The following is a 115,343-nucleotide window of genomic DNA, read 5'->3' on the forward strand; positions in this document are numbered from 1 at the left end:
AGTTCCCAGGTTAAGCCCGGGGATTTCACATCTGACTTATCAAGCCACCTACGCTCGCTTTACGCCCAGTAATTCCGATTAACGCTTGCACCCTCTGTATTACCGCGGCTGCTGGCACAGAGTTAGCCGGTGCTTATTCTGCAGCTAATGTCATCGTCCGTGGGTATTAATCACGGAGTCTTCTTCACTGCTTAAAGTGCTTTACAACCAAAAGGCCTTCTTCACACACGCGGCATGGCTGGATCAGGGTTTCCCCCATTGTCCAATATTCCCCACTGCTGCCTCCCGTAGGAGTCCGGGCCGTGTCTCAGTCCCGGTGTGGCTGATCATCCTCTCAGACCAGCTACAGATCGTCGCCATGGTAGGCCTTTACCCCACCATCTAGCTAATCCGACTTAGGCTCATCTAATAGCGAGAGCAGTAAACTGCCCCCTTTCTCCCGTAGGTCGTATGCGGTATTAATACGAGTTTCCCCGTGCTATCCCCCACTACTAGGTAGATTCCTAAGTATTACTCACCCGTCCGCCGCTCGACGCCTGGTAGCAAGCTACCATCGTTTCCGCTCGACTTGCATGTGTTAAGCCTGCCGCCAGCGTTCAATCTGAGCCATGATCAAACTCTTCAGTTTAATCTTGCTATGAAGCTCTTTAAAGAAGCTTCTAAACTTGGCTCATCTAATCTGGCAAAATCGCTAAAAATTATGTTCGTAATGAATTAACTTTGAGTTTTTCTGCTGTCTTAAATGATAATTTTTATAGTTAATAATCTTCCCGAAAAGAAAAGATAGTCAACTTTATTTTTTAGCATTCTGAATCAGCAAAAATCCACACAAGTTGTTCTTTAGTTATGCTTTTAAATAATGTCTGACACTGTCGTCCAGTGCTAGTATTTCAAACTAAGTAAGTCGGCCAATGTGGCTTATCCTATTTAGCGAGCTGACCATCATATCATGTTTTAATAGTCTGTCAACTTCTTTTTTTAATTTGTTTCAACAAGTTAACTGGGTTATTTATATGTAAATGACATATAAGCTTTCCAGCTCGTCTTGATGAGGTGCGTATTATAGACGGTTTAACTTTTGTGTCAACCCGTTTTATTAATGTTTTTAATCTTATTTTAGCAGATAAATAAATCTGTATTTTTTTCAATGGGTTATAGAATTGAGGTTCTCTATTTTTTAAATACTAGTGTGCAATATGTTTTAATCCACCAATTTTCATTGAAAACAAGCTTTATCTAATATTCACAACAGGGCTTATTCGTCCTGATATTCTTACATATCTCTTCTAAGTAAATTGTCTCTCATATTTTTCAATGTTGATATTCATATAATCAGCACTATATATAAGCTAAGTTATTCAGGCTTATATGACGCTTTCAATATACTGTCCTATATAGTGCAGTATTTGATACTACCTTTATCATAAGATATGGCTCTCATATTAGTCGCCACGCAATCCCTTGATATCTAGTGTTGAGAGACGGTTTTTGCTATAATAGGTATTTTGCTGCATTACTTATATATGTTGGCTGTTATATTACTTCTATAGCGAAATGCATTTTGCTGCAATGCTATTGATTGACTGGCTTCGAGCCATACATTATTTCTAGCATATATAGTCATATTAAGACTCTAGGTAATGCGTCTCTCTCACAACATATCACAATGATTAGATATAATTGACGTGGTCTCACGGTTATATGATTGATGGTTGCAATCATCACTGCCAACGGACCCAATAATAGGCGAATAGATTATGGTAGCGATTACTTTACCCGATGGTAGTGTAAAAGACTTTGAAGGTCATACAACAGTCATGGAAGTGGCGCAAAGTATTGGGACAGGACTCGCTAAAGCGACAGTTGCTGGACGTGTAAATGGTCATCTGGTAGATGCACATGATCCTATCGTCGCTGATGCCAATGTTGAAATCGTAACGCCAAAAGACGACGACGGTGTCGATATTATTCGTCACTCATGCGCTCACCTATTAGGTCATGCTGTTAAGCAGCTATACCCTGATGTGAAAATGGTCATTGGTCCTGTTATTGATGATGGTTTTTATTACGATATCTTTAGTGAAACGCCATTTACGCCTGAGCATATGGAAGCCATTGAAAAACGCATGATGGAGCTGATCAAGCAAGATTATGACGTTATCAAAAAAATGACGCCACGTGCCGAAGCGATTGAGATATTTGAATCACGTAATGAAGACTATAAGTTAAAGCTTATTAATGATATGCCAGGTGAAGAAGCCTTTGGTCTATATCATCATCAAGAATACGTCGATATGTGCCGTGGTCCGCATGTGCCAAACACGCGCTTTTTGAAAGTATTTAAACTGACAAAAATGTCAGGTGCTTATTGGCGCGGCGATGCGAAAAATGAGCAGTTACAACGTATCTATGGTACTGCGTGGGCTGATAAGAAACAGCTAAAAGCTTATATCCAACGTATTGAAGAAGCAGAAAAACGTGACCATCGTAAAATCGGTAAAGCGTTAAACCTATTTCATATGCAAGAGCAAGCGCCAGGTATGGTGTTCTGGCATGCGAATGGTTGGACGATTTATCAAGTACTTGAGCAATATATGCGCAAAGTACAATACGATAATGGCTACGAAGAGATTAAAACACCTCAGATCGTTGATCGCAGCTTGTGGGAGCGCTCAGGACATTGGGGCAATTATGCAACCAATATGTTCACGACTTCTAGTGAAAACCGTGATTATGCGGTAAAACCGATGAACTGCCCTTGTCATGTGCAAGTATTTAACCAAGGTCTAAAGTCTTACCGCGATCTTCCATTGCGTATGGCTGAATTTGGTTCTTGTCATCGTAATGAGCCATCAGGTTCATTGCATGGTTTGATGCGTGTACGTGGTTTTACTCAAGATGATGCGCATATTTTCTGTACGCAGGCACAGATTCAACAAGAAGTCGCTGACTTTATTAAGCTAACGCTTGCTGTCTATGAAGATTTTGGCTTTGATAATATTATTATGAAACTGTCGACTCGTCCTGAAAAACGTGTTGGTAGTGATGAGTCTTGGGACTTTGCAGAAAAAGCGTTGGCAGATGCGCTTGATAGCTCAGGGCTAGACTGGGATTACTTGCCTGGTGAAGGTGCTTTCTATGGTCCAAAAATTGAGTTCAGTCTAAAGGATTCATTAGGTCGTATTTGGCAGTGCGGCACCATTCAGGTTGATCCGAACATGCCTGAGCGTCTCGATGCTGAGTTCGTCAATGAGCAAAATGATCGTGAAGTACCTATTATGTTGCACCGTGCAATCTTAGGTTCGTTTGAGCGTTTCATCGGTATTTTGATCGAAAACTACGCAGGTTGGATGCCAGTATGGCTAGCACCGCAGCAAGTTGTGGTCATGAACATCACTGATAAACAAGCTGATGCATGTGAAAACGTGGTTAGCGAGCTTAAAAATGCAGGTTTGCGCGCTATTAGCGACTTGCGTAACGAAAAGATTGGATTTAAGATACGAGAGAAAACATTAGAACGTATTCCCTATATGCTAGTATTAGGGGATAAAGAAGTCGAATCGGGCAGTGTTAACGTCCGAACTCGCGAAGGTGAGAACCTTGGCGTGATGAGTGTTTCTGAATTTATTACATTAGTACAGACCGCTGTCAGTAAAAAAGGCCGACAGACCCCAAAAACAGATGAGGAGTAATACCTATTAAACAGTCCAACCGTTTGAACATCAACGAAGATATCAATGTCAAAGAAGTCCGTCTCGTTAAAGAAGATGGCGAGCAAATGGGCGTGGTTGATATCGCAACCGCGATGAAAGCGGCACGTGATGAAAATCTAGATTTGGTTGAATTAGTTCCTGAAGCTAAGCCGCCAGTATGTAAGATCATGGATTATAAGCATTTCCTCTATGATCAAAAGCAAAAGGCTAAAGAAGCTAAGAAAAACCAAAAGCAGACTCAGCTCAAAGAGATGAAGTTACGTCCTAGTACCGAAGAGGCCGATTATCAGGTTAAACTGAGAAAAATCGTGAGCTTCTTGGAAGATCAAGACAAAGTTAAAATTAGCATCCGTTTCCGCGGACGTGAAATGGCGCACCAAGACATCGGTCGCAAACAACTTGATCGTATCATTGAAGATACTGCTGATATCTCAAACGTCGAACAGTACCCTAAGATGGAAGGTCGTCAAATGGGTATGTTGCTCGGACCTACAAAGAAAAAGTAATCTGTTCATTGGGTTACTTTGAGTAGTGGCTGTTAGTCCATATAGCTATTTATAACTCTAACCATCAATATGCTACGGGATATTGATGGTTTTTTATTATTTGGACTGCCTACTGTCTCTTTTAAATGTATTTAGCCAGATATAATTGGCTGACGCTATTTTACAAAATCTACCTTCTCAACTTTCTGATTACGCGGTAGTCTAAAGGTCTGTTTTATATTTGCTAATCAGCATTTATCAAAATTTTTAGTCAGTGTATAAAAATAACGTATATCGCGACCGCTAGAGTCACGGATAAAAAACACTTCCCTTCTCCGATATCAGAGGATATTTCATGCAAGAATTGACGCCACCAGAAAACGCTACAACGCCTAGTATCTCTCTAACAGCACCTGAACCTGTCAAAGAAATACAGAAAAGTGAAGCAGATCAGATGGTCAAATTGGATGAAAGCCAAATTCCTGAGCTCGATGCCAAGGTTGATGCTTTTGTTGATCATGTGCTTACCAACTCTGTGCATAGCGATGAGTTTCGACAAAATGTGCAGTCTATTCATAATCTAGGTACCAAAGAGATTCGTGAATCTGCGCAAGTATCTAATCGAATGTTAGATTTGCCTGCAAAAAGTCTTAATGACAGTTTATTCGACAACTCTCCTATCGCCAAATCATTGACGGAACTACGCGGGATTGTCGAAGACTTAGATCCGAGCAAAAAAGAGCTGACCAGCTCACGCAAGTTGTTCGGTCTCATTCCGTTCGGCAATAAGGTGCAAGATTATTTCCGTCAGTATGAGTCAGCGCAGTCGCACATCAATGCCGTTGTGACTAGTCTCTACAATGGTAAAGACGAATTGCTTAAAGACAATGCAATGATTGAGCAAGAAAAAGTAAATATGTGGGAGCTGATGCAGTCTATTCGCCAGTATGTCTATGTTGGCAAAAAGATTGATGAGCAACTTGAGCAGAAGGTCTATGCGATAGAAGCAACAGATCCTGAAAAAGCGCGCATCATTAAAGAAGAGATGTTGTTCTATGTCCGTCAAAAAAACACTGACTTTTTAACCCAGTTAGCAGTGAATGTACAAGGCTATTTGGCGCTTGATACTATTCGCCGTAATAACTTAGAGCTGATTAAAGGTGTCGATCGTGCAACCACGACTACTGTGTCAGCTTTACGCACGGCTGTTGTTGTTGCCCAAGCAATGACCAATCAAAAATTGGTATTAGATCAAATCACTGCGTTGAATAAAACCACCAGTAGTTTGATTGAATCAACTTCAGCGATGCTCAAGCGTCAGTCAGGTGAAATTCATGAGCAAGCGACCAGCAGTAGTATTGAGCTTGATAAACTGCAAAATGCCTTTAATAATGTTTATGACACTATGGATATGATTAGCAATTACAAAATTGAAGCGCTAGAGAATATGAAGCAAACGGTCAATACACTGACCACTGAAGTAGATAAAGCACAAAAATACTTGGATAAATCAAATCAGACTACGGTGTTAGAAGTCTCAAAAGAGTTAGATAGTAAAAAAATCACTAACCAATCAAGCAATGTCGATATTGATATTTGATTTATCCCTATAGCGGTCGCCAGAAAACTGACCGCTTCCTGCTACCGAATACACATAAGACAATTGACGCAAGATATTGCAACGTCGTTCGTGTTAAGATAGCCACTATTAATAATTTTAAAAATAGATACGGTAATTTATGAGTTGGAATGATCCAAACGCCTCAAGTGAGGCAAAAAAATATGACAACCCGATTCCTAGTCGTGAGCTGATACTCAGCACGATTAATGAGCATGGGGAAGTCACGCATCAACAGTTGGCAAAAGCCTTTAACATTGATGATCCTGATCAGTTTGATGCTTTGGGCAATCGTCTAAAAGCAATGGCACGTGATGGCCAAGTGAATCGTGATGGTCGTCCTTATCGCTATCGCACAGTGACCAAGCAAGATATCGTCTCAGGTACAGTCTCTGCACATCCAAAAGGTTTTGGTTTTGTGGTGCTAAGTGATATGCCAGATTTGTTTTTGCATGAAAAACAAATGCGCTGGGTATTCAATGGCGACACGGTAGCAGCTGTCGGCACTTCGACAGACAATCGTGGACGTACCGAAGGGCGTATCGTCGATGTTGTCGAACGTCGCCAAAACAACTTTATCGGTACACTTGCTCGTGATGAAGACGGCTATTGTGTTGAGCTTGGTAGCCCGAACAATCATCAACCGATTACGGTTACTGATGACAATGTTCAGGCGCTAAATATCAAACAAGGCGCTCCTGTCAAAGTCGATATCATCGACTGGCCAAACCAGCATGAATTTGCCACTGGTAAAATCACTGAAGTGCTGTCTGATGACAATGATCGTGAATTGATTATTGAGACTACCCTGCTCAACTATGATATTCCATCAGATTTTAGTGAAGCTGCACTTAAGCAAGCTGATGATTATCAAGAGCCAACCGAAAAAGATATAAAAGGTCGCACAGACATACGTCATCTACCGCTTGTCACTATCGATGGCGAAGATGCTCGTGACTTTGATGATGCTGTATTTGCTGAAAAGCGCTCTGGTGGTAACTACCGTGTTGTGGTTGCGATTGCGGATGTCAGCTATTATGTGACACCGAATTCACCACTTGACCAAGATGCCTATGAGCGTGGTACTTCAGTATACTTCCCGCATCGCGTGATTCCGATGTTGCCTGAAGTGTTATCTAACGGTCTATGCTCATTGAACCCTAATCTAGATCGCTTATGTATGGTTGCTGATATCAAGATATCGCGCGCCGGTAAAGTGACTGGATATGAGTTCTATCCATCAGTGATGCACTCACAAGCCCGTCTCACATATAATCAAGTAAATGATTATCTTGTGAATCCGAATGATAAGAGATTACCTAAATCACTGACAGGTAATAAAGACGTTAAAAAGTCTGTTGATACGTTACATCAGTTGTATGAGCTACTGCTTAAAAAGCGTGAAGAACGTCATGCAATGGAGTTCGAAACAGTTGAAACGTATATCAAGTTTAACGAGAAAGGCGGAATCGAAGCGATTTTGCCACGCACTCGTGGCGACTCTCAGAAGCTAATCGAAGAATGTATGCTGCTTGCCAATACTTGTGCTGCAAACTTCGCGCTTAAGCATGAGTTACCAGTTTTATATCGTAACCATGATAAGCCTGATAATGAAAAGTCGATGCGTATTCATGAATATGCAAAAAACTTTGGCTTACCATTCCCGGAAGAGAATCCAACTCAAGCGGATTACCAGCGCATAATTGAAGCGACTAAAGATAGACCAGATGCTATCAGTATTCATAGCATGCTGCTGCGTTCAATGATGCAAGCAAACTATGCACCTGACAATATTGGTCACTTTGGCTTAGCATATGACGAATATAGCCACTTTACCTCGCCAATTCGTCGTTATCCAGATTTGATGCTGCATCGCGCGATTAAGGCAAAAGTCACCAACAGCCAACAACCTGTTATGGAATTTTCTCTTGAAGGTGCTGGTACACAAACATCAGATACAGAACGCCGTGCAGAAAAAGCATCACGTTATGTAGAGTCTTGGCTTAAGTGTCATTATATGACCGATCATGTGGGTGAAGAGTTCGAAGGCGTTGTGACTACGGTTACTAGCTTTGGTTTATTCGTCACATTGACTGACTTATATATCGATGGTTTGGTTCATATCTCAAACGTTGGCGATGACTTCTTCGTCTATGATGAGCAGCAGCAGCAGCTTATCGGTAAAGATAAAGGTACGATATTTGGACTGGGCGATTCAGTTAAAGTGAAGGTTGCGGGTGTCAATATGGATCTGCTACAGATTGATTTTGATTTGAAAGCTAAATTGCAATCTAGTGCAATGAACCAAAGCAAAAAAGGTCAACCGAAGAAAGAGCAGCCTAAGAAAGCTCCAGCAAAAAGAAGCAGCAACCGCAGAGGCGCTGCTAAAAAAAGCTAAGCTTAGGCTGATACTTAGATACTGATGTTGTAATACAATAAAAAAGGCTAACGTAATCGTTAGCCTTTTTTATGCTGTGTACTTTTCAATCATCAACGATATAGCTATTTATTGTGCCTATTGCGCATCGTCCAATTGGTCTACACGGTCTTGCTCAGCTTGCTGTGCTTGATCAATTTTGCTAGTAGCACTATCTACGATAGCTTTCGGCTGTTGACTAAGTGGCTGGCTAGTAATATCTGTATCAGAGGTAGCTATTGTAGAATCAGACTGTTCAGCGGCTACACTACTGGCTGCAATCTCTCTATTTTGTTCGCGACTATTGCCATTGATAATGTTAAAGCCAAGCAGTGCCACGATACCAATTACTGCGAAGATAATAACGTGTTTCATTTCCATAAAAAGCCCCGTATTTGAATAACCATCAAATATAGATTCTGTTGCACTTTTTATGCCTAAACCTTATTTAATGTCTAATACCTATTCTTGAGGACTATTATTATTCAATAAATCCGTCTCATCTGAGCTTTGAGCAATCTCTTGCTCAACCTTTTCCATCAGCTTGTCGTCAGGACGGGCGTCGAGAACCTCATTAGCACTGCGACCTTGTAAAATGGTTTTGGCTCGAGCCTTAGCTTGTTTTTTATCTTGGTCATCCGTATGACTCTCGCTGACCTGATTTGTTTCAGCAGGTTTAGGAATCGTCGGCGTAATCGTTATATCAGATTGAACATTATTAGTATTGTTGGCACTGCTTTGCATGTGCTCAAAGGCTTTTTCTAACTTGTTGTTAAAGCGCAGACGATAAATAGGCTCAGGTAAGCTAAAGCCTTTATCTTCTAGTGCGTGCTTGGTCTCACGAATAGCGATACTGCGTGCTTTGGCAAAGTCAGTCTCTGATTGATCCACCCAAACCTGAAATTCCAAAATAATATTAGAATCGCCCACATTAGTAATGACCGCAATCGCCTTTGGTTCATTTAACACAAACGCCAGCGTATGTATCGCATCTAGCCCTACTTTAATTGCTGCTAAAGGATCATCATTGGCATCAACGCCCAATTCAAAAGTAAATCGGCGCTCAGGGTTTTTGGTGTAGTTTAGAATGGTACCTTTAAAGACTTCAGCATTAGGAATACGTAACTGATTACCATCTAATGTCATCAGTATCGTCGCGCGCGAGGTCAAACGAACCACGATGCCCTCTTGCCCATTAATCACGATATGGTCACGAGCACGAAAAGGTTGGCGAATGCTCAGCATTAATGAAGCGATATAATTTTCAATGGTATCTTTGACTGCGAAACCAACCGCAATACCAATGACACCTGCCCCACCAAGCAATGTACCTAAAATAGTCTCTGCACCTATTAGACTTAGTCCTAGAATCAGACCAAAGATAACAAAGATGACTTTGACCGTTTGCGACAGTAGCTCAGCGACAAATGGATTGGGCGTCAGACGTTGCCACATCTTTTTGCGATTAGATAACCAACTGCCAAACCATGCTACCAAGGCAAATATAACGATGCCGACCAATAGTAGCGGTAGCGCCTTCACAAGATTGGTCACCTGCGCTTTTAGACCTTGATAGACCGTTGAGACATTCTCTTGAACATCTAGTGTACGGTTAATTCTATCTTCTACAGTGACGACATCTGTTAGTCGGTTGGTTAAGTTGATAGCTTGTTGTGCTTTTTTTTCGTTGGCTGTTTCTCCCGTTAGGGTAACAACCCCTTGGGTAACACTAACATTGACGGCTTGTAAGCCTTCAATTTCAGAGAAAATACCGCTGATACGTTGACGAATATCGTTGTCTTTTTGCGGTGTGGGTGTGGTCTCGATTTGAGCATTATTAGTGCTTTCGCCACTGATTACTGGCGGTGGATCAGGCGTTGGCAATGAGCTGGCGGGTTCTGTGGTATCACCTGTTGATGTCTCATTTTCTGATATGGCAGAATTATCGTTAGATACGCTTTCCTCTGTCGTCTCTACACCTTCAGTTGTCTCCATACCTAACGCCGTTGCGATACCAGAAATTTCTTCACTGGCAGCATGCGCTGAAAACGCAAAAAGGATGCTTAGTAGCAACACCATTTGACCCCACGCTTTTATAGAACTGCGTATTATTGGACGGTCAATGTAAGTGGCCATAAGCATCCTTTATTTTTTACGGGTTTTTCTCGCTTAACTTGTTGCTGATAATTAGCTGTCTGGTTTTAACCGACTAATTTTTGATTTATTTAGCTATCTAAGTAAAGCTGCGCTTCGCTTAAGTTCAGCGTGCCTTCATAGATAGCACGACCAGTGATGATACCTTCGATACAGTCACCGTAAGGCTTTAGCAGCTCGATATCTTTCATGTCAGTAACGCCACCTGATGCAATCACAGGTAATCCGCCTTCACGCGCCAAATTAACAGTTTGTTCAACGTTGACGCCTTGCATCATTCCATCGCGGGCGATGTCAGTATAAACGATTGATGACACACCGACGTCTGCAAAGCGCCTAGCAAGCTCAGTCGCCTTGGTGTCTGTCACGTTTGCCCAGCCATGAGTGGCTACCATACCGTCTTTGGCATCGATACCGACGATGATGTGCCCTGCAAATTCGCGACAAGCTTCCGCGACGAAATCAGGATCTTCAACAGCTTTTGTACCGATAATGATATACGTCAAACCTGCGGTAATATACTGCTCGATAGTGTTCATGTTACGTACACCGCCGCCCAATTGAATAGGCAGGTTCGGGTAGGCTTTGGTAATATCATTGACCACTTGTCTATGTACTGGCACGCCATCAAAAGCACCATTCAAATCGACCAAATGTAAGCGACGCGCGCCTTCATCTACCCAACGCGCTGCCATAGCAACTGGGTCATCAGAGAACACCGTATCATCTTCCATACGGCCTTGTTTTAAACGTACACACTTACCATCTTTTAAATCAATAGCCGGGATAATGACGGGCACAGCACACATATAGCATTCCTTATAAAGCACAAGATTGGCAATAAATTTAGTAAATTGAAGTTTTGAGAATGAAACGTTATTGAAGCGTCAAATAACGAGAGAAAACGCTGCTTAAAAGTAGCATAAATTATGAACAGATCGAAAACCAAGACATCGCTAAGTTAGCAATCTGTTTAAATATAAATAAGAAAGACAGAAACTAGACAATCATAACCATAAGTTTTAGTACGTAGAATCACTACCAACAATCGTTAAATTCTATTACTGACTGGCAATTTTAGGTCAATTTAGCGTATAATCCTAGGTAAATTTTTATTTGTTTCTATGTGATAGTAACCAGGTGTTACGCTTTTTGTTGAGTTGTTACAACTCACTAATACAGCATGGTGATCAGGATGGATCAAGCAATCGCTCAATACGCCAATAAAATATTGGCTAAGAAATTGCTAAAAAGGACTATCTGAAAAAATCTCAACCAATAGTCTCTAAACCATCGATTCTGCGGTATTTAACCTTAATTAGATGTCTTGCAAGTCCCTATCACTAGCTAACTATATTAAAACCGTTACGATTAAAACTATAGCAGCTTATAATAAGTGAGGTTTGCTTATCAGTTGCTTAGCTAGTTTGTCTTTTAACCAGTATATCATCTACCTTAATAGATCGTTATTTGGCCACACTCTTATTCTATTGAATACTTTTAGACGGTATTAGTGAGCGAGAGATGGTCAAACATACTGGTGTTACAAGTTTTAAATTTCAATGAAACGTGTGATAAAGCCATTTGTATTTAAACCAGTCTCTTTTAGCCATGCGCTGTAGCGATTGATTTCGATGAAACGGTTTTAGCATACACCTTGGTAGCCAGTCGCCACTTTGGTAATTCGAATAAGACATTAACGTGTTGTTAAGGAGTCTAAGGTCAGCGTTAATACTCTTACTAGTAGTTATGATCATGTATTGTCTTCACAGAGCTTTCATCCCTATTTCACAATAAAGGAAATAGACGATTGAAGGCTTTATTGAGTGATACAAATGTTCATGCTACCGATATACCAAACAGGACGTCTGGTATCGTTTTAGACTATGGACTAAGTTTTCGCTTATGATTACCATCAAAAAAGGTTTGGATTTGCCCATCACTGGTGAACCCTCCCGCGAGATATCTGAGCACCAACCGACACATGTAGCACTTGTTGGCTATGATTATGTGGGTATGAAGCCCACTATGAATGTCAAAGAAGGTGACATTGTAGCCAAAGGTCAGCCCGTTTATGAAGACAAAAAACGTGTTGGCGTGATCTACACTGCCCCTGCTGCCGGTAAGGTCGTCGCTGTTAAACGTGGCGAACGTCGAGTGTTTGAGAGTCTTGTGATTGCGGTCGACCCAAATGGTGAAGAAGTAGACTTTGAGCGCTATGACTCACAGCAGCTTGCTGACCTAGACTCTGAAGTCGTTGAAACCCAACTGATTGCCTCTGGCGAATGGACCGCGTTCCGTACGCGTCCTTATAGCCGCGCACCCGAAATCGGTGCTCGTCCACATGCGATCTTTGTCACAGCAATGGATACCAATCCACTTGCCTTTGACCCGATGCTTGTGATCAATGAGCAGCTACAAGCGTTCAATGATGGACTTGCTGTATTATCTACGCTTAGTCCAAAGACCTTTGTCTGCCATCATGGCGATACCCAACTGACGCCAGTTGCAAAAACTGCAGCGAATAACGTCACTGAGTATCATGGTTTTGCTGGTAAGCATCCAGCTGGTCTTGCTGGTACGCACATTCACTTTTTGCATCCTATCAGCCGCGGTGTAACCGTATGGACGATTGGTTATCAAGACGTGATCGCCATCGGTAAATTGTTTACGACAGGTCGTCTATATACGCGCCGCATGGTGAGCTTAGCAGGTCCTGCGGTCACTAACCCGCATCTGGTTATGACTGAACGTGGTGCTGATATTACTGCATTGACCAAAGGTAAACTGGCTGCTGGCGAGAACCGTATCATTTCAGGTTCAGTATTGTCTGGTCGCAAAGTGTTTGAAAACATCGCCTATTTGGGTCGTTTTCACAATCAGATCAGCGTATTGACTGAAGGCCGTGAGCGTCCTGCGTTCCACTTCTTTACTCCAGGTAAAAACCGCTTCTCAAAACTGCCTATCTATATTTCGCAGTTTTTTGGTGGCAAAAAATACGACTTTACTACCACAAGTAACGGCTCACCACGAGCGATGGTACCAATCGGTGTCTATGAAGAAGTCATGCCACAAGATTACCTACCAACTCAATTACTACGTGCATTGATTGTCGAAGACATCATTAGCGCCGTAGATTTGGGTGTGCTTGAACTGGACGAAGAAGATTTGGCACTATGCACCTTTGTATCTCCTGGCAAATATGAATTCGGTGATATTTTGCGTGATAACTTAACGCGCATTGAGCTGGAGGGCTAACCACGATGAAATTTTTACACAATATGTTCGATCGTATGGAGCCATCTTTCACCAAAGGCGGCAAACACGAAAAGTACTACGCTATTTTTGAGATGTTTGATACGTTCTTACGTCAACCAAGCTCAACCACTTATGCATCATCGCATGTACGTGACGGTATTGATCTGAAACGTATTATGATTACCGTATGGCTATGTACGTTCCCAGCGATGTTTTGGGGTATGTACAATATTGGTCATCAAGCACTAACCGCTATCGCTCAGCTTGGCTTGCAGCCAGAAGGTTGGCGTACTGTGATCACTAGCATGGCAGGCTATAACCCAGACAGTATCTGGGCAAGTTTCGTCTATGGTGCGATGCAGTTTTTGCCTATTTATATCGTGACGTTTGCGGTAGGTATTCTTTGTGAGATTATCTTTGCTGTCGTCCGTGGACACGAAGTCAACGAAGGTTTCTTTGTGACTTCTGTTCTATTTGCATTATGTCTACCACCTGATATTCCTTTATGGCAAGTTGCCCTAGGTATTATCTTCGGTGTGGTTGTCGCAAAAGAAGTGTTCGGTGGTACTGGTAAAAACTTCCTTAATCCTGCCCTATCGGGTCGTGCATTCTTATACTTTGCTTATCCAGCCTATATGTCTGGTGACTCAGTATGGACAGCAGTAGACGGTTTCTCAGGTGCGACGCCTCTTGGCCTTGCAGCCCTTGGTGTGGTTCCTCAGGACTTCGTCGATGTTTATGGTAATGCCATCACGTGGAGTGATGCATTCTTAGGTAATATGCAAGGCAGTATCGGTGAAGTATCGACGCTAGCTATCCTAATGGGCGCTGCAGTGTTGCTATGGACGCGTATTGCTTCTTGGCGCATTATGGCAGGTTGTGTGGTCGGTCTGATTGCTACGTCTCTTGTGTTCAACATGATTGGCTCTGAAGACAACATGATGATGAGCTTGCCGTTCTACTGGCACTTAGTTATCGGTGGCTTTGCTTTCGGTGCTGTATTTATGGCAACTGATCCAGTATCAGCTGCGCATACAAACAAAGGCCGCTGGGCTTACGGTATCTTGATTGGTTTTATGACCGTATTGATTCGCGTCATCAACCCTGCTTTCCCAGAAGGTATCATGCTGGCCATTCTATTCGCCAACTTATTTGCTCCATTGTTTGATTACTTTGTGACTCAAGCAAATATCAAACGCCAAACCGCTCGGAGGGTTCGCTATGTCCAAGCCCAAAAGTAATAACGCGAAAACCATCAGTGTGGCTTTGACGCTATGCTTGGTGTGTTCAGTGTTGGTCTCAGCAGTGGCTGTTGGTCTAAAGCCTGCGCAAGTCGAAAACGCACGTTTAGACCGCAACAAAAACATCTTAGTCGCGGCTGATATGTATGACGCTGAGTCTGATACAGCAGATGATGTCGCCGAACGTTTTAAAGATTTTGAAGTAAAAATCATTGATCTAAACGAAGGTACTTATCTCGATGACGATGCGCTAAAAACTGCTGGCATCCCTGATCGTAATGCTTATGACGCCAGTCAAGCAACAAAAAACCAAGCTTTAAGTGAAGACTTGGGTGACAACGATCCTGCTGGTATTGGTCGTAAGCCAAAATATGCCAAAGTCTATGTCAAAAATGATGACGCAGGTCAGCCAGAAACGGTTGTATTGCCAATTCAGGGCTACGGTCTATGGGGCACTATCTATGGTTTCTTAACGCTCGAAAGTGATATGAATACCATCAAAGGTATCAGTTTCTACGAGCATAAAGAAACCCCAGGTCTTGGCGCTCGTATCGAAGAGCCAGAATGGCGTGCAAAGTGGAGCGGTATCGAGTCTTATGACGAGAATGGTAACGTTGCTACTGGTGTAACCAAAGCTGGTAACCCAAAAGAAAACTGGGTTGATGGCATCAGCGGTGCGACATTGACTAGCCGCGGCGTCAGCAACATGATTCAGTTTTGGTTAGGCGAGCAAGGTTATAAGCCTTATCTAGATACGCTACGCGAAAAAAGCGGCCAAACGGTTGAAGGTGCAGATACGCAAGCAAATCAATCAAAGCCAGCAGCTCAACCTAAAACCGAATTGGCAGCCAAGCTACCAGTAGCAAACGGCAAGGAGGCATAACATGGCTGACACTAAAAGCATTTTAACCACGCCTATCTTTGATAATAACCCAATTGCCCTACAGATCCTTGGTATCTGTTCGGCATTGGCTGTCACCACCAGCATGGCTAACGCTATGGTCATGTGTGTGGCATTGACCTTGGTAACGGCATTTTCAAGCTTTTTTATCTCTATTATCCGTAAGCAGATTCCATCAAGCATTCGTATCATCGTACAGATGACGATTATTGCTTCGTTGGTTATCTTGGTTGATCAGGTACTAAAAGCAGTGGCTTATGACGTCAGTAAAGGTCTATCTGTCTTTGTTGGTCTGATTATCACTAACTGTATCGTTATGGGCCGTGCCGAAGCATTTGCTATGAGCAACCCACCAATCCCAAGCTTTTTAGACGGTATTGGTAATGGTCTTGGTTACTCAGCAGTATTACTATTCGTTGCAACTATCCGTGAGCTATTGGGTGCTGGTACTTGGTTCGGTATTACGATTCTACAGCCAGTCACTGATGGCGGTTGGTACATACCAAACGGTCTATTACTGTTACCACCATCAGCGTTCTTTATCATCGGTTTGTTCATCGCTGTTGTCCGTATCTGGAAACCAGAACAAGTTGAAGAAGCTGAGTTTGTAATGAAGCCGCAGTCTAAAGGCATGGCACATGGAGGCGGTCACTAATGGGACATTATGTTAGTTTATTTATAACCTCAGTCTTTATTGAGAACATGGCGCTTGCCTACTTCTTAGGCATGTGTACTTTTTTGGCCGTATCCAAAAAAGTCTCTACAGCGATTGGTCTAGGTGTTGCGGTTGTTGTCGTAATGGCAATTACCGTTCCACTAAACAATTTACTATTCCAGTTCATCCTAAAAGATGGTGCGCTGGCATGGGCAGGCTTCCCTGATATCGACTTGAGCTTCTTAGGATTGCTAAGTTATATCGGTTTGATTGCAGCTACCGTACAGATCCTAGAGATGTTCTTGGACAAGTTTGTACCGAGTCTATATAACGCACTTGGGGTATTCTTACCACTAATCACCGTAAACTGTGCCATCTTGGGTGGTGTACTATTTATGGTTGAGCGTGACTATAACTTTGGTGAATCTGTTGTCTATGGTGTGGGTGCAGGCTTCGGTTGGGCACTTGCTATTACAGCATTGGCGGGTATCCGTGAAAAGCTAAAATACTCAGATATTCCAGCACCGCTGCGTGGTCTTGGTATTACTTTTATCACGGTTGGTCTTATGTCGCTCGGCTTTATGTCGTTCGGTGGTATGTCCATCTAAACCGCTAAGCTCAAAGCTTTCATTAGCTATTTGACTTATTTAATTCATTTATTCGGTAGAGGTTTGGGTACAGCATAGATTATGCCCCCACACCCCTACCCCATAGATTAAGGATACCTACCATGGATTACGCTACGGCGATTGGTGGCGTTGCTATGTTTACCTTGATCATCATGGGCCTTGTCGCTATTATTTTGGCGGCGCGCTCAAGACTGGTCAGTTCAGGCGATGTCACTATCCATATTAATGATAATCCCGATAATGATGTGGTGACACCAGCTGGCGGCAAACTACTACAAACGCTAGCGGGCGAAGGTATATTTTTATCTTCAGCTTGTGGTGGTGGTGGTACTTGTGCGCAGTGTCGTTGCCGCGTTATTGAAGGTGGTGGTTCTATTTTGCCCACCGAAGAAGGCTATTTTACCCAAGGTGAAATCCGCAATCACATGCGCTTAGCTTGTCAGGTAGCTGTTAAGCAAGACATGAAAATTGAGATTGATCCTGAGTTCTTTGATGTACAGAAATGGGAGTGTGAAGTTATCTCTAACGATAACGTTGCCACTTTCATTAAAGAGCTGGTGCTAAAAATCCCAGAAGGCGAAGAAGTAAACTTCCGCGCTGGTGGTTATGTGCAGCTTGAAGCGCCACCGCATGAAGTACATTATAAAGACTTTGTGATTGACGAAGAGTATAGAGAAGACTGGGAAAAATTCGGTATCTTCAACTATGTCTCAAAAGTTGATGAGCCCGTTATCCGTGCTTACTCAATGGCCAACTACCCTGAAGAAAAAGGCCTCATCAAATTCAACATCCGTATCGCAAGTCCACCGCCACGTGGTCCTGACGGCATTCCACCGGGCAAAATGTCTTCATGGGTGTTTAGTCTGGTCCCTGGCGACAAAGTGACGGTTTCAGGTCCTTATGGTGAATTCTTTGCCAAGAAGACCGAAGCTGAAATGATCTTTGTTGGTGGTGGTGCTGGTATGGCTCCAATGCGCTCACATATCTTTGATCAGCTCAAACGTTTGAATACTGACCGTAAGATTAGCTTCTGGTATGGTGCTCGTTCTATTCGTGAGATGTTCTACGTTGAAGACTATGATCAGCTAGAAAAAGAATTCGATAACTTTGAGTGGCATGTTGCACTGTCTGACCCATTACCAGAAGATAACTGGGAAGGTCCAACAGGCTTTATCCATAACGTATTGCTCGAAAACTATCTGAAAGATCATCCAAACCCAGAAGACTGTGAATACTACATGTGTGGGCCACCAATGATGAACGCTGCCGTAATCGACATGCTACACAGCATGGGCGTGGAAGACGAAAACATCATGCTTGATGATTTCGGTGGTTAAGTTAGAGACTTAATCTGACAGCACAAATCTAAGAATAAAAAAAGAGTCTCAATTGAGGCTCTTTTTTTGTGCGATTTTTACACATAACTGTGGCTTTATAGGCTACAAATCTAGCTAGTAGAGTCGCTTTATTATCCTATATTATGGACTATCTAAACATTGAGAAAGGACTCTTATGAAAACGAAATACAAAGATTTGACCATTTGGATCACAGGCGCTTCTAGCGGTATTGGGCAAGCATTAGCCGTTACCTTCGCCAAACGCGGGGCTAGAATAATTCTAAGTGGACGTGACAGTGATAAGTTAGAGGTGGTCAAAAATAGCTGCAAACGTGCTAACAAACATATCGTTGTTCCTTTTGATATTAGCGATGCCAAACAAACCAAAGCCGCTTATGCTACTGCTAAAGCTCAGGCAGGAAAAATCGACTGGCTCATCAATAATGCTGGTATCAGTCAGCGTTCGCTCATCATGGACACGGCTGAAGAAGTTGAACGCCAAATCATGGAAATAGATTACTTTGCTCAGACGCGTCTTACCAGACTTGCGTTGCCTGATATGATTGCACAAGGCGGCGGCAAAGTAGTGATGGTCTCGAGTGTGGCAGGTTTGTTGGGTACACAATATCGCGGCGCTTATGGAGCAGCCAAAGCAGCGCTGCATATGTGGGCAAACAGTTTGCGTGCTGAGCTACATGACCAAGGAATCGAAGTAGCCACGATATTCCCTGGGTTTATTCAGACTAATATCTCTATCAACGCGTTGACTGGCGACGGTAGCGCACAAGGTACGATGGATGAGGCAACCAATAATGGTCTAACTGCGACTGAGTTTGCTAAACAAGTTGTGAAGGCGCTCGCCAAGGAAGAAGAATATATTATCGTCGCTGGTCGCAAAGAAAAACTGGCAACACGGGTCAACCGCGTCTCTCCGCCAAAACTCTATAAGCTCATACGTGAGTCACAAGTAAAATAATCCACTCAACCGAACGAATTGTCGCTGAATGGTGCCTTCATTAGTATTTTTGGGTTCAAGGGGTGTAAAATAAGCATGGCTTGTTTTACACCCTACTCATTTCTACGCCATACCGAAAATATTATGAAAAACACTATATACTGCTTATCTTCCAAAAAAACTCTACACCGTACCCTAGTTGGCGTCGTTGGTCTTGCCAGTACTTTGGGTCTCAGCGCTTGCCAACAAACCCCAGACTATAACTATCTGATCGGTGAGACGATGGGGACGAGCTATCATATTAGCTATCAGTTGCCTGATGATGCGGACGAAGCTGCCATACAAGCTGCGGTAGACGAACGCCTAAAACAAATTAACGATAGCATGTCTACTTATCAAAACGACTCGACGATATCTACATTCAATCGTTTGGGCAAAGACAAACCTATCACCATCGATGCTGATTTTAGTCGTGTGCTAGATGTCTCGCAAATTGTCTATCAGCAATCTGGCGGTGCCTTTGACCCTACCGTTATGCCACTCGTAAACACATGGGGCTTTGGGAGCACCATGACAGTCGAGCGCCTACAAAGCCCACCGACTGCCGTTGAGATTGCGCAAGCTAAAGCATTGGTCGATTTTGAGAGCATCATAAAGAAAGACAACACCATCTATAAAACCAAAGACGGCGTTGGTTTAGATTTCTCTGCTGTGGCCAAAGGTTATGGCGTCGATGTCATCGCTGATGTGTTGAGAGATGATTATCAAATTCGTAACTATATGGTTGAGATTGGCGGTGAAATTGCCACCTCTGGTGTGAATAACCAGCAGCAGCCATGGCAAATTGCGATTGACGCCCCTATTGAAGGCAGCACGGTCAGCGAACGTCAAACCATATCTGCTATTCGCCAGCCGAAAAACACGGCTAGTCAGATGCATCTAGCGACCTCTGGTAACTATCGTAACTCTGTCATATTCGATGGCAAACGCTATAGCCATACTATCGATCCAACAACGGGTAACCCTATTGCAGGCGGCGCACCTTCGGTCACTGTCGCAGCTGATTCGGTTGCATTGGCGGATGCGTGGGCAACTGCCCTTACCGCGATGCCTTATCACAAGGCACTAAATGTCGCTAAAACGCAAAATCTAGCAGCTATGTTTGTGGTACTAGCTGACGATGTAAAAGCAAAGGGTTCTGACGATATATTTGACGAAGCTACTGCCGATGATATTGACGACTGGCAGGTGGTACAGACACCAGCGATGAAAGCGTTACGTGCTGATAAAAAGCTCTAAACGTTCTCTAAGCTCTAGACGGTATACTCTACAAGCCACTGGTAAGTGATAGATGTGAAACAAGAGAATACGTTAACGCACAACGAGCTGCACTAAAATTTGCTATACTATTATACAGTTGTTATTAACGGTGCTTAGCTGTCATGAACTTAGACAACACTACTAATAACTGCCCTATTTTTTAAAATGAGGTTTCCTCTATGCTTAGCCAACTGCTTCCTATGCTTGCCATTACTTTCACCGTATTTGTCCTATTCTTCATTTTTATGGGCGTCGGTTATATGGTCAAAAAAAAGCCGCTTAGAGGATCTTGTGGCGGTGTTGCCAAATTGATGGGCGACGAAAATTGCTCGTTTTGCGGCAATGATCCCAATAAGTGCGATTCACTAATCGCTGAACAGCAAGAGAATGCATTGAGAGCTGCTCAATTGGGTAAATCGGTTTAATAGCCTATTGGTTACCATACGCTGGTAGCATTTACCTGACATATGTTCTTATAATAGCGTCAAGTCATTCAAAAGTGACTTGGCGCTATTTTTATTGTGCGATAAGACTATTTATTTAAGATTACTAATTATCGCCATCTCTTATTATCACTGTTCTATAGCCGTAACTCGAAGTAACCACACATACATTTTGACTAAGCTGCCTGCCAATTCAGCAAAGTCAGTTCAGTAGATTGTATGTCTTACGCGCTACATATATTTTTCGGTCTAACTTACGATATCGATTACCGTTTAGGTACGTGTCTGAGTAAATGCTCTCTGGTGTTATTTTATAGGCGGCGATTTCTTGGCGCTGTTTAATAACGTGTTCTTTTTCGCTGTCATCGTTGTGCTGCTATGTCTACCTCGTCCAATCTATCTGCTTCATCTAGCCTGCCCTCCTCACGCTTTACCTTTTGGTTGGTACTGTGTGCCATGGTTCTACTAGCCACCAATATGCGTGCACCTATCGTTGCACTAGGTTCTATCGCCCCAGTGGTAAAAGACGCGCTTGATATCTCTGAATTTCAGATAGGTTGGCTAGGGGCAGTGCCTATGCTGAGCTTTGCTGTAGGTGCGCTGATTTCTCCAACAATTGGTAAGCGATTCGGACTAGAAAACACACTGATTGCCATGATTGGGCTGTTAACGGTAGGGATGATTATCCGTACTGCTATCCCGACGTGGAGTGGGTTTTTAATTGGTACTTTGTTGCTTACCCTTGCCATCGGCTTCGCTAATACTTTAGCAGCACCGGTCATTAAACAGCGTACCCCGCAACATATTCCGCTGATTACAGGGTTGTTCAGTCTTACGATGACCACAGCAGCAGGTATCGTCGCAGGCGTGGTGCTACCGTTATCGGAGCAAGTTGGTTGGCAGTGGGCATTAGGCGGTTGGACAATACTAGGTGTTTTTGCCTTTGTTATCTGGCTGTTCTTACGTGTACGGTTGGGTTCATCTAACCATCAAGCGATCATCCCTGCGGCGTTAGGTTCTTCTGATATCTCTATGTGGCGAACCACCTTTGCGTGGCAGATTGCTATTTTTATGGGATTACAGTCATTATTATTTTATACCGTTGCCAGTTTTTTACCATCGATTTGGGTGAGTAAAGGGCTATCTGCCGTCAGTGCTGGACAAATGGGTTCTGTATTTCAGTTTATGGCACCAGTCTCTATCTTAAGCTTAACTTGGCTAGTCAATCGTGGCCGCCCCATCCAAGCGCTAGCAGTGTTCGCCGCTGTGCTAAACGTCGTTGGTATATTGGGTGTCAGCTATCTATCGACTGACTTGGCATGGCTATGGTCAGGCATGATGGGCATGGGCTGTTCGGCGATTTTCACCTTGAGCATGATGCTGTTCTCTATGCGTACCTATACGACCAATCAGGCAAGCGAGCTGTCTGGTATGGCTCAAGCAGTTGGTTATGTCATTGCGTTTTTTGGACCATTGGGTACAGGCTGGCTGCATGAAACAACGGGCAGTTGGAGTGTGCCACTTTTTATTATGCTGATACTGATGATTGTCAACGTCGTGATTGCTTGGCTTGTTAGTCGTCCAGTGATGGTCGATGGCAAATATATTTGATTGCTATAAGCCTTTGTTATTCATAAGGCCATAATTGCTAACGCGCAATAAAGCGGCTTTAAATTAACCTTAGGGCAATATAGGTCACTGTCTTATTTTGCTATAGTCAGTTCAATATAACTTAGATACTTAATATAAGCTGGATACTCAATATAATCTGGATAAAAGGAAGGTGAGTGACAGTACTACCAATAGTAGACTGAGCGAGCCTGACGATTCATCCGACTGATACCGTATCTGATTTAGATAGGATTTGACTATACCTTGGTTTGATTGCATATAGGACATAACACCCATGATGAATTTCCCTTCTCGTTTTGCTCAGCCCTTGCCTGCTATCGCCATGCTCGCAGCTGTAATGGCTATCAGTGGCTGTCAGAAAGATGCTGAAACCACATCTGCTACTGATACGCAGAGTACCAGTACTGAAGCGACTAACAGTCAAGCCAGCACTGCTCCAGTAGCAGCTGAAACCGCAGCAACAACTGATCAACAGGTCAAATCCTCATCACTTACTATTTTAGCGCTTGGTGACTCTCTGACAGAAGGTCTGGGAGTGGACAAAGACGACAACTATCCTGCTCAGTTAGAAGATCGTCTACAAGAGATGGGCTACGCTAATGCCAAGGTTATCAACTCAGGTCTAAGCGGTGAAACCAGTACGGGATTGGTCAATCGATTGGACTGGGTGTCGCAAACCAAACCCGACATCACCATATTGACTATTGGTGCTAACGATGCGATACGCGGTATCGATGTAGCGACCATTGAAGCCAATATTCGTACTGCGGTTAAGCACCTGCAAGACAATGGTAGTGTCGTCATCTTAGGCGGTATGTCGATCTATGACAATCTAGGCAGTGATTACGTCGCCTCGTTTTCAGCCATTTATCCTCGCATTGCCAAAGACATGAATCTAACGCTTATTCCGTTTTTCTTAGAGGGTGTTGGCGGTGACCGTGAGCTTAACCAAGCAGATGCGATTCATCCGACTAAAGAAGGCTACGAGATTATCGTTAACAACAATATCTTGCCTATTCTAGAGCCGAAATTAAATGAACTAGAAGAGTTAAAAGAGTTAAAAACAACCGATACCGATAACACAGCTGCAACGGCTCAAGACAATACGACAAACGAGACTACTTAACGAGACACTGTAATGACATCATCATCTTCGACTGCCATAGCAACGCCACAAGCAGACGCTAAGACACAAGCACTACTGACCGCTTCACAATTAAATAAAACCGTACAAGTTGGTGAGCAAAATCTGTCCATCATTAAAGACGTAGATATCTACGTTAATGCTGGCGAGTTTGTGGTCATCATGGGTAAATCAGGTTCGGGTAAATCTACTTTATTAGGGTTACTCGCAGCATTGGACTATCCCGACAGCGGTACGGTGTCGCTAGCAGGCCAGATGCTTAGCAGTCTTGACGAAGATGCGCTAGCCGTCATTCGTCAACAGGATATGGGCTTTGTCTTTCAGTCATTTCATCTACTTCCCACACTGACAGTCGCTGAAAATATCGCCTTTCCACTTGATATTGCCAGACGTCCAAACCCAGCACGCGTAGACGAGCTGATAGATGCGGTCGACTTAGGGCATAGACGTAACAGCTTACCCAATCAGTTGTCAGGTGGTGAGCAGCAGCGTACAGCGGTGGCACGAGCACTGGTATCGCACCCAAAGATTGTATTTGCTGATGAGCCAACGGGTAACTTAGACGAGCAAAATGCTGATCAAGTCATGCAGCTGCTATTAGACTTACGCCAACAGGTTGGCTCGGCACTGGTGATCGTGACTCATGATCCTGCACTTGCCGAGATGGCAGATCGCGTCATCACCATGCATGACGGCCGGATTGTACCGACATGAATGAAAAGCTGACAGACAACACATCAACTGATATAAAAAAGACTGATACCAGCATGCTCAATCAACTGTTTACCAAAACACTAGGCTCGCAAGCACTCAGCCGTAGCTGGTGGCAGCGCTGGGTGTATCCAGTGTTGTTTCTACTCACATTGACCTTGTCACTTGCAACCTACCTAACCCTCGACTCTGTGCAGCAGTCTGTCGATAGCTACATCAATGACAATCAGCGCGCGCTCGTTGGTGGGGATCTAATCCTAAACAGTAAGCAAGACTGGCCAAGCGAAGTATTGTCACAGGTAGAAACTATCCCTGATACACAGACGGTGTATGACTATCAGTTTAGCGCCATGCTGGTCAACGATGAGCAAACCTTGCTTGCCAGCGTCAAAGCCGTCTCGCCGTCGTATCCCTTATACGGCACAGCGGAGCTTGCCTCGGGGCAGCCGCTGTGGGATCAGCTAACATCTGACAGTGTGATCGTCGCACCAGAAGTACTCAGTAGTCTACAGGCCGATGTTGGCGACCGTATCACCATTGGCGATGCGCAGTTCACAATCAGTGATGTACTGACCAAAGAGCCTGACCGTCCGCTGACTACCTTTGGTTTTGGTGGGCGTGTGTTGATGAAACAAGATGCACTCCCGTCAACCAACCTATTGGGGCAACGCAGCCGCATAAACTATCGTATTGAGATGGCAGGCGATCCAGAGCTGATAAGCACGCAGCGTGAACAGCTTACAGATATCCTGACCAATTATCCTGATATCGAGCTCTCTGATGCAGAGTCCGCAGATACTTCTGTCTCGCGTATATCTGATAATGTGCTGATGTTTTTAAAATTGCTAGTCATTGCGGTGTTGCTACTATCTGCGGTTGCTATGTATGGCGTCATTAGTGCATTTGTCAGTAAGCAGCAGTCCAATAACGCGATTCGCTTGGCGTTAGGCGAGCCGCTGGGCTCACTCAAACGTAGCTACTATCAATTGCTTATCGTCACGACTGTCATTGCTTGTGTCGCAGCGGTTGCCCTTAGTCTGGGCTTACTTAAAATCGGACAACCGTATCTAGTGGCTATCTTGCCTGCCGATGTCGGTCTAGCCATCAATCCAATCAGTGCTATCAAAACTATTGTGATTGCTTTAGCCCTGACGCTACTGATTGCACAGCGGGGTCTAAGCGCGCTTAACACAACCAAACCCGCCACCCTACTCAATCAAGGGGCGAGTACGCAAACACAAAACTTGCCTTGGTATCGACGCGTGCCGCTACTATGGTATGGCTTGGTGCTGGCAGGACTGTATGCCTTCTTTGCCTATGAAGTTGGCTCACTGTCGTTAGGCGCACAGCTATTGGGCGGCTTGATTGGCTTTGTGGCGATATTTTGGCTATTGGCGCGTGGGTGGCTCTGGCTACTTAACAAGTTGGCAAGCAATACCAAGGTCAGTTGGATGCAGCGTATCGCCATTCATAACCTCGCGCGTAAAGGCAACCAATCAGCGTTATTCTTTGTCACTTTATCACTATCGGTGGCAGTGCTGACGCTTATCACCACACTCAATCACAGTATCAATGCGCAGTTTATCAATGCCTATCCTGAAGACGCACCCAATCTGTTTTTGCTCGATGTGCAGAGCGATCAACATGATGAGATTGATGCGATCATTGAAGCGCCCGTCACTTATTATCCCGTCATTCGTGCGCGTGTAGAGACGGCCAATGATGTGGCAGCAAAAGATATCGAGCCTGCTGATGGGTTTGATGATCCCACGCGTGTCTTTAACTTGAGCTATGCAGATACGGTCATGGAGACCGAATACATCACTGAATCGCTCACAGACGATGCGCTGTATACGCCTATCGATGATGCCGATCAGCAAGTCAAACCTTTATCTATCTTGGACACTGCCGCCAGTATGCTCAATGTCGGCATGGGCGATCAGGTGCGCTTTAACATTCAAGGTATCGAAATCGTCGGGCAGATTACCAGTATTCGCACGCGCTATGAGCGTGGCCCAAGCCCATATTTTTACTTCTTGTTTGAGCCATCGGTACTGTCCGCTGCCCCGCAGATTCAATTTGCCACTGCGCACGTATCAGAAGACGCCATTCCAGAATTACAAGGCAAACTGGTACGTGAGTTCCCTGCTGTCACTACCATTGATGGGACTGCCATTGCCAAGCAAATTCAAGAGCTGGTGGTACAAATGAGCCGCTTGGTCTATGTGTTTACCTTGCTTGCTCTACTCACTGGCGTTATGGTGCTGATCAGCTCGCTGCTGTCTACTTCGCAAGATCGCATGAAAGACAGCGCGTCATTTAGACTGCTCGGTATGCAAAAGCGCGATCTGTATATGCTAAATATCCTAGAGTTGGGCGTGCTTGGGATTAGCGCGGCGATATTTGCCGTTGTGATCGCCAGCGTTGGCGCATGGGCGGCCATCACGCAGTGGTTTAATCTACAGTTTAGTGTGCCGTGGACAAGCTTGGCTATTGGCGGTGCCGCGTTAGTCGTATTGCTGTTTGCCATTGCCATTATTTATGTGAGACTGGTAATTGGACGCGGGATTATGGCACGGGTACGGGCGATGATTTAGGCGTATTCGATTTTTTTCTTTATATATAGAATTTATTTTTGCTCTAAAAACTTTGATACTCTTGAAAAAAAAATTATTTACCCAACATTAGTAATGCAAGCAACGAAATTTTCAATAATACAAATATAGGATATAAATAATGAGTGAAAATCAGCCTAAATATAATATCGGTGACCAGGTACAGTTAAAATCTGGTGGCCCCTGTATGACTATCAAGGAGTTACTAAAAGACTATACTAGTAAAGAGTTTGATGGTAGTTATAGATGTCAATGGTTTGCAGGTAAGAAGTTGGATGGTGGTGTATTTCCTGAAGATAGCTTAATGCCTTATGTAGCTCCGAAGGTTGATTCAGAAGTAAAAAAAAAGTAGTTCCAGATAGCGTTATTTCTTGGATGGTTGATAAGTTAGAAATGGATGGGTGCCTATATCAGGATGATATTGTCGATTACTTAGTAAGAAATGACAATGAGGATTTTTTAAGAGAAAATTCTGATGGTAACCTTGTACTAGACAGGTCTTTATTAAAAAGATTTAAAGACCTTACTAGCGATAATGTAGTTTGGGTGCAGTCAGATTTTTACTGGCGTTATAGAGTTTTAGAAGATGATACTGGAAGAAAAGCTAGGGGTTAAAAACAGTGACTAACGAATTATAATACTTTATGATATTTAAGATTCTCTACAAACGAGGGCAACTATGGCAGATATTTTAGTTGCTACTAAGAATGATTTAGAGCTAGACGCGGAACTTAGAAGTCTAACACAGGCTCCTGTATCTTTTCTCGATCCTTCACATCCAAATATATCACCTGAAGTTAAATTTCTGATTTTAAAAGCTCGCTATCATGATCAGCTAATTGCAGATGGACTTGAGACTGGTCATTTAAAAATAGGGATCAATGGATTAGTACACTTTACGACTAAACAACCGATTTACTCTATTGCAGGTTTTATATTCGAGGCTTTTATAGTTAGACTAATTAACGAGAATATGTTAACTATTGGTAAAAAAGCTTTTGAATGGTGTACAGAAAGAAGAAAAACGAAGTTAGACTTCATTCAACAGTTTAAAGCTATTGGAACTGGTTTTACCACAACTAAGTCAGTTTATCCTAACTATTACGTTGCTCAGCACAATTTAGACGTACTATTTCTCAGAAAAAATAAAATAGACATCGTTGAGCCTGCCACGATTTTAAATACAAATAATACTGCTGGGATTCAGATAAAAGCTATTACAGGTAATGAAAAGCAAGAAATTATTGAGCCTATACTAAAAGGAAAGTATAAAAGAGTACTTACTTTCTTGCGACATCCGAATAATATTCATAGCTATGAAATTTGCTTAAACATTATTAATCAAATGTATTTAAATGGTGAAATTGGTTTAGACGAGAAGAACGACTTATCAACTCGTATTTGCTATCCTGAGATGCTGGGGATTGATCAACGTGATGTTGATGATTATTACTCCTATATAGTGCGTTGGTTCCATGGAGAAGCCCCAATAATTGAAGACATTAACTTAGGGATTGGTCTCGAGATTAAAGGCTTTAAATATGCTAATGGTTTATTACTACCAGAAAATTAGAATAATTTTTTCAAAATAATCTACGTTTTTAAGGAAGCTTCATGGTGTCACCTAGCACACAATTGAGAGTTCCAATTTAATCTCATAAATAATCAAGATTTGGTCGCATCTGTTTGAATTTATAGATTGTTCAATTTATAGGTGCCTTGGATGCATCCTACCTACTGCCCAAACCCAAGCTTATATTTTTATTATCTTAATAAACTTTACTATAGGTGCGGTTTAGCCCTGATTGAAGCGATAGCTTCGTAGACTGTGGCGCTTACATCACCTTATACAGAAGTGGTCGCTCAAACGTTGAAACACGTCTATGCTTAGATGCTATGCGTCACAAACTGCCAACTACAAGCAAAAAGTGGGATTAGCTACAAACCTCAAAACAAAACGCCTTCTACTCACCTAGAAGGCGTTTTTTACTTCACAACCTGTATAGACATATAAACCAATATCAGCCATGCACTTTGCTTATTTTATAGCCCTCATTTGCTATACTAACGCCCATATTGTCATTAGGGGTATGCGTGCCTATACCTCATTAACACCCTCTCAAACAGCATGGTAGCCTTATGAAATTCTCAAAGTTCGGTCAAAAATTTACCCAACCCACTGGCATCTCACAATTGATGGATGATCTGGGCGATGCGCTAAAAAGCGATCAACCTGTCAACATGTTGGGCGGTGGTAACCCTGCCAAAATTGATGCCGTTAATGAGTTGTTCTTGGAGACCTATAAGGCGCTGGGTGTTGATAATGATGCAGGCGTGCCCAATAGTAGCGCGATTATCAGCATGGCGAACTACTCTAATCCGCAAGGTGATGCCGCTTTTATCGACGCCTTAGTTGGCTTCTTTAACCGTCATTATGATTGGAATCTTACTTCAGAAAACATCGCCTTGACCAATGGCTCACAGAATGCATTTTTCTATCTGTTTAATCTGTTTGGCGGTGCGTTCACTGATGAGCATAACGAATCTGTCGACAAGTCCATTCTACTGCCATTGACCCCTGAGTATATCGGCTATAGCGATGTGCATGTGGAAGGTCAGCATTTCACCGCGGTATTACCGCATATCGATGAAGTGACGCATGATGGCGAGGAAGGTTTCTTTAAATATCGTGTGGATTTTGACGCATTAGAGAACTTACCAGCGTTAAAGGAAGGTCGTATTGGAGCGATTTGCTGCTCACGCCCGACCAATCCAACTGGCAACGTGCTGACCGATGACGAAATGGCGCATTTGGCCGAGATTGCCAAACGTTATGACATACCGCTGATTATCGATAACGCCTACGGCATGCCCTTCCCCAATATCATCTACTCTGACGCGCACCTGAATTGGGATAATAATACGATTCTGTGCTTTAGCCTGTCGAAGATTGGTTTGCCTGGTATGCGTACTGGTATTATCGTGGCCGATGCCAAAGTAATCGAAGCGGTCAGTGCGATGAATGCCGTGGTCAATCTAGCACCGACACGCTTTGGTGCAGCGATTGCCACGCCATTGGTAGAAAACGATCGTATTAAGCAATTATCTGATAACGACATCAAGCCGTTTTATCAAAAGCAGGCGACACTCGCGGTGAAGCTATTAAAAGAAGCCTTGGGCGATTATCCTTTGTTCATTCATAAGCCTGAAGGCGCGATATTTTTATGGTTATGGTTTAAAGACTTGCCGATTAGCACGCTGGATCTATACGAGCGCCTAAAAGAGAAAGGCACGCTTATTGTGCCAAGTGAGTACTTCTTCCCCGGTGTCGATGTCAGCGATTATCAGCATGCGCACGAATGTATCCGTATGAGTATCGCGGCTGACGAGCAGACACTGACTGATGGTATTCAAGCCATTGGTGAAGTCGTACGTGAGCTGTATGATGAAGCCAAAAAATAAGATGAGCTGCTAGAATTATAAATTCAAATAGCAGAATGAAAAAACGGACTATTAATTAGTCCGTTTTTTTATGGCGTTTGGTCAGTGAAGTCGATTTATTGGTTGGTCGAAATATAGTCGTCCACTTATTCAGCGCAAAAAGCACGTACGGCAGCATACAAGTATTAATCAAATCACGGATACTCGCGAGTATCTGATCACGGCTCAAGCCAGTTAAGCCAAGCGATTCAATTGTATCTCGATTGTCCAGATACTCACCCAACAGCGCAATGCAAGTTACGACGATCAGAGCGATAAATGATCGAATACCTTGGCTTTTGATAATAGGTCGCAGCGCAACCAGACACAGCAGATAAACACCGACACCGACATAGATATGTAAGGCATCTTTGGCAAGGCCAGTTGTTTCCACAACATTCATTTTAAAGGCAGTAAAATCCACTGAGATATTCCAAATATAAGCGAGTAGAAAATAACTGAGCGTATCACTAAACCATAATGGCTAAACTATAATAGCTAAAGAATAGCAGCTACAAAGTGATCACTGAGCATAAAAAAGGCAGATTATACAATTGATAATCTACCTTCTACTAAATTAAATATTCACTTCACGTTTATCAACTACTTACACATTCCACTTTACGAAGTTCTTGAGCAGTTGCAAGCCAACAGTATGGCTCTTTTCTGGATGGAACTGGGTAGCAAATAGATTGTCTTGGATCACACTGGCACAGAACGGTTGACCATAGTCACATACCGCCGCTACTTGTGAGCTATCAGCAGGATCACAGTAATAACTATGTACAAAGTAAAAATGCGCGTTGTCTTCGATACCGTGCCAGAGCGGATGGTCAAAATCCATACCGCTAATGGTATTCCAACCCATATGCGGTACTTTTATCGTTGCGCCCTGCTTGTCTTTCCACTTAGGGTCAAATGCTTCTACAGTGCCGTTTAAGATGCCTAGGCAATCCGTGCCACCATTTTCAGCTGACTGCTCAAACAACGCCTGCATGCCCACACAGATGGCCATAACGGGCTTGTTAAACACTGCATGGCGTATGACCTCATCAATTCCTGCTTCATGCATACCAGCGATACAATCACGCATCGCACCCACACCAGGGAAAACGATTTTATCAGCCGCCGCGACGACTTTTGGATCATTGGTGATAGAGACTTCTGCCCCGACTACCGACAGGGCTTTGCTAGCAGAGTGCAGGTTGCCCATACCATAATCTAATAGTGCTACTTTAGTCATCGATTGGTTCTCATTTTTAAATATTTCGACTACTGTACTATTTATATTATTGACCATTTATATTGTTGGCTATTGCCCTTTCTATTATCGCGGGTGTAGATAAGGTTTCGCTACAAGGAAGTCAAGCGCAGGCTGTACAACTAGTACGCCAAGCTTGACTGACACCGTAGAAGAGCCTTAAATGCGCCTTAGAAAGCTTCTTTGGTCGATGGCAAGGTGTTTAGCGCACGCTCATCGTACTCACAAGCCATACGTAATGCACGAGCAAAGGCTTTAAAGGTTGATTCGATTTGATGATGGCTGTTTTTGCCTTTTAGATTATCCAAATGCACCGTCATCCATGAGTGATTGACGAATCCGTAAAAGAACTCACTGAACAAATCAACATCGAAACGGCCGACGTGCGAACGCGTAAATGGGATATCCATGTGTAGACCAGGACGCCCTGACAGATCGACGACAGCACGGGTCAATGACTCATCTAGCGGCGCATAAAAGTGCCCATAACGACGAATGCCTTTTTTGTCACCCAATGCTTTGTTAAAGGCTTGGCCAAGGGTAATGCCAGTGTCTTCGACGCTATGATGGTCATCAATAAACGTATCACCCGTACATTTGATATCTAAGTCAAACAAACCGTGACGCTTGATTTGATCAATCATATGATCCAAAAATGGTACGCCAGTGTCTACCGTGCCTTTACCCGTACCATCTAGATTAACGGTACAAGTGATTTGCGTTTCGGCAGTGATACGTTCAACGGTCGCGATACGTTCAGGGCGACCATATAGATTTACGTTTTTTGACTCAGTTTGCTCAGGTGTGGCAGCAGTCGTCGTTGCATTGGCTGTCATGGCTACTCTCTATCAGTTTTTTATCAGTGAAAAGCGGTCAATAAATAAGGCAAAAACCTGCCCAAAATATTTTACTAGTGTCTGGGGCAGACCTTAGCAGAAAATGATATATACAAAAGATATCAACATATTAGGGTTTATACATACTAAATATTATATAGCCTCATCATAGCAAACCCTAACATTTACTGCCACGACCAAGCGGTAAACCACGCACAAAATCACGTCATTCTGCTAAAATAGTGTGTTCAGTATTATCAATCATGACTCGCGCTGACTTTGAAGACCCTTACTTACGGCACTACACGCTATGACATCGTGCTGTCTCATATTGCTAATTTATACTATAGAAACCCTCTATTTATAGGAACTGCTATGCCTTTAGAAGCGATCGCCATTAATAGTTTGGATGCGCCACTTATCAAAAAACCTGCCCGCGACAATGAGCTAGCAGAGCGTTTGCAGGCGTTGTACGATAGTGATGATGCACAGCCTGACGGTATCGAGGTATTAAATATCGTTGAGCAAGGGTTTAAACGTGGACAGTACCTGTATGTTGGGATGTTCAATGATAAGCCTATCGCTGCGGTCGCCTGCTTTGATGATGGGCAGACCAATGCTAAGCGTCTGCAATATCTCACTGTGCATCCAGAGAACCGTAAACGTGCTATCGATGCCAAGTTTATTAAACTGGTCTATGATTGCGAAGTTAGAAAAGGCGTACGTGAATTTGTCCCTGTTGACGCTGATATTCACCGTATCATGAGCGAGTACGAACTGTTACGTGTAAAAGACTAAAACGAGCGCTAAAACGGTGAATTTTGCCAATATTTGATTATTTATCGTCTTTTATCAGATATAATGCAAAAACAGCTTGACAGAAGCGCGTATATTTAGTTTAATAGCGACCTCAACGAAGACGGCTCGATAGCTCAGTAGGTAGAGCAACGGATTGAAAATCCGTGTGTCGGCAGTTCGATCCTGCCTCGAGCCACCATTCGTTAATAGAATTCTAAAAGCCCTGAACAGCAATGTTCGGGGCTTTTTTTATGTTTAAAATTTATCGTATTCTTTAGCGTTCATTTGATTCATGTGTTGCTCTTATTCGTATAGCCAATCGCTATTCGTAAAACCGACCACGTAATATTAAATTACAGCGCTCACGCGAATCCAAGTCGTATATAGTTGCGCGGTAATCAATACCGTGACGCCCCTCAAAGAATATCACTCGATCACCCACTGCCAAAAAACAAGACGTGCGCGCATCATAGATAAAGCCATCTATCACAAATGCCAAATCGCGATCTATCTCGCGCACTGTGTAGGTCTCACCTTGCGGAATCAAACGTTCAAACCATGCGCTATGGGCAGTCGTATTGGTTAGTATGCTTGTCGTTAGCAATAGCCACGCTACTAGTATATTTTTGGGTAATCGCAAACGGCTCAGCTCATTTACACTTATTTTATTTCTCAACATAACATCTCTCGTAGCATTTTATTCATCATACTCATAGCCTTCATACGTCTCACAGCTAACTTTACCATAACCATTTCTACTGAACGCTCTTGATGCTAACTACCTACTGTCACGGTTGCATAACATTTTTGTGCTTTTTTCCAAACAGCTTGGCTAAGTATACTCAATAACCATATACGAATAGATAAAAATAATAGGTTATAGACATGAGAGAGTTTGATTACGACTTGGACTATAAGAGTTTGGATTTGCGCGCTCAGCCTGAGTTGTACCGTGTCGGTCGCGGTGAGCAAGGCGTATTACTGGTAGAACCTTATAAGTCTGAGATTCTGCCCCATTGGCGTTTTGCGACTCCCGACATCGCCCGCGAAAGCAGTGAAGCTATCTATCAGATGTTTTTAGATTACTTGGCTAACGACGACTTCGTCGGCGCAGATATGGCACGCAAATTTATCCAAATGGGCTATATCCGCGCTCGACGCTATGCCAATCATAAAGGCGGCAAAAAATATAAAGGCGCAGTACCTGATGATAAAAAAGGTCAAAGCGGCGCTCATGGCCGCGAAGAATTGCCACGACAAGAGGAAGACCCAGTCAAAGCAGAATCCGCACGAATCTTTAAAGTTAAATGGGACGAGTGCCGTGAAAATGAAGATTATTTAAGAATGAAAAAAGAGCATCGTGAACGCTACAAAGATGTCGAATAGTTGCTAATACTCAAGATATTAAGCACAACAGATAACTAAAGTGACTGGTCTCAAAATGCTACTGTGCTAAGGTATGGCCAATATAATAAATATAACGATTTTTAATAGTGAGGAACAATGAATAAGCAGCTTTTAATTTTTGATTTTGATGGCACGCTCATTGATAGCGTACCTGATTTGGCCGACGCAACCAACGCCATGCTAACCAAATTGGGTAAAGTCACCTACCCTATCGAGACGATACGTAACTGGATAGGAAATGGCTCACGCCTGCTGGTAGAGCGCGCTTTGGTTGGTAAAGTGGAAGTAGCAGAAAGTGAGCTAACGGTCGAAGAAGCCGATCACGCAGAGCAAATATTTTTTGAGGCTTATAAGAATCTTAGTGGCAGCAAAACCGTTGCCTATCCAGATGTCGATGACGGACTCAAAAAACTGCACGCAGCTGGCTATACACTTGCTTTAGTCACCAACAAGCCCATTCGATTTGTACCGAAAATATTACAGTCATTTGGCTGGCAAGATTTGTTTAGTGAAGTGATGGGCGGTGACAGTTTACCTGTCAAAAAACCAGACCCAACGCCCCTACTGCATGTCTGTGAGACTCTCAATTTTAGTGTCGAGCAAGCAGTGATGATTGGAGACTCTAGAAACGATATGTTGGCTGGCCAGAACGCCAATATGGACACGCTCGGCCTGTCTTATGGTTATAACTATGGGCAAGATATTCGAGAGCTAAACCCGACCGAAGCATTTGACCACTTTGCTGACTTGGTTGCTTGGATTATGAAAGATAAAGCCTAGTCTTATAAAGAACCTATCAAATCTTCATGATGTAACTTTCTCAAACAGAGGTTATGCTTTGCTGCGATAGCTCAGCGCCTCAGATACGTGGGCGCTGTTGATATCGGTACTGTTAGCCAAATCCGCGATTGTACGCGCCACCCGTAATACTCGGTGGTAGCCACGCGCTGATAGATTCAAGCGCTGCTGAGCAAGTTGCAATAACTGCTTTTCATTGTCGCCTAGCTGGATGTATTCATCGATTTCGCTAGGGCTAAGCTCATTATTAACCTTTTGCTGGCGCTGCATTTGATGCTGATGCGCTATTACTACGCGAGCCCGTACTTGCTTGGAGGTTTCACCTACCTGACCATTTTGCAGATCGGCAATCGGTAATGCAGGCACGGTAATATGTAAGTCAATACGATCTAAGAGAGGACCAGATAACTTATCTTGATAGCGTTTGATCTGCTCAGGTCGACAGCGACAACGTCCTGATGTATCGCCATCATAGCCACATGGGCAAGGATTCATCGCAGCAACCAGTTGAAAATTCGCCGGAAAGGTCATTTGAGAGTTAGCGCGACTAATAGTGATTTGTTTGGCTTCTAGCGGCTGACGCAATACTTCCAGTACGCTTCGATCAAACTCAGGTAACTCATCTAAAAACAACACGCCTTTATTAGCTAGCGTAATTTCACCTGGTTTTGGCCGTGAACCACCACCGACCAACGCCACAGCTGATATTGTATGGTGTACTTGTCTGAATGGCCGCGTCCCATAGTCATAATCGCTGTCTGCCACCGAATAGGTACTGGCAACCTCTAGTGCATCCTCATCACTTAAGTCTGGCAATATCGTTGGCAATCGTGATGCCATTAGCGTCTTACCTGACCCTGGTGGCCCTGTAAATAACAATGAATGACCACCAGCGGCGGCAATCTCTAACGCGCGCCGAGCATGGTGTTGTCCTTTGACATCAGCTAAATCCACTTGATAGCCAACATGCTGCTGTGCAGGACTAGGCTGTACCACTGCTAAACTCTCATAGCTTGTACTTGGGTCAACGAGCGACTGTAGATGGTCGCAAACTGCTTTTAGACTCGGTGCAGCTAGTATCGTTACGCCTTCAACGCGGCTGGCCTCATGACCATTATCAATCGGCACGATCAGTTGCGGTGTTATCGGCGGCAGGGTATCTGGATTATTTTGCTCTTGATCACTCGCTGCTGCTAACTGCGACAATGCTAATGCCAACTTCTCAGCTTTGATTGCTCGTGCGACTGCCAAACTACCAGTTACTTGTCGCAACTGGCCATTGAGCGCTAATTCGCCGATAAACTCAAATTCTGATAGCACCTCTGGCTCAAGCTGTCCGCTTGCTGCCAGTATGCCGATAGCAATTGGTAAGTCTAAACGCGCGCCATCTTTAGGCAAATCAGCAGGGGCTAAATTGATCGTGAGGCGGCGATTAGGAAACTGAAAACCTGAATTGAGAATGGCGGAGCGCACCCTGTCTTTACTCTCACGCACGGCGGCCTCAGGTAGCCCAACGATGGTCAATGCAGGCAGTCCTTGCGATAGATGCACCTCAATGATGACCTTGGGAGCATGCAGACCAACCACCGAACGGGTATAGACTTGGGCAAACGACATCAGCATCTTCCTAATACAGAGTGTCATTGATAATAAAGTATTATTTATCAACGCGCAAACGTCGTGTTTGATTGCTGGTGTAGAGAGAATCATCAAAACCTCAGCGTCGTTCTGAGGTTTTTTATGTATAAATAACGCTCTACTTCAATAATTAAGAATACTCACCGACCACCCCACTGCTAACAAGGATTTGTTATACTATCTATTATACATTTAGCGATACATACTGCTGCCAATGATGTATTCGAATCTTATTATTAATCGTTGATACAAGCGAAAAATAAACACCAAATCCGAAATCATTGACTATATAAAAACCAGCAGTATCTAGAGTAAAAACGAGGAATATCGCATGACAGACTATTTAGAACAGAACACTCAGCAGCCCTACAACCGTGCGGACGAGCCGCCCACGACTGTGCGCCCTGTTATGCAACCTGACAACCCTTATGCCAGTACACGCGGCAGCATTACTAGCAAGCAGCTACCAGCATTTGATGAGGCAATCATCAATAAGTACAATCGCTCAGGGCCACGTTATACCTCTTATCCGACTGCTTTAGAATTTACTCCAATACCGGATAGCTTTGAGGCTATCGGTCTTGAGACAAAAATCCTGCAGAGTCGCGAAGCGCGTGCTCCTTTATCGCTATATTTTCATATACCGTTCTGTCGCCACCTTTGCTACTACTGTGCTTGCAATAAGATTATTACCAAAAAAAATAGTGATTCTGGTGATTACTTACAGTATTTGATTGCTGAAATTACGCATAAGCGCCGCCTGTTATCTACGCCAGAAGGCAGCGACAAACCATTGGTCAAACAACTACATTTGGGCGGTGGTACGCCAACGTTTTTGCATGATGAAGAGATGGTGCAATTATGGGAGTTTTTACAGACTCAGTTTGAGTTTTTGCCAGAAGACGAAGGTGACTACTCTATCGAAATTGATCCTCGTGAGCTGAGTGAAAACACTCTGAAAATATTGCGTAATCTCGGTTTCAACCGTATCAGCTTAGGTGTGCAAGATTTAGATGAAACTGTGCAAATTGCCGTTAATCGTGTGCATTCCGCAGAGCTTATTGAAAGCGTGCTAACAGAAGCACGTGAGCTTGGTTTTCGCTCTATCAATATTGATTTGATTTATGGTTTACCGCATCAAACGCCTGATACTTTGGACAAAACCGTAAATCGTATCATCGAGATGTCGCCAGATCGCCTGTCGGTCTTTAACTATGCGCATTTGCCTGAGCGATTTAAAGCTCAGCGTCAGATAAAAGATGAAGACTTGCCAAGCCCAGCTACCAAACTGACGATGCTCGGCAGTACTGTCAATACATTGACCGAAGCCGGCTATCAATATATCGGTATCGATCATTTTGCCAAACCTGATGACGAGTTGGCTATCGCCCAGCGCGAAGGTAAATTACATCGTAACTTTCAGGGTTACACCATCATGGGTGACTGTGACTTATTGGGCTTTGGTGTCTCATCAATCAGTCAGGTTTCTAATGCCAATACGCGCTATATTTTGCAGAACGATACTGAGCTACAGAACTATCAAGCCAAGATTGATATGGCGAAAATCAATCCGACTGTCATGCCTGCGGTCAAGTATATAAAAACCTCTATCAAAGACCGCTTGCGTGAATATGTCATCATGAACTTACTATGTCATGACTATCTCGATTTTAAAGATGTGAATCAAAAATTTGGTATCGATGCCATCACCTATTTTATTAGTGAGATTCAGCAGTTGGGCGCTATGCAAGACGACAGATTGATAGATATGGATGCAGCAGGTATTCGCGTCTTACCCAGAGGTCGCTTGCTTGGCCGTAACGTCGCTATGGTATTTGATGAATACTTGGACAAGAAACATCAAAACCGCTTTTCAAAAGTTATCTAAGTTAGCGAGTCATTCCTCAATTATTAAACATAAAAAAGACCTCAAGCGAGGTCTTTTTTTAATATTGCTATGACTTTTTACACTTTTAATTTATCACCGACCATACCTTTTACAGTGCTTAAGATATCTGCTGGTAGTACCACCATTTTAGAGTTGTCAGATTCAGCCAACTCTCGTATCGCTTTGATATATTGCTCACCCAGCAAGTATACGATCGGCATCTCTTCCTCGCCCATCGCACTAGTAATCAAACGAATCGACTCTTCAGAACCTCTGGCTAGTACTACCTGCGCTTCAGCATCACGGCGTGAAGCTTCCAAGCGACCATCCGCTTCTAAGATAGCAGCTTGCTTTTGACCATCAGCACGGGTCACAGTTGCACGGCGTAAACGCTCTGCCGCTGCTTGCTCTTCCATGGACGCTTGCATGGTCTGCGAAGGGTTAATATCTTGAATCTCTACCGTCTTAAGGGTAATACCCCAATCTGCGATATCTTCTGAAATTGCATGTTTTAGCTTGGTTTTGATCTCGTCGCGACTGGACAATGCACTATCAAGATCCATCTCACCAATGATCGAACGCAATGACGTCTGTACTAGATTACGGATACCGTACTCATAATCTTCAATACCATAGACCGCCTTATCAGGACGCACGATATTAATATAAGCGACAGCGTTTGCAATGATAACGACGTTGTCACGAGTAATGACTTCTTGTGACGGAATATCAAGTACGATGTCTTTGGTCGTTACCTTATAAGCCACATCATCTACATAAGGGATGATGAGGTTGAGTCCAGGCTCTAGCGTTTGGCTATATTTGCCCAGTCTCTGCACTACCCATTTATAACCTTGCGGTACAATACGTACGCCTTTAAACACGGTGAATACCACCAGTGCAATCAATACCACCATGACAATACTAAAGCTTTCCATAACTCATCCCTTATTATTATACCTGCATACTTTTATGCATCGCTGCCTGCGCTTTTGTACTGCTCACAATCAGCTCGTTACCCACGATATCCGTCACTACCACTCTATCGCCGATTGCCACCTGCTCCCCTCTCGTACGGCACATCCATTCAGCCGCACCAACGATAGGAACACTAAATCTAACCGTGCCAGCTTTATCTAGCTGCGGTGACACGATAATCATTCCGACCTCACCAACTATGACACTACCGCCTAGCCCAGCTTTTGTACGATCTACTGACAACGGTTTGATAAACTTAAACCAAGCTAGCAAAAACACAGCAGAGAGCACTAACCAGACGATAATCTGAACAGAGACAGAAATAGGCAACAGCCATGATAGCGCTGCAACGATGATGGCAGCGGCACCAAACCACAGACTGGCAAACGTCGGTACAAACATCTCAACGATTAGTAACAAGAAGCCTAATACTAACCAATGCCAAGGTTCAATCATCCAAAGTATCTCCATCCTGGCCACCATTCCTATCTTTATCATTCCAGTTTTTAATGTAGCACATTTTTAAGGATAACAACGCTTTAACGATAATGATATATTACTTATTAGGTGCTTATAAATTACTAACTTAAAGGCCTCAACATAAATTTTAAGCAAAAAAAACGACCACTTAAAGTGATCGTTTCTTTATTATAGCTGTTTAGCTAAAAGCTTATTTTCTAAGTCATTAGAATTTTAGCTGTGCGCCAACAGTCATAAGATCAGCGTCGCTACCTAGCATGTCGTATTCAGCTTCAACACTGAAATCAGAGTTTACTGCGTAACCAAGACCTACACCACCAGCGATGTTAGTATCGTCGTCTGAGAAATCAGAAGCGCCAGCAAAGTTAGTATTGTTAGCTTCTACTTCAGTTTTTGCAACACCTAGCTTACCTTTTGCGTATAAGCCGCTATTTGGGAATGCATAACGGTAAGTACCATAAGCGCCGTATGTCTTAGCATCGATGTCGCCGCCTCTATAGTCAGCATCATCTGAACCTACGTATTCTGCTTCGATACCAAAGTTAGGATCAAAGTTATAACCAGCAGTTACACCGTATGCAGTTGGGTCATCAGCACCATCAACATCTAGATCAAACTGACCAACTTTAGCAGCAACATATGGCTGACCTGTGTAGCCGTTGCCATAGTTAACAGCAGCTTGTGCACCTACAGAAAGTAAAGAACCAGTTGCTAGTGCAAGTATTGTTTTTTGTAGAGTTTTCATTATTAGCTCCTTGAAAGAAATTTGGACAAACAAGTTATTTATTTATATTGGCCTTGTGGCCCTATCGCCTTGTCTGCTAACGATGAATACATAGTAACAAACTATTTCAGACACTCTGTCAGTGTTTAATGGTATGAGAGTTAAGATTTGAAAGCGTTTATCAGTGGTTGGGTTACAAAGGCCTAGATATGAAACTTTTTGTTACATCCACCCAGTTTATGCAATAATCCGTACTCATTTCACAGTTTTCTTGCTAGCTAAGTCAGCTAAACATGGCTGATATAACAATAATTAGAGAGAAGAAATGCAAAATTCTATCACTGAGCGTGTGCAAAGCGCACTTGCAGACTTAAAAGCAAAGCAGCAGTATCGTCAATTACCAGATCTGCAGCACGATGGCCGATACGTCGTTAATGCAGGTAAAGCTTTACTTAATATCGCGAGTAATGATTATTTGGGTTTAGGCGGCGATACCGAGATGCAAGCTGAGTTTCTTACTCAAGTGGGACAGCTATCTACTACGCACACTCCTAAAATGAGTGCCACTTCCTCACGCCTATTAACAGGCAACGATATACAGTTAGAAGCTCTAGAAGAAGAACTACAAAGCTGGTATCAAAGCGCCATAGAGAAACAGAGTTCAACCAACTCCAAGTCGGTGCTGGTGTTGAACAGTGGCTACCACGCCAACCTAGGTATCTTGCCAGCATTAACAACTTTGCCAGTCAAAACACTCATTCTGGCTGACAAGCTAGTACATGCCAGCATTATCGATGGGATGCGCTTGAGCCAAAGCAAACTTGTCACCTATCGTCGTTACCGTCATAACGATTACGAACATTTGGCCAAGTTTATTGAACAAGCAGACGAGACGGTCGAACGCATCATTATTGTCACCGAGAGTATATTTAGTATGGATGGTGACCGTGCTGACTTACTTCAACTAGTACAACTAAAATCCAAAGATGCTCGTATTGAGCTATATATCGATGAAGCACATGCTGTTGGAGTGCTTGGCGATACAGGTCTAGGGTTGGCGGAAGAAACGCATACCTTGGCGGATATTGACTACTTGGTGGGTACCTTTGGTAAAGCATTTGCTTCAATGGGTGCTTATATCATGTGTGATGCATTCGTCAAACAATGGCTGATCAATGCCATGCGTCCACTGATTTTTAGTACTGCACTCCCTCCTATCAATCACGCATGGACACGATTTATCTTAGCAAAGATGCCGACCTTAACTGACCAACGTGCGCATCTAGCACAGTTGTCTATCACGCTTAGCCAAGCCATTAACCCACGGCACCGTGTATCGCCAACTTTGCAAGATATAGATTATCAATCTCCTATTATTCCTTATATATTAGGCGATAATGCGAGTACTCTTGCCAAAGCGCAACAGTTGCAAGCCGCTGGATTTTACGCGCTGCCTATCAGGCCGCCTACTGTGCCTACGAATACTGCTCGTATTCGCCTAGTTATGAATGCCAAACTGACTAACGAAGACTGCGAGCGATTGATACGGCAGTTGTAACTTTATCGTTTGACACAAACTTTATTTCTACTATTGATAGATAACTGGCGCACTTGGATATAATGAAGCCTATGACAACATTCGACACAGCTGACGACCTCAGTGTTAGAAAACAAACCATCGCTCGCCACTTTGCTAATGCAAGCGATTATGACCAGCATGCCAATGTCCAGCAGATCGTTTGTCAGTACTTATTAGACAGTATCGCTCATACCAAGCAAAGTAGTGTGTTGGAAGTGGGTGCAGGTACAGGTCAAATGACGCGCCTACTCGCTGAGCATATACAGAGCGAGCACTGGCTCATCAATGAGTTATGTAATGAGCAGAGTGCTACATTGCAGTCAATACTGCCAACTGCTGAGATCATTATCGGTGATGCTGAAACCATAGATTTAGCAGAAAATCATAGTTTGATAGTTAGTGCCAATGCCGTGCAATGGTTTGATAGTCCGTTGAGTTTCATCACACAATCAGCGCAGCGGTTAAAATCAGGAGGTCAGCTGCTCTTTAGTACTTTTATGCCAAATAACTTTTTGCAAATTAAGACTCTTACTGGCCAAGGACTTCACTACCCAGATATTGACGAATGGCAATTGGCATTAGATAGTGCTGGCTTTGAGAATATTGAACTCTTAATTCAGCGCTTTGATTTACCATTTCCTACCCCCTACGCTATCTTAAAGCATATGAAACTCACCGGCGTATCGACCAATCAAACGCAAGTTAAATCAGAGGATAGCCAAACCTTTGTATGGACAAAATCGCGTCTACAACAATTTGAGTCAGACTATTGGCAGCAATTCTCAGAAAAGGACGAAACAGGACAGCTCATGGTTAATTTAACCTATGAAGTGCTCATAGTGAGCGCGTTTAAACCATAAGCACGCATCTTATTAAGAAAAATAATAGCTAGCAGGAATAGTAGCTGATAGAAAAACAGCCATAAAAAAACGCACCCCGAAGGATGCGTTTTTTAATTTAACTAGTTATCGATTTGTATCGACTATACCATTTTCAAAAACTTGAGTAGCAAGGAAAACAAGCGTAAGTACTACATCAAGTAGACTAAGCGAGTTTGACGTAGCTAATCGCATTTTTGGATTTGGTATTATTTTTTGTCTTCGTCTACTTCAGTGAACTCAGCATCAACGACATCGTCATCAGCTTTGTTGCTACCAGCATCGTCAGCACCTTGTTGGAACTGGCTTGGATCCATGCCTTCTGCGCCAGCGCCGCTATCAGCGTAGATTTTTTGGCTGATTGGCAAGAATGCATTGTCTAATGCTTCAAGCTTAGCTTTGATTTCGTCATGATCGTCTTCTTTCGCCGCCGCTTCAAGCTCAGTGATGGCAGATTCTACTGTTGATTTTTCTTCATCAGTCACTTTATCTTCTGCTTCTTTCAGCGCTTTTTGTACCGCATGGATACGACCATCTGCTTCGTTACGAACTTGCGCTAGGTTAGCGAACTTCTCATCTTCAGCAGCATTGGCTTCTGCATCACGAACCATTTGTTCGACTTCTTCGTCCGACAAGCCAGAATCCGCTTTGATCTGGATGCTTTGTGCTTTACCAGTACCTTTGTCAGTTGCAGAGATGTTCATGATACCATCAGCATTGATGTCAAAAGATACTTCGATTTGCGGTAGGCCACGTGGTGCTGGTGGAATGTCCGTCAAGTCAAAACGACCAAGCATTTTGTTTTGGTTAGCGATTTTACGCTCACCTTGATATACCTGAATCGTTACTGCTGGCTGATTGTCTTCAGCCGTTGAGAATACCTGTGATTTCTTAGTAGGAATCATGGTGTTTTTCTCGATAACTGGCGTCATGACACCGCCCATCGTTTCGATACCTAGGGTCAATGGCGTTACATCAAGTAGCAATACGTCAGTTTTGTCACCAGACAATACGGCACCTTGAATCGCTGCACCAGCTGCAACTGCTTCATCAGGGTTCACGTCTTTACGTGGCTCTTGACCGAAGAAGTCTTGTACTTTTTGCTGTACTAGTGGCATACGAGTCTGACCACCGACCAAAATTACATCGTTGATGTCGCCAATTTTTAGGCCAGCATCTTCAAGTGCAGTCTTACAAGGACCCATTGTACGTTGTACCAATTCTTCAGTTAGGCTCTCTAGTTTCGAGCGGCTGATAGTAACGACTAAATGCTTAGGACCACTGCTATCAGCAGTGATGTATGGCAAGTTTACTTCAGTGCTTTGTGCACTTGATAGCTCAATCTTCGCTTTTTCTGCCGCTTCTTTTAGACGCTGCATCGCAAGAGAGTCACCTTTTAGGTTCACGTCTTGCTCTTTTTTAAATTCAGCAACTAAGAAATCAATCAATGCTGAGTCAAAGTCTTCACCACCTAGGAAAGTATCACCATTGGTCGCTAGTACTTCGAATTGTTGCTCGCCGTCTACGTCTGCGATTTCGATGATTGAGATATCGAAAGTACCACCGCCCAAGTCATATACAGCAACAGTGCTATCGCCCTGCTTCTTGTCCATACCATAAGCAAGTGCAGCAGCAGTTGGCTCATTGATGATACGTTTTACATCTAGACCAGCGATTTTACCCGCATCTTTAGTTGCTTGACGCTGTGAGTCATTGAAGTAAGCAGGTACAGTTACAACTGCTTCTGTCACGCTTTCACCAAGATAATCTTCTGCTGTTTTTTTCATTTTTTTCAAGATTTCAGCAGAAACCTGTGGTGGCGCAAGCTTTTTACCGTTGATTTCTACCCATGCATCGCCGTTGTCTGCTTTAGCGATTTTGTAAGGAACCATGCCGATATCTTTTTGCACGACTTTGTCATCAAAACGACGACCGATCAAACGCTTAATCGCAAACAAAGTGTTGCTTGGGTTGGTTACTGCTTGACGCTTAGCTGACTGACCAACAAGCGTTTCGTCATCTTTATAAGCGACGATTGATGGTGTTGTACGAGTACCTTCAGCATTTTCGATGACTTTAACTTTGTCACCTTCCATTACTGCTACACACGAGTTAGTAGTACCTAAATCAATACCAATTACTTTACCCATAATCAATTGCTCCTAATTTGTTTTTAACTATAAATACTTATTTATCCAGACCGTAGTCGGTCACTTGTTGCTATATATCGGTTTACCCGTCGTATTTTTCAAGGTGATAATCACGCAAAAACTGTGTTTCATGTCATTTTTTGTGAAAAACCTTCATATTAGTAGGGTTTAGCCCTAAAAATATTACTGACCAACACGAACCATGGCCGGACGCAATAGACGACCGTTTAGGCTATAGCCTTTTTGTAAGACCGTACCAACTGTATCTGCCGCTGCTTCTGGGTCAATACCCACTGCTTCATGGAAGTCAGCGTTGAATTTTTCGCCTTGTGGATCGACCACTTCTACGCCGTTTTTGGTCAATACTGCAACCAATGCTTTGTGCGTTAATTGCACACCCTCAGCGACTGGATCATTGGCATCGGCATTTTCGATAGCGCGCTCTAAGTTGTCAACGATGTCTAACAATTCTTTAGCAAATTTCTGTAGTGCAAATTTTTTGCTCTTATCCGCTTCTTGCTCCATGCGTTTTTGCGCATTGTAAGCTTCAGCATTAGCGCGTGCAGTACCTTCTTTGGCTTGTTTTACTTCGCCTTCTAGCTCAGCAATACGCGCTTTGAAAGTATCAAGGTTGATTTCGTTTTCGATAGTCGTTTCTTCACCTGAATTATTCTGTGGATCAAACTCTTTCATGGTTTCTTCTAAGATACTGTCATTGTGATCAATATTCTCATGTGCCACATTTTGGTCAAGATTTTCGTGGTTCGGGTTTTGCTCGCTCATGATAGCTCCTTGGAATTTCAATAATGAAGATTAAGAGACGGCATAGTAGACCGAATAATTACTGGTCCTACTATGCCATTATTAAATGCTCGATGTTTCTAACTCATTGTTTTTTTAATACGCTTTAATAGCTGCTTGATAAAGGTGATAAGGACAAATTTCAAGCCTAAAGCAAAGGAATTTTTACTATTTATGACAAATATTAGTGAAGTCTGATTAAAGAGATGCATCTAACGTTTTTGTTCCTTGTCAATAAATCTCAATATTTGCTCACAAAAAGAACAAAAAACCGCTATTTATTCCAATTGCTTTACGCTTATTAATCAAGCTACTACCAAACGACACGCTATTACTCTGCTAGCTATTTTATCATTGCTATAAATATTATCGCCTACACTCAAATGCACGCTAAAAATCATTTATGAGAGCTGTTATGTCTAATACAAAAAATTTATCTATCAATACTTTGCTTAATAAAGCATTGATGACATTGCACCTAGCGTCAAAAGAACATCCAGCGTCAAAAGAGTCATCAAATCAAGATGTGCAAGCGTATGAATCATTAGAAAAACGTCTGAGCGTTAAAGAGAAAATACTTGCTTGTAACCCTGTGGCAAACTACCAACCGCATACATTGCACTATGCAATGAAAAGTCTCGGTTACTTACCAGACCCTATTTTAGAAGGGGTGATAGGATACCTTAAAGGCCCTAATTCAAAACAATATCTGCATGCAAACGCTCACCTGCGTCTCATCCTTGCAGTAAATAGCTACCTCAAAACACCGTTAGAACTAACTCCAATGCCGGAGTTGCGTGAGAGATTTACTGCTGATGCGGTAGCCATGCAGTCACCTAGAGTATGGCAGCAAGCCAATACGACTATGCTAAGCAATATAAAGCCCTTCACTAAAAAAAATGATTCACCTGTTAGTTGGAAAGATGAAACGATTGCCAATGCAGATGATGGCGACATGACTGTCCGTTGTTATAAAGCCGGTGGCAAAAAATCTGGTTTTAGAAGAAAACGTATCCATAATCCTGATGAAACAGTCATGCTGTTTTTTCATGGTGGCGGGTTCTGCATTGGTGATGTCGATACACATCATGAGTTCTGTCATGCGGTATGTGAGCAGACTGGCTGGTCTGTGGTTAGTGTCGATTATCGCTTAGCGCCTGAATGTCCTGCTCCAGCAGCATTAAAAGACTGTATTACTGCGTATGATTGGTTGGTTGAACACTGTCAAACATTGGGCGCATTACCCTCTCGTATAGTCTTGGCTGGTGATAGCGCAGGTGGTGGTTTATCAACTTTGATTGCGCAGCAGTTGACCGCACCGAGTAAAAGCGCATGGGCAGACCTAGGGATAGAAGGTCAGAAAATGTTTAATCTATTAGAAAAACTACCCGAACCTCTAGCGCAGATGCCTTTGTATCCAGTCACTGATATTGAGACAGACTATCCAAGTTGGGAGTTATATGGTGAGGGTCTACTATTAGATCATGCTGATGTAGCAGTATTTGATGCTGCTTGCCTAGAGAATAGTCCGCTGCCTCGCTTACACATACTGAACTCACCTATGTTGGGTGATAATAGTAAAGTTTGCCCAACTTACATTGTAGCTTCTGAGCTCGATGTATTACGTGATGAGGCATTTGCTTATGCAAAGCAGCTAAAAGGTTACGGCGTTGCTGTAGAGACCTATACTGTGCTTGGTGCACCGCACGGCTTTATTCACTTTATGAGTGTTCATCAAGGTCTTGGACAAGAGACAAGCAATATTATTCATGGCTTTAGCAGCTTTGTACGTGAAATCGTCAGTACACAATCCCAGTTAGCTGCATAGACCGTTAGTTAGTTAGTTAGTTAGTTGTTTAGTTAGCCAGCCAATTATTGATTTGTATAACTAATTAATTTGTATCGCCAGATAGTGTAATTAACCAAATCTCTGAGCGCGATCCCAATCGAAAGGGAATGCCCCAAAATCCATAGCCAGAGGACACGACAAAGTGTCCTTTACCAATCTGCTCATAGCCATAACCTATTCGATTAATAGCATTTACGATGAAATTAGCGGGGAATACTTGACCGTTGTGGGTATGTCCCGAGACTTGTAAATCTATAGGTAATTGACTGTGATTATCTATATCACTCGGTCTATGGTCTAACAATATCACTGGCTGCGATGTATCTACTTGCGCAAGCAGATCGGTAGTTGCTACACGTTGACGTTTATGATTATCAAAACGTCCAACTAACCATACTGGTTGACCCTCGTGCTGGATACAGAGCACCTCATCGTTCAACAGTTGTATACCTGCATTTTGCAGCGCTTCGCTAATAGGTCGCTCGTGACCATATAAATCATGATTGCCCAATGTCGCATAGACACCACCTGGTAGACTATTGCACAATTCTGCTAGGTTTTGCTCCATATGATATTCATTAAAGGCCTCTGTATTATCATCCATAATATCCCCTGGCATCAGCAGCATATCTGCACCAGAGCGAATTATAAGTTGCTGCAATCTATCTATGGCTTTTACACCAAATAATCGGCCTATATGCAAGTCACTAGCGACTGCAATACGCAGTGGCTTGGCTAAAGGCTTATCTATATTAATAGACAGCTCGCGTATAACAGGAGCATAGGCACTATATAACGAATAAATAAATAGTCCTATAAATAGGAATAGTGCTAGTACTCTTAGCCCTATAGTCATCTCATTCGATTGATGCAACGTACTACCTGATAAAGCAACTACTAGCAGATATCCTCCGTAGAGTAGACTCACTGCCAACGCCGTCAGTATCATAAAATGCATGATTAGCATCCAGCCGCTAACCCAGCGATAACTGTTGGCAAATGCTCTCTTTACGCTCAATACTAATAGGCCATTAGTAATAATGAATACACTGGCCCATATCATTGTCTGTAATGTTGGCGTTATCCAAGGCTGGAGCCACCACTGTATGCTCAATACTGTACCTAAGCTAAATAACTGCAATAACAGAAAGACGGTGAAGAAAAATGCGTAACGCATGGACTGCCCTTAGACATAACTACGGTTCAGTAAGTGATTATCAGAAGATAGTTTGTGATGTTTCACATGAAACAACTGCTATATAACTATTTCTGATTTTCTAATGCTTGCTGCAGTGTCGAGTGTTTGAACGAATAACCTGCATCCGATAGCGCTTGTGGAAGCACCTTTTGACCATCAATAAGTAATGTGGACATTTCGCCAAACATCAGCTTGAGCAAAAACTCTGGTAAAGTAAAAAACGTGGGGCGATGTAGCCATGAGCCAAGTGCTTTGGTAAAAGTATGATTGGTCACAGGATTTGGAGCAGTAAGGTTATATACGACTGTATGTGTATCATTTGCGGTACTGTTTGTAGTCTTGATAGTGCTGTCACTAATAGGTGTACTGTCTTGGGCTAAGCTTTCGATGTGATTAACGTCTGATTCTTGAGTAAGTTTAAGCTGCTGCTTGATAATAAAGATGACCGCATTGACCCAATCTTCACGACTGATCCAGCTCATGACTTGCTGTCCATCACCTAATTGCCCTCCGACACCAAATTTAAACGGTAGCAACAATTTTGCCACCATACCGCCCTCAGGATGAATAACCACACCTGTTCTGACAATAGCTACAGGAACATCATGATCGGTCGCTTTAAGTGCTAACTGCTCCCATTCATCACATAATGTATGGGCAAAGTCTGTCTCATAATCGCTATTTTCAGTCAGTGGCTTGTCGCCTTGCGTACCATACCAACCGATTGCTGAGCCGCTTACCAGTAACTTGGGTTTTGTGCTAGCACGTGCGATAAAATCCAATATCGACTGAGTAGGTTTGATACGGCTCGCCATCAACTCTTCTTTTCGCTCATCGCTCCAACGAGAGTCAGCAATCCCAGCGCCTGCTAAATTCAGTATGACATCAAAGCTCATATCAGACACCGCAAACTCGTCATAAGTCATCATATTGATATCATCGGGATGTGGTTGACCGCTATTACGAGTTAACCAAGTAATCGCCACGTCTTTATTCTGCGCGCGATATCGTGCCATTAGCTCTCGACTAAACGCACTTCCCAAAAACCCTGAACCGCCACTAATCAAAACCTTCATACCCTACTCCCTATATGCCTTAAATATCGCCAATATGACTGATCGTTAAATTATTTGTTGTTGAAGTACTTATCGTTCAATAAAAACCAGACCGTTACAACCATCGTCTGCTTTTTTGTGGTTTTTATCAAAACGACTTTTACATACTTTTGGTAAAGGAAGGTGAGGAATGAAAGGTTTACGAGGTCAAACATTGCACTTTGATAATTACTGTCAAAAATAGAAGTTTTTTTATTAAAAAAGTATCCTAATTTTTTGGCTAATATTGCAGACTTTGTTTAGGTTTAGGTAATGCGGACATACCCACAATCAAAGCACTTATACCTCCTACTAAGCTAATAGCCAACCATGTACGAGCATCTTGACCAATAAAAAATGTGGCATTGATAGAAAAACCAACAAAAAAAACTCTTACCCACCATCTTTTAGACTTATATGTTTGTTTGGAAGCAAGCCATATACCGCACAATAATGTAGGCATTCCAATAAGAAATACACCTGCAATAAGGTAAAAAGGTATGGCTACAGCGTATGCCAGACCTACATCCTTATTCCACATTATCAGTGATACTAAAATAGGGAATAAGATCAACTGATATAGCGTACCTAAAGTTAAAAATAAAAATATCACCATTTTTTGGATAGTGGCTGTTGTTATCTAACATTAGTTTTAACTCATAAGTTGGTCAATTTGTGAATGGAAATAATATAGCTGTTATAACCCGTTTCGAACTTTCTTGACCATCCAAACGCATCATAATATTTCAGAAATAGTTTGATCAGCTCTTTATTTAATGGCTCAGCCTACGTCTTCAACATTTTCTTTTAATACTGGCAAAGCTGACATACCTGCTAATACGGCACTTACTCCTCCAGTTAAACTGATAGAGAACCATATCACCAAACCAAATTTAGAAAATATAAACCAAACAAAAAATAAAGCATTAATAAGAACTCCCATAAAAAAAGTTCTTATCCACCACCCATCTTGTATGTATATTTCTTTATACGAATGCCACTTTCCCATCATTAATGTAGTTGGCATCGCAAACAAGCCACCTGCAATAAGATAAACTGGAAAAAACAGTATGAACAATAGACCTATGCTGTCATCTGGGCTAAGAAGTGTCGCTATCCATGGAAAGATAATGAGCTCATACAGCGCTCCTACGAATAAAAATAACTTAGTAACCTTCATTTTTGGATATTCAGCCAAACTTTCGTTCAAACTATGACTTGGCTGATTTAATTTATTTTTCATATGACTGCCTAAATCCTATTCAGGGCTACCGTCAGTATGTGATAAACAGTATTTGTGCCAGCACTACTGTAAAATGTAGCTCATACAATAGAAAACATGTTGAGTAAGGCAAACAGGTAGCAAAAAAAACGTCTACATCTTTCTTGTCCACTAACGAATAACCAAGCCTGTCGTTGCGTCACGAATTTGGCTAGGTAAGGTGTAACCCAATGTATCACCCTGCAAATAACCAATTTGCTCTTCGAAATAAGCATAGGCGGCTTCAAAGGTGCTAGCAGGCGTTTGTCCTGATCGGTTGCAGCTTGTAGAAACCAATAGACCAAATGGATTCTGCTCACTGACCAGCTGCTGGCAAAGCTGACGAACTGTAGGATGCGAGATAACTCGAACAGCAATAGTCTGATGCTGACCCGTAATCCACATGGGCACAGTGCTTGCAAGCGACTGAGGAATCGGTAATAACCAAGTATGTGCTTGGCGATTGTGCTGTTCATTTCTACTATCATCTGTCTGCCAACTATCAATAACCTGCGCGCGCTGCACTTCGTCTAAGGATGCTAGTAAAGGGGCTAAGCGAGAGACACTATCAGTGACGACTATCATACCTTTGGCTTGTGGACGTTGTTTGATATCCAAAATACGCTGAACAGCCACTTGGTCATAAGGATCGCAACCAATACCCCAAACGCTTTCTGTGGGGTATGCGAGCAGTTGCCCTGCTTTTAGCCACTTAGCAGCTTGGATGGCAGAATTAGTAATAAGAGGTGTAGGTTGGCTCATGACTTAAATGGTTCGTAGAAGTAAATTCTAATAATACCACAAGAGAGATATTGTCTAGGAGAGTCTATAACTAAGCACTACCTATGCCAGTGTCTAATAGGGAATATTTACAATACTTTAAACGCGCAAATATCGTCCACCTTGTTCGCTGATAAGACCCATTAACTCAAGCTCCATTAGCTGACCAATCAACTGCGGCGGTGCAAGCTTGGTTGCACTAATAAGCGCATCTAAATCTTGCCCATGCCAGTCAAGCTGCTCATAGATTGCAGTTAAATGCTCAGGCACAACGACTGTACTGCGCGCAGGTTTTATCTCAGAGGATGGTTGCCGGCTAGTAGATTTGATTGAGTTTTTCTCTATCTCAAACGTATCGGAAGTCTGAGTGACATTCGAGTGATTGCTATTAGAGTTGGTAGCGTTTGCTGTTCTATAAGCGCCTTTATCGTAATCAAGCTGACCATTGACGTCTTCTAGTACTTGCTGCGGATGATAAATCAAGGTCGCACCTTCACGTATCAAATGATGGCAACCCTCTGCATTACTATTATCAATATGACTGGGAATAGCAAAGACCTGTTTACCTTGTTCAGACGTGAGACGTGCTGTTATAAGCGAGCCGCTTTTGATGGTCGCTTCCGTCACAATGGTCGCAAGACTCAGCCCAGCTACCAAACGATTGCGACGCGGAAAAGTATGTTTATGCGGCTGCGTGTGTGGTAGTAGCTCACTGATGATGCAGCCACCTTGCTCAATAATTTGAGTAAATAACTGATCTCGATGATTGGGATAGTTCACATCGATCCCTGTACCCATTACACCAACCGTCCGTCCCTGATAGTCAGGGTCTGCCTGAGCTAGCGCGCCTAAATGTGCGCGTTTATCTACACCCATAGCTAGACCGCTAGTAACGATATAACCTGCTTGCGCTAAGTACTGCGCCATATCAAACGTGATTTTTTGCGCATGCGCGGTGGGTTTTCGGCTACCTACTATAGCGATTTGTGCTTGATGTAGGCGTGCGCTATTCCCACGATAGAATAATAAGGGCGGCGGGTCGTAGATTTGTGAGAGTTGAGCAGGATAATCGGCGTCATCAGCGAATAGCAAGCCATAACGCCCCTCTATCAATGCTTGCTGAATCTTATCGATATTGGCGAGTGTTTGCTCTGGCTGTTCATGACGTTTGAGATGGGTATGATGAATACCGAGCTGCTTCCATGCCTCTACTTTGGCTTGCCAAGCAAGCTGCGGATAACCGAAAGAAGTGATCAGTTTGTGATAAGCAGATAACGACGCATTCACCTCGTACCACAGCGCTAAGATAGCGCGCTGATCGTCGGATAAAGAAGAGGTGACTGCCGTCATTGTCATCTGTCTCGTATAGGCAAGTTTAGATTAGTATTTAGTTTAATATATTGCTTAATATAGCCTTATAGCTATTTATAAATAAGGGGGTGGTAATAACTGATCACCAATATTAAGTGGCAGCTCGGAGTCAAGTACGTAAGCATAGCTGATGTGGTCAAAGGTATTAAAAACCATCACCATACCACTTGGCTCGTTTGGTAGACGTACCGGTGTGTCATTGTCCTTAGTATCACGTACCAAAGGTCCTTTTTGATAAACCGTCAGCACATCACCTGGCTTAGCACCTTGCAAGCTACCCAAGTTAATGGCGACCACACTACCCTTCGCAGCCGAGCTGATAGAGTCCATGACACGCACGATCATACCGCCGCGACTGACACTTGCAGGCGTTGGATAAAAAACAGGAGGAATAGCGTTGTCTAACTCTACAAAGACGCGATCCCCTTCACGCACTTCTTTGCCATAGCTATCGATAAGCTGCAAGCTAGTCACACCATTACTTTCTGTAGAAGTAACGAGACCCGTCGCTACCTGCGTAACTTCTAAGCCTATCACTTCTTGCGTTTTGGGGTCTACATATAGCTCACCCTCACGGTAGACGCCGTAACGCTGGCCTACGATAAGCGGTACGCCTTTAGCATAAACTTTATCACCGCGCGCAGTAATTAAGTTACGGTTTTTAGAAGCTAAAATATAAGGCGTGGTATTAAAGTCTTGGGGATTTACGATAAGCGTTTTATCAAGCCAATGCTGAATAGCTGACCACGGAATAGGAGGAATGCTATTGGCCGTCGAGGTAATCGCGACCGTACTTGTACTTACACCTCCAGTAAGCTGCTTTTCAACGCCAGCACAGCCTTCACCAGTATCAACGCCAATCAGCGTTTTTCCTTGAATCACACAAAGGATAAGAACGTCATTGGGGTAGATAAGGTTTGGATTTTTGATTTGCTTATTGGTGGCCCAAATTTCTTCCCAGCGCCAAGGACTGTCTAGATAGCGACCTGAAATATCCCATAAGGTATCGCCTTCTTTAACGATATAACGATTGGGCGCATCAGCTTTGATAGTTGGCGGCGGATTGTTAGCTTGAGCCGTGCTCATCAACATGGCACTACTAAACGTCGTCATTAACAGTGCTTTTGCTATCTTTTTTAAGCTCATCTTCATCGTTATATCCACAATATGTACCACTGTGTTCGACATAAAGAACTGTACTTAACTTATCACTGCAAAAACCTCTAAAATTAATAAAAGTTTAATTATATCAGCAATTTACAAGTAAAATTCTCATGGCAATTATAGGGTAACTGTTCAGTGTAATTGGCTAGAATAATTCCTAAAAAAGCGCCTAGCACGATGATGACTTGCTGACGCTGTTTCTAATATTACAATTATATCTACCATAACACAATCATAAACACTTTATTACAATGGTGTAACTTTTACGCGGATACTTTTCCTTGTTGATGATAAGCCTTAAGACCGTAATTACTCAAGCAGGATTCGGCGTAACATGTTGGCGGATTTGTTCAGCAACCAGTTCAGCCTTATTATCCAGTACCACTACGTGCTGCGGTAAATCTTCTAACCCTTCAGTGTGCGCTGGACGCTCAATGTCTATTTGACCTACTGCTTCCACAATAGTGTCAGCGAATTTAACGGGTAATGCTGTCTCTGCACAAACAATAAGTTCGCCATCTAACTGTAGCTCTTTGGCAACTTTAATGCCGTCTGCAGTATGTGGATCAACCAATTCACCATGCTGCTCATAAAGCGCTTTGATAGTCTGCAAGCGGTCGCTATGAGTAGATTTACCAGCAGCAAAGCCATAACGCGTATTAACTGATTCCATCAACTCAGATAAGTCGAAGCCTCGACCTGATTTTACGCCGTCAAATAACTCATGAACGCGTGCGCTGTCTTTTTCCAGTAGTAAATAAACAAAACGCTCAAAGTTAGATGCTTTTGAAATATCCATCGACGGACTAGAGGTTACGTAGGTTTTTTCAGTCGGACGTGGTTGATAAGCACCTTGGTTAAAGAAATCATTTAATACGTCGTTTTCATTGGTTGCAACAATCAGACGGTCAATTGGCAGTCCCATTTCGCGAGCGATGTGACCGGCACAAATATTACCGAAGTTACCTGATGGTACGCTAAAGCTGACTTTCTCATCGTTACTCGTCGTGACCGCAAAGTAAGCTTTAAAGTAATAAACAATCTGCGCTAGGATACGACCCCAGTTGATAGAGTTTACCGTGCCTAGGTTATAAGCGGCTTTAAACTCAGCATCTTGCTGTAGCGCTTTAACGATGTCTTGGCAATCATCAAACATACCATCGATAGCAATGTTATGAATATTTTCATCGGTCAAACTATACATCTGCGCACGCTGAAATTCACTCATTTTGCCATGCGGTGACAGCATAAACACTTCGATATTTTCTTTGCCGCGCAATGCATACTCTGCTGCACTACCGGTGTCACCACTGGTCGCACCAATGATCGTAATACGTGCGTCTTTTTTCTTAAGCACATATTCAAAGGCATTGCCCAAAAACTGCATGGCAACATCTTTAAATGCCAATGTCGGACCGTTTGATAATCCTAGAATATATAAGTTATCTTCAAGTTTGCGGACAGGAACAATCTCGTCGGAACCAAACACATCAGCAGTGTAAGTACGCTCAATGATATCTTGCAAATCAGCCATAGGAATATCAGTGGCAAAACGCTGCATAATCGCCATCGCAAGCTGCGGATAGCTGAGCGTACGCCATTCATTAAGGGTTGCACTATCGATATTTGGATAATGCTCAGGCAACATCAAACCACCATCTGGGGCAAGACCCATCAAAAGCACATCACTAAAATCCATTGGTGCTGTCTGACCACGGGTACTGATATATTTCATTAGATTGTCCTGTCAAAGAATCATATTCATTTAAAATAGAAAAAGAGTAGCATATATTTAGCGACAAACTCTATTAAATAGACGGTCTATACTGTTTTGTGAATAAAATCTACCAACCTCTACTACAAGTATTGAAAAACCACCGATAAGTCATAGCTCTTTTATAGAAGAATAAGATAATATGAGCCTAAAATTTAAACGATTACAGGTAGTCTAATGTCTTATAAGTCAGAATGGGTAGCAATACTAGCTAATTTTAAGACTAAAATAAATGCATATCTAGCTAACCCAAACAGTATCACTGTTAGAGATTTAGAAGAAGTTCAAAATGAATTTATAGCTTTCGTAGATGGTTATTCTGTACTACTAAGCAATGATGCTTGCAATACACAAGCGATAGACGCATTTAACCAAGTGTATTTGGATAGAAGCAATACAGTATCTGATAATGATACGATAAGTAAATTACAAACATTGATTGACAGTTTTGATACTGCTATCACTCACAATAAGGAAGAAAAAATGACTACAAACTATAATGTTAGTGGAAATGCTCAATTTGGTAATAACAACAGTCAAACCAATACTCATAACGCCACTGATATTAACATCAATCTACAGACCTTAATCAATGAGATTGAAAAAAGTGGCGATCCTGAAGCAAAAAGCAAACTACTTGATCTTCTTAATAACGGGACTATTGCAAACATTTTGGGAGTGACAGCTGCGGAAGCCGTCAGGTTTTTTAGCTAAATCTAATAGTCTTCGAAAGACTCTAAACGTTGAACCAAACTCATTAGGACTTTGTTTTGATTTCGTCCTATGAAACCAGCAAAGTTATTATAGAAACTTGCTTCTTGAGAACCATGCTCAGATTCTTGAAAGCCATCAATGGTAAGGAAACTAAGCTTAAGAAGGTTCTGAAGCGTTTCAATATTAAAGTCATCCTGCCCTCTAACTTCTAAAGCATTCTCAACTAAGTCTGTATAGGTAGCAGTGTTGTTTCTTATTTTAGAAATTAAATGCCCATTTTTTACTTTAAGTATGCTTATAAAAACCATTAAAAACATTTTAGGATACAAGTTATCAAAATTAGTATTTAAGCTAGCTAAAAGATACTTATAATTCTGCAGAGCTTTATTTAACTGTCTATAGGACAGGTCGTAACGAATCGAAAGTAGTAGAAACAGTTCATATGAACTATTCATAGAACTAGACGGACGTGTAGGTAGTCCTATAAAATCTACTTGATTATAAAAGTATTTTCTACGGTTACTACTATTAGATAAATCAGCTTTTGGCAGTCTAGTCGGATAGTCGATGAATTTTTGTAAATAGGTGTGAGCATCTATGTTCTGACCGTATACCTTTTTAATAGATTCTTCTAACTGTTCATGATGCATAGATAGAACAAAAACGACCCCTTCTACTAAAAATAAGTGCTTTATCTTTTCTAATATCTCAACAGCGAAGCTAGGCTTACATCTATCTAGTTCATCAATTATGATAATAAGAGGTATATCTTGATTTGAAGCTTGAGTTGCAAGTTGTGATAGGGACTTTTTAAAATCTCTAAACACTTCTTTCTTTTTCAATGCTTGTTCAAAAGCATTGTCTAATGAAAAATTTAAATTATCCTTAATAATTTTAGCAATATCAAATGGTTGATTCTCGTTATCTACTAGCTTTTCCTGAAGACTTGAGTCTATATTGATAGGTGAGGTTTTTGCTATTATAGCTTGTAGAAGGTGATAAGTGTTCTTAGACTTGTTTAGATAATCCTCTTGTGCAGTAAGACCATTTACCTTAGCATAGTTGTATATCTCAATAGCTAAAGATAGAAACACATCTTCTATATAGTCATATTCAAACGCATCAAAATAAATGGAGGCAATGTCTTTGTTCTCCATATGCTTTTGCCACATTTTTACAAAAGTTGTCTTACCTTCACCCCACTGTCCGCTAAGACCTATAACTACTTCACCTTGTTTATTATTCTCAACGATATTCGTAAGTTGGATAGCAAATCCCTTGCGTTCCAACCAATCATTTGCAAAAGGATCAGCATCATTAACTTCGACGTTATGTCTTCTTAATTCCATTGCCTCATCCTTAAAGTCTTAATGCACAGGTTCTATCAAATTAAAATATTAGTTACATTAGCTCTTTGCTACGCTACGGTTTATTCAGCAGTTTTTTGTAGCAACGCATAATAAAAACCATCGCCGCTTGCGCTATCAATTGGCAAGCACTGACGACCGATTGCTTGTTCGATACCCCAGTTGCAATCTTCGGTAAACTCAATCACTACTGCATCATTATGATGAGTGATAAAGTCCTGCATTTGCTCAACGTTTTCTTGCTTTAAGATAGAACATGTCACATACAACAGATAACCACCAGCTTTGAGTTGTGGCCATAAGTTATGCAAGATATCTGCTTGCAACAGTGCCGTTTGCTCGATGTCTTCTTCAGTACGTAAGATACTGATATCTGGATGACGGCGAATCACGCCAGTCGCAGTACAAGGAGAGTCCAATAATATCGCATCAAATACGGGTTCATTTGTCGCCGCTTTTTTATTTTTTCCATGCTGCCATCTGGTCGCATCTGCACAGACGATATTAAGTGCAATGCTGTTATCTGCTTGCTGCAAATCATGCTGACTTAAATTTAGGCGCTGTAAATTCTCACGAATACGCTCGATACGTGGTGCTTCGTTATCGATAGCTGTTACTTTGATGTTGGTATTTTCAGGCGACGTTTCAGATGATATCTCATTATTGTCTTGTTTCACGTGAAACAACGATGACTGGTCGTTAGCACTTATAAGCTCTAACCAATGAGCAAGCTTACCACCAGGGGCTGCACAAGCATCTAGAATATGTATCTCTTTCCCAACACTATCACTGTCAGTATCGTCAGCACTTTTACTTTCAACGCTGAGCTTAGCCATCAATGCTTGATTAATAATCGGTGCAGCTAGTTGCGCATGCATATCTTGAACGCTAGCTGTTCCTAAAGCAAAATCAGGCAAAGCGTTAACGGCAGTGCTTTGATGTAGTCTAAGACTTTTGGTTGATAGCGTGGTGGAAGTGGCAGACCCTGATGAGTTTGCTACCTTAAAACCAGTCGTTAGCTCAACGATATCTGCATCAATTTCTGCGCCATCCAATGCATGCTGATAATCCTCTACCGAAGTAACCGCCGAATTCACTCGTAAAAACATCGGGGCTGGTTGGCGCAAGCCTTGTGTCAGCTCATCATACTGTTCGCTCCAATCTTGTTTAAGCTGATAAGCGAGCCAATTCGGTAGACTATGCTTTTTATCGCATTTCTTACGGAATTTGCTTGGATTCTTGGCGACTTTACGCAAAATAGCATTTACTAAACCAGTTGAATGAGCGAACTCAATTTCTTTGGCAGCTTCAACGGTTTCGTGAATTGCAGCATGGTCAGCCACTTCTAAATATAGCAACTGCACTAAACCTACTTGAATGGTCGTACGAACCTCAACTTCATCAATAGGGTTGTCTGCTAAGCTATCGAGCAAACGTGCCAACGCATGCCACTGGCGCAATGTCGTGAGCAGTAATGCATGGGCAAAGCCTTTATCACCATCGTGCAGACTGTTTAGCAATGGATCAAGGACGCTTGAGAGCGACTGACCGTTTTGGATAGCCAGTAAGGTACGAATCACACGCACGCGTACGCTGCCATTCATAATAAGATTGCTTGATGGTTTAAGCTTATTGTTTCTAGGCGCAGTACTGTTTTGTCTCATTAAATTTCATTTCCTTGACGTATAATCGATAGCGTCTTGTGCAAGTAGGTTAAATATAAGTAAAAGTTATTTTGATTCTGACGTAAATTGATCGCCGTCATTTAATTGGTTGCCGTGGCAAACTTGTTCAGCAGTCATCGGCTTGCCACCAGCAAACTGTAAATGAGTAATGGCTAAAGTAGTAGCCGACGACTCGGTATAATTATCCTTACCACAAGCGACTAAAATCGCTTTACGTCCGACACTGATAACCGTTCCAGCAGGTTTATTCGTTTGCTGCGATGTATTTACAGGTAAGCTAGCCAACACTTTGACGCGCTGCCCTGCTAGGAAAGTATAAGCACCCGGCCATGGTGTCAGCCCACGAATTTGGCGTTCAATAGCGGCAGCAGGCTGCGACCAATCAACTTCGCCTTCGGTTTTGACCAGCTTTTCAGCGTAGTTGGCTTGACTATCATCTTGAGCGATAGCTTGAGCTTGATAAGCAGCTAAATCTTTTAGCACCGTACTAATGGCTGTCGCACCAAGTGCAGCCATCTTATCATGTAGGCTAGCAGCGGTATCATCAGAGGCAATACTTTCGCTAACTTTATAAAGCATGTCACCCGTATCAAGACCTTTGTCCATCTGCATAATGGTAATGCCGGTCTCATCGTCTCCGGCCAAGAGTGCTCGATGGATAGGTGCAGCACCGCGCCAGCGTGGCAACAGTGAAGCGTGAATATTCAAGCAACCATGAGTAGGCGTCTCTAATACACCGATAGGTAAAATCAATCCGTAAGCGGCGACAATCATCACATCTGGTTGGTAGGTGCGCAGGGTTTGCCTAGCAGCTAGCCCTTCTGCACTAGACTTTTTAAAAGTGACTGGTTGCTCTACAGCGATATCATGTGCCAATGCAACTTCTTTTACCGCAGATGCTGACAGCTTTTGACCACGACCTGCTTTACGATCAGGCTGCGTATAAACAGCAACTATCTCTATATTCAGCGCTTCTTGCTGATTAATTAACGATTCAAGGCTAATAGCAGCGAATTCAGGTGTACCCGCAAATACTACCCTTAATCGGTTAGTAGTTGGGTTATCATGGTCAGTAAGCGAGTTGGATGTATCAAAGGTAGGAGCAGTTGTAGTCATAATCATGCATTATATAAGGTTTATTTGTTCATTATAGGTGAGTTTACGGCGCAGTGCCATGATTGTAATGACCTCACTTCATGATAACCAATGACATTATTTGCCTTTATAATATCAAGGACATCGAACGTTCTATTTATATCTTTTACAAAACAATTTGGTGTTAATAACCACTCTCTGTAAACAGTAAGCCGTTATTCTGCTATAAATAGAAGGTAACACTAAAAATGTTAGACAATTCAACTGTCGTATAATTCACCTACTATATGTAGAAACCTCATTTTTATTTCACTATATTCTTTCGTGTCGAGATAGGGCCACGCTTTCATGCAACAGTTTCAGTCCTTACAGCGCTTATTGATTTTCTATACCTTGTCTCTCACGGTTATGTTACTGCTGTACTATGTCACACTGTTTGATGGGATAAAAAAACATAGTGAGCAACATAGCATAGATACTTTTTATTCCCTACAGCACAGTATTATTGAGCATGCAGCACCTGTAGATAGTGAAATAAAAAAAATCTTAGAACAACCTACTTTTGATCAACTGAGTTATCAGCTGATTTTGATGATGCCTTCTGGGCAAACCTATATTCATCATAATACTCGTCCTAATGAATCTGCTTTTTCTACCGTTGCTTTCCCTACCATCGGTACATCAGCTTCTAGCAGCAGCGACCATAGCTCCTATACAGTTAATAGCAATGAACTAACAGGAATCATTACTCTAAGAAGCGGACACCAGATTTATATCGTATTACGCCACGAACCTTTTGTTGTTGACTGGATATCTTACCGTTATTGGCTTCCTTTGATGGTCGCCATCATACTATTCTTCATGGCATTGCTCTATATGCTTAATCGTCGCACTAACTGGGAGCAGTTACTGGTTTATACGGATAATTTGAGTAGCCGCGCAAAAGAATCTTATACGCCGCCGCCGTTTTTACAAAAGAAATCTACTACAGAGTTCATGCTGTTAGGTCATGCATTAAGTCGCGTCAGCTACCAACTACATAATGACTATCGGCGTATAAAAACATTGACTCATCGCTTAGAACGCTTGGTTGATCAGGCACCCTTACCGATGTTGATGAGTATACGACATGGTCAAATTAGTTTCTATAATCAGCGTTTTGAGCAAGTATTTACCCCTTCTACACAGAGTGAACAGAGCTATGAGCTGACTGATTTCGTTGAAGGGAAAGACGAGGCCACTCAAATACTGTTAAAAACCATCTCAAATTTACGCGTTACTCGCACACTGATAGTTTATGGCTTGGAGAACAAACAAGCCTACCAACTACACGCAACACCCTGGTTTGGTGAACATGGACAAGTTCACGGTTTTACTGTGATTTTTAATAATGTTGATGAAATTTTCCATCAATCTGAACAACTACAGCTGCACAACCAACAACTGCAATTACAAATTGATGAATCAAACGAAGCCCAAGCATTTATAGGTCGTAAGTTAAGGTTACCACTAGAGAAGATAATTGATTCGTTGGAACCCATCGACCCTTTAACATTGACAGCTCAAGGCAAAAAAACTCTAAATACATTGATTACAACCAGTCAAAGCATGTTGACTGTGCTCAATGAGACGCTAGCAACAGAGGAAGTTGAAGTCAGAAAAACACGTCTAAGTATCGAAACGGTTGATATTTATAAGGTAAGCAAAGAGGTTAGCAATTTAGTCACAAAAGAAATAAGACAACAAGGGTTAGAATTAATTTATTTCTTTGCGCCGGACTGTCCTCGTTACATCGAAACTGATTACATTCGACTGCACCATATCCTATTAAACTTATTGAAAAACGCTATTAGTTTTACAACATCAGGCTATGTCGCGCTCACTGTTGATCGTATACCTGAAGATAAAGTAACGCGAATAAGTAATCAGGATTTAACTCCTAACAATGACACGACAGTGCCTGCGCAGACATCTTATTGGATTCGATTTAGCGTAAAAGACACTGGAGTAACTATTACTCCTGAGAGACAAAATCAATTAGTCAATATCTTGAATCAAAGCAATCATAACTTAGTTGAAGACAGTAATATTGGCTTGAGTGATGCCAATAGCTTTGCTCAGTTACTCGGCGGTTTTATCGAACTAAGTAATACGGTGGATAAAGAGACGATATTTAGCCTCTACCTTCCTTATCCTCATACCACTTATCAATCGGTATATCATCGTTGTTCGCAGCTGCCCCATATTCACCTTATCGCTATCATCAATCAGCCTCTAGTTGCTGAACATTTACAACGTTTGTGCGAGTACTTAACGATATCCGTGACTATCTACAGCACTTTAGATAGAGCCACTGTACAGCAGCTAAAAAATAAATTAAAACAAGATGAGCAAACCATCATTCCTGTCTTGTTATTAGATTATGAATACAGCGAATCCATCACCTTATCAGCTCATGCGAGCAACAAGTATAGCGAGCAACAAGAAGTGTTAAACGACCTAGTCGCTACGCCTTCACTACCAAAGATATTACTTAGCATGAAACTTGAAAGGCATATACCCTCTATTTTACTAGGCCAATATGATGGATTTTTGACCAAACCCTTGGACGCAAGTTTATTACTTTCTGAACTGCTACGCTTAACCTTGTTTGCAAGGAAAACATTAAACATACTGGTCAAACATCAATATGACAGCAGTCTATCTTTTGTAGAAGATACACCTAAGAAAGAAATCTTGTCTCCACTGATTTTGGTCGTAGAAGACAGTCCTACTAACCAAAAGATAGCCTGTAAGATGTTAAGTAAACTTGGTTATCGTAGTATCGTTGCAGAAGATGGACAGCAAGCACTCGAGAAACTCAAAAGCCAACGTGAAGAGATCTCTTTGATTTTGATGGACTGCCGAATGCCCGTTATGGATGGCTTACAAGCCACACAAGTGATTCGTTCACAAGGCGATAAAATACCGATTGTGGCGCTAACTGCGAATAACACAGAAGAAGATCGCGAGGCTTGTATGCAAGTAGGTATGGACAAGTTTTTATCCAAACCCATTAGTAAGAAAGACTTAGAATCCGTTTTGCAGAGTTTTATACAATAAATCTCTAGTGCAAATAAAAAATACCCTATCGATATCACTTAATCAAAGTAATATCGATAGGGTCAAAAACTTGGTACGAGGATAATATTTCGGTAAGCTTAATTGTTATTTCATAAACCCATTATCGGCCAAAAATGCTTCTGTGATTTGGCTTTGCGGGCTTGACGCATTCATACCCCCAGATTGAGATTTATTTAGTAGACGTTCTAGATAACGAGCCACGATATCTACTTCAATATTCACTTTGTTGCCTACTAACCAATGCTTAGCGATATTCGTCACTTGAGCAGTATGCGGAATGATATTTAGAGAGACAATATTGTCACGCACTAAATTGGTCGTTAGGCTAATACCATCTACTGTGATAGAGCCCTTGGTCGCTGTATAGTGTGCTAGCTCTTGCGGTACCTCAATCTCAATATAGATAGAACGGGCATCTTGTTGTAATTTACTAACTACCCCTACTCCATCTACATGACCAGCTACTATATGACCACCAAAACGTGTTGTCGGTAGCATGGCTTTTTCTAGATTGACCGTATGACCTGCTTTTAACCCTTCTAATGCTGTTCTAGCAATAGTTTCACGTGAGACATCAACAGAGTAGTAGTTGCTTCCGAGCTCCACCACAGTTAAACAAATACCATTTGATGCAATAGAGTCGCCTAGCTTCACGTCACTGAAATCCAAGTCATCAGACTCTACTGTCAAACGTATGTCACCGCCTGTCGCCTGCATCGATTTAACTTTTCCAACGCTTTCTATAATTCCAGTAAACATATTATCCTCATCTCATTACTGTATTGCCTTCGTAGGCGAATATTTTAGTTTATCAAATCATCTATCAATTCTTTATCACAATTTGCTCAAATAGCTGACAGTAAAACATAAATAAATTTGACCTTTAATAGGATAGATTGTGGATAAGTAGGGATAAATCAATAGAGGTATAGCTAGAAGTCGCTATAAACACATAGTTATCCACAACAAATAAAAATTTCACATGGTACATACTCATCTAAAAAACAAATTGTAAGTTATTGATTTGAAGAAATATTTATTAAAATACTTAAAATAAAAACAGCTACTCTGTTTCATGTGAAACAAAGTTATACACAGTTCCATGTGAAACACGTGAATTAATGATTATTTTATCCACATTCTAAGCTTACTTTTATATTTTGTGGACAACCTACTTATACGAAGAATATTTATAAAGGTAATAGGGTTAATTTGAGATCTGGACCAAGCTGCTGATAATCTTCTATATCAAACCGTAACTGCTGAGCAAGAGACATAGGGTTGAAATCAACCATTGGACGTGCCTGTCTACCAAGTAAACAAGGTGCTTGATACACGATTAACTCATCTACCAACTGTTGACTCAAAAAGCTACCTGCAACGCTAGCACCTGCTTCTACCAACACGTCATAGCATTGATGCTCATTAACCAGTTTCGCCAACAACGTCGACAAATCGTCTTCATGCCAATAGATAGTATCTGGATGCCGGCACAGCTGATAATCAGACTGCAGGCTGTGCTTTAAACGCTGACGCCTATCAAGTATGACTATTTTGGGATTAGGTATTTTTTCAGGTGGCATTCCCAACTGTTCTGAGCGCACATTGAGCTGCGAGTTATCAGTTATTACAGTTTCACTACCTGTAATAATCGCACCACTTTGTGCTCGTAGTTTTTGTACATCTTCGCGAGCAGCTGTCGAGGTAATCCACTTTGATTCACCAGATGCCATCGCTGTACGACCGTCTAGACTGGTTGCTATTTTCAATCGTACATAGGGCATTTTAGTACGCATGGCTTTTAGAAAACCACGGTTTAGTGCCTCTGCCTGCTCTGTCAGGACACCGACCGTTACCTCAATACCAGCTTGTTCTAATAGTTTCACACCGCGACCTGCGACCTGCGGATTTGGATCTAGACCTGCAATCACAACGCGCTTCACCTTAGCGGCAACCAGCGCCAACGCACATGGCGGTGTACGTCCCGTATGACTACATGGCTCTAATGTAACGTAAGCAGTTGCCCCTGCTGCCTGTGTACCAGCCTCTTTAAGTGCAAACACTTCTGCATGTGGCTCACCAGCTTTAGGGTGAAACCCTTGACCAACAATCTGCTCTGCCTGAACAATAACGCAGCCTACTGCAGGATTGGGTCGAGTAGTATATAAACCGCGCTTCGCTTGTTCGATAGCAAGCATCATAAAGTAGCGGTCTTGTGCATCTTGAGCATGGCTTTGAGTAGACATAAGGCTAGGCTTAATAAATGATTAAGGGTTCTATATAAGAAAATAAGGTTTGAAAGCTGATTGGTAATTAGAAATTACTTATCAACTAAGGATTACTTAAAAGCTTGCTTCACTTACTTCTCATTTGGACGAATATTGGCAATTTCTTGATGAAATGCATCGATATCTTGAAAGTCGCGATACACACTGGCAAAGCGTACATAAGCGACATCATCCAAAGTTTTGAGCTCACTCATGATGATTTCACCCAAGACCTTACTACTGATTTCTCGCTCACCCATCTGCCTAACACGCTTTTCAATACGACTAATCATCGCCTCTTGTTCATCGATAGTGATAGGACGCTTTTGTAAGGGTAGTAAAATAGAACGGCGCAGCTTTTCATTGTCGTAAGGTTCAATCTTGTTGCTTGATTTGATAATCCTTGGCATAACAACTTCTACCATCTCAAAAGTCGTAAAACGTTCTTGGCAGCTGTTACACGAACGGCGTCGACGCACTTGTGCCCCTTCCGCAGCAAGACGTGAGTCAATAACCTTGGTCTCTGACGCATTACAGTACGGACAGTGCATAGCATTTCCTTATTTTACGATTGAGAATAAGAGCAGTATTTTAAAGATAGATAATTTATCAAATAATAAAGAACACCGTTTATCCGTTATTTACCAATACAAAAGCTACCAAATATTTTACCCAATAAGTCATCGGCACTGAACTCACCTGTTATTTCACCCAAGCTCTGCTGTGCCTGACGTAAGCTATCAGCAACCAACTCACCTGCTTCAAATACGGTTAATTGTTCATGAGCTTCTGCCAAGAAATTAGCAGTTCGTCTAAGCGCGTCGAGATGTCTGGTACGAGCAATTAAGCTATTCTCTGGTGGATGAAAGCCTACTTTCTCACATAGCGCTTCAACCAAATTATCGATACCAACATCTGTTTCACATGAAACATTAACTTGCTGATAGCCTCTATTTTTGATTTCAGCTTGGGTCACAGCCGCACTTTCTTCTTTATCATTATCGCTCAATAAGTCGCTTTTATTAGCAATGATTAATAAGCGTTTAGCTTCTGGCAGTTCACCAAATAACTGTTCAGCAAGCTGTAACGGTGTGCTTTCTTCTTCAACATCGCGAGTCACATCGTAGACCATCAGTAGCATATCAGCCTGCGTGATGGCAGTACGGGCACGCTCAATTCCGATACGTTCCACAGTGTCTTCTGTCTCGCGTAGGCCTGCTGTGTCGGTCAGATGTAGCGTCAAACCATTGAGCACAACTGTCTCTTGCAGCGTATCACGTGTAGTACCAGCGACATCAGTCACGATAGCACGCTCTTGTCCTGCAAGACGGTTGAGCAAGCTAGATTTGCCTGCGTTTGGCCTACCTGCTAGCACGACATGGATACCATCGCGCAAAAGCTGACCTTGCTTTGCCGTTGCTAAGACTTGTTGTATCTTATCTTGCGCTTGCTCAAGTTTGCTTTGTATGACGCCATCAGACAAAAAGTCCACATCCTCTTCATCAGGGAAATCAATCGCTGCTTCAACATGTAAACGAAGATGAATGAGTTGTTCTAATAACTGGTTAATTTTTTGTGAAAACTCACCGCTTAGTGAACGAATTGCACTACTGGCCGCGGCAGCACTGGTCGCATCAATCGCATCGGCAATTGCTTCTGCCTGCACCAAGTCCAACTTATCATTATCAAAAGCACGGTAAGAGAACTCTCCTGCACTTGCTTGCTTAGCACCTAGCTCAAATACCCGCGCGAGCAACTGGTTTTGTAAAATAACACCACCATGCCCTTGCAGCTCAATAACGTCCTCGCCTGTGAAGGAATGCGGACCTTTGAAGAATAATACCAATCCCTCATCGATGACAGTGCCATCAGCCTGATAAAAACGACAAAAGCTGGCCATTCGCGGCGTAAAAGCAGACTTACCTGTTAACGCACATGCCATATCGTAAGCACGGCTGCCTGATAGACGTATGACACCCACACCCCCTCGCCCGAGTGGCGTTGCAATCGCAGCAATTGTGGCCAATCCAGATGTATTAGACTTTTCAGAAGAATTAGGTACGGCTAATGCTGTCTCTAAGGAATCCACAATGACTCTCAATGTTTAAAAGCTCCATTATAGACGTCTGGACTCATACTGACAAAGCAAACTTTGAAAGGTAGCCGCAGCAGACATATTTTCGTTTCAATATTTATAAACTGTGGATAATGTTGATAAGCTGTGGATAACATTTACTATTTATCCACCATCTATAAAAAAACCACCGCTTGCGCGATGGTTTTTTATATTTCTGACAAAGAATTAATTAATCGACCACTTTTACCGTACGACGCTTCTGCTCTTCATCTACTTTCTTATTGACGATATATTGCTGAGTCATACTAAACAAGTTGTTGACTGTCCAATATAAAACCAAACCTGCTGGGAAGAATAGCATGAACGCAGTAAAGATAATCGGCAAGAACTTCATGACTTTTGCTTGCATCGGATCTGCTGGCTGCGGGTTCAACTGCTGCTGTACAAACATCGACGCACCCATTAGCAACGGCAAGATAAACCATGGATCCATCGCTGATAGATCTTGAATCCACAAAATCCATGGTGCATGACGCAGCTCGACACTCTCTACCAATACCCAATATAAGGCTAAGAAAATCGGCATCTGCATCAAGATTGGCAAGCAACCTGCCATCGGATTGACTTTTTCTTCTTTGTATATCGCCATCATCTCTTGCGACATTTTCATACGATCATCGCCATGCTCTTCTTTAAGCACTTTGAGTCTTGGCGCAATGGCACGCATTTTAGCCATCGAGTAGTAGCTCTTATTAGAGAACCACATCAAGGCAATTTTTACTAAGATAGTCAGTAAAATAATTGACCAACCCCAGTTACCAACAACCTTATGCACACCTTCCAAGATAGCAAACAAGACCTTTGATATTGGCCACAGCAGACCATAATCAACTGTTTTGTTAAGGCCTACCGCAACGTCTTTTAGCTCAGACTGAACTTTTGGACCTGCATACAGTGTTGCATTCAAGGTAACTTGCTTATTTGGTGCCACATTCACTGGTTGGCTATTGAAGCCGATAAAGTAATCACTACCTGTTTCACGAGTGAAGAATTTGCCAGTGAAGTTTTCAGGTGTCCAAGCAGATACGAAGTAATGTTGTACGATACCAACCCAGCCTTTATCGCTAGTGGTCGTCAACTCGCCGTCACTAAAGTCACCAAATTTCAGCTTATTATAAGGATCATCTGGTGTGCCCCAAGCGCCGCCTAAATAAGTCGCCATGCTCAGCGCGCCTTTATCAGACATGCCAGGATCTTTACTATCATCACGCTTTAACTGTGCAAACATCTGACCTTGCCAAGCATTGGTAGACGCGTTTTGAATCTGATAACTAATATCGATTGGATATTTATTTTCAGTGAAAGTGAAAGTCTTGGTAATCGTCACGCCGTCTTTCTTATAAGTAAGCGGCACTGACAACGTTTGCTGTCCATCTTCCATCACATAATTGTTAGCAGTATGGTTATAAGTCGCTCTGCCTTCTGCTGTATCAATACCGTTCTGACCAATAAGTCCAGATTGAGCCACATACACACGGTTACTGTTGTTTTCTAACAATACGAAAGGCTTATCGCTATCGAGCGTTGCGTCATACTGCTTGAGAGCAGCATAAACAATATCACCACCTTCTGGATTGATTTTTATATCATAGCGATCAGTTGTTACCGTGATTAGACCAGCGTTTTTCGCAGGAGTCGCTGTCACAGCACTATTATCCACAGGTAATGTCTGTACCGGGATATCACCTGCTGCACCAGTAGTAGAAGGAATGTCAGCACCTACCGAACTCGTAGTTTCTGGCACCGCATCTACAGCTGGAGCATCGGCATAATCATCTCGCCATGCCAAAATCAGCAGATAAGCGGTAATTAGCATCGCAATGATGATCATCACCCGAAATATCTTTTGCATAAACCTTTCCTAGATTAAAAAATTAGGGAATGAAAAATTAGGGCATGTGTCATGACTGTACTACACAGCTGTCCTGTAACATTGCAACTGCATCAGTAGTCATTTACATAAAATGTGCATCATTTTACTAAAAATCTGTCTCAAATGATACCAAGAGTGTGGATAACTTGTGGGTAACTCAACAGAGTATCTATCTGAGACTAGAGAAAGCTACTTTATGTTGATTTCATCAAATAATTGAGCTGTGAAACATAGCTAGTATTGTCTCGATAGACACCCAAACCTTGGGTGTCAGTATTTGGTACATTAGTAAAAGATATATATTGATAGCTATAAGAAGCTAATGGTAAGGGTACAAAGTCTATGCCATGCCCACCTAAAGGGTGACACCTGCTAAGACGTTTTAACAGCAACCAACTACCCTTATGAGCGCCGTGCCATGTTAAAGCTTGTTTGCCATAATTTGAGCATGTCGGATAATAGCGACAACGAGCAGGTATTACAGGACTAACTATTTTTTGATAAAAAACAATTAAATTAAAAGCTATATTATAAAAAACACCTTTTTTAAATTTATTTTTTAATAAAAAATTCATTTTATTTTTTTTCTATTTTTTTAAAGATATTAATTATTTGATTTTTTAATTCTTTATTATCTATATCTTTAATAGATTTTTTAACAATAAAAACAATATCTTTATTTTCCATCTTAAAAGCTTTGGTACGGAACTCTTCACGCACATATCTTTTGATTAGATTACGAGCGACAGCAGTAGGTACTTTACGCTTGGTAATAGCCATACCGACTCGCGGCTGTGCATGCTCGTTGGCACGTACAAAAGCCATTAAATGACTCTGATGAATCTTGCGCTCAGGTGCGTCAAATACCTCACGGAAGGCTACAGGGGTAAGCAGGCGTTGCTGTTTAGTGAAACTAGCTGCAGGTGTATCTGATAGAGTATTGGACATAGTACAACCTAGTAGAATAACGATAGAAGAAATAATAACAAATTATAGAGACAAAAAAAGCGCCTATGTGGGCGCTTTTAATATATGGCTAAGTGTCAGTTGTGATGATTGACTATCGCAATCTATAAACAATAAGAACACAACAAGCACTATTAGCCATGCTTATCGCAATCTACTGATTATACAGTAAGGCGATGACGTCCTTTAGCGCGGCGACGAGCTAAGACCTGACGGCCTTTTTTAGTTGCCATACGAGCACGGAAACCGTGAGTACGTTTACGCTTGATCACGCTTGGTTGGAATGTACGTTTCATAACTCACCTATCAAAATAATGGACTAAATTCGTAATAACGGAGGATTATACCATTCAGTATAGTTTTGGTCAATAAACTAATTTGCTTTGTCCCTAAATAGGAAGTACCTCATACGAATCTAGTAAAGATATTTCCTTAGAAACATATTTCTAGTTAACCAAATTTTATAGTTATATATTCTATAATTTACAAAGTTATCCACAGGTTGGTTCAAACACTATAATAATAATTAATTAATATAAATATAGTATTGTTATTATTGGGACCATGATTATCTGTGGTTAAGTCTATTTTTCTTTTTATTATCAATTTACTAGGCTATGGGTAAGCCTGTGGATAAACTGTGGGTTAAATATGGATAACTAACTTATGAAAGTTATACACAAAACTATCCACAGTCTTATCCACAAAAAACAAGGTTTTATCCACAGGGTATCTGTGTTAAATTAGGCGCTACTTGATATACACCTTTGTATAGGATATCAGTACGAACTCTTTGGTTAGTTGTTACGTGTAATATCGAGGCTTAGGTAGCAATTTATATTGCTAAAAAATAACTATTATTTCAGATTACAAGGTCAGTACTTTTCATGATAGACACAGCAAATATTTGGGATAAATGTCTAAACGATTTGCGTTATAACGTCAAAGACAACGTTTTTACTATGTGGCTGAGACCTCTGTCAGCTCATCAAGAAGCACAAACTTTGATTATTCTTGCTCCCAATGATTATTTTGTGACGTATATCAAGAAGAATCATCTTCAAGATATTCAGCAGTTGGTGACCAAACACAGTCAAGGTAGTATTGAAGAGGTCGTCGTACGTGTTGATAATACTGGCCGCAATGCAGAAGATAACAGTCAATCAGGTTCTTTGTTTGTAGAAGACAACGTCTCCCCTACCCCATCCGAACATAAATTTGAATCTATTCATCATAACAACGCAAAAGCAGATATCGACGCGAACATGCGTCATAATGAGCCAGTTGAGTCTGCTGATACAAAATCATTAAGCTATCTGAACCCCGAATTTACTTTTGAAACCTTTGTTACAGGTAAGTCCAATAACTTGGCTTACAAGGCTTGTTATGAGCTTGGTAAGCGCCAATCAAAAAATCGTCACAATCCTTTATTTATATACGGCCCTTCTGGATTGGGAAAAACGCATTTAATGCATTCTGTAGCTCATCGCTATTTAAAAAATAATCAAAGTTTTTATTATTTCACTTCTGAAAAATTTATAAATCAATTAGTTTATTCATTAAGAAATAATAAAATAGAAGATTTTAAAAAGAAAATTAAAAAAGTAGATTTATTAATTGTAGATGATATTCATGTATTGGCAGGGAAGACTAAAAGTAGTAATGAGTTTCTAACATTATTTGCAGATTTTACTAGTGGTGATAAACAACTTATTTTAGCCTCTGATCGACATCCCTCTCAAATGACGGAATTTGATGAACGATTTAGATCGCGGTTTTCTTGGGGTTTGACAGTCGCCGTTGATCCTCCTGAAATTGATACTCGAGTGCAAATTCTGCAGAAAAAAGCAGCCTCCTACGGTATGGTATTGCCGAAAGAATGTGCACTATTCATTGCACAAAATGTGGTGTCTAATGTCAGACGTTTAGAAGGTGCCTTAAATCAGGTGTTTGCCAATGCTAACTTAACAGGAGCACAGATTACTCTTGAGATGGTGCAATACGCACTAAAAGACATCGTTGCGATGCGTGTGCAAGCAGTGAATATGGATAACATCCGTAAGATAGTTGCTGAGTACTATGATGTCACGGTCAAAGATATCATGGGGCGTAAACGTACGCGTAGTATTGCAAGACCACGTCAAATAGCGATGGCTTTGTCGCGTGAATTAACAGGCGATAGCTTCCCTGAAATTGGTCAGTCGTTCGGTGGACGCGACCATACAACGGTGATGCACGCTTGCGATAAAGTAAATGAGTTAAGAGCAGCAGATCCTGCATTTGATAAGGATTATAAAACCCTAGCTCTGATGTTACAGGCAGGATAAAAGCGTTAGATATCGTTGTATTCTAGTAGATACAGATGGTTTATAATATCGAAAATATAAGTGCACAGATGCTCTGTAGATTATCGTCAGCAGACAAGGTATTATTGAGTCATTACGACAAATTTTTATAAAAGAATCATTCAAATAAGAGTAACTAAGCATGCAATTATCGATCAATCGAGAATCGTTACTAAAAGCTATCAACTTGATCGCCAAAGCCGCTGATAAACGCCACAATATGGTCATATTGGGTAATATCAAGCTACAGCTATCAGAATCTGAGCTTATCTTAACAGCGTCAGATTTAGAGGTAGAGCTGACATCGACATTGAAATTGCCTGCTGGCGCTTGTATAGAAGCAGGTACAACGACACTTCCTGCAACCAAGCTAAAAGATATTTGTAAATCGCTACCTGCACAGGCGCAAGTTACTCTAGCAACTCAAGCAAATGAGCGTTGCTTGTTAACTAGTGGTAAGAGTCGTTTTACATTAGGAACATTGCCAAGCGAAGACTATCCGAGCTTGGGTAACCCTGAAAATATCACACCTCTGACTATTAGCCGTAATCGTTTGACAGATTTGATTCACAAAACGCAGTTTGCAATGGCAATTCAGGATGTACGCTATTATCTAACAGGTATGCTCTTTGACGTTTCACAGCAGCAACTAACAACGGTAGCAACAGATGGCCATAGATTGGCATTAGCCCGTAGTGTGATCAATGTAAGCGCAGATCTCAATATGCAGGCTATTTTGCCACGTAAGGCAGTGATTGAGCTTGAGCGTTTAGCTTCTGAGCTTGGTAAAATGTTGGGTGATCAGGACAACGCAGTTACTCTGAGCTTCGGTCGAGAATTTCTACAAGTAAGCTTGCCATTTGGCGATGTAGATAGTGCAGGGCAGGTTAGTCAAGATCTAATGGTGACATTTACCGCGCGTTTGATTGATGGTAAGTTCCCTGATTATCGCCGTGTGATGCCGAGCAATACTGACAAGCTGGCTTTATTTAGTCAAGAAAAAATGACCGATGTATTACGCCGCGTTGCCATTTTGAGTAATGAGAAATCTCGTGGTGTGGTCTTTAATTTTGCTAGCGATGGTATGGTCGAAGTACGTGCTAATAATGCTGAGCAAGATGAAGCAGTTGAAATGATACAAGCTAAGTATCAAGGCGAGCCGATGGAGCTGTCGTTTAACGCTGCGTATCTGCAAGATGTATTGGGCGTTATCCAAGGCGATTTACAGATGCATATGAGCCAATCGAATGCCTCTGTATTGGTCAATCAACTAAATGATGAGTTCCATCAGTATGTCATTATGCCAATGCGTATATAGTGTGTTTTTCTTTGGCAATAAACAAAACTGAATAGAAATAGTACGTTTCAAAGAGCTTTGTTTTCAGTACTAAATATTGATTTTTAATGAACTTTTGCCCGCTAAGCTAGCAGGCTTTAATGGGCGGCTATCGATACTATGATTGAACGTCTACAAATATCCCACCTTAGAAACCTTACTCAAATTAGTTTAGAGCCTACTGCTTGCAACATCATTATCGGTGCAAATGGCAGTGGTAAAACCTCGTTGCTTGAAGCTATATTCTTGTTATCAAGAGGTAAGAGCTTTCGTCATCACCAGCCTAAACGTTATATCCAACATCATCAAAATAACACGACTGTTCATGCTAAGCTCAATGATAGTCGTACTTTAGCTATTCAAAAGCAAGCAGATGCTACGACCATCTTACGCCTCAATCAAACCACTGTGTATAACCAAAGTATCTTGACAGAGCAGCTACCTACATTGCTGATAGATCCATCGACGATGGATATGTTGGAGCAGGGAAGTGCGAGCCGTCGACAGTTGCTAGATTGGTTGGTGTTTCACATGAAACAAGGATTTCATCCACAATGGATGGCTTATCAACGCCTCCTAAAACAGCGCAATAGTTTACTAAAAATTACTCGTCACTTAACACAAGTACAGTTGGCTGAGCTGAAATCTTGGGATAAGGGACTGAGTAACCATGCTGCTTTGATTCATCATTATCGCGAGCAAGTATTTACTGAGTGGCGGCCTTATTTTGCCAAGAGTATCGTACAGCTATTGCCCTCTTACGCTGAGCAACTGAGCCTAAGCTATAACGCTGGGTATGACACCAGTGTTGCGCTAGATGTGCAGCTTAACGAACGGTTAGAGCAGGATTTGCAATTGGGATATACCCGCATAGGCAATCATCGTGCTGATATTCATGTGCATTGGCGTTCTGATGAGTCTATAAGCGATCAAACGACAGATGCCAGAACAGCAGCTTCAGCACATAGTGTTCAAACCAAATTACCGATTTTAAAAGAGCAGGCAGCAAATGTATTGTCTCGCGGTGAAAAGAAACTGCTCATTACTGCATTGCGCCTATCGCAACTACCACTGTTGCTAAACGATGAAGAGCGCAGTAACTCAATCAAGGATGATTTATCATCGAGAGCAACCCCTGTTGTACTTCTAGATGATATCACTGCAGAATTAGATGACAGAGCTATAGAAATACTGCTATCGACCCTCGCTAAACTCCCTTGCCAAGTATTTATGACCAGTCTAACAGACGATATTTTACCTTTAGTCAATGAACTTTGGTTACAACCAAATGTGTTTCACGTGAAACAGGGTAAGATTCTGTTTACTAACTAATATTTCATTCTTTTGCTTATACTTTTGATGATTATCCATCTACTTTCACATCTCATTACTCAGTACACTAGCCACTACTATTTGTCCTAACAGTTACTATGTTAAGACGACCTTTCACAGACCGTAAAACTCTCAGTAAACAGTGACTTAGAAGCAAAAAAATGTTAAAATAACCCTTTATTTTTGTCCTGTGCTCAGCAATTTATTTGATAGCATCATAGAAAAGATTTCTATTTTTCAATTATTCATAAGTGTTTGATAAATTTGTATTTTATTTATTTCAATAGTTTTAACAAAGGTTAGAAAAACAAAGACTATTACTAATAAATAATTTACTAATTTTATCTCTGTGCGGCCTTTTTTGAGGCTACCGGTGGTTAGTGGTTTAGCTGCTCATATGCACTTTAGATTATGAATAATAGACGTTAATTCTAAGATGCCACTATGTAGCGGACTTTTTATAAGTGCGCTAATCGTAAATGGCTGATTATGGCTAGATTAAGGAATGTACATGAGTGATTCATTACCTATTGACCACGAGCAATTGATAGACGACAGTGCTACTGAAGCCACCGTGCCTACTGTAGTTTCAGAAGTATTGCCTTCTGATTATAGTTCTAAAGATATTCGCGTATTGCGTGGGTTAGAGGCCGTACGTGTGCGTCCTGGTATGTATATCGGCGATACCGATGATGGCACAGGCTTGCATCATATGGTCTTTGAGGTAGTGGATAACTCTATCGATGAGGCGCTTGCTGGTCACTGTGATCAGATTGATATCGTTATTCACGAAGATGAATCTGTCAGTGTGATGGATAACGGTCGCGGTGTGCCTGTTGATATTCATCCAGAAGAGGGTGTATCAGCGGCGCAGGTTATTATGACGGTCTTGCATGCAGGTGGTAAGTTCGATGACAATAGCTATAAAGTGTCAGGTGGCTTGCACGGTGTGGGGGTATCAGTAGTTAACGCTCTGTCTCAAAAACTTGAGATGAATATCTGGCGCGAAGGCTATCACTACCATCAGACTTATACTGATGGCGTACCTGATAGCGATATCCAACAGATGGAAGCAACCGATCAGACGGGCACACAAATCCGCTTTTATCCTAGTAGTGATGTGTTTACCGGTACGATCTTTGAGTACGATATCTTAGCAAAACGCTTACGTGAGCTATCATTTTTGAACTCTGGTGTGCGTATTGTTTTGACTGATGAGCGTATTGATAAGCGTCATGAGTTTGAGCATAAAGGTGGCTTGCTAGAGTTTGTTAGTTACATCAATGCTGGTAAAGACGGTATCAACGAAGTATTTCATTTTACCAGTCAGCAAGATGACGGTATCAGCGTAGAAGTCGCGCTACAGTGGACAGATACATATAACGAAAAAGTATTGTGCTTCACCAACAATATTCCGCAAAAAGATGGTGGTACTCACTTATCTGGTTTCCGTTCAGCATTGACGCGTTGCCTGAACAGTTACATGGATCGTGAGAACTTATTTAAAAAAGAGAAAGTAGCCGCAACCGGTGATGATGCTCGTGAAGGCTTAACTGCAATTGTCTCCGTAAAAGTACCAGATCCAAAATTCTCAAGTCAGACCAAAGATAAGCTAGTATCAAGCGAAGTGAAATCTGCTGTTGAATCGGCTATGCATGATAAGTTCAATGACTATCTGTTAGAGAATCCAGGTGCTGGTAAAGCCATTGCTAACAAGATTATTGATGCAGCGCGCGCACGTGATGCGGCCCGTAAAGCGCGTGAAATGACACGTCGCAAGACCACTTTGGATATTGCAGGTCTGCCTGGTAAATTGGCTGATTGCCAAGAAAAAGATCCAGTATTATCTGAACTATACATTGTGGAGGGTGACTCTGCAGGTGGCTCAGCCAAACAGGGTCGTAGCCGTAAAACACAAGCGATCTTGCCATTAAAAGGTAAGATTCTAAACGTCGAGCGTGCTCGTTTTGATAAGATGCTATCATCTGCTGAAGTGGGTAACCTGATTACTGCATTAGGTTGTGGTATCGGTCCTGATGAGTATAATCCTGACAAAGTACGCTATCACAAAATTATCATCATGACCGATGCCGACGTTGATGGATCGCATATTCGTACCTTGCTATTGACGTTCTTCTTCCGTCAAACACCTGAATTGATCGAGCGTGGTTATGTATATATTGCTCAGCCGCCGCTATACAAAGTGAAAAAAGGTCGTCAAGAGTTGTACCTAAAAGATGACGAAGCGCTTAAAGCGTATCTATTGTCTTCAACAATTGACAATACCAAGCTGCATATCAGTGCCGATGCGCCTGCGATTACGGGTCAAGCGCTTGAGACACTGCTTAACGACTACAACCAAACGCAGTTGATCAAAGCACGTCTGCAGATTCGCTTCCCAGCGGTGATTTTAGACGCATTGACACATACGCCAAAACTTAGCACTGACATGACTTATGATGAGTCTGCCATGCAGGATTGGAAAGCAGCGATGCAGACTAAGCTTGATCACTTCGGTAGCGATCTAAGCCCTGAGATTGAATTGGTTAATATCCATGCGCCGCAGCCAAAAAATATGGATGCAGCCGCAGCAGATTTATTGGGTATGACGCCAGTAGTAGGTACTGAAGAAGGCGAAGCGTCAGATAGTGAGGCTTTATCTACCAAGGCTCAGTGGCTGCCACGCGTCACGGTATACGTGCATCAACTGGCACACCATTATTTGTTAGATGCTAGCTTTATCAACTCTGGTGAGTATGGCAAGTTGCTGCGTTTATCAAGTGAATGGAATACATTGCTTGAGAGCGACGCCTTTATCCGCCGTGAAGCAAGTGCGGGCACAATAAAAGACATTCCAGTACGTGACTTCGATTATCTATGGCAACAAATGATGCTTGATGCACGTCGTGGTCTAGCTATCCAACGTTACAAAGGGCTAGGTGAGATGAACGCCGACCAGCTATGGGATACAACGATGGATCCTGAAAACCGTCGTATGCTACGCGTTACGATCGAAGATGCTATCGCCGCTGACCATATGTTTACTTGCTTGATGGGTGATCACGTTGAACCGCGTCGTATCTTCATTGAAGAGAATGCACTAACAGTATCGAACTTAGATATCTAAATTTGAAACTGGTTACTGACAATTTATAAAAATACCGCTTTAATATTCAAGGCGGTATTTTTGTTTCACGTGAAACTCATTTTTTAACGTTGCTATTATTTAATAATTATAATTTGTGGGAATCAAATGGTTGAAGTAATTTTACTCGCTATTGCTTTAGCGATGGATGCGTTTGCAGTGTCGATAGGGTTGGGTGCTAAGGCTCAAAAATATAGTCATCAATATGTACTGCGCTTGGCTATTTATGCTGCGCTTTACTTTGGTATCGCTCAGGGGATAATGCCTCTTATTGGATACTTATTAGGTGCGGCAATGTTGGGTTGGCTGGCCGCTGCTGCACCTTGGATTGGCGGTACTATATTGATTGCTCTAGGTGGGAAAATGCTTTATGAAGTGTTTACTGCTGATGAGTCAGATACTGACAGTGATGATCTGGACGTCAATGATGATGCTATTAACACTGATAGTGATACAGTAACAGCCACGAGTAAGCATGGACATATCAATCACCGCACTATGTTTACGTTAGCGGTTGCAACTAGTATTGATGCAATGGCGGCAGGGTTTACGCTGAATTTATTGGCACTGAATGCGTGGCTAGCTTGCTTAATTATCGCTGTAGTAACTGCTATATTTGGCTGGATCGGGGTCTATTTGGGACGTCGCTCAGGCACATGGCTAGAGGATAAAGCTGAAGCATTGGGCGGTATCGTGCTTATTGCAATTGGTCTAAAAGTGATGTTTTTCAGCTAATTTATTTAGATTCTTACTGAGTATTTATACAAAAGTACCACTTTGAATATCAAAGTGGTACTTTTTTGTTTCACGTGAAACTCGAGTTAGTAATTTTGCTTGATGATTACTCTTCGTCAGTGTCAAAGCGCCAAGCTAGTACGCGAGTGCTTTTCTGACCTTGGCTCATCTCGATGATACGCATTTGAGCGACGTTTAGCTGCTTTAATAACAATTGCAATGGCTTAACGTTTTCAGATTTTGATACTAAGGTTGTGAACCAACCAACGTGTTCTGCAAAGCTCTGGCTTTCTTTTGCCATTTTGGTCAAGAACGCAATTTCGCCACCTTCACTCCATAGCTCTTTGTGCTGACCGCCAAAGTTCAGGTTTTGCGCAGCGTTGCCTGATTTGGTTGAACTGCGGCTGATTTGCTCGCTTTCATTCTTACCACGATGGCGCTGCAAGTTATGTTGCTTTCGGCTATTGGCTTCCATCGCTTCTTCTAATGAAGCATGAAACGGAGGGTTACAAACCACGACATCAAAATAGTCTTGACGACCAATGATGTTTTTAAAGATAAACTTAGGCTCAGGCTGCAGCTTTACTTTGACCGCACTCTTTAGTTTTGGATTAGCTTCACAAATCAGCGCTGCGGTGTTGACTGAGATAGGGTCAATGTCACTTGCTGTAAAGCGCCAGCCATAGCTTTGACTACCAACGATAGGGTAGATAGCACTGGCACCAGTACCGATATCAAGGGCGTGAATTTCTTTACCCGTTGGCGGTGTGTTATCGGCGTTTACGTGAGTGGTTTGCGCCAGTAAATCCGCGATATAGTGAATATAGTCGGCACGTCCAGGAATAGGCGGACATAGATAACCTTCAGGAATGTCCCAAAATTTAACCCCGTAATAGTTCGCCAACAGTGCTTTATTTAGCACGCGAACAGCCTGATGATCCGAGAAGTTAATCGTCGACTCACCTTTAGGGTTGGTAATGGTGTGGTCAGCAAGCTCTGGTAAGGCGCGAGTCAGTATTGCAAAGTCATAACGACCTTGGTGCGGGTTGCGTGGGTGCAGCTGACCGAGTTTTTTCGCGGTCGCAGGAGATCTATTTCTGTGTTTACTATTTGCAGGGTTACGGGTCATGGGCTTACTTGTCATAATGTCAGGCTACGATATATGGATATAAGTAACCAGTGTAGCAGATTTCGCAGGTTGCTAATTGTTTATCCGCGCTTTATCGGTCGCTTATCGGTGACGTAATATCAAGTTAAGCCCTAATACGATCATCGCAGTACCCAATACACGGTCGATCCAATGCTCAAATCGTTGGAAGCGTCGATGTACCGCAGGGATAGAGAGTAGCATGACGACCGTACTAAACCACGCCATCTGTAACACCATCATCCATACACCATAAATAGCCAATTGCCAAAGCGGGATATCAGGCGACAATACAAGAGTAAAAATAGCTACAAAATAGATAGGCGCTTTTGGGTTAAAGACATTACAAAGAAATCCGCGACGCAACGTGGCAAAGGTAGATTCGCCATTACTAGACGATTTTTTGATAGTGGCTTCTCTTGTTGTAGGTGTGGTTTGGCTAGTAAGCGAATCTTGCGAAACGTGAGCGCTTGAACCTACTTGCGAGTCTGTTTTTTCTAAAAGGTGAGCTGTGTCTAAATCTGCTGGTTTTTCAGGCTTAGCTTGGATACCTTGCCAACCTAAGTAAATCAGATAGCCACCACCCAACCATTTAATAGTAGTCAATAATGGCTGCGAATGAGCAATGACAGTCGCCAGTCCTAATACAGAATAGATAATATGGACGGCAAGACCCAAGGTAATACCGAGACTACAAATCAAACCTGTGCGTCGACCTTTTGCTAATGTCTGCTGTGAGACTAAGACAAAATCAGGGCCAGGTGAAGCCGCAGCCAATAGATGTACGCTAGTGATGAGCAAAAAACCGTGCCAAAATTCCATAAAATACTCTGAACCATATTTAGACCTGCAACATAGTTGCACTTATCGTAAATTAGGTCAACTTTTATCGATTTTTGCACTATGCGAGTCATCTCTATTGCTTGTGTTATAGAACGAGGGTGTCTATATTAAAGGTGACTTATCGCTCAATCTCTACCGATAAATTATTGAGATTCGACTATATAACCACTCATTATATGCAAAATATGCAAATAATTACTTTAACAAGGATGGAACCATGACTACGGATAGTAACGCCACAGAAAACCGCATCACTTATAACACGCAAGGCCATGTTTGCCTTGTCGGGCTAAACCGTGCCAACAAACGCAACGCCTTTGACAGTCATATGATTGCCCAACTGTCTAACGCCATGACTCGCTACGAGCAAGATGACAACTTACGTTGTGTATTGATATTTGCCCATGGAGATCACTTTACCGCTGGGCTAGATTTGGTAGAGCTACAAGACAAGCTAAACGATGGCGTGTTTGAGTTTAATGACGATCAAATCGACCCATGGGGTATTAGTGGAAAACTGCGTACCAAACCCGTGGTCGTCGCGGTAAAAGGTACTTGCTTCACCGTGGCTATCGAGCTGATGCTAAATAGCGACGTGGTCATCGCTAGTGATAACTGCAACTTTGCCCAAATGGAAGTCCAGCGCGGCATCATGCCGTTTGGCGGTGCGACGGTACGTTTTGTAGCCGCTGCTGGTTGGCAAAAAGCTATGCCGTATTTGCTGACAGGTAAAGCATTCGATGCGCAAACGGCTGATAGACTGAACTTAGTCAGTGAAGTGGTAGCTAATGGTACTGAATATGAGCGAGCATTAACGCTAGCGCAAGAGATCTGTAAAGCCGCGCCTTTGGGTGTGAGAGGTGCATTGTCGTCAGCACAAGATGCTAGCCGTAATGGCGCAGCAACGGCATTGGCCAATATCCATAGCTATCTGCCGCCACTATTTCATTCAGAAGATGCGAAAGAAGGTGTAATGGCAATGGTTGAGAGACGTGAGGCTGAGTTTAAGGGGCGGTAGTTTTAGGAAAAATACTAAAAAATTATTAATTTATAGGAATAAATATGGAGCAGGTCGTCGTTAGAAGTGATGATTATAATTCTAAATCGCAAGTTACTAAGTATGAATGGTTGGAGATATTATCTGACGATAATTTTATGACCAGTAACTATAAATATGTACTGAGTATCTTTTTTTTAGAACCTGAGTACAAGGCAACCTGTAAATATTTAGCAGAAAAATATCATACACATTCTAACTCTCTTACTGCTCTAGTAACACATTTTAGTAGAGTTGTTCAAGAGCGTTTAAATAGGTTTGAAATAACTACTGAGGAGGGAGATAAGACCTACTGGCTAGTTACAATGCTTGGCAAGAAGGTAGCGGGTAACTTATTTGAATGGAAACTACGGGACGAGTTAGTTGAAGCAATGAAGGAACTCGACTATATCAATGCCAATGCTATCAAAATAGATAGCATTGGTCATTTAGTCAGTCTTATAAACAAAGACGTTGGTGATTTAAAAAGAGACTTTCTTATAGCGAGAAAAGAGCTGACAGGCAATCAAAGAATCACTAACTCTAAATTGCTGTTCAAATATGATAGCGAAGACAGAGAGTGGGCAATTAACGAAGGGGCTGGTACCGAAGTTCAGTACCATATTTACTTGTCAGACAATAGAATTGGTTATGGACTGGGGTTTAATACGCTGTATGTCAGATTCAAAGAAGAAAAGACTCCGATAGAGTATATCAAGCCTTATATAGATGCTTTCATTGCTTTGAAAGACAGTGACGAGATGATCAAGCTTGCCAATAGAGACTTTGCATTAAATACGGATGAATACGACTTCCAAAATCCTATTAGAGACGAGCATTACTTATTTGGTCGAATAGTAGCGTTAGATGATGAACAAAAACTGCATTTAGTCGAATACTACAATATTATAAATGATCTAAAAGGCGATCTATTTAATGCCTATAAAAATATTTTTAAACTCGCCAATGAATTAAATATGACTGAAAAATCAAGTAATCAAAATCATCAGCCATTTATCACTAATCCTTTGCTACAAGAAATTAGCGAGCTATTACTTGCTAATAAAAATCTCATACTTACAGGTGCACCAGGAACAGGTAAAACCTATTTAGCTAAAACGTTGGCTGAGGAATGGGATGCAGAATATGAACTCATTCAGTTTCATCCATCTTATGACTATACTGACTTTGTAGAAGGCTTACGACCTATTCAAAATGAAAACGGAGAAGTTGGTTTTGAGCTACGAGATGGAAGCTTTAAAAAGTTCTGTAAAGAAGCACGAAAATATCAAAATAATCAACAGTTAAGCAATTTTGAAGAAGTTTATCAAAGATTTATAGATGATATATCCGAAAGCGCTATAGACTTAGTGACGCCTAGCCAAGGAAGTCCATTCACAATTATTGTGAACACGCGTGAAAATATCACAGCTGTTTTATCAAGTGAAACACAGAGACAAATCACGTTAACTAAATCGTTGATACAAAATTACTTTGAAACAGGCAAAGCGCTCAACTGGAAGCCTTATCTGATTCCAGTATGCGAATACATCAAAAAAAACTATGACTTAACCCTTACCAATACAGATAATCAGAATAAAAAATTCATTATTATCTTGGATGAGATTAATCGTGCTGAAATCTCTAAAGTATTAGGTGAGCTTTTCTTCTCTATTGACCCTGGCTATCGAGGGGAGAGTGGTAGAGTCACTACTCAATATGCCAATTTGCAAACGGACGAAGATGTATTCAAAGAAGGTTTTTATATACCAGATAACGTCTATATCATTGGCACAATGAATGATATCGACCGCAGTGTTGAGTCTTTTGATTTTGCTATGCGCCGTCGTTTTGCATGGAAAGAAATTAAATCAGCAGATCGACTATCTATGTGGGAAGGTCAAATTGATGATTGGGCAGAGGAAGCAGAACAACGCCTAATGGATTTAAACAAGGCTATCGAATCTGTGCAAGGATTGAATTCGGCTTATCACGTTGGCCCATCTTACTTCCTAAAGCTTGCCAACTATGATGGCGATTTTGATAAGTTATGGACATATCATTTAGAGTCGCTACTTTTTGAATATCTGCGTGGTTATCCTAATGCTGAGCAACAGATTCAAGGATTAAAAGATGCCTATAATCTACAGTTAGGGTTTGATGATGATCGTAACGACGGATAATACCTCATTAATTTTAGGCTCTAATGAGCCAAACGTTAATAAAATTATAGATGATTTATCACTACTCGCTAGTAAAAATATTGGCGAGCTAGTGACCGCACACCCCAATTTATTGATTTTCCCCACACATTTTGAAGATAACGAAGATGATATTGCCAGTAAGCCAATCTTTGAATTAAATGTTAGTGAGTCTCAGACCGTTTTAGAGACAGGCAATGTCATGGGCTTTATTGGTGTAAAAGGTACACAGTTGAAAATCCAGTCCCGTTTTGCTCGGGCATCTGTTGTAGGTAGTGATGACCAAGCCAATCAAGAAGAGGCTATTGAAGAAGATTATTTTCTACATTATATGCTGCAAAAAGTATTGTGTATTAACCTGTTTGATTTAAAGCACAGTAGAAATCAAACCAACCTATTTGATTTTTTAGTATATTTATTTCCTCATTTTCTTAAAAAAGCGCTCTCACAAGGCCTGTATAAAGAGTATCAAAAGCAAAGCTATAACGACAGTAGTCTCAAAGGGGCTATCGATGTCAAAGCCCATCTGCGACAGAATCTGCCGTTTCGAGGCAATGTTGCCTACAGTGTGCGTGAGCATAGTTTTGATAATCCAATTTCCCAGCTCATTCGTCACGCCATAGAGTTTATCAAACAAAAACCCAATCTGAGAGATGTGTTGCATAGCGACAGCGAAACACTTGATTTCGTCAATCTGATTGTCCAACATACTCCGTCATATCATGTACGTGACCGGCATACTATTATCAATACTAACCGTAAGCCTTTTGTACATCCTTACTTTACGGAATACAGTGGCCTGCAAAAAATCTGTCTGCAAATTTTACGTTATGAAGGTTTGAAATACGCTAACAATGATGATAAGGCTCACGGCATTTTGTTTGATGGAGCGTGGTTATGGGAGGAGTACCTCAACACACTACTACGTCCTATCGGATATGACCATCCTACTAATAATAACCGACAAGGTGGTATCAAGGTCTATGCTCAAAAATTTTCAGGTAATAACGTCCGTCGTTATCCTGACTTTGTGAAAGACAGTCGTATTATTTTAGACGCTAAATATAAGCGTATGAAATATAACAAAATCGATAGAGATGACCTTAATCAAGTCCTGTCATACTTGTTTTTGTATAAAGCAGATATCGGAGGTTATGTTGCCCCTACAGAAGAGGATGACTTGGCGCTAAATATGGGATTGCTTAATGGTTTTGGTGGCAGTATCCACAAATTTAAGCTCTCCATTCCGCAAAAAGTCACAAGCTATCAAGTGTTTAAAAGAGCTATTGCTGAGAATGAAGTGAGGTTGATAGAGAATATTGGTGGATTATAAGGTACTCAGAGTAATAAGGAACTGTTTGTGACTGCTTAAAGCTTGCCATTATATAACATGAGCTTTAAAGCACGTTTTAGCCCTGAGGTAATGTCTAATGGCAGGATTAGCTCCAATTTTATAACAACTCTGATAACCACGAAATCTAACACAGCACTCCAAAACACCACCAAGCAAACCAAAAAAACCTCGCAATCGCGAGGTTTTTTGTTTTATCTAGTATGACTGACTACAACAGCATCAGTGTTGACCACTCAACTATAATTATTTAGCTTTTTGGTAGTAGTCAACCATCATAGTGCCTAAAGTGCCGTTGTCATCGATTGTGACGATTCTGACCTTACCTGATTGTGCTGCGGTACTCGACTGAACTTGTCCGGCGTTACCTAGGACGACTTGGTTGTCTTTAGATGCTTTTGCCTCATTACCGATAGCGATACTGTTCATGCCGCCTGCCATAGATTTATTACCGACTGCGACCGAAGTTGCGCCTTGTGCCATAGCTGCCTCACCGACAGCGGTAGAGCGCATACCGCTTGCATTGGCTAGATGACCAAATGCTTGTGCACGTTCAGCAGTGGCTTTTGACTGCCAACCGATAGAGGTTGAGCCTAGACCAGCAGCATTGGCTTCACCGCCAACAGCAGTGGCTGAGTTTAGACCTGCATTGGCTTTATTACCGACAGCAACCGTATCGTTATTTCCACCTGCCATAGCTGCTTCACCGACAGCGGTAGAGCGCACACCACTTGCATTGGCTAGATGACCAAAAGCTTGCGCACGTTCGGCAGTGGCTTTTGATTGCCAACCGATAGAGGTTGAGCCTAGACCAGCAGCGTTCGCTTGACCGCCAACGGCAGTAGCTGAGTTTAATCCTGCATTGGCCTGACTACCGATGGCAACGGTATCATTGGTGCCGCTAGTTGTGGCAGCGTTGCCGAGAGTGATGGCGGTGCTGCTAGTTGCGTTTGCAGTCTGATGGTCAGTTCCTGTTGCCATAGCAGTGCAAGAAGCGGTTGCGGCAATGGCAAAGGTGAGGGCACTAATCTTTAGTACTGATTTCGGTAAAAAGTCCATTTTCATTCTTCATTCCTTTTTGTTAGCCTTGATGGCTTATTAGATAGTTTGGGTAGATGTTGATAGATTATAATCATGGCAACATCAGCGCACTCTGGCACAAATAACTTTATGATAGATAGAGTCCGAAACCTTAATGTAGCATTATTTTTTAATCATTATTGAAATAATGTTTACTTTATATCTTTGAAGGTTATTTAAGCCGATAAATGGATAATTAGAGTCTAAAAGCACTTTAATTATTTGTAAAAAATCGAATACGTCTTAATCGACTAAAGCAGATAGCGTAGCGTATATTGATAATACAATGCATATATTGCGCTGTATTTTTTACGTTCCAAACCATTATTATTCCAAATAAGAAGAGTACCAATGCAATATAACTTTGATGAAATAATCGACAGACGCGATACCGGCTCACTCAAGTGGCACTATAGCGATGACACGATTGCGCTATGGGTAGCAGATATGGATTTTAAGGCTGCCGCACCGATACTAAGCACGGTTGAGCAAGTCATGCAGCATGGCATCTTGGGTTATACCAAACCTACTGACGCTTTATATGACTCAATTATTAACTGGCATGGCAGTCGTTATGACTTGCAGTTAGAGAAGCAAAATATCTTGTTTTCCCCTGGTGTCGTGCCAAGCCTAGCGCTGATGATGAATGTCTTTACCAAGGTAGGCGAAGCAGTATTGGTCAATGATCCTATTTATACACCGTTTATGACCAAGGTTGAGGGCAATGGCCGCAAGCTTGTGCTCTCTGCATTACAGGAAGTCGAAGGTAAATATCATCTGAACTTGGTTGATATCGAAGCTAAAATCATCGAGCATGAGGTTAAGCTTTATCTACTGTGCAATCCGCATAATCCTGGCGGGCGCGTATGGACGAGGGACGAGCTAGAAGCGCTACTTGCGATTTGCAGAAAGCATAATGTGGCAATTGTGAGTGATGAAATTCATCAGGATTTAACCCTGACTGGTCATACTTTTACGCCATTTCTGACGCTGGCAGAAGGCTATGAGCACAATGTCGTCAGCCTGACTTCGATGACCAAAACCTTCAACATCGCAGGTATCAAAGGCTCGATGATATTTGCTAAAGATAAAGCGCTAATCAAAAAAATCAGTCAGCAGCAGCAATTAAACGATGAGTACGAGCTGAACCTATTTGCGTATACAGCCATGCGTAGTGCTTACGAGCACGGCGGTGAGTGGCTAGATCAGGCGCTTAATTATATCGAAGCCAATATTGAATTGACCGTGCAATTTTTAAATGAGCATTTGCCTGATATTAAAATCATGTGCCCAGAAGCATCGTACCTAATCTGGCTAGATTGCTCAGCATATAGCCAAGACGATCAGGCGCTGTATGACGCGCTTAGAGCTGCTAAAGTTGAGCTAAACGCCGGTATTAAATATGGCGAGGAGGGACATTTAAAGATGCGTTTAAATGTTGCCTGCCCTAAAGAAGTATTGATAGAAGGGTTGAGTCGTATTCATGCAGCGTTGGGTGATATTACGTAGTAAACCTAGCAAATGACTGATGAATAGAGAGGAAGACAGTTTGCTCATAATTGGGTTTGCTGTCTACTCTTTGCTTATTTTTGTCCTTACTTAGGGAGTAATTATTCAAATTGAAGGTATGCGCGAATAATAATCGTGAATAATTAACCATCTAATAGCCAATAGAGGGCGTAAACTTGTTAAAATAGGGCACCAATTTATCTATTGATGGATATCGATTTATGACCACTGCTGCTGCCACTCCTGCAATCAAAGAAGATCGCATCTTAATCCTCGATTTTGGCTCGCAATATAGCCAGTTAATCGCCCGCCGTGTGCGCGATTCTGGGGTGTTTTGTGAGATGTTCCCTTATGATATCGACACTCAGCGCATCATCGATTTTGGCGCAAAAGGCGTCATCTTGTCAGGTGGCCCTGAGAGCGTCCACGCAGAAAACAGCCCACGTATTAACGATGCGGTATTTGATCTAGGCGTACCAGTACTAGGTATCTGCTACGGTATGCAAGCGATGGCAGATCGTTTCGGCGGGCAAGTTCATGCCAGTGATATTCATGAGTTTGGTGCGGCGACCATCGAAGTAAATGGTCACTCGCAGCTGACTGACGGTATCGAAGACAGCAAGACTGACGGCGCGGCTGCCAAGCTAAACGTTTGGATGAGTCATGGTGACAAGGTCATCGAAGTACCTGAAGGCTTTGACATCATCGCTAGTACGCCAAGCTGTCCGATCGCGATTATGGCCAATGATGACAAGCAATACTACGGCCTACAGTTCCATCCAGAAGTGACGCATACGCTACAAGGTCAAGAGCTGCTTGGTCGTTTCGTGCATCAAATCTGTGAGTGTGCAGGTGAGTGGACGCCAGACAATATCGCTGATATGCGTATCGCACAGCTGAAAGAGCAAATCGGTGACAAGCAAGTATTGCTAGGTCTATCAGGCGGTGTGGACAGTTCAGTCGTTGCCGCGCTATTGCACAAAGCAATCGGTGATCAGCTGACTTGTGTGTTCGTTGATAACGGTCTGTTGCGTTTGCATGAAGGCGACCAAGTCATGCAAATCTTTGCAGAAAACATGGGTGTAAAAGTCATCCGTGTTGATGCTGAAGATTTGTTCTTAGATGCGCTAGCAGGCGAGTCTGATCCAGAGAAAAAACGTAAAATCATTGGTAAAACCTTCATCGACGTATTCGCTGATAGCGCGCGTCAAGTGAGTGAGCAGAGCGATGGAAAAGTCGTTGAGTTCTTGGCACAGGGTACGATTTACCCAGACGTGATCGAATCTGCAAAGTCGCATCAAGGCAAAGCACACGTCATTAAGAGCCATCATAACGTAGGTGGTTTGCCAGATGATTTGGCATTTAAGCTGATTGAGCCGTTGCGTGATTTGTTCAAAGATGAAGTACGTAAGCTTGGTATTACCTTAGGATTACCAGCCAAAATGATCTATCGCCATCCGTTCCCAGGTCCAGGTTTGGGCGTGCGTATCCTTGGTGAAGTTAAAAAAGAATATGCTGATATCCTGCGTTTGGCAGATGCAATCTTTATGCAAGAGCTTGAGCGCTCAGGCTGGTATGACAAGACTGCACAAGCATTTGCGGTATTCCAACCAATCAAATCTGTCGGCGTGGTCGGTGATGGTCGCCGCTATGCATGGGTAATCGCGCTACGTGCAGTTGAGACCGTAGACTTTATGACGGCTCGCTTTGCGCATCTGCCATATGATTTGATCGAGACAGTATCGAACCGCATTATGAATGAAATCGCTGAAGTATCACGTGTGACTTATGATGTTTCGAGTAAGCCGCCTGCAACGATTGAGTGGGAATAATTATTCATATGCTATGATTGTAATATCAACGCAAAGGAGTGATGGACTATGAAACTGGTTCATGTGGGACAAAACGAGTGGATGTTTGAAGATGACGTTAGCGATAAGTCGGCTGACAATAGATCAAATGCGCTTGGCGCTGGTAGAGCGCTTAATCTTAAAATAAAAGCCTTTGTAGATGCCGAGGTAAAAAGAGGTCGTGATATCAACGATATTATGAATGAAGTCATGACCAAATTTCAGCATGAAATTGTGCAAGACTTTGATGAGCAGCCGCCAACCTCATTCCAAGTGATACAGATGACGCTGGAGAAAGAAGGTTATGAAGTGGCTCGTGATATTGCTCAGTTTTTAGTATTAGAGAATATGAATGACCCTGATGCTTACTTTAACTTAGCATTTTTGTGTGAGCAGCATGATGACAGCTTTTTAGCACTATTGAGTAGCCGCGAATGTATGCGCCTATACTTAGAGTATTTCCCCAAAAACTTTAATTGGCAAAAAAGTAAGCTGCCATGGGGCATCATGGAGAACCGTCCCTTTTTGCGAGCGCTGTTTCAGCTGGCAAATGTCTATGCTGACAATATGAGCTTTGATGAAGCCTGCGAGCAGGGAGAAAGGCTGCTACAAGTTTGCCCTAATGACAACCTAGGTATGCGTGAAGCGCTGATAGAATGGTACATGTTTACCGAAGAGTATCAGAAAATAATTCGAATTTGCGACAACTATCCAGAGGATATGCTTGCAAATATCGCTTTCGGTAAGGTGCTGGCTTACTGTTATCAAGATAAATTAGATAAGGCTGAAAAAGAGTGGGATATCGCAAAAGATAACTTGCCTGAAGTGGCGCATGAAATTCTTAAAAAGCGTCATCCTAGACCACGCGGTATGGGTATCAATAGTTATGGTATCGAAATTGGTGGTAAAGAGCAGGCTTATCTCTACTGGCAAGATATGGGCGATTGGTGGGAAGAAAATACTACCGCTCAAACCCTGATTGAGAAAAAACGTGCTGAGAAAAAGAAGAAAAAATAATTTGATTTAGCGGCACTTCTCTTTAGTTAAAACACTCAACTTAGTTGGGTGTTTTTTGTTTTAAACATAAAAGTTTTACTCGATAAGTTTTGCTTCGATAGCAGCAACTTTGTTTATTAACTTATTATTAAATTCTAAATGGCCTAAAGAGTAGTGAGCTTTTCGATGACAGGTAGGACATAACGCAATAACGTTTTGAGGTAAGTCCGCACCACCATCTGCCAATCTAGTTAGATGATGAACTTCCAGATAAGGTCCAGATTTAGTTTCAAATGGCGCTGTCTCATTACATCCCTCGCATAAACCATTAGCTCTTTTTTTAGCATACAGCTTAATTGCTGTACTACGGTTTTGAATAGACTGAATTTTTTCTTGAGTGCTTGCGTGGGTTGGTGTTGAACTTAAGGCAATTTCTCGTAATTGCTGTAATGATTTACCTTTACTAGGCTTAATGATATAAACGGCTTTAGGGGCTTTAACTACTTTAGATGGCAGGGTTTGAGTTGTATCAATATTTTTAGTATTAACCATATCTAGATGAAAAATGATAGCGACACGAAGCTCACCATTTCTATCTGGCCGTTCTTCAATATGATGAAAAACGTAATTACAATACCCTAAAAACCGTACAAAGCCTCGTGATGTTGATTCGAAAAGTAGAATTTCTTTATTGTTTTTTTGATGATCATGAATTGCCAAATTACCTTTGGTCATTTTCATGTCACCTTCTTGGCCTTCACCCGTATATTTAAAGGTGCCGTTAGGGTCAAAATCATCAATATAGCCATATTCGCCGACAGCATCGCCGGTAAAAATAAATATATAGGGATGCTCGGCAGGCGTTGCTATGCCACCATATTGTTGCCCTTTATATATACCGTGTATATCAGAACGACGGTTATAGATTTTTCCTATTTTAAACACTATGGCTTCCCTATTTTTTTATTAAGCTAATAGAGTTTACTATAGTTGATAACAGTTGTTCTGTTTCTTGCCTTTAATTGTAAGTTTTGGAGTTTATAAAAGCCTATGATGTGAATCTAAAAAAATAGCGGTGCTCTCCAAAGTAAAGAGCACCGTTACGGCTTGCAAAGTTTAGCTGTTAAAAACCTAAATCCTACCCCCGCACATTCACTACATAACGCCCAACCACCTTACTCGAAATAAAGCGATCTAAATATTCAGGCGTTTGCTCAAGGATAATTTCTTCAGCATAACTCTCAAGGTCAGGCAATTTCATATCGGTTGAAACGCGCTCCCAAATGGCCTTTTTATCGTCCAATGGAATATAGACCGAATCGATACCCAATAATGACACTGCTCTGGTGATAAATGGCATGACCGTCATCGAAAACTCCGCACCGCCCGCTAGGCCGCAACTGGTCACTGCACCGCCCGCTTTGGTTTGCTTGAGCAAATTAGCTAGATAATCGCCACCGAGCGTATCAATGGCATTGGCCCACAGCTCACGGCCGATAGGTTTGCTACCGATTTCATTGATCGTATCGCGATGACGGACTTCACTCGCGCCAAGATCTTTTAGATAATCGCTTTGTTCAGGCTTACCTGAGAAGGCGATAACCTCGTAGCCCAATTGACTTAATATCGCGATACTGATACTACCGACGCCGCCCGTGGCTCCTGTGACCGCGACTGGGCCATCACTGGGTTTTGCGCCCATTTTTTCTAATTTTTGAATGCTCAAAGCCGCTGTCAAACCGCCTGTGCCGTATATCATCGCTTCTTTTAATGTTAATGATTTTGGACATGCTATCGCCCAATCAGCGGGTATCGAGATTATCTGGCCAAGCCCGCCTGCGGTGTCCATGCCGAGATCATAGCCGAATACCAACACTTCTTGCCCTGCGCTAAACGTGCCTGATTTGTCACTGACGACGACACCTGCCGCGTCAATACCAGGGGTATGCGGATAGTTTCTGGTGATTCTTTTATTGCCCGTGGCTGACATGGCATCTTTGAAGTTCAATGATGAATAATGCACTTCGATGAGCAAGTCATTCTCTGGTAAGTCACTGACTTTACGCTCTTGAATGCTTTTTTTGAATTCGCCGTCGTTAGTTTCTTCAACGACTAAGGCTTTAAACGTTTTCTCGTTTGACATAGTGATATCCCTATTACGTTTTATTGTTTATGTTCATGAGTCATGGCTTAACTATCGCATGCTTCATTATCTCATGACTGCAAAGTCACTAAAGCAAAAAAACCCACTGTACTTTAGGATAAATACAAACGGGCTTCTTCTTATTTTATGCTACCTCTGATGACAATAGTCATTGAAAGGTTAGTGTGTAAATTATAGTTTTAACAGTACTTTAAAGGTACTAAGGTTTTAATAGTACCTTACCTTTTTTGCCAGATTGCACATCACCTGAGACGGCTTTGGTAATCTCATCAAGCCCATAAACCGCTTCAATTGGTAATTTTAGATTGCCGTTGGTCGCGCGCTCTAGTAGTTCATCAATCAGACGCTGCTTGTTGTCCAGATCCATTTCTTGGCTGGTTTTGCTGCCCCAGAAGCCTTTGACGATAGCTTGCTTAAAGATCAGGCTGCCAGCGTCTAGTGCCATTGGTTTGCCTGACATGATACCAAATGAGACCAGCGTGCCTTTGCTGCCAAGTAACGATAGTAGCTCGTTGCTCGATTCACCACCGACTGAATCGACGGCTGCTGTGATCTTGTTATCGCCGATGATAGCGCGAACTTGGTCTTTCCAGTCATCATCAGCGGTGACGACATTGTTTTTAATACCGAGCGAGGTCAGCTCTTCTATCGCGTCTTTACTACGTACGAGATTGATCGTATTTACACCGCGTGCTGCTGCTAGCATCGCAAGCGTTTTACCAACAGCGCCGTTTGCCGCGTTATGAATAATCCATTGACCTTTATCTACTTCTAGGAACTCTAATAGCATTAGGGCAGACAGCGGCATAGCAATCAGTTGGGCAGCCAACTCATCTTCAATACTATCAGGCATGTTAAATACCATGCTGGCAGGGGCGACAAAATACTCTGCCCACGTCTCGTGTACACTAGCGCACGCCACACGTTGGCCGACGCTTAGGTCTGTGACGTCATCACCCACAGCATCGATAATACCTAACGCCTCACTACCACCGATGGCTGGCATCTCAGGCTTATAGCCGTATTGACCACTTACGGTTAGCAAGTCATGGTTATGAATAGGGGAAAGAATGGTTTTGATACGGACTTCGTTGGCAGCTGGCTGCGGCATGGGACTGTCGGCAACGCTCAATACGTCAGAAGGTTTGCCAAAGCTGTTATGAGTAGCACTACGCATAATGATTTCCTTTATATATTTATGATTTAATTTATGTATAAGTGTATGAATAACCGACTATAAACATCATGTCATTGAGATCACTCATCGATGTATTTTTTCTTCTAGTAGAAACGATACCATGATAATGATGCTTAGAGGTTATCGACTAACAAAGACACTATACTTAAAAATAGACTGGTCGTCTAGGAGTCGGATACATTTGCGCTAACGGAATTTTGTTATAGAAAGTTTGGCTTACATCGGTCATATTCTCTAGCGTTAGATAGCCAAGCTCATATACATGGGATACAGCATTAGGCCAGTTCAGTCTATGCTCTGTAGAACTTTGACTAGCTTGCCTTATATCTAAACTATCTTAGAATGACGATGGCTCAGACTGATGATGACTCAGAGTGACTATGGCTTAGAATGATGATAGCTATCGATACTGTTTAATAAAACTCTATCCTACTCAGTACGTGCTCTTGTACTAGATAGGCGCAGATGTATGCACTTGGCCATGCAAACATAAAGGCCAGTCCCCATGAATGCATCAACTCCATAAAAAATCCGTCGATAAAGCCTTGTTTGACCACCAATAGGGCTGTTGAGATAATCAGTGACATCATCATCGCCATCAGGCCTGTAAAGATAAGGCGGTAATATTTGCGGCGCGTACGTATTCTGATAGTGGGGAAGTTGGCCATAGTATTCGGTTGTCCTACATAGTGTTAGCTACGCCCAGCCTATGATGCGGGCATACGGTATAAATATAATAGTCAGGTAATGAGTAGTTGTAGTAAATGAAGTGATAATTATCAGTGTTCATCATACTCCGTGATGCCGAACGGGTAAAATCGTTATTATCAATGGTAGGGTTTGCGATATGTTATTAATATGATTATTGTCTTTAAAGCAGCGTTTTAAAGCTTTTTGAAGAGATTATTTCTAAAACGAATATCTCTAAAAATAGCGCGTTCTCAACAGTCGATTTTGCTACGATAACCTACTATAACTAAGACCAAAAACAACTAGGAGTATAGTATGGCAGTTCAAGAACAACGAGGCTCTCAACAAAAAACATTAGGAATCATCGGAGGTATGAGCTGGGAGAGTACCGAGAGCTATTATCGTCTGATTAATGAAGGTATCAAGCAACAGCTTGGCGGACTACATTCAGCAGATTTGTTGATTCATAGTGTGGATTTTGCGTTGATCAATACGTTACAGGAGCAAGGCAGATGGGACGAGCTAGGCGTGATAATGGCTAGCAGCGCTCAGCGTCTACAAGCAGCTGGCGTACAAGGAATCATGATTGCCTCTAACACGATGCACAAACTGGTCGATGACGTGCGCTCCGCCACAGACTTGCCATTGACTCATATCGCTGATGCGACTACTGATGCTATCAAAAAACAAAATCTCACCAAAATAGCCCTGCTTGGTACTCAGTTTACGATGACTCAAGATTTCTATAAGCAGCGTCTTATTGATGCGGGTTTACAAGTATTGATACCGGAAGATGAGGCGAGAGCAGAAGTACATCGCATTATCAAAAAAGAGCTGTGTGTCGGTGAATTTAAAGACAGCTCACGAGCGTATTATCGTCAAGTGATTAAAGATTTGGCAGCGCAAGGGGCAGAGGGTGTGATCTTGGGCTGCACAGAGATTGGTCTACTTATTAAACAGGCTGATAGCCCGATACCTGTATTTGATACCACAGCGATTCATGCAGCGGCGGCGGTAGATTTTTTATTAGAGTAGTGCGAACTGATAAAAATATTTTAAGCCTATAACGTTTTTACCAGTCGCTCAAGCAGTTCAAACGTGCTCTCTTGTTTGACTAAAGTTACCCCTTGTCCTGCCCATAAAGATTGATGTTCTGCATCCATATTTTTAGAGGCATGAGCTCGCATAGATTTGGACATGGCATTTAATTGTGGGTAGGGCGGTAGCTCGTCAGCGCTTTCAAATTGAGCAAAATCACGTAGATAATCGTTTAATAAACCACGAGCGAGCTTACCTGAAAATAATCGAGTTAAGCGTGTCTCTGAGCTGCGCCTGCTGTGACTGGCATCGAGTAAGGCTTGTTTATAAGTATCATTGATACCGCATTGGTCAGTGGTCAAAAACGCCGTCCCCATTTGTGCAAGCTCAGCACCTGCCGCTTGTACTGCCTTGATATCCTGTCCTGTCATAATGCCACCTGCTGCAATCAAAGGAATATCAGTACAGGCGCGCGTTTGGGCAATCAAAGTCAATAATCCCAATGGATCGCTTTCACTTTGCGGTAACCAACCACCGCGATGTCCACCCGCTTCGACCCCTTGTACACATACCGCATCTGCGCCAATATCTGCCCATGCTTTCGCTTCTAGTGGATGATTGGCAGTGCCGATGACGCGTGTGCCGAAACTTTGCAGACGCTGAACTTGCTCAGCACTGATAATGCCAAAGGTAAAACTGGCAACAGGAACGGGATTGTCATAGAGCACTTGTAGCTGCTCTGCGAAGCTCTGCGCTGGGCGTTCAGGTAGTGCAAATTCGATATTATTGTCTTGATAGTATTGACTTAGCCAAGCGGGAATTTCGGTATCAAAGGTTGTAGATTCTTGCTCAGACAATACCATGAGATTGATCATAAACGGACGGTCGGTGAGCGATTTAATGGTATCAATTTGGCTGGTCAAAACATTTGGCGCGGTCATACCAGACCCTAATGAGCCCAGTCCACCAAAGTTACTGACCGTCGCTGCCAGTTCAGGTGTGGTTGCTCCTGCCATTGGTGCTTGAACGATAGGGTAGGTTAAGTTTAGAGTATCAAGTAAGGTCATGACGGGTAGCCTTTTGTTAAGGTGTTTGCATGACTTACTTTAACAGAGCTGGGCGAACAGTACGTAAGATAGTGTTTATTTAGTTGCTAAATAGGGTGGTGGGTTTTTGCATTTGAAAAACTATCCTAATGTTTTATTGAAGCTGTTAAAGTGTTTGTATATAAAATCTAGGAGTTCAAAATGTCTTATGATGATGCACTAACTAAAGTATTCGATGCTTCTCATACGAAAGTCTTAGAAAATAAAGAGTTAGCTTTATATTGTAATGCAGATTCTCCACTGTTTGAACAGGCTGAGCAATATTTTGCAAGGTTGAAAAGCCTGAAAACTGAAATATTTTCGTCAAAAATAAATTACAGAAACCAAGTTGTTGATGATAGCTTGAGAATTATAGATGCTTTTAAACCGGAGCTAAGTATAAGTACAAAAGATGTTAAAGAAGAACAGAAACCTTTTATTAAGGATCACTACTTTGATGTACTGAATAAACTTAACAACGCTTTAAAGATAGCAAATTTCAACCTAGAACTATTTAGCAAGTTCAACTTTTTCCATAATAATATCGTAGCAATAGGTGCAAATGGTAGCGGTAAATCTACTTTATCAGCAAAATTAAAAGAGTACTTACCAAAGTCCGCAATGACAATTTCGGCTCAAAAATTGCTAATCATTCCTGTTTTTAAGAATGTTACTAACCCGATTGACACTACAAAAGACTTACAAGAGTCACAGTCTCATGAAAAATCTACTAGATTCAAGTCAGTTTCAGATTCTAACTATTCTCCAGAAACTGATGTAATCAAAAACGAGTTTAAAGTTCTGTTGAATAACTTGTTATCAGAAAATAATACGTTAAATAACGAATATGTCCAGTCTGTGAGAAACGGAGAGAATTGTAGTGTGCCAGAATCTAAGCTAATTAAAGCTATAGAAATTTGGAATTCACTTATTGATCATAGAGTTTTAGAATGCTCTGATGGGATTAATATCAATCTCAAAACTAAAGGTTCTGAAGATAGTTATCCTGCATATCAAATGAGTGATGGTGAAAAAGTTGTTTTATACTATATAGCACATGTACTACAAGCACCTCAGGATGGTTTTATTATTGTTGATGAACCAGAAATATATCTCCATAAAACACTTCTAAGTAAGCTGTGGGATATCCTAGAAACAGAGCGAGAGGATTGTATATTTGTCTATCTTACTCATGATTTAGAGTTTGCTACCAGCCGAAACACTGCTAAAAAAGTATGGATAAAATCTTTCAATCATCCTGATAAATGGGAGATAGAAAACATACCAAGTAATGAGCTTCCTGAAGCCTTACTTTTGAAACTCTTAGGTAGCCGTAAACGTATTCTATTTTGTGAAAGCGAAAGTGGTAAAATCGATGAGAAAATTTATAATATTTTATTACCGAACTTCACTATTACGCCAGTTAAAACATGCTTCGATGTTATCAATTATACAAAAGCGTTTAACGAGCTACCTAACAAGACAGCAGAGTCATTCGGCTTGATCGATTCAGATCACCATGATCCTGATAGGCTATTAAGTCTACAAGCTCAAAACGTGTTTTCATTGAACGTGTCAGAAGTTGAAAACTTACTATTTGACGAAGGCTTTCTAAGAGATTTTAGTAGGCAGATGATGTGTAATGGAGATGTGGTTTCTACTATAAAAAGAGCCGTAATAGAAAAGCTGTCTAATACTAAAGAGCTACAAGTCGCAAACTATATATCTGCCAAAATAAATTACTATTTTAAAAGCTCTCATGTTTCTAAAGGGAATACACGAGACGAAGTCAAAAATCATTATTCCCATTTTACGGATAATATCAATATCGACAAGTGGCATGATACTCGAGAAATTGAATTACAAGATATTATAGATAGTCAAGATTATGATAGAGCATTATTTGTGATTAATGATAAAGGCTTAAAAACTATAGCTAATAGAAACTTCGACATAGGCAACTTTCAAGAAAAAGCTCTTAATTACCTACAGTTCAATCGTGATAGCCATCAGCATTTACTAAAACATTTGCCTAGTGAGTTAACAGCAGGGTAAATCAAAAAGGGTTACCAGTTCAAACTGATAACCCTTTTTAAGGTATTTAAGAAAACTGACCCATTCTTATAACTTTATTAACTGATTTTGCTTATATTTTAATTCAACTGCAACGACCCTTTCGCATTCATCAGTAGCTCAACCACATCATCACCACTAATTACTTCAAAGCGCTTGTCGATATCTGACTCTTCTACACCGTTGTGTTTCATGCAAGCGCCGCAGACCAATACTTGACCACCTTTTTCGATAAAGGCTTCTAGTAACTCACCAGCTGGCTCAAACGGATCGCCGATATCTACATTGTCTAGCGCGTTTGGTTTTGCCAGATGTACGGCATCCACCATTAATATCACAGTAGCAGAATGGCCTTTTTTCAGTGCCACGCCTGCCATGGTAAACGCTAAGGTAATTTTGCTTGGGTTTGACTCGCTATTATCAAATAACGTACCGACATAATTTGTTGTATTAGCCATATTATTCTCCTTATAAGACTATATTTGTTTTGTCTGAGTATGTACTCACTCCTATCCTAATATTTATTATATGTATTTATATAATGAGTTGTTATGGAATAGTAGCTATAAGGTTGCTTGCTTGTACTATCTGCTAAATAAGTTAAAAGTAATGGATTTCTAGCTTACAAAGTTAAGTTAGTCAGCTGTATCGACAGGTGGCCACGGACGATCAGCATCACTTTTGATCCATTCAGCCACGTAACCCGTTGGCGGTAGATCCCAGTCAGATTGGCCAAGTGCAGCTAGTACTTGTGCCGTGTCGATCACTCTGCCACCTTTGGTCACACCCGTACGCAGTAGTCCAGATGAGCAGGGCTGTCCTTTGACCCACATAGATTGCTCAATATACAGCCAGCGCGCGTCGATACCGACGATTTTGGTCTTGAGCGTGACTTTCTGAAAGGCGCGAATACGCTTACGGTATTGAATAGTGCTGCCAGCGATGACCAAACCCCAGCGTTGTTTTAACAACTGCTTGCCAAGACCAGTCCGTACTGCAAAGTCCATACGACCCAAATCATAAAGCGTAAATACGCGGCCGTTATTCATCTCCAAAAAATTATCTATATCGGATAAGCGGCAGCGAAACTGAATCTCACTGGTATCTTTAAATGTCAGTGTGTCGCCCTTTTTTTCTTTTAAGGCAGCATGAGCAATGGTGCTAGCATAACGGATAAATGGGTACATAAAACACTCTCAAAAGGTTATAAACATTGGCGTTATTATTTTGTCATTGATGACAGTAATTATTTATTGTTAGAGACTACATCTTGAGATGTTTCGCTAGTAGAAGCCACACCAATCCAATTAAAATAAGCGCTGACCGTCTCAGGTATCCAGTTAATATCGAATTTTGAAGTCTTCGACTCTTTATCATTGGTGACAGACGATTTGCTTTTGGAATGACCGTTGTCTGAGCGATAACGTAGATAACCGATGTGCCCACCGTGCTCAGTATCTAAGATAGTGACACTCTCAGAGACATCATTTGGTGTCGCGGTAAAGCCAATAAACGGATCGTCCTTTGCACTGATTAATAGCAGAGGGTGAGTGACGTTGCGCAAATACGGCATGGCGGATGCAGTATGGTAATAGTCGTTTTTGGAGCGATATCCGTGACGCGGCGCGGTAAAGATGTCATCGAAATCACTGATACGATTGGCAGCTTTGATAGAGTTGATTTCATCCTGCGTGAGATCGTTTGCCAATGCTTTTTTGATAATTGGGTTAAGCAGATAAGGCGTATAGATACGATGACTCAAGAAGCTGTGCATAGTAATGGCAGCTGAGGACATATCGACTGGCGCGGAGATAACCACTGCACCTTTACAAAGAACATTGTCCTCATATTCGCCCATGTATTTGGCCAGTGCATTGCCTCCTAATGAGACACCAACGGCATAGATATTGGCATATTGCTCACGCAAATTCTGTAGCGCATGATGCACCTCGTCAGTGTCGCCTGCATTATAAAATACTGTGCCACTAGCAGGAATACCACCGCAGCTACGGAAATGTGCCACCACAAAATGCCATCCTTGCGCATGCATTTGGTACGCCAGTGCGCGTGCGTAATGACTGTCACTACTGCCTTCCATGCCGTGGAAGAGGACAATCAATGGGGTTTGCTCAAGCTCACCATCTTTTGATGCCTCTACAGGGTGCGCATCATAGAAGTCATAAGCAATATCGCTCTCGTCCAATGAGTCTTTTTCGACCACGCGGCGGTAGGTTGGTGCCTTTGGCGCAAAAAACTTAGGCAAGATGCTTTGCAGATGTGGATTGGTTAGCCAAAATGGCGGCTTAAAAGGTGCTGGAGAAAAAGGTTTGGTTGAAGTTGACATATATTGGTCTTATTTAATAATCGTGGAAAAACAAATAGAGTAGCGTGGTAAGGTTTTTTTATCATAACGCCAGTACCTGTGAAAACCAATAATTTTCAGTGAACGCATGATTACTGAAAACAGCTACTGAAAGCAGTTACTGAGAAGTAGGTGCTAAAAATTATTAACCGAGAAACAGTTACTGAAAAAGCTAACGAATAAATATACTGAAAAAAGAACTATCTAAAACGGCCGATAAGTAGTTAATCAGAAATTTTTAGTCTTCTGAATTGTCCAATACGCGACCATCCATTGCTAAGCGCGCTTTTAAATTTTCGACATCTGCTTTAGCGAGTGTGGCGGTTAAGGTCACTTGCTTACTGTAGGCGACATCGTCGATATGACCACCAAGGATCTCTATCATATAGCGGCATTGCGCTTCGGTCGCAAACTCTGCCAGTATTTGAATCTGGGTCATCGGTACATAAGGGTTCAATATCATCTCGTCGACGGCCGCTTGAGCAGAGCCCGCATAAGCACGGGTGAGACCGCCAGCACCCAATTTGATACCACCGAAGTAACGCACCACGATGATAATCACATTACCGATCGACTTATGCTGAAGGACATTTAATATTGGCCTGCCTGCCGTACCACTTGGCTCGCCATCATCATCGAAACCGGCACTGGTGGTATTATCTGGATCACCGATGATGTATGCCCAACAAAAATGCCGTGCATCGGGATATTGCGCGCGCATTTGTTCCACGTGAAACATTGCTTGCTCGCGAGAGGTCACCGGATAGGCGTAAGCGATAAACTCAGATTTTTTAATTTCGAGTCGCGTAGTAACGGCACGTTTTAACGTTTGATAGCTCATATTTCATCAGGCTTAGGTTGGATATGTTAAACTGGTCTGACTTTCACTGGCTTTTGTATTGAGCACAGTGTTCATTTAATTTTTCATTATAGTACCATTTCTAACCATCGAAGATAACGAGCCGCTCACGGCTGAGTGCTGGCGTCGTTAGTTTCTGATTTAGGGCTGGTATAATAAAACCGATGGTAGTAAATAGTATGCGTTTAGATAAATTCATTAGTAAAGCCACCGAGCTGTCGCGTAAAGAGTCAAAAAAGATCATGCACGCCGGCGAGATTACCGTAAACGATCAAGTGGTTAAAGATCCTGGTCTACATGTCGATGTCGTCAATGATGATGTGATGTGGGCGGGCGAGCCATTGTCGGTTGCTGCTGGCAATCGCTATATCTTGTTATATAAGCCTGAAGGTTTCGAATGCACGCTAAAAGTTAAAGAGTATCCAATCGTCACCGAACTGATTGCTGTACCAGAATTGGGTAGCTTGCGTATCGCTGGACGTCTCGATGTTGATACTACTGGTGCGTTACTGATGAGTGATGATGGTGGCTGGCTGCACCGTGTCACCAGTCCTAAGCACGAGCATGCAAAGGTGTACGAGCTGACTTTGGCAGATGCAATGGATAGTGATGCACAAGAAAAAGCCGTTAAGAAAGTGGCTGAAGGCATCTTGCTTGAAGGGGATTACGAGCCAACCAAGCCTGCTGTTCTTGAGTTCATCGATGAAAAACATGCACGCCTAACATTAGAGCAGGGCAAATATCATCAGGTCAAACGTATGATGGGTTACTTCGGTAATCGAGTCACTGAGCTGCACCGCGCCAGTATCGGTCACATCAATCTAGAAGGCCTAGAAAAAGGCGACAGTCGTTTCTTAACGCCAGAAGAAGTTGCCAAGTTTTAATAAATGAGCACTGAAACTATTAAGCTTTGGCCTTAGTATTTGTCTTGAAACTATCGTTTTAAACCCATTAGCAGCCGCTACCCAGTGTGCTGCTTTTTGCGGTCTGCTATATTGTATTTATGTCTACTACCTACCTGTGTTGCCTATCTCTTAAAGCCAAGTAGCAGTTTTGCGACATTAGCCATTTAGTGCTTTGCAAAACTATCCCATATGCTACAGTCTTTTTTATCTATATTTTTATGACAGACAACCCTTAAACCAACTCTAAAAATCTGACTAATCAGAAAATGTATTGCTACCTTTGAGTTAGTAATAGCTTTGGAATTGGTCTTAATATTGAAAACTGCCATTATTAAAAACCGGATAGGAATCTCTCTGTGACATTACCTGTATTAAAGTCCATTAGTCTAATCAGCGTCATACTATTAGCAACCACTGCTTGCGCTCAGCCAAGTTCAGCGGATGCCAACAGTAATAACGTAACGCAAAGCACTACAAATTCGCAAGCAGTTCAAACAGTGAGTGAGACTGTCGATAAGCGATTGCGCCAAGTACTGACCCAAGCAGGCATCAAAACACAGATTACTTCTATTGTGCCATCCAAACTGCCTAATATGTATCAAGTGAATTTGGCCGGCCAGTTGCCGCTGCACATCACCGAAGATGGTCGTTACGTCGTTCAGGGTGAGCTACAGAAAAACCCAAGCAAACGGGTAGTGACTAAAACACCAGTACGTAGCACGAGTGCGCAGGTAGGCGAACCTGTCAATACGAGTGTCAAGTCTGACATGCTAGCAAATATGGCTGCGCTTAAGAACATGAGCGCTAAAACGCCATTCTTTTATACCGCAGTACCGGGTGTTATCTGGGGAGCAACGCTAGAAGGGGTGCCGTTTTTACTATCGGACGATGCGCAGTATATTACCGATGGTGAAATATCAGTCATCGAAAACGGCCAATTTATCGGCCTCGATGAGAACTTTGAAAAACGTAAAAACCAGTCTGTGTTCGCGTCATTGGATAAAAGCCAGCTGATTACTTATCCAGCAACCACTACTGAGAGAGCTGTTATCTATGTGGCGGATGATGTGAACTGCCCTTATTGCCGCCGCTTGCATCAGCAAATGCCATCGCTCAATGCAAAAGGTGTGACGGTCAATGTCATCGGCTATCCGATATATGAGGCGTCACCGAAGCAGATGCGCGGTATCTGGTGTCAAGCGGATAAAGACAGTCGTCGTCAGGCATTTGATAAGGCGATGCTACAGGGTGAAATGACACCTGCATCAGAAAGTTGTACAGTTGACCATGTGACACCCAATCGTGAAAAAGCAGCTGGACTCGCGGTAATGGCGACGCCTGCCATCTATCGTGAAGATGGCGTGCTGTATCAGGCGAGTTTTGAGAGTCCAGAATTTTTAGAATTCTTAGGTGTTGAATAATTGATTGGTATGGTTAAGTGTTTCAACAGTTCAAAAACTTAAGATATTGGACTGCTAAACAAAGTAAAAAAACCGCCTTATGAATCATTTATAAGGCGGTTTTTTATGGTTCTATTCAGACGTTTTTGCATATCAGAAGCTGTCTTAAATAATTTATGGTAAGACGATATCAACGATTTTCCAATTGATAAGCCCTTCACGCTGCATCTCGATAGTAAGAGGGTAGCCTTTTACCTGACCACTAATACTAAAGCAGTTAATACCGCAGTAGCTCAACGTTGGCTTTTCGCTGTCATTGCCTTGGGCGACTTGCTGCTCAAGTTCTGCCGCTTGTTTTTTCATGACTTGCTGCATTTGGCTTTTGACCACGGCATCGACATCACCGCGCTGAATGATTAAGCTCTGAATTAGGTTTTTCAAGTCAACTTGATCGCTAGCGATGGCCCATGCTGCGGCTAGCTCTTTGGTTGCTGTATTGGCTTGACCTTGGGTATTAATCACCTTTTCGATATTCTGCGGAGTGATAGCACCTTCAACTGCCTGCGCGATAAAACCATTCGCGGCTTGGGTCAACGGCTCACCGCCCAATTCAGAAATTAGTGGATACTTAGTCATTGTCGTCGCAAATTGGCTGGTTAGCTGATTTTGGACGCTTGGTCGCACTTGCTCATAATCAATAGCCGCTGCGATAGTGGCACCGTCTTTATCGTCATAAGCGTTTTTGAGCTGATAAGCGCTGTAATAAGGCGAGCCTGCATATACTGCTACCGCAATTATGATTAATAGAATAACCAGCTTTTTCATAAGACTTGATACCTTGTCGCAAGCGTCATCACTATGATTATAAATGACCGTAGATGTGGCGGTAAATATTAGCACGACTGGGCACCGCTCAGGTACGAAAAGCTTTGCAGTAACCTTAATGAATCGTTTGGCTTTTGCCGCAGCGATGCCAACTGCTAATTTCATCATTTAAGAGCTTGATAAATCAGCAGACCATCTCCATAAATAGCGCAAACTTTTTATAATTGATTTGGCTAAGCAGCCTTCACCGTATTTGTTGGTTAAGTCTAAGCATTATGGTTCTATAGCATGGTGAGTTGTGATGTTTCATGTGAAACGCTATACATATCCGATAGCTAAGAGTCATGAATAAGATTAAGACAATTATCAATTGAGCTGATTATTTGACGCGCTGGTGTGGCTGTAAAGACGATAGGAGAGAGCATGAGTAAGCGCGATTTTTATGAAATATTAGGTGTCAGCAAGACCGCTGACAGCAAAGAAATTAAGCGAGCCTACCGTAAGCTTGCCATGAAATACCATCCAGATCGCAACTCTGATGATCCTGATTCGGAAGACAAATTCAAAGAAGCTTCAATGGCTTATGAAGTATTGAGCGACGAAGAGAAACGTTCGGCCTACGACCGTATGGGCCATGCAGCCTTCGAAAACGGCATGGGTGGCGGCGGCTTCGGCGGCGCAGGTGGCGGTAACTTCCAAGATATCTTTGGCGATATCTTTGGTAACTTCGGTGATATCTTCGGTCAGCAGCGTGGCGGCGGTGGTGGGCGTTCGCGTCGCGGCTCTGACTTGCGTTATGTGATTGAGCTGACATTAGAAGAAGCCGTACGTGGCTGCAAAAAAGAAATCAGTTTCACGGCTCCTGCGCCTTGTGATACCTGTGATGGTAAAGGGGCAAAAAATGCTTCTGATGTGGTTACCTGTCAGACTTGTCATGGCCAAGGTCAAGTACGTATGCAGCAAGGTTTCTTTGCGGTACAGCAAGCTTGTCCTCATTGCGGCGGTACTGGTAAACAGATCAAAAACCCTTGTTCAGACTGTCATGGTAACGGCGTAAAAGACAAATCACGCACGTTAGAAGTCTCTATCCCTGCAGGCGTCGATGATGGTGATCGCGTTCGTCTAGCAGGCGAAGGCGAGGCAGGCGGCGCTGGCGTACAAAACGGCGATCTATATGTCGAAGTACGCGTCAAACAGCACAATGTCTTTACCCGTCAAGGCGCTGACCTATATATGGATGTACCAGTAAGCATTACTGATGCAGCATTAGGCAAAGAAGTCGAAATCCCAACCTTAGATGGCAAAGTAAAAATCAAAGTGGCAGAAGGTACGCAAAGCGGTAAGTTACTGCGTGTACGCGGCAAGGGCGTAACGCCAGTCCGTACTACCATGAAAGGTGATTTGATTTGTCGTGTGGTTATCGAAACACCAGTGAATCTGACTCGTGAGCAAAAAGACTTGCTACGCCAATTCCAAGACACGTTGGATGACGATAGCAAGCATCAACAGTCGCCGCATAAGAAGTCATTCTTCAAGAAAATCGGTGATTTGTTCGATTAAGAAACAGTCTAACTAATTAGCTAGTATTGAACTAAGCCCAAAGGTTTCATATGAAACCTTTGGGCTTTTTATTGATGGTATAAAAAGCCCTCCATGTGATGATATTTGCTAAACTTACGATAAATGATAGTCAAAAATAGTTTCACCAAATATAAAACATCTAAGGTAAAAACATGAGCGAACAAGCGAATAATAAATCTATCAACGTTGGGGTAATCGGTGCAGGCGGACGTATGGGTCGTATGCTAATCGAGGCAGTACAGAATAACCCGCAAACTACATTAAAAGCAGCGATTGAGCGTCAAGGCTCTAGCCTAGTCGGTGCTGATGCAGGCGAAGTTGCTGCTATCGGTCATTTAAACGTACAAATCGTTGATGACTTAGCCGCTGTGATTGATGATATCGATGTACTGATTGATTTTAGCTTGCCTGACGCCACTGAAAAAAACATGCAAGTTTGTGCTGAGCATAATGTCGCTATGGTCATCGGTACCACAGGATTCAACGAACAGCAAGAACAAGTACTGGCAAAGGCAAGTGAGAAAATAACTATCGTATATGCGGGTAACTATTCGACAGGCGTTAATTTATCATTGAAGCTACTCGGTATGGCCGCCAAAGCGTTTGGTAACGATGCTGATGTAGAAATCATCGAAGCACATCATAAGCACAAAATTGATGCGCCTTCTGGTACCGCATATATGATGGCCGAAGCAGTCGCAGAAGCACGCGGACAGAACCTAAAAGACGTCGCTATCTATGGCCGCGAAGGACAAACTGGCGAGCGCGAATCTGGGACAATTGGTATTCACGCAGTACGTGGTGGCGAAATCGTAGGTGATCATACTGTGATGTTTATCGCAGATGGCGAAGTGGTCGAGATTACCCATCGTGCGCGCGCGCGCATGACATTTGCCGCTGGTGCCGTACGTGCCGCAACTTGGGTCGTTGAGCAAGAAGTAGGTCAGTACAATATGCAAGACGTGCTTGGATTAAGTGACTAACGACTATTTATAGTTGACGGTCAAGTTTAGCGTTATGACTGATGGCTCGATGACTTGATAGCAGTAAGGGAGCAGGTATGAATAGTATCAAACGTTATATTAGTCATAGACTGATTGGTGCTACTTGTACCATCAACCTTGCAAGCATATCAGCTTTTGCACTGAGTCTAGCGGTTCTACCAATTACCGTACAAGCTGGTACTGCTCAAACCTATGTCATTCATACCTATGGTGGGGCTAGTCTGTTACCTGCAGTAAGACAACAATTAAATAGTAGCGCAGACGGTGGCACGGTGACTACCTATCAAGATAAATTGGTACTGCGGACGACGGCACGCAATTATCAGGCGGTACAGCAGTTATTGTCTCAGATTGACCGTCAGCCACAGGCATTGACGGTCGCCGTACGTGTTGGCAATAGTAGTAGAGGGCAAGGTAGTATTCAGCAGGGTCAAGTCATTATCACCAATCGTGGTATTCAAGGTGCAGGGGTCATTAGTCAGCTTAGCAGCCAGCAGCAGGGTAATAATCTATATCAAGTACAAACATTGTCTGGCAGTGCAGCGAGTATCAGCACAGGTACTCTCTACTCACTGACTCAAACCTATAATGCTAATAACTATTCAACTTATCATCGTTCAACTAACAATAATTTCAAACCACAGATCGTGATTCAGCAGCAAATATTACTGCCAACGACACAAGGGATTGCCGTCACACCAAGACTACTGCCCAATGGACAGGTGGAAGTACAACTTTCCCAAGTGGAAGAAAATTTAGTGCAGCCGAATTCACCTTATAATCAAATGACTTCTACTAACAATTCTACTAACAGTGCTAGCAATGCTATTCGGGGTCAAAGATTGAACAGTACGATTATCGTACCACGTGGACAGTGGGTGACGATTGGACAGATTTCACAAAACTCAAGTAGTAGCACCAGTAACGGTAGCCGTAATACTAATAATAGCGTGCCTATTTCTTTGCGAGTTGACTAGTTCTTAATTCGTTACGCACAAAAAAGCGCGATACGGGTATTAACCATGCCGCGCTTTTTTGTGGAACAGTATTAAGTACTAGTCAATATAGACCACTTCTAGCGGTGGGAAACCATTGAACTCTACCGATGAGTAAGAGTTGGTATAAGCACCAGTGGTGAGCCAATAGATTTTATCACCAATCTCAAGCTCTTCTGGTAGCTGATAACCCGCTTCTTCATACATAATATCGGTTGAATCACAGGTTGGGCCTGCCAGTACTACTGTACCTTCACTGGTAGACGTTTCCATCTTAGGCGTATAGACAGGGTACTTGATAGCTTCACCTAGCGTCTCGATTAAGCCTTGGAATAGACCAACATCGGTATATACCCAACGAGTCAAATCGGTATCAGACTTACGAGAGATCAGTACCACGTCACTGACCAATACGCCTGAACCACCAACCAACGAACGACCCGGCTCTAAAATAATCTCCGGCATCTCGTCATCATCATAATCGTCAGTCAGATAGCTGGTAATCTCTTCTGCATAGACTTTGATAGGGTTAACTTCGCTGATGTAATTGGTCGGGAAGCCGCCGCCCAAATTGATCATTTGTAGCTTGATACCTTCTTCGTTCTTCATCCAATCAAACATATATTTAACTTTGGCTAATGCATCATCCCATGCAGCGACGTCTTTTTGCTGGCTACCAACGTGGAATGAGATACCATAAGGCACCAAGCCCAGCTCGCGTGCTTGAACCAGTAGGTCGATGGCCATATTAGGATGGCAACCAAACTTACGTGATAATGGCCATTCTGCTGTCTCTGAGCCTTGCACCAAGATACGCACAAATATTTTAGAACCTGGAGCGTGTTTGGCAATGTTTTTTAGATCTGCTTCTGAGTCAGTCGCGTATAGATCGATGCCTTTTTCAAAGGCATATTTAACATGTTCAGCTTTTTTGATGGTGTTGCCATACGAAATACGAGATGGCTCAACGCCGCAACCAAGTACACGATCAAGCTCATAAATAGAGGCACAGTCAAAGTTTGAACCAAGGTTTGCTAGTAGATCGATTACTTCCACCGCAGGGCTAGCTTTCATTGCATAATGCAGTTTTGCATTAGGAAACAGGCTTACCATTTCGTGGTATTTGGTTTCGATACGACTAAGGTCAACTACTAAGAAAGGCGTCTCGCGACCTTCAGCAGCCTTGGTAAATTTCTGCCAGCTGGCAGGTTCAAAATATTGGTCAATTTTGATCATTGTCATAGTAGTAAACCTTTTGTGGAAACTGTATCGGTTATAAAAGTTATCGCCAAACAGTGAATGTTAAATATTAACACTCACTGTAGACGTAACTATGTGAAGGATAAAGACGAAATAAAAAAGATAAGAATAAAGAGTAGGGCTTTAAGAATTGACGGCTTGTGTCTGTTTTTCTGCTGATTGAGCTTCTTGCTTTTCACGTATTTTGAGAACTTTGCGAACTTTATCACGAGCACGAGTCTGTTTAAGACGAGACAAGTAGTCAACGAAGATTACGCCATTTAGGTGATCCATTTCATGTTGGATACAAACAGCAAGCAGTCCTTCGACTACCTCGTCGATGACTTCACCGTTACCGTCTAACGCTTCGATACGGACTTTATTAGGACGTTCGACTTTGTCATAGACATCAGGTACAGATAAGCAGCCTTCTTCATACGGTTGCTTTTCTTCTACCAGTGGCGTGACTTTTGGATTGATAAAAACTCTAGGAGAGCTTTTGTCTTCAGACAAATCCATAACGATAAGCTGAATATGATGATCCACTTGACTGGCCGCAAGCCCTATGCCTTGAGCATCATACATCGTCTCGATCATGTCTGCGATTAAGGTTTTGATTTCAGCAGTCACTTCCTTGACAGGCTTGGCAATAGTACGCAAGCGAGGATCTGGGTAACTTAAGATAGGGAGTAGTGCCATAACGCTCACCTCAATGATAAGGACAAAATAGGGTTGATATTATAAGATAAATGGGGACAAAAGTAATGCTTATCAATACTTTCGCAGTCATATGATGCTATATGTATATAGAAAGACTAAATTTCGATGATAAATGGCATAAAAAAGCCCTGCTTAACGCAAGGCTTTGTTTATATAGTATTTTAATTATCTAGTAATCATTTATGACTAAACTATGCATGGCTTATAACTAGTTATGCACGGCGTTTGTTTACAATCATTTCATATAGGAATAATAAGATAATTGCACCAATTACTGAGAATATAAGACCAGTGAAACCACCATCAGCGTTGATACCGATTAGGCCAGCTAGGAAACCGCCTAACATTGCACCAACGATACCCAATACGATAGTCATAATCCAACCCATAGGGTCATTACCTGGTTTGATAGCACGTGCTAATAAACCTGCGACTAAACCTACAATAATCATCCAAATAAAGCTCATGTTATTCTCCTAATATTATTAATATTTATAATGTGTTACAAGTTTTGATAAATCTATTGTAAACACTCCTCGGACGCAAAAGTAAGCATAAAATGTTACTACTGTAGGGGCTATGTGAGGAAAAAGTCCGATTTGCTATCGAGTAAGGGCAATAAGTAAACGAAAGGTTACAAAGGTAGCAGTGGTGCTAACAACGTTTATCAACATGGTACCTGTAGTGCCGAACTCATATAAATATTAGAAGTAAAAAACGCAGCCATCTATTAGATGGCTGCGTTTGTATAGAGGAAAATAAGAAGAGCTGTTTCTTTATAAGAGCTGCTTCTTTATCTTAACTATAAGCGTTAGCCGTTATGCAATGCGGTTAATAAACGCTGATGAATCCCTTCAAAACCGCCATTTGACATAACCACAATCGCGTCACCTGCTTTTGCGTGACTGCTGATATGCTCAATGATATCAACAATGCTTGATAGCACTTGTTGGTTGCCGATAGAGTCGCTAGTAGCCTTAGCTTGTTCGATGACCTCTTTTAAGCCCCATTCCAAACCAGTAGGCTCGTACCATAATGTGTAGTCAGCAAGTGCCGCTGATTGAGCCAAGCTGTCTTGATGAATACCCATTTTCATGGTGTTACTACGCGGCTCAATGATAGCCCAAATGCGTCTATCAGCTAGCTTCTTTTTGGCACCATCTAATGTGGTCGTAATAGCTGTTGGATGATGGGCAAAATCATCAAAGACTAAGATGTCATTAACGTCGCCAATCAGCTCCATCCGGCGCTTGATACCAGCGAAATCTGATAAGGCAGCACAAGCAGTCTCAACACTGACACCAATGTCATAGGCAGCAGCCACAGCAACTAACGCGTTATTGACGTTATGGATACCGCTCATTGACCAGTTTACGATAGCAGAGGCATCTTCATTAGCGGCAAAACTGACTTTGAAATGGCTGCCGTCTTCTTGAATCAGCTCAGCCTGCCAATCGCTACTATCTTTTAGGGCACGCGTATTTTCACTCGTATCGGCTACAGTAGAGTCGATGACGGCAGTACGCCAGATCGGTGTCCAAACCCCTTTTGCTAGCGTGTCTTCTAAACTGATGGTCGCGGCTGGCATAATGATTTTGCCAGTGCTTGGAATCATACGCACCATATGGTGGAACTGAGTTTGTATTGCATTAAGATCT

General features: G+C 42.2%; 97 protein-coding genes, 1 tRNA gene and 1 rRNA gene (2 of these 99 running past the window's edge). 49 read left to right on the plus strand and 50 right to left on the minus strand.

Features of this window, described 5'->3' with window-relative positions; genetic code table 11:
* A 16S ribosomal RNA gene (locus ACS8FA_RS14715) occupies positions 1-628 on the minus strand; it reaches 911 nt to the left of the window's first position.
* A 1,129-nt stretch (positions 629-1,757) separates the two neighbouring features.
* Between ACS8FA_RS14715 and thrS the strand changes: the two genes are divergently transcribed.
* From thrS to rnr, 4 genes are all read left to right on the plus strand, one after another.
* A complete protein-coding gene (gene thrS, locus ACS8FA_RS14720) occupies positions 1,758-3,692 on the plus strand; it encodes a threonine--tRNA ligase (RefSeq protein ID WP_102091060.1) in 1,935 nt (644 codons plus the stop codon).
* A gap of 23 nt (positions 3,693-3,715) precedes the next feature.
* Positions 3,716-4,219 (plus strand): translation initiation factor IF-3, encoded by a 504-nt coding sequence (gene infC / locus ACS8FA_RS14725; protein WP_057762155.1) that lies wholly within the window; start codon positions 3,716-3,718, stop codon positions 4,217-4,219.
* 334 nt (positions 4,220-4,553) lie between these two features.
* Positions 4,554-5,798 carry a toxic anion resistance protein gene (locus ACS8FA_RS14730; protein ID WP_057762157.1) on the plus strand — a complete coding sequence of 415 codons (1,245 nt, stop codon included), beginning with the start codon at positions 4,554-4,556 and terminating at the stop codon, positions 5,796-5,798.
* Between the two features lie 139 nt (positions 5,799-5,937).
* Entirely contained in the window at positions 5,938-8,214 is a 2,277-nt protein-coding gene (rnr, locus tag ACS8FA_RS14735) for a ribonuclease R (RefSeq protein ID WP_439264711.1), read from the plus strand.
* Positions 8,215-8,331: 117 nt separating this feature from the next.
* Here the strand turns inward: rnr and ACS8FA_RS14740 are convergent, their stop codons facing one another.
* The 3 genes from ACS8FA_RS14740 to hisA all read right to left on the minus strand — a co-directional run bounded on the left by ACS8FA_RS14740 (position 8,332) and on the right by hisA (position 11,195).
* Complete coding sequence (locus ACS8FA_RS14740) at positions 8,332-8,613, minus strand: hypothetical protein (RefSeq protein WP_439264710.1); 282 nt, start codon at positions 8,611-8,613, stop codon at positions 8,332-8,334.
* A gap of 81 nt (positions 8,614-8,694) precedes the next feature.
* Entirely contained in the window at positions 8,695-10,227 is a 1,533-nt protein-coding gene (locus ACS8FA_RS14745) for a mechanosensitive ion channel domain-containing protein (protein WP_439264730.1), read from the minus strand.
* Between the two features lie 230 nt (positions 10,228-10,457).
* Positions 10,458-11,195, minus strand: coding sequence for a 1-(5-phosphoribosyl)-5-[(5-phosphoribosylamino)methylideneamino]imidazole-4-carboxamide isomerase (gene hisA / locus ACS8FA_RS14750; RefSeq protein WP_439264709.1), 738 nt, complete (start codon positions 11,193-11,195; stop codon positions 10,458-10,460).
* A gap of 1,096 nt (positions 11,196-12,291) precedes the next feature.
* Between hisA and ACS8FA_RS14755 the strand changes: the two genes are divergently transcribed.
* The 17 genes from ACS8FA_RS14755 to ACS8FA_RS14835 all read left to right on the plus strand — a co-directional run bounded on the left by ACS8FA_RS14755 (position 12,292) and on the right by ACS8FA_RS14835 (position 30,689).
* Complete coding sequence (locus ACS8FA_RS14755) at positions 12,292-13,644, plus strand: Na(+)-translocating NADH-quinone reductase subunit A (protein WP_165598636.1); 1,353 nt, start codon at positions 12,292-12,294, stop codon at positions 13,642-13,644.
* 5 nt (positions 13,645-13,649) lie between these two features.
* A complete protein-coding gene (locus ACS8FA_RS14760; RefSeq protein WP_057762164.1) occupies positions 13,650-14,885 on the plus strand; it encodes an NADH:ubiquinone reductase (Na(+)-transporting) subunit B in 1,236 nt (411 codons plus the stop codon).
* Positions 14,866-15,768 (plus strand): Na(+)-translocating NADH-quinone reductase subunit C, encoded by a 903-nt coding sequence (locus tag ACS8FA_RS14765; protein ID WP_057762167.1) that lies wholly within the window; start codon positions 14,866-14,868, stop codon positions 15,766-15,768. The genes ACS8FA_RS14760 and ACS8FA_RS14765 overlap by 20 nt, the downstream gene beginning before the upstream one ends.
* 1 nt (position 15,769) lies before the next feature.
* Positions 15,770-16,441 (plus strand): NADH:ubiquinone reductase (Na(+)-transporting) subunit D, encoded by a 672-nt coding sequence (locus ACS8FA_RS14770; protein WP_057762168.1) that lies wholly within the window; start codon positions 15,770-15,772, stop codon positions 16,439-16,441.
* Entirely contained in the window at positions 16,441-17,049 is a 609-nt protein-coding gene (nqrE, locus tag ACS8FA_RS14775; RefSeq protein WP_011281361.1) for an NADH:ubiquinone reductase (Na(+)-transporting) subunit E, read from the plus strand. Before ACS8FA_RS14770 ends, nqrE begins: the two co-directional genes overlap by 1 nt.
* 122 nt (positions 17,050-17,171) lie before the next feature.
* Complete coding sequence (gene nqrF, locus ACS8FA_RS14780) at positions 17,172-18,407, plus strand: NADH:ubiquinone reductase (Na(+)-transporting) subunit F (RefSeq protein WP_439264705.1); 1,236 nt, start codon at positions 17,172-17,174, stop codon at positions 18,405-18,407.
* A 175-nt stretch (positions 18,408-18,582) separates the two neighbouring features.
* Complete coding sequence (locus tag ACS8FA_RS14785) at positions 18,583-19,383, plus strand: SDR family oxidoreductase (RefSeq protein ID WP_439264703.1); 801 nt, start codon at positions 18,583-18,585, stop codon at positions 19,381-19,383.
* 123 nt (positions 19,384-19,506) lie between these two features.
* The gene (locus tag ACS8FA_RS14790) at positions 19,507-20,661 is read left to right on the plus strand and encodes an FAD:protein FMN transferase (RefSeq protein WP_439264701.1); all 1,155 of its coding nucleotides are present in this window, start codon (positions 19,507-19,509) and stop codon (positions 20,659-20,661) included.
* A gap of 200 nt (positions 20,662-20,861) precedes the next feature.
* The gene (nqrM, locus tag ACS8FA_RS14795; RefSeq protein ID WP_057762175.1) at positions 20,862-21,107 is read left to right on the plus strand and encodes a (Na+)-NQR maturation NqrM; all 246 of its coding nucleotides are present in this window, start codon (positions 20,862-20,864) and stop codon (positions 21,105-21,107) included.
* Positions 21,108-21,503: 396 nt separating this feature from the next.
* Positions 21,504-22,736, plus strand: coding sequence for an MFS transporter (locus ACS8FA_RS14800; RefSeq protein WP_439264699.1), 1,233 nt, complete (start codon positions 21,504-21,506; stop codon positions 22,734-22,736).
* Positions 22,737-23,031: 295 nt separating this feature from the next.
* Positions 23,032-23,883: an arylesterase gene (locus ACS8FA_RS14805; protein WP_439264697.1), complete on the plus strand. Its 852-nt coding sequence runs from the start codon at positions 23,032-23,034 to the stop codon at positions 23,881-23,883.
* A gap of 12 nt (positions 23,884-23,895) precedes the next feature.
* Positions 23,896-24,615: an ABC transporter ATP-binding protein gene (locus ACS8FA_RS14810; RefSeq protein WP_439264695.1), complete on the plus strand. Its 720-nt coding sequence runs from the start codon at positions 23,896-23,898 to the stop codon at positions 24,613-24,615.
* Entirely contained in the window at positions 24,612-27,209 is a 2,598-nt protein-coding gene (locus ACS8FA_RS14815) for an ABC transporter permease (RefSeq protein WP_439264693.1), read from the plus strand. The genes ACS8FA_RS14810 and ACS8FA_RS14815 overlap by 4 nt, the downstream gene beginning before the upstream one ends.
* A 139-nt stretch (positions 27,210-27,348) precedes the next feature.
* Positions 27,349-27,579, plus strand: a complete 231-nt coding sequence (locus tag ACS8FA_RS14820; RefSeq protein ID WP_439264691.1) for a YodC family protein — start codon at positions 27,349-27,351, stop codon at positions 27,577-27,579.
* Positions 27,580-27,593: 14 nt separating this feature from the next.
* Complete coding sequence (locus ACS8FA_RS14825) at positions 27,594-27,842, plus strand: DUF6953 family protein (RefSeq protein WP_439264728.1); 249 nt, start codon at positions 27,594-27,596, stop codon at positions 27,840-27,842.
* Between the two features lie 64 nt (positions 27,843-27,906).
* A complete protein-coding gene (locus ACS8FA_RS14830; RefSeq protein WP_439264690.1) occupies positions 27,907-28,800 on the plus strand; it encodes a hypothetical protein in 894 nt (297 codons plus the stop codon).
* 566 nt (positions 28,801-29,366) lie between these two features.
* The gene (locus ACS8FA_RS14835) at positions 29,367-30,689 is read left to right on the plus strand and encodes a valine--pyruvate transaminase (protein WP_439264688.1); all 1,323 of its coding nucleotides are present in this window, start codon (positions 29,367-29,369) and stop codon (positions 30,687-30,689) included.
* Positions 30,690-30,744: 55 nt separating this feature from the next.
* Here the strand turns inward: ACS8FA_RS14835 and ACS8FA_RS14840 are convergent, their stop codons facing one another.
* The 3 genes from ACS8FA_RS14840 to hisB all read right to left on the minus strand — a co-directional run bounded on the left by ACS8FA_RS14840 (position 30,745) and on the right by hisB (position 32,804).
* A complete protein-coding gene (locus tag ACS8FA_RS14840; RefSeq protein WP_220455964.1) occupies positions 30,745-31,110 on the minus strand; it encodes a hypothetical protein in 366 nt (121 codons plus the stop codon).
* Between the two features lie 204 nt (positions 31,111-31,314).
* Positions 31,315-31,950, minus strand: a complete 636-nt coding sequence (gene hisH, locus ACS8FA_RS14845; protein ID WP_439264686.1) for an imidazole glycerol phosphate synthase subunit HisH — start codon at positions 31,948-31,950, stop codon at positions 31,315-31,317.
* A 188-nt stretch (positions 31,951-32,138) separates the two neighbouring features.
* Positions 32,139-32,804 carry an imidazoleglycerol-phosphate dehydratase HisB gene (hisB, locus tag ACS8FA_RS14850; RefSeq protein WP_220455963.1) on the minus strand — a complete coding sequence of 222 codons (666 nt, stop codon included), beginning with the start codon at positions 32,802-32,804 and terminating at the stop codon, positions 32,139-32,141.
* Positions 32,805-33,179: 375 nt separating this feature from the next.
* On the opposite strand from hisB, the gene ACS8FA_RS14855 reads away from it, so the two are divergent.
* Together ACS8FA_RS14855 and ACS8FA_RS14860 are read left to right on the plus strand one after the other, a co-directional pair.
* Positions 33,180-33,602, plus strand: coding sequence for a hypothetical protein (locus ACS8FA_RS14855; protein WP_439264684.1), 423 nt, complete (start codon positions 33,180-33,182; stop codon positions 33,600-33,602).
* A gap of 123 nt (positions 33,603-33,725) precedes the next feature.
* A tRNA-Phe gene (locus tag ACS8FA_RS14860) sits at positions 33,726-33,801 on the plus strand.
* A 123-nt stretch (positions 33,802-33,924) separates the two neighbouring features.
* On the opposite strand, the gene ACS8FA_RS14865 is transcribed toward ACS8FA_RS14860, so the two are convergent.
* Complete coding sequence (locus ACS8FA_RS14865) at positions 33,925-34,281, minus strand: hypothetical protein (protein WP_439264682.1); 357 nt, start codon at positions 34,279-34,281, stop codon at positions 33,925-33,927.
* Between the two features lie 206 nt (positions 34,282-34,487).
* Here ACS8FA_RS14865 and ACS8FA_RS14870 point away from each other — a divergent pair, with 206 nt between their 5' ends.
* Positions 34,488-34,988: a DUF4385 domain-containing protein gene (locus ACS8FA_RS14870; RefSeq protein WP_439264680.1), complete on the plus strand. Its 501-nt coding sequence runs from the start codon at positions 34,488-34,490 to the stop codon at positions 34,986-34,988.
* Positions 34,989-35,105: 117 nt separating this feature from the next.
* The gene (locus tag ACS8FA_RS14875; RefSeq protein ID WP_439264678.1) at positions 35,106-35,789 is read left to right on the plus strand and encodes a phosphoglycolate phosphatase; all 684 of its coding nucleotides are present in this window, start codon (positions 35,106-35,108) and stop codon (positions 35,787-35,789) included.
* Between the two features lie 51 nt (positions 35,790-35,840).
* Here the strand turns inward: ACS8FA_RS14875 and ACS8FA_RS14880 are convergent, their stop codons facing one another.
* A complete protein-coding gene (locus ACS8FA_RS14880) occupies positions 35,841-37,424 on the minus strand; it encodes a YifB family Mg chelatase-like AAA ATPase (RefSeq protein WP_439264676.1) in 1,584 nt (527 codons plus the stop codon).
* Between the two features lie 430 nt (positions 37,425-37,854).
* Between ACS8FA_RS14880 and hemN the strand changes: the two genes are divergently transcribed.
* Positions 37,855-39,333, plus strand: a complete 1,479-nt coding sequence (gene hemN, locus ACS8FA_RS14885) for an oxygen-independent coproporphyrinogen III oxidase (protein WP_439264726.1) — start codon at positions 37,855-37,857, stop codon at positions 39,331-39,333.
* A gap of 77 nt (positions 39,334-39,410) precedes the next feature.
* Here the strand turns inward: hemN and ACS8FA_RS14890 are convergent, their stop codons facing one another.
* The 3 genes from ACS8FA_RS14890 to ACS8FA_RS14900 form a co-directional block, all read right to left on the minus strand.
* A complete protein-coding gene (locus ACS8FA_RS14890) occupies positions 39,411-40,271 on the minus strand; it encodes an SPFH domain-containing protein (protein ID WP_057762202.1) in 861 nt (286 codons plus the stop codon).
* A 16-nt stretch (positions 40,272-40,287) separates the two neighbouring features.
* Positions 40,288-40,782 carry an NfeD family protein gene (locus ACS8FA_RS14895; RefSeq protein ID WP_227511172.1) on the minus strand — a complete coding sequence of 165 codons (495 nt, stop codon included), beginning with the start codon at positions 40,780-40,782 and terminating at the stop codon, positions 40,288-40,290.
* Between the two features lie 214 nt (positions 40,783-40,996).
* A complete protein-coding gene (locus ACS8FA_RS14900; RefSeq protein ID WP_201547565.1) occupies positions 40,997-41,536 on the minus strand; it encodes a porin family protein in 540 nt (179 codons plus the stop codon).
* 304 nt (positions 41,537-41,840) lie between these two features.
* Here ACS8FA_RS14900 and ACS8FA_RS14905 point away from each other — a divergent pair, with 304 nt between their 5' ends.
* Together ACS8FA_RS14905 and ACS8FA_RS14910 are read left to right on the plus strand one after the other, a co-directional pair.
* Entirely contained in the window at positions 41,841-43,073 is a 1,233-nt protein-coding gene (locus ACS8FA_RS14905; RefSeq protein WP_439264673.1) for an 8-amino-7-oxononanoate synthase, read from the plus strand.
* A gap of 71 nt (positions 43,074-43,144) precedes the next feature.
* Positions 43,145-43,954, plus strand: a complete 810-nt coding sequence (locus tag ACS8FA_RS14910) for a methyltransferase domain-containing protein (protein ID WP_439264671.1) — start codon at positions 43,145-43,147, stop codon at positions 43,952-43,954.
* Positions 43,955-44,181: 227 nt separating this feature from the next.
* On the opposite strand, the gene dnaK is transcribed toward ACS8FA_RS14910, so the two are convergent.
* Together dnaK and grpE are read right to left on the minus strand one after the other, a co-directional pair.
* Positions 44,182-46,122 (minus strand): molecular chaperone DnaK, encoded by a 1,941-nt coding sequence (dnaK, locus tag ACS8FA_RS14915; RefSeq protein WP_057762214.1) that lies wholly within the window; start codon positions 46,120-46,122, stop codon positions 44,182-44,184.
* 183 nt (positions 46,123-46,305) lie between these two features.
* A complete protein-coding gene (gene grpE, locus ACS8FA_RS14920) occupies positions 46,306-46,905 on the minus strand; it encodes a nucleotide exchange factor GrpE (protein ID WP_057762215.1) in 600 nt (199 codons plus the stop codon).
* 433 nt (positions 46,906-47,338) lie between these two features.
* Here grpE and ACS8FA_RS14925 point away from each other — a divergent pair, with 433 nt between their 5' ends.
* Positions 47,339-48,751 carry an alpha/beta hydrolase gene (locus tag ACS8FA_RS14925; protein WP_439264668.1) on the plus strand — a complete coding sequence of 471 codons (1,413 nt, stop codon included), beginning with the start codon at positions 47,339-47,341 and terminating at the stop codon, positions 48,749-48,751.
* Positions 48,752-48,815: 64 nt separating this feature from the next.
* Here the strand turns inward: ACS8FA_RS14925 and ACS8FA_RS14930 are convergent, their stop codons facing one another.
* The 8 genes from ACS8FA_RS14930 to thrC all read right to left on the minus strand — a co-directional run bounded on the left by ACS8FA_RS14930 (position 48,816) and on the right by thrC (position 57,375).
* Complete coding sequence (locus ACS8FA_RS14930; protein WP_439264666.1) at positions 48,816-49,949, minus strand: metallophosphoesterase; 1,134 nt, start codon at positions 49,947-49,949, stop codon at positions 48,816-48,818.
* A gap of 86 nt (positions 49,950-50,035) precedes the next feature.
* Positions 50,036-51,046, minus strand: coding sequence for a TIGR01777 family oxidoreductase (locus ACS8FA_RS14935; protein WP_439264664.1), 1,011 nt, complete (start codon positions 51,044-51,046; stop codon positions 50,036-50,038).
* Between the two features lie 259 nt (positions 51,047-51,305).
* Positions 51,306-51,680: a hypothetical protein gene (locus tag ACS8FA_RS14940; protein ID WP_102091090.1), complete on the minus strand. Its 375-nt coding sequence runs from the start codon at positions 51,678-51,680 to the stop codon at positions 51,306-51,308.
* A gap of 165 nt (positions 51,681-51,845) precedes the next feature.
* Complete coding sequence (locus ACS8FA_RS14945) at positions 51,846-52,307, minus strand: hypothetical protein (RefSeq protein WP_102091091.1); 462 nt, start codon at positions 52,305-52,307, stop codon at positions 51,846-51,848.
* Between the two features lie 150 nt (positions 52,308-52,457).
* Positions 52,458-53,087 (minus strand): L-threonylcarbamoyladenylate synthase, encoded by a 630-nt coding sequence (locus tag ACS8FA_RS14950; protein ID WP_439264662.1) that lies wholly within the window; start codon positions 53,085-53,087, stop codon positions 52,458-52,460.
* 117 nt (positions 53,088-53,204) lie between these two features.
* Positions 53,205-54,455 carry a DNA-processing protein DprA gene (gene dprA / locus ACS8FA_RS14955; protein WP_439264724.1) on the minus strand — a complete coding sequence of 417 codons (1,251 nt, stop codon included), beginning with the start codon at positions 54,453-54,455 and terminating at the stop codon, positions 53,205-53,207.
* Positions 54,456-54,530: 75 nt separating this feature from the next.
* On the minus strand, positions 54,531-55,628 hold the full coding sequence (locus tag ACS8FA_RS14960; protein ID WP_439264722.1) for a LysM peptidoglycan-binding domain-containing protein: 1,098 nt from the start codon (positions 55,626-55,628) through the stop codon (positions 54,531-54,533).
* Between the two features lie 325 nt (positions 55,629-55,953).
* The gene (gene thrC / locus ACS8FA_RS14965) at positions 55,954-57,375 is read right to left on the minus strand and encodes a threonine synthase (protein WP_439264660.1); all 1,422 of its coding nucleotides are present in this window, start codon (positions 57,373-57,375) and stop codon (positions 55,954-55,956) included.
* 216 nt (positions 57,376-57,591) lie between these two features.
* Between thrC and ACS8FA_RS14970 the strand changes: the two genes are divergently transcribed.
* Complete coding sequence (locus ACS8FA_RS14970) at positions 57,592-58,128, plus strand: hypothetical protein (RefSeq protein WP_439264658.1); 537 nt, start codon at positions 57,592-57,594, stop codon at positions 58,126-58,128.
* 2 nt (positions 58,129-58,130) lie between these two features.
* Here the strand turns inward: ACS8FA_RS14970 and ACS8FA_RS14975 are convergent, their stop codons facing one another.
* The 3 genes from ACS8FA_RS14975 to fmt all read right to left on the minus strand — a co-directional run bounded on the left by ACS8FA_RS14975 (position 58,131) and on the right by fmt (position 62,296).
* Positions 58,131-59,477: a KAP family P-loop NTPase fold protein gene (locus ACS8FA_RS14975; protein ID WP_439264656.1), complete on the minus strand. Its 1,347-nt coding sequence runs from the start codon at positions 59,475-59,477 to the stop codon at positions 58,131-58,133.
* 80 nt (positions 59,478-59,557) lie between these two features.
* A complete protein-coding gene (locus tag ACS8FA_RS14980; RefSeq protein WP_439264654.1) occupies positions 59,558-61,159 on the minus strand; it encodes a transcription antitermination factor NusB in 1,602 nt (533 codons plus the stop codon).
* 66 nt (positions 61,160-61,225) lie between these two features.
* Positions 61,226-62,296 (minus strand): methionyl-tRNA formyltransferase, encoded by a 1,071-nt coding sequence (gene fmt, locus ACS8FA_RS14985; RefSeq protein WP_439264652.1) that lies wholly within the window; start codon positions 62,294-62,296, stop codon positions 61,226-61,228.
* Between the two features lie 327 nt (positions 62,297-62,623).
* Between fmt and ACS8FA_RS14990 the strand changes: the two genes are divergently transcribed.
* Positions 62,624-65,377 (plus strand): response regulator, encoded by a 2,754-nt coding sequence (locus ACS8FA_RS14990; RefSeq protein ID WP_439264650.1) that lies wholly within the window; start codon positions 62,624-62,626, stop codon positions 65,375-65,377.
* 105 nt (positions 65,378-65,482) lie between these two features.
* On the opposite strand, the gene ACS8FA_RS14995 is transcribed toward ACS8FA_RS14990, so the two are convergent.
* The 8 genes from ACS8FA_RS14995 to rpmH all read right to left on the minus strand — a co-directional run bounded on the left by ACS8FA_RS14995 (position 65,483) and on the right by rpmH (position 72,937).
* Positions 65,483-66,157 carry a riboflavin synthase gene (locus ACS8FA_RS14995; RefSeq protein WP_439264649.1) on the minus strand — a complete coding sequence of 225 codons (675 nt, stop codon included), beginning with the start codon at positions 66,155-66,157 and terminating at the stop codon, positions 65,483-65,485.
* A 431-nt stretch (positions 66,158-66,588) separates the two neighbouring features.
* On the minus strand, positions 66,589-67,644 hold the full coding sequence (gene ribD / locus ACS8FA_RS15000) for a bifunctional diaminohydroxyphosphoribosylaminopyrimidine deaminase/5-amino-6-(5-phosphoribosylamino)uracil reductase RibD (protein ID WP_439264647.1): 1,056 nt from the start codon (positions 67,642-67,644) through the stop codon (positions 66,589-66,591).
* Between the two features lie 113 nt (positions 67,645-67,757).
* On the minus strand, positions 67,758-68,216 hold the full coding sequence (gene nrdR, locus ACS8FA_RS15005) for a transcriptional regulator NrdR (RefSeq protein WP_057762240.1): 459 nt from the start codon (positions 68,214-68,216) through the stop codon (positions 67,758-67,760).
* 86 nt (positions 68,217-68,302) lie between these two features.
* Positions 68,303-69,691: a tRNA uridine-5-carboxymethylaminomethyl(34) synthesis GTPase MnmE gene (gene mnmE, locus ACS8FA_RS15010; RefSeq protein ID WP_439264721.1), complete on the minus strand. Its 1,389-nt coding sequence runs from the start codon at positions 69,689-69,691 to the stop codon at positions 68,303-68,305.
* A 280-nt stretch (positions 69,692-69,971) separates the two neighbouring features.
* On the minus strand, positions 69,972-71,654 hold the full coding sequence (gene yidC, locus ACS8FA_RS15015) for a membrane protein insertase YidC (RefSeq protein ID WP_160021025.1): 1,683 nt from the start codon (positions 71,652-71,654) through the stop codon (positions 69,972-69,974).
* Between the two features lie 215 nt (positions 71,655-71,869).
* Complete coding sequence (yidD, locus tag ACS8FA_RS15020) at positions 71,870-72,250, minus strand: membrane protein insertion efficiency factor YidD (RefSeq protein ID WP_439264645.1); 381 nt, start codon at positions 72,248-72,250, stop codon at positions 71,870-71,872.
* Position 72,251: 1 nt separating this feature from the next.
* Entirely contained in the window at positions 72,252-72,623 is a 372-nt protein-coding gene (rnpA, locus tag ACS8FA_RS15025; protein WP_404693280.1) for a ribonuclease P protein component, read from the minus strand.
* A 179-nt stretch (positions 72,624-72,802) separates the two neighbouring features.
* Positions 72,803-72,937 carry a 50S ribosomal protein L34 gene (gene rpmH / locus ACS8FA_RS15030; RefSeq protein WP_007394757.1) on the minus strand — a complete coding sequence of 45 codons (135 nt, stop codon included), beginning with the start codon at positions 72,935-72,937 and terminating at the stop codon, positions 72,803-72,805.
* A 591-nt stretch (positions 72,938-73,528) separates the two neighbouring features.
* Between rpmH and dnaA the strand changes: the two genes are divergently transcribed.
* From dnaA to ACS8FA_RS15055, 5 genes are all read left to right on the plus strand, one after another.
* A complete protein-coding gene (gene dnaA / locus ACS8FA_RS15035; RefSeq protein ID WP_165597808.1) occupies positions 73,529-74,968 on the plus strand; it encodes a chromosomal replication initiator protein DnaA in 1,440 nt (479 codons plus the stop codon).
* Positions 74,969-75,128: 160 nt separating this feature from the next.
* The gene (gene dnaN / locus ACS8FA_RS15040) at positions 75,129-76,304 is read left to right on the plus strand and encodes a DNA polymerase III subunit beta (protein WP_439264642.1); all 1,176 of its coding nucleotides are present in this window, start codon (positions 75,129-75,131) and stop codon (positions 76,302-76,304) included.
* A 138-nt stretch (positions 76,305-76,442) separates the two neighbouring features.
* Positions 76,443-77,654 carry a DNA replication/repair protein RecF gene (gene recF, locus ACS8FA_RS15045; RefSeq protein WP_439264640.1) on the plus strand — a complete coding sequence of 404 codons (1,212 nt, stop codon included), beginning with the start codon at positions 76,443-76,445 and terminating at the stop codon, positions 77,652-77,654.
* Positions 77,655-78,165: 511 nt separating this feature from the next.
* On the plus strand, positions 78,166-80,781 hold the full coding sequence (gene gyrB, locus ACS8FA_RS15050) for a DNA topoisomerase (ATP-hydrolyzing) subunit B (protein WP_439264638.1): 2,616 nt from the start codon (positions 78,166-78,168) through the stop codon (positions 80,779-80,781).
* Positions 80,782-80,907: 126 nt separating this feature from the next.
* Positions 80,908-81,534, plus strand: a complete 627-nt coding sequence (locus tag ACS8FA_RS15055) for a manganese efflux pump MntP (protein ID WP_102090586.1) — start codon at positions 80,908-80,910, stop codon at positions 81,532-81,534.
* A gap of 106 nt (positions 81,535-81,640) precedes the next feature.
* Here ACS8FA_RS15055 and rlmF read toward each other — a convergent pair whose 3' ends face one another.
* Positions 81,641-82,678, minus strand: coding sequence for a 23S rRNA (adenine(1618)-N(6))-methyltransferase RlmF (rlmF, locus tag ACS8FA_RS15060; RefSeq protein WP_160021031.1), 1,038 nt, complete (start codon positions 82,676-82,678; stop codon positions 81,641-81,643).
* Positions 82,679-82,765: 87 nt separating this feature from the next.
* Positions 82,766-83,503, minus strand: a complete 738-nt coding sequence (locus ACS8FA_RS15065) for a LysE family translocator (RefSeq protein ID WP_439264636.1) — start codon at positions 83,501-83,503, stop codon at positions 82,766-82,768.
* A gap of 238 nt (positions 83,504-83,741) precedes the next feature.
* On the opposite strand from ACS8FA_RS15065, the gene ACS8FA_RS15070 reads away from it, so the two are divergent.
* Genes ACS8FA_RS15070 through ACS8FA_RS15080 form a run of 3 tightly spaced genes read left to right on the plus strand, consistent with a single transcriptional unit; the run spans position 83,742 to position 88,094 of the window.
* Entirely contained in the window at positions 83,742-84,542 is an 801-nt protein-coding gene (locus ACS8FA_RS15070) for a crotonase/enoyl-CoA hydratase family protein (protein ID WP_439264635.1), read from the plus strand.
* 44 nt (positions 84,543-84,586) lie between these two features.
* Positions 84,587-86,743 (plus strand): McrB family protein, encoded by a 2,157-nt coding sequence (locus tag ACS8FA_RS15075; RefSeq protein ID WP_439264633.1) that lies wholly within the window; start codon positions 84,587-84,589, stop codon positions 86,741-86,743.
* A complete protein-coding gene (locus ACS8FA_RS15080) occupies positions 86,721-88,094 on the plus strand; it encodes an McrC family protein (protein ID WP_439264631.1) in 1,374 nt (457 codons plus the stop codon). Before ACS8FA_RS15075 ends, ACS8FA_RS15080 begins: the two co-directional genes overlap by 23 nt.
* Before the next feature lie 264 nt (positions 88,095-88,358).
* Here ACS8FA_RS15080 and ACS8FA_RS15085 read toward each other — a convergent pair whose 3' ends face one another.
* Positions 88,359-89,177, minus strand: coding sequence for a hypothetical protein (locus tag ACS8FA_RS15085; protein WP_439264629.1), 819 nt, complete (start codon positions 89,175-89,177; stop codon positions 88,359-88,361).
* A 366-nt stretch (positions 89,178-89,543) separates the two neighbouring features.
* Here ACS8FA_RS15085 and ACS8FA_RS15090 point away from each other — a divergent pair, with 366 nt between their 5' ends.
* From ACS8FA_RS15090 to ACS8FA_RS15100, 3 genes are all read left to right on the plus strand, one after another.
* Positions 89,544-90,701, plus strand: a complete 1,158-nt coding sequence (locus ACS8FA_RS15090) for a MalY/PatB family protein (protein ID WP_439264627.1) — start codon at positions 89,544-89,546, stop codon at positions 90,699-90,701.
* A gap of 221 nt (positions 90,702-90,922) precedes the next feature.
* A complete protein-coding gene (guaA, locus tag ACS8FA_RS15095) occupies positions 90,923-92,533 on the plus strand; it encodes a glutamine-hydrolyzing GMP synthase (RefSeq protein ID WP_114701469.1) in 1,611 nt (536 codons plus the stop codon).
* A 48-nt stretch (positions 92,534-92,581) separates the two neighbouring features.
* Positions 92,582-93,568, plus strand: a complete 987-nt coding sequence (locus tag ACS8FA_RS15100; RefSeq protein WP_102076599.1) for a tetratricopeptide repeat protein — start codon at positions 92,582-92,584, stop codon at positions 93,566-93,568.
* Positions 93,569-93,643: 75 nt separating this feature from the next.
* On the opposite strand, the gene ACS8FA_RS15105 is transcribed toward ACS8FA_RS15100, so the two are convergent.
* The 4 genes from ACS8FA_RS15105 to ACS8FA_RS15120 all read right to left on the minus strand — a co-directional run bounded on the left by ACS8FA_RS15105 (position 93,644) and on the right by ACS8FA_RS15120 (position 97,577).
* Positions 93,644-94,492 (minus strand): HNH endonuclease, encoded by an 849-nt coding sequence (locus ACS8FA_RS15105; RefSeq protein WP_439264624.1) that lies wholly within the window; start codon positions 94,490-94,492, stop codon positions 93,644-93,646.
* A gap of 193 nt (positions 94,493-94,685) precedes the next feature.
* Positions 94,686-95,690 (minus strand): YhdH/YhfP family quinone oxidoreductase, encoded by a 1,005-nt coding sequence (locus ACS8FA_RS15110; protein WP_439264623.1) that lies wholly within the window; start codon positions 95,688-95,690, stop codon positions 94,686-94,688.
* Between the two features lie 220 nt (positions 95,691-95,910).
* Complete coding sequence (locus ACS8FA_RS15115; RefSeq protein ID WP_439264621.1) at positions 95,911-96,888, minus strand: zinc-binding dehydrogenase; 978 nt, start codon at positions 96,886-96,888, stop codon at positions 95,911-95,913.
* 434 nt (positions 96,889-97,322) lie between these two features.
* Positions 97,323-97,577, minus strand: a complete 255-nt coding sequence (locus tag ACS8FA_RS15120) for a DUF2798 domain-containing protein (protein ID WP_102078218.1) — start codon at positions 97,575-97,577, stop codon at positions 97,323-97,325.
* A 337-nt stretch (positions 97,578-97,914) separates the two neighbouring features.
* Between ACS8FA_RS15120 and ACS8FA_RS15125 the strand changes: the two genes are divergently transcribed.
* Positions 97,915-98,634: an aspartate/glutamate racemase family protein gene (locus ACS8FA_RS15125; protein ID WP_439264619.1), complete on the plus strand. Its 720-nt coding sequence runs from the start codon at positions 97,915-97,917 to the stop codon at positions 98,632-98,634.
* Positions 98,635-98,660: 26 nt separating this feature from the next.
* Here the strand turns inward: ACS8FA_RS15125 and ACS8FA_RS15130 are convergent, their stop codons facing one another.
* Positions 98,661-99,704 carry an NAD(P)H-dependent flavin oxidoreductase gene (locus ACS8FA_RS15130; protein ID WP_439264617.1) on the minus strand — a complete coding sequence of 348 codons (1,044 nt, stop codon included), beginning with the start codon at positions 99,702-99,704 and terminating at the stop codon, positions 98,661-98,663.
* Between the two features lie 180 nt (positions 99,705-99,884).
* On the opposite strand from ACS8FA_RS15130, the gene ACS8FA_RS15135 reads away from it, so the two are divergent.
* Positions 99,885-101,777, plus strand: a complete 1,893-nt coding sequence (locus tag ACS8FA_RS15135) for an AAA family ATPase (protein ID WP_439264615.1) — start codon at positions 99,885-99,887, stop codon at positions 101,775-101,777.
* Between the two features lie 98 nt (positions 101,778-101,875).
* On the opposite strand, the gene ACS8FA_RS15140 is transcribed toward ACS8FA_RS15135, so the two are convergent.
* From ACS8FA_RS15140 to ACS8FA_RS15155, 4 genes are all read right to left on the minus strand, one after another.
* Positions 101,876-102,253 carry a DsrE family protein gene (locus ACS8FA_RS15140; protein ID WP_134292833.1) on the minus strand — a complete coding sequence of 126 codons (378 nt, stop codon included), beginning with the start codon at positions 102,251-102,253 and terminating at the stop codon, positions 101,876-101,878.
* 177 nt (positions 102,254-102,430) lie between these two features.
* Positions 102,431-102,982 (minus strand): acyl-CoA thioesterase, encoded by a 552-nt coding sequence (locus ACS8FA_RS15145; protein WP_439264613.1) that lies wholly within the window; start codon positions 102,980-102,982, stop codon positions 102,431-102,433.
* A 59-nt stretch (positions 102,983-103,041) separates the two neighbouring features.
* On the minus strand, positions 103,042-104,139 hold the full coding sequence (locus ACS8FA_RS15150; RefSeq protein WP_439264611.1) for a YheT family hydrolase: 1,098 nt from the start codon (positions 104,137-104,139) through the stop codon (positions 103,042-103,044).
* Between the two features lie 256 nt (positions 104,140-104,395).
* The gene (locus ACS8FA_RS15155) at positions 104,396-104,998 is read right to left on the minus strand and encodes a YigZ family protein (protein ID WP_439264609.1); all 603 of its coding nucleotides are present in this window, start codon (positions 104,996-104,998) and stop codon (positions 104,396-104,398) included.
* Positions 104,999-105,195: 197 nt separating this feature from the next.
* Between ACS8FA_RS15155 and ACS8FA_RS15160 the strand changes: the two genes are divergently transcribed.
* Positions 105,196-105,900 carry a pseudouridine synthase gene (locus ACS8FA_RS15160; protein WP_057757631.1) on the plus strand — a complete coding sequence of 235 codons (705 nt, stop codon included), beginning with the start codon at positions 105,196-105,198 and terminating at the stop codon, positions 105,898-105,900.
* Between the two features lie 377 nt (positions 105,901-106,277).
* Positions 106,278-107,342 carry a disulfide isomerase DsbC N-terminal domain-containing protein gene (locus tag ACS8FA_RS15165; protein WP_439264607.1) on the plus strand — a complete coding sequence of 355 codons (1,065 nt, stop codon included), beginning with the start codon at positions 106,278-106,280 and terminating at the stop codon, positions 107,340-107,342.
* 153 nt (positions 107,343-107,495) lie between these two features.
* Here the strand turns inward: ACS8FA_RS15165 and ACS8FA_RS15170 are convergent, their stop codons facing one another.
* On the minus strand, positions 107,496-108,314 hold the full coding sequence (locus ACS8FA_RS15170; protein WP_227526630.1) for a DUF2939 domain-containing protein: 819 nt from the start codon (positions 108,312-108,314) through the stop codon (positions 107,496-107,498).
* Positions 108,315-108,569: 255 nt separating this feature from the next.
* Between ACS8FA_RS15170 and dnaJ the strand changes: the two genes are divergently transcribed.
* The 3 genes from dnaJ (at position 108,570) to ACS8FA_RS15185 (ending at position 111,708) form a co-directional block, all read left to right on the plus strand.
* Entirely contained in the window at positions 108,570-109,706 is a 1,137-nt protein-coding gene (gene dnaJ / locus ACS8FA_RS15175; protein WP_057757637.1) for a molecular chaperone DnaJ, read from the plus strand.
* A gap of 173 nt (positions 109,707-109,879) precedes the next feature.
* A complete protein-coding gene (gene dapB, locus ACS8FA_RS15180; RefSeq protein ID WP_201572170.1) occupies positions 109,880-110,710 on the plus strand; it encodes a 4-hydroxy-tetrahydrodipicolinate reductase in 831 nt (276 codons plus the stop codon).
* A gap of 77 nt (positions 110,711-110,787) precedes the next feature.
* Positions 110,788-111,708 (plus strand): hypothetical protein, encoded by a 921-nt coding sequence (locus ACS8FA_RS15185; RefSeq protein WP_439264604.1) that lies wholly within the window; start codon positions 110,788-110,790, stop codon positions 111,706-111,708.
* Between the two features lie 78 nt (positions 111,709-111,786).
* Here the strand turns inward: ACS8FA_RS15185 and ACS8FA_RS15190 are convergent, their stop codons facing one another.
* From ACS8FA_RS15190 to mpl, 4 genes are all read right to left on the minus strand, one after another.
* A complete protein-coding gene (locus ACS8FA_RS15190; RefSeq protein WP_439264719.1) occupies positions 111,787-112,962 on the minus strand; it encodes a type III PLP-dependent enzyme in 1,176 nt (391 codons plus the stop codon).
* 147 nt (positions 112,963-113,109) lie between these two features.
* Positions 113,110-113,664 (minus strand): peptide deformylase, encoded by a 555-nt coding sequence (gene def, locus ACS8FA_RS15195; protein ID WP_057757649.1) that lies wholly within the window; start codon positions 113,662-113,664, stop codon positions 113,110-113,112.
* Positions 113,665-113,897: 233 nt separating this feature from the next.
* A complete protein-coding gene (locus ACS8FA_RS15200) occupies positions 113,898-114,152 on the minus strand; it encodes a GlsB/YeaQ/YmgE family stress response membrane protein (protein WP_057757652.1) in 255 nt (84 codons plus the stop codon).
* Between the two features lie 344 nt (positions 114,153-114,496).
* Positions 114,497-115,343, minus strand: partial view of a UDP-N-acetylmuramate:L-alanyl-gamma-D-glutamyl-meso-diaminopimelate ligase gene (gene mpl, locus ACS8FA_RS15205; protein ID WP_439264601.1) — the 3' portion only. The gene runs 635 nt beyond the window's last position; only the last 847 of its 1,482 coding nucleotides appear in the window; its start codon lies off the right edge, out of view; the stop codon is at positions 114,497-114,499.

It is taken from the genome of Psychrobacter sp. 1Y1, from assembly GCF_051847395.2.
GTDB lineage: Bacteria > Pseudomonadota > Gammaproteobacteria > Pseudomonadales > Moraxellaceae > Psychrobacter.

Bases quoted from the DNA above. Each gene is read 5' to 3' on its own strand.
- thrS (WP_102091060.1), top strand. From the start codon at position 1,758: ATGGTAGCGATTACTTTACCCGATGGTAGTGTAAAAGACTTTGAAGGT.
- ACS8FA_RS14730 (WP_057762157.1), top strand. From the start codon at position 4,554: ATGCAAGAATTGACGCCACCAGAAAACGCTACAACGCCTAGTATCTCT.
- rnr (WP_439264711.1), top strand. From the start codon at position 5,938: ATGAGTTGGAATGATCCAAACGCCTCAAGTGAGGCAAAAAAATATGAC.
- ACS8FA_RS14740 (WP_439264710.1), bottom strand. From the start codon at position 8,613: ATGGAAATGAAACACGTTATTATCTTCGCAGTAATTGGTATCGTGGCA.
- ACS8FA_RS14745 (WP_439264730.1), bottom strand. From the start codon at position 10,227: ATGGAGACAACTGAAGGTGTAGAGACGACAGAGGAAAGCGTATCTAAC.
- hisA (WP_439264709.1), bottom strand. From the start codon at position 11,195: ATGTGTGCTGTGCCCGTCATTATCCCGGCTATTGATTTAAAAGATGGT.
- ACS8FA_RS14755 (WP_165598636.1), top strand. From the start codon at position 12,292: ATGATTACCATCAAAAAAGGTTTGGATTTGCCCATCACTGGTGAACCC.
- ACS8FA_RS14760 (WP_057762164.1), top strand. From the start codon at position 13,650: ATGAAATTTTTACACAATATGTTCGATCGTATGGAGCCATCTTTCACC.
- ACS8FA_RS14765 (WP_057762167.1), top strand. From the start codon at position 14,866: ATGTCCAAGCCCAAAAGTAATAACGCGAAAACCATCAGTGTGGCTTTG.
- ACS8FA_RS14770 (WP_057762168.1), top strand. From the start codon at position 15,770: ATGGCTGACACTAAAAGCATTTTAACCACGCCTATCTTTGATAATAAC.
- nqrE (WP_011281361.1), top strand. From the start codon at position 16,441: ATGGGACATTATGTTAGTTTATTTATAACCTCAGTCTTTATTGAGAAC.
- nqrF (WP_439264705.1), top strand. From the start codon at position 17,172: ATGGATTACGCTACGGCGATTGGTGGCGTTGCTATGTTTACCTTGATC.
- ACS8FA_RS14785 (WP_439264703.1), top strand. From the start codon at position 18,583: ATGAAAACGAAATACAAAGATTTGACCATTTGGATCACAGGCGCTTCT.
- ACS8FA_RS14790 (WP_439264701.1), top strand. From the start codon at position 19,507: ATGAAAAACACTATATACTGCTTATCTTCCAAAAAAACTCTACACCGT.
- nqrM (WP_057762175.1), top strand. From the start codon at position 20,862: ATGCTTAGCCAACTGCTTCCTATGCTTGCCATTACTTTCACCGTATTT.
- ACS8FA_RS14800 (WP_439264699.1), top strand. From the start codon at position 21,504: ATGTCTACCTCGTCCAATCTATCTGCTTCATCTAGCCTGCCCTCCTCA.
- ACS8FA_RS14805 (WP_439264697.1), top strand. From the start codon at position 23,032: ATGATGAATTTCCCTTCTCGTTTTGCTCAGCCCTTGCCTGCTATCGCC.
- ACS8FA_RS14810 (WP_439264695.1), top strand. From the start codon at position 23,896: ATGACATCATCATCTTCGACTGCCATAGCAACGCCACAAGCAGACGCT.
- ACS8FA_RS14815 (WP_439264693.1), top strand. From the start codon at position 24,612: ATGAATGAAAAGCTGACAGACAACACATCAACTGATATAAAAAAGACT.
- ACS8FA_RS14820 (WP_439264691.1), top strand. From the start codon at position 27,349: ATGAGTGAAAATCAGCCTAAATATAATATCGGTGACCAGGTACAGTTA.
- ACS8FA_RS14830 (WP_439264690.1), top strand. From the start codon at position 27,907: ATGGCAGATATTTTAGTTGCTACTAAGAATGATTTAGAGCTAGACGCG.
- ACS8FA_RS14835 (WP_439264688.1), top strand. From the start codon at position 29,367: ATGAAATTCTCAAAGTTCGGTCAAAAATTTACCCAACCCACTGGCATC.
- ACS8FA_RS14840 (WP_220455964.1), bottom strand. From the start codon at position 31,110: ATGAATGTTGTGGAAACAACTGGCCTTGCCAAAGATGCCTTACATATC.
- hisH (WP_439264686.1), bottom strand. From the start codon at position 31,950: ATGACTAAAGTAGCACTATTAGATTATGGTATGGGCAACCTGCACTCT.
- hisB (WP_220455963.1), bottom strand. From the start codon at position 32,804: ATGACAGCCAATGCAACGACGACTGCTGCCACACCTGAGCAAACTGAG.
- ACS8FA_RS14855 (WP_439264684.1), top strand. From the start codon at position 33,180: ATGCCTTTAGAAGCGATCGCCATTAATAGTTTGGATGCGCCACTTATC.
- ACS8FA_RS14865 (WP_439264682.1), bottom strand. From the start codon at position 34,281: ATGTTGAGAAATAAAATAAGTGTAAATGAGCTGAGCCGTTTGCGATTA.
- ACS8FA_RS14870 (WP_439264680.1), top strand. From the start codon at position 34,488: ATGAGAGAGTTTGATTACGACTTGGACTATAAGAGTTTGGATTTGCGC.
- ACS8FA_RS14875 (WP_439264678.1), top strand. From the start codon at position 35,106: ATGAATAAGCAGCTTTTAATTTTTGATTTTGATGGCACGCTCATTGAT.
- ACS8FA_RS14880 (WP_439264676.1), bottom strand. From the start codon at position 37,424: ATGTCGTTTGCCCAAGTCTATACCCGTTCGGTGGTTGGTCTGCATGCT.
- hemN (WP_439264726.1), top strand. From the start codon at position 37,855: ATGCAACCTGACAACCCTTATGCCAGTACACGCGGCAGCATTACTAGC.
- ACS8FA_RS14890 (WP_057762202.1), bottom strand. From the start codon at position 40,271: ATGGAAAGCTTTAGTATTGTCATGGTGGTATTGATTGCACTGGTGGTA.
- ACS8FA_RS14895 (WP_227511172.1), bottom strand. From the start codon at position 40,782: ATGGAGATACTTTGGATGATTGAACCTTGGCATTGGTTAGTATTAGGC.
- ACS8FA_RS14900 (WP_201547565.1), bottom strand. From the start codon at position 41,536: ATGAAAACTCTACAAAAAACAATACTTGCACTAGCAACTGGTTCTTTA.
- ACS8FA_RS14905 (WP_439264673.1), top strand. From the start codon at position 41,841: ATGCAAAATTCTATCACTGAGCGTGTGCAAAGCGCACTTGCAGACTTA.
- ACS8FA_RS14910 (WP_439264671.1), top strand. From the start codon at position 43,145: ATGACAACATTCGACACAGCTGACGACCTCAGTGTTAGAAAACAAACC.
- dnaK (WP_057762214.1), bottom strand. From the start codon at position 46,122: ATGGGTAAAGTAATTGGTATTGATTTAGGTACTACTAACTCGTGTGTA.
- grpE (WP_057762215.1), bottom strand. From the start codon at position 46,905: ATGAGCGAGCAAAACCCGAACCACGAAAATCTTGACCAAAATGTGGCA.
- ACS8FA_RS14925 (WP_439264668.1), top strand. From the start codon at position 47,339: ATGTCTAATACAAAAAATTTATCTATCAATACTTTGCTTAATAAAGCA.
- ACS8FA_RS14930 (WP_439264666.1), bottom strand. From the start codon at position 49,949: ATGCGTTACGCATTTTTCTTCACCGTCTTTCTGTTATTGCAGTTATTT.
- ACS8FA_RS14935 (WP_439264664.1), bottom strand. From the start codon at position 51,046: ATGAAGGTTTTGATTAGTGGCGGTTCAGGGTTTTTGGGAAGTGCGTTT.
- ACS8FA_RS14940 (WP_102091090.1), bottom strand. From the start codon at position 51,680: ATGGTGATATTTTTATTTTTAACTTTAGGTACGCTATATCAGTTGATC.
- ACS8FA_RS14945 (WP_102091091.1), bottom strand. From the start codon at position 52,307: ATGAAAAATAAATTAAATCAGCCAAGTCATAGTTTGAACGAAAGTTTG.
- ACS8FA_RS14950 (WP_439264662.1), bottom strand. From the start codon at position 53,087: ATGAGCCAACCTACACCTCTTATTACTAATTCTGCCATCCAAGCTGCT.
- dprA (WP_439264724.1), bottom strand. From the start codon at position 54,455: ATGACGGCAGTCACCTCTTCTTTATCCGACGATCAGCGCGCTATCTTA.
- ACS8FA_RS14960 (WP_439264722.1), bottom strand. From the start codon at position 55,628: ATGAAGATGAGCTTAAAAAAGATAGCAAAAGCACTGTTAATGACGACG.
- thrC (WP_439264660.1), bottom strand. From the start codon at position 57,375: ATGAAATATATCAGTACCCGTGGTCAGACAGCACCAATGGATTTTAGT.
- ACS8FA_RS14970 (WP_439264658.1), top strand. From the start codon at position 57,592: ATGTCTTATAAGTCAGAATGGGTAGCAATACTAGCTAATTTTAAGACT.
- ACS8FA_RS14975 (WP_439264656.1), bottom strand. From the start codon at position 59,477: ATGGAATTAAGAAGACATAACGTCGAAGTTAATGATGCTGATCCTTTT.
- ACS8FA_RS14980 (WP_439264654.1), bottom strand. From the start codon at position 61,159: ATGAGACAAAACAGTACTGCGCCTAGAAACAATAAGCTTAAACCATCA.
- fmt (WP_439264652.1), bottom strand. From the start codon at position 62,296: ATGACTACAACTGCTCCTACCTTTGATACATCCAACTCGCTTACTGAC.
- ACS8FA_RS14990 (WP_439264650.1), top strand. From the start codon at position 62,624: ATGCAACAGTTTCAGTCCTTACAGCGCTTATTGATTTTCTATACCTTG.
- ACS8FA_RS14995 (WP_439264649.1), bottom strand. From the start codon at position 66,157: ATGTTTACTGGAATTATAGAAAGCGTTGGAAAAGTTAAATCGATGCAG.
- ribD (WP_439264647.1), bottom strand. From the start codon at position 67,644: ATGTCTACTCAAAGCCATGCTCAAGATGCACAAGACCGCTACTTTATG.
- nrdR (WP_057762240.1), bottom strand. From the start codon at position 68,216: ATGCACTGTCCGTACTGTAATGCGTCAGAGACCAAGGTTATTGACTCA.
- yidC (WP_160021025.1), bottom strand. From the start codon at position 71,654: ATGCAAAAGATATTTCGGGTGATGATCATCATTGCGATGCTAATTACC.
- yidD (WP_439264645.1), bottom strand. From the start codon at position 72,250: ATGAATTTTTTATTAAAAAATAAATTTAAAAAAGGTGTTTTTTATAAT.
- rnpA (WP_404693280.1), bottom strand. From the start codon at position 72,623: ATGTCCAATACTCTATCAGATACACCTGCAGCTAGTTTCACTAAACAG.
- rpmH (WP_007394757.1), bottom strand. From the start codon at position 72,937: ATGAAACGTACATTCCAACCAAGCGTGATCAAGCGTAAACGTACTCAC.
- dnaA (WP_165597808.1), top strand. From the start codon at position 73,529: ATGATAGACACAGCAAATATTTGGGATAAATGTCTAAACGATTTGCGT.
- dnaN (WP_439264642.1), top strand. From the start codon at position 75,129: ATGCAATTATCGATCAATCGAGAATCGTTACTAAAAGCTATCAACTTG.
- recF (WP_439264640.1), top strand. From the start codon at position 76,443: ATGATTGAACGTCTACAAATATCCCACCTTAGAAACCTTACTCAAATT.
- gyrB (WP_439264638.1), top strand. From the start codon at position 78,166: ATGAGTGATTCATTACCTATTGACCACGAGCAATTGATAGACGACAGT.
- ACS8FA_RS15055 (WP_102090586.1), top strand. From the start codon at position 80,908: ATGGTTGAAGTAATTTTACTCGCTATTGCTTTAGCGATGGATGCGTTT.
- rlmF (WP_160021031.1), bottom strand. From the start codon at position 82,678: ATGACAAGTAAGCCCATGACCCGTAACCCTGCAAATAGTAAACACAGA.
- ACS8FA_RS15065 (WP_439264636.1), bottom strand. From the start codon at position 83,503: ATGGAATTTTGGCACGGTTTTTTGCTCATCACTAGCGTACATCTATTG.
- ACS8FA_RS15070 (WP_439264635.1), top strand. From the start codon at position 83,742: ATGACTACGGATAGTAACGCCACAGAAAACCGCATCACTTATAACACG.
- ACS8FA_RS15075 (WP_439264633.1), top strand. From the start codon at position 84,587: ATGGAGCAGGTCGTCGTTAGAAGTGATGATTATAATTCTAAATCGCAA.
- ACS8FA_RS15080 (WP_439264631.1), top strand. From the start codon at position 86,721: ATGATGATCGTAACGACGGATAATACCTCATTAATTTTAGGCTCTAAT.
- ACS8FA_RS15085 (WP_439264629.1), bottom strand. From the start codon at position 89,177: ATGAAAATGGACTTTTTACCGAAATCAGTACTAAAGATTAGTGCCCTC.
- ACS8FA_RS15090 (WP_439264627.1), top strand. From the start codon at position 89,544: ATGCAATATAACTTTGATGAAATAATCGACAGACGCGATACCGGCTCA.
- guaA (WP_114701469.1), top strand. From the start codon at position 90,923: ATGACCACTGCTGCTGCCACTCCTGCAATCAAAGAAGATCGCATCTTA.
- ACS8FA_RS15100 (WP_102076599.1), top strand. From the start codon at position 92,582: ATGAAACTGGTTCATGTGGGACAAAACGAGTGGATGTTTGAAGATGAC.
- ACS8FA_RS15110 (WP_439264623.1), bottom strand. From the start codon at position 95,690: ATGTCAAACGAGAAAACGTTTAAAGCCTTAGTCGTTGAAGAAACTAAC.
- ACS8FA_RS15115 (WP_439264621.1), bottom strand. From the start codon at position 96,888: ATGCGTAGTGCTACTCATAACAGCTTTGGCAAACCTTCTGACGTATTG.
- ACS8FA_RS15120 (WP_102078218.1), bottom strand. From the start codon at position 97,577: ATGGCCAACTTCCCCACTATCAGAATACGTACGCGCCGCAAATATTAC.
- ACS8FA_RS15125 (WP_439264619.1), top strand. From the start codon at position 97,915: ATGGCAGTTCAAGAACAACGAGGCTCTCAACAAAAAACATTAGGAATC.
- ACS8FA_RS15130 (WP_439264617.1), bottom strand. From the start codon at position 99,704: ATGACCTTACTTGATACTCTAAACTTAACCTACCCTATCGTTCAAGCA.
- ACS8FA_RS15135 (WP_439264615.1), top strand. From the start codon at position 99,885: ATGTCTTATGATGATGCACTAACTAAAGTATTCGATGCTTCTCATACG.
- ACS8FA_RS15140 (WP_134292833.1), bottom strand. From the start codon at position 102,253: ATGGCTAATACAACAAATTATGTCGGTACGTTATTTGATAATAGCGAG.
- ACS8FA_RS15145 (WP_439264613.1), bottom strand. From the start codon at position 102,982: ATGTACCCATTTATCCGTTATGCTAGCACCATTGCTCATGCTGCCTTA.
- ACS8FA_RS15150 (WP_439264611.1), bottom strand. From the start codon at position 104,139: ATGTCAACTTCAACCAAACCTTTTTCTCCAGCACCTTTTAAGCCGCCA.
- ACS8FA_RS15155 (WP_439264609.1), bottom strand. From the start codon at position 104,998: ATGAGCTATCAAACGTTAAAACGTGCCGTTACTACGCGACTCGAAATT.
- ACS8FA_RS15160 (WP_057757631.1), top strand. From the start codon at position 105,196: ATGCGTTTAGATAAATTCATTAGTAAAGCCACCGAGCTGTCGCGTAAA.
- ACS8FA_RS15170 (WP_227526630.1), bottom strand. From the start codon at position 108,314: ATGATGAAATTAGCAGTTGGCATCGCTGCGGCAAAAGCCAAACGATTC.
- dnaJ (WP_057757637.1), top strand. From the start codon at position 108,570: ATGAGTAAGCGCGATTTTTATGAAATATTAGGTGTCAGCAAGACCGCT.
- dapB (WP_201572170.1), top strand. From the start codon at position 109,880: ATGAGCGAACAAGCGAATAATAAATCTATCAACGTTGGGGTAATCGGT.
- ACS8FA_RS15185 (WP_439264604.1), top strand. From the start codon at position 110,788: ATGAATAGTATCAAACGTTATATTAGTCATAGACTGATTGGTGCTACT.
- ACS8FA_RS15190 (WP_439264719.1), bottom strand. From the start codon at position 112,962: ATGATCAAAATTGACCAATATTTTGAACCTGCCAGCTGGCAGAAATTT.
- def (WP_057757649.1), bottom strand. From the start codon at position 113,664: ATGGCACTACTCCCTATCTTAAGTTACCCAGATCCTCGCTTGCGTACT.
- ACS8FA_RS15200 (WP_057757652.1), bottom strand. From the start codon at position 114,152: ATGAGCTTTATTTGGATGATTATTGTAGGTTTAGTCGCAGGTTTATTA.